Source organism: Pseudomonas fluorescens, assembly GCF_902497855.1.
Lineage (GTDB): Bacteria > Pseudomonadota > Gammaproteobacteria > Pseudomonadales > Pseudomonadaceae > Aquipseudomonas > Aquipseudomonas fluorescens_BI.
The window spans coordinates 1-113,134 of record NZ_CABVHU010000013.1; the positions used below are offsets into that span (position 1 = coordinate 1).

Here is a 113,134-nt window from a genome sequence, read left to right on the forward strand (position 1 = left end):
CAAAAATCGGCTCAGTGAGTGTGCGTGCAGGCCTCTACATGCCAGGCCTGGTAGCGTTGCAGCATAACGAGGCGATCAAGGCCATGAAAGACCGCCTGAAGGCCAACGGCAAGGCCCCCAAGCAGATCATCTGTGCGGCGATGCGCAAGCTGCTGCACTTCGTTTACGGTGTGCTCAAGTCGGGCCAACCCTACGACCCGAAACTTGCGCTTGCCCGGTGAGGTTCAAGACGGTATCTACCCCCAGTTTCTTCTATATGGGCTGTTCGAACCCCTCCTGACCGGCCTAATATTCAACCAGAACGTGGCGAACTCCGTATCACAGGCGTCTGATCTCCAGACACTGCGCCACCTCCCAATCGGTTACCAAAGGAGTTACATCATGTCCCGTCTTCGCCTGTTCAGCGCTGCAGCCCTGCTTGCCGTGGCAGCCAATGCCCACGCCACCAGCTTCATCGTGACCACCGATGCCGTCGTCGGCGCACTCAAGGCCACATCCGATGCGACCTCCGATGTCACTTCCTCCTTCCGCGACGACAAGATCGTACGCGCTGCCCGCGACGACGCCGCCAGCTTCGTCGCCAGTGAAGGCGCCATTCGTGGTGTGAAACTGGAAAGCGCCCTCGACCACATTCGCCAACAGGCGCCTCAACTGAGCGCCACGGATGCGCAGCTGGCCCAGGCCATCCTGACGATCTAAGCGACGCCGTTCACTTGGGACACGCACGTAGTGTCCCAATGTTTCAACGCTGGCTCTAGACCGGGCGTTGCGCTAGCCTTGGGACTCGCTTCCAGCTATCGAGCCTCATGCGTTTTCTTTCAAATTTGTTGATCACTCCGTTTTTCGCGACAACCTGCTGGGTGGGTTCGGCCCATGCCTACGACGCTTTCAACCTGTCGACACAAGGCATCGTCGCCACCGGCTACGCCACCACCATGGTGTCCGCCGCCCCCTTCGACCGTAAACTGCTATTCGCCGCCCAGGATGACGCTGCGGCGTTCATCGCCAGTGACGGCGAACTGCGGGGCGCGCAACTGGAGGCCGCCCTGATCTACCTGCGCAGCGCCCAACCAAAACTTCATGCAAGCGACCTTGAACTGGCGCAGGCAATTCTCGTCCAATAGTTATCCTTATCTGCGGAGTCGTTCCATGCGTAGCCCCCTGATTGCTGCTGCCCTTGGCCTGTTGTTGTTGGCCGATGTGACCCAGGCGCACACCCTGGTCGCCACCAGTAACATCATCATCGATGCCTCCCGGCGCACCATTGATTTCACATCCGACACCACCACGTCCATTCGCGATTCGAAAATCATCCGCGAAGCCCACGACGATGCGGCCAGCTTCGTTGCCAGCGAAGGTGAAATTCGCGGTGCACAGCTGGAAGCTGCCTTCGACACATTGCGCACCCGCGTGCCGGAAGCCCGGGACGCCAGTGACCAGGTGCTCGCCGAAGCCATCCTCGCACTGTGATGTCGCCTGTCGCCTGGCTATTGGCCGGGGTCCTGCTGCTGCTTGGCAACACGGCCCAGGCTGCCCTGCAATTACAGCTCAAGACCCAGGGGTTGAGCCCCGCACAGCAGCAGGCCAGTCAGGCCCTGCTCGATGAGGCCATGCAGGCTTTGCCGCCGCGCTTCATCGAGCAACTGGATCGCAGAATCGACGTCGGCTGGACCGATGAGATGCCAGGCGATGCTTACGGTCAGGCGTCTCTGGTGTCCGAACTCGACTTGAATCGCAACCTGCTCGCCAGCCTCACCGACGGCAGCGCTGCGACAAAGAAAACGTATCGCCCCCACGGCACTGTGCGCCGGGAATTGCTGGCCACAGTGCTGCACGAACTCACTCACATCTATGACCGCTCGCGCCTGTGGCCCGACGCGGAGCGCAAGCTGATTCAACGCTGCACCCGGCGTAACGGCAGCTCGGGGCTGATCGGCATGCCCGACGAATGTCGCGGCCAGGCCGATCGACGCTTTACCCTCAGCGACGACCCGCGCCTGCTCGACCTTGCTGGCTGGCCCCAGTACGTCGGCCGCCGCGGCGAGCGCGAACAGTACAATCGACAAATTGCCCGCAGCCCGGACATCTACGAGACGAGCAGCCCCAAGGAGTTCGTCGCGGTAAACATGGAATATTTCCTGCTCGACCCGAGCTACGCTTGTCGACGTCCTGCCCTGTACCGCTACTACCAGGAACATTTCGGCTGGGCGCCCGCCGCCAAAGACACCTGCGGCAAATCCTTTGCGTTTCTCAATGCCGGCAACGACTTCGCCAAACAACCCCTGGGCCAGGTCGACCCGGAACGGGTGTACGCCGTCGACTATCTGTTGGCCGAAGCCAACCAGAATTGGGTCAGCCGCTGGGGCCACAGTATGTTGCGCCTGGTGATCTGCGCACCCGGTCGGCCACGCGGGCCGGATTGCCGGCTGGACCTGGATCAGCACCTGGTGCTGTCCTACCGCGCCTTCGTCGGTGATGTACAGCTATCGAGCTGGGACGGCCTGGTGGGCAAATACCCGTCCCGCCTGTTTGTCCTGCCGCTGGCTCAGGTGATCGACGAATACACCAAGACCGAACTGCGCAGCCTGGCCTCTGTGCCGCTGAACCTGTCGCGTAACGAAATCGAAAACGTGGTGGAACATGCCGCCGAGATGCACTGGAGCTACGACGGCAACTATTTCTTCCTGTCCAATAACTGCGCGGTAGAAGGACTGAAACTGTTGCGCAGCGGCACTAACAATTCGCAGCTGGTCGGGCTGGACAGCATCATGCCCAACGGTTTGCTGGAAGTGCTCAAGGGTCGCGGACTGGCCGATACCAGCGTGCTGGACGATCCCCGCGAAGCGCTGCGCCTGGGCTATCGCTTCGACTCCTTCCGCGATCGTTATCAAGCGATGTTCGAAGTGCTGAAGAAGCACCTGCCGATCAAGCAGGAAAAGGTCGAAGACTGGCTGGCGTTGAAAGCCGGGGAACGCCGGCAATGGATCGACCGGGCCGACTTGCGCACCAGCGCGGCATTGCTGTTATTGGAGCAGGCCGCCTTCCGCCAACAGTTGGTACTGGCCCAGGACGAAGTAAAGCAGCGCTATCTGGGCGCTCGGGAATTGAAGAACGGCGGCATGGACAAGGCCAACGCAACCTTGCAGCAGATTCTCGCCAACAGCGGCTTCCTCAGCCGTCCGGCGGAGTTGCTCGGTACTGGTGGTTATGGCTTGCCGCAGCCGAGTGAATGGCAGCGCCTGGAATCGGAAAGCAGCCTGCGACAGAAACAGCTTCAAGCGCTGACCGGCGATCTGGACAAGGAAGTGAGGGCGCTGCTCGAACCGAGCCGGGCGGCCGAGATGGCCGCCAATGAAGCCAACCTGAAGCAGGTTGGCGAGCATTTGAGGAAGTTGCACAAGGCAGCGGGCGGGTTGGAGTTGCCGTAACTAGACGCGGGCTTGACGCACGCCGTCGGCCAGGGCCGCGCACAGGCTCAACACCCCGTCGACCGCCTGATCCGGCGTCGACGCATTGGCGATGTGATCGATCAACGCCGACCCCACCACCACACCATCCGCCAGACGAGCGATGGAGGCGGCTTGCTCCGGTGTGCGAATGCCAAAACCGATGCTGATCGGCAGATCGGTGTGGCGACGCAAGCGGGCAACCGCTTCTTCAACGTGTTCCAGAGTCGCCGCACCTGCGCCGGTCACCCCCGCTACAGAGACGTAGTAGACGAAGCCCGAGCTGCCATTCAAAACAGTCGGCAGACGAACATCATCGGTGGTCGGCGTAGTCAGACGAATGAAGTCGATACCCGCAGCCTGGGCCGGGTCGCACAACTCGCCGTTATGCTCAGGTGGCAGGTCGACCACGATCAGACCGTCAACACCGGCCTCTTTGGCGTCGGCAATGAAACGTGGCACGCCATACATGTGGATCGGGTTGAAGTAACCCATCAACACCAACGGCGTATCGGTATTGCCTTTGCGGAACTCGCGAACCATTTGCAGGGTTTTCACCAGGTTTTGCTTGGCGCCCAAGGCACGGATGTTCGCCAGCTGGATCGCCGGGCCATCGGCCATCGGATCGGTGAAGGGCATGCCCAACTCGATCACGTCGGCGCCGGCACCGGGCAAGCCTTTGAGGATCGCCAGGGACGTGTCGTAGCTCGGGTCGCCAGCGGTGACAAAAGTCACCAGGGCGGCGCGGTTCTGTTCCTTGAGTTCGGCAAAACGCGTTTGCAGGCGGCTCATCAGTGTTTCTCCTGCTTCGATTGTTCCATGTGGTGCATCACGGTTTGCATGTCTTTGTCGCCACGACCGGACAGGTTGACTACCATCAGGTGATCTTTGGGCAGGGTCGGTGCGCGCTTGAACACTTCGGCCAGGGCATGGGCGCTTTCCAGTGCCGGAATAATCCCTTCCAGGCGACAGCATTTATGGAATGCGTCGAGGGCTTCGTCGTCGGTTACCGAGGTGTACTGGACGCGGCCGATATCATGCAACCAGGCGTGTTCCGGGCCGATGCCCGGATAGTCGAGGCCGGCGGAAATCGAGTGGGCGTCGATGATCTGACCGTCGTCGTCCTGCAACAGGAATGTCCGGTTACCGTGGAGTACACCCGGCACGCCGCCGTTCAGGCTGGCGGCGTGCTTGCCGGTTTCGATGCCATGACCGGCGGCTTCAACGCCAATGATGTCGACGCTTTTGTCGTCGAGGAACGGGTGGAACAGGCCCATGGCATTGGACCCACCGCCGATGCACGCCACCAGGCTGTCCGGCAGGCGGCCTTCCTGGGCTTGCAGTTGGTCACGGGTTTCCTTGCCGATGACGGCCTGGAAGTCGCGAACCATGGCCGGGTACGGATGCGGACCGGCCACGGTACCGATCAGGTAGAAGGTGCTGTCGACGTTGGTGACCCAGTCACGCAGCGCTTCGTTCATCGCATCCTTCAGGGTGCCAGTCCCGGCCACGACCGGGATCACTTCGGCGCCCAGCAGCTTCATGCGGAACACGTTGGCCTGCTGGCGTTCGATGTCGGTGGTGCCCATGTAGATCACGCAATCGAGGCCGAAACGCGCGGCCACGGTGGCCGTCGCCACGCCGTGCATGCCTGCGCCGGTTTCGGCGATGATGCGTTTCTTGCCCATGCGCCGCGCCAGCAGGATCTGGCCGATGCAATTGTTGATCTTGTGCGCGCCGGTGTGGTTCAGCTCTTCGCGCTTCAGGTAAATCTTCGCGCCGCCGCAGAACTCGGTCAGACGCTCAGCGAAATAAAGCGGGCTTGGACGACCGACATAGTCGCGCTGAAAGTAGGCCAATTCCTCTTTGAATGCAGGATCTTCCTTGGCCGCTTCGTATTCGCGGGCCAGGTCGAGAATCAACGGCATCAGGGTTTCGGCGACGTAGCGGCCGCCGAACGCGCCAAACAGGCCGTTGGCGTCGGGGCCGTTGCGCAGATTAGTCTGGGTCATGGGTCGCTCCAGGTGAATGCGTGAGATCACAATGGGCTTAACTCTACCCTTCACGCCTGATGCTGAAAACCGATAAGATTGGCATAACCTGTCAGGAAAACTCACAGATCCCATGAGCCATGACCTTCCCCCGCTGAACGCCTTGCGAGCCTTTGAAGCGACCGCCCGCCTCAACAGCGTCAGTCAGGCGGCCGAACAACTGCACGTCACCCATGGCGCAGTCAGCCGTCAACTCAAGGTGCTCGAAGCACACCTTGGGGTGAGTCTTTTCATCAAGGATGGACGCGGCCTTAAACTCACAGATTCTGGGGTTCGGTTGCGCGATGCCAGCGCTGAAGCGTTCGAGCGATTGCGTACGGTATGCGCAGAGTTGACCCAAAGCACCGCCGATGCGCCGTTCGTACTCGGCTGCTCGGGCAGCTTGCTGGCACGCTGGTTCATTCCGCGCTTGGGAAGGCTGAATTCAGACCTGCCGGACTTGCGCTTGCATCTATCGGCCGGAGAGGGCGATCTCGATCCTCGTCGGCCGGGGCTCGATGCCCTGCTGGTGTTTGCCGAGCCACCCTGGCCGGCGGACATGCAGGTCTACGAATTGGCCAGCGAGCGGATTGGCCCGGTCATGAGCCCGCGATTTGCCGGCTATGAAAGATTGCAGGAAGCACCGGCCACAGCGCTGCTGAACGAGCCATTGCTGCACACCACCTCTCGCCCACAGGCATGGCCCAGCTGGGCGCAACAAAGTGGAATCGACGCCAAAGCGCTGAAATTAGGTCAGGGGTTCGAGCATTTGTACTACTTGCTGGAAGCGGCAGTGGCGGGGCTGGGCGTGGCGATTGCCCCTGAGCCGCTGGTGGCCGAGGACTTGAAGGCCGGCCGCCTGGTCGCGCCCTGGGGCTTCAGTGAAACCCCGGCGCAACTGGCGTTGTGGCTACCCAAGCGCGCCGCGGACGGGCGCGCCCGGCAGTTGGCGCAGTGGCTCAAGAACGAACTGCGCCAAACAGATCATTCGCCGCGCTTGAACAGCAGATAAGCAGCGAGCAAGCCCAGCGCACCCACAGCGACACCCGCTGTAGTCCAAGGGTGTTCCTGGGCGTAGTCCCGTGTGGCAATCCCGGTTTCGCGGGTTTTGACTTTGACTTCTTCGTACGCGTCGCTGAGCAGATGACGCGAATGCTTCAGTGCGTTTTCGGCGTTTGTTTTCAATACTTTAAGGGTTTTACGCGACTCGTCCGAGGCGTCGTCCTTAAGGCTTTCCAGAGACTTGAGCAAACTCTCGATCTCGGCTTCCATGCTTTGCAATGAGGCTTTACGTAAAGAAGTGGTGGCCATGGTGGCTCTCCTGCATTGGTTGAGTTGCGTGTGTTGGTTGGGACTTCAGGGGTTCAAGAAAGTGCAGTAAATCTGAACTTCAACGTGGGATTAGCCGACAGAAGTAATAAGAAAATCACTGCTAGGCTGTAATCAAACCCTGAGGAGAACGCCATGACAGATCATCACACCTACAAAAAAGTCGAGCTGGTCGGCTCATCCGCCAGCAGCATAGAAGACGCCATCAACAACGCCTTGGCCGAAGCCAATAAAAGCCTCAAGTACATGGAATGGTTCGAGGTGACCGAAACCCGCGGGCATATCAAGGACGGTAAGGCTGCCCATTTCCAGGTGACGCTCAAGGTCGGGTTCCGGATTGCGAGCAGCTGAGTGTGAGCTAGTCTTCCGAACTGGCTTGCTGGCCGAGTGCCATAGGGATTGGCAACACGTGACACAAGAACATCCGGCTGATAGCCGGATGCCCCCTATTGATCCGACCAGAGAATGCACAGATGAAGAAGTTTATTTTGGCGGTAGGTTTGCTGAGCCTTGCGGGTATCGCCTTTGCTGAGGGCAAGTCGTGCGAACAGCTAAAAGCCGAGATCGCAGCGGGACTTGATGCCAAGGGCGTATCAGGTTATTCGCTGGAGATCGTCGAAAAAGGCACGGCTACTGATGGGAAAGTCGTCGGCACTTGTGAAAAGGGCACCAAGGAAATCGTCTACAAGAGGTAATCTGATGCCCGCTAAAAATAGAAAAGCCGACGCAATGACGGCGGCTTTTTGCGGGCAAGGCTCGAGCGTCAGCCCTTCATGACCTGCGCCAACAGTTCATAGGAATGCACCCGATCGGCATGTTCATACAGGTCACACGTGAAGATCAGCTCGTCTGCCTGGGTTTGCTCGATCAGCACTTCCAGTTTGGCGCGGATCTTCTGCGGGCTGCCGACCATGGCCAGGCCGAGGAAATCTCCTACCGCTTCCTTCTCATGGGGCAGCCACAGGCCGTCCATGGTTTTCACTGGCGGCCGTTGCACCAGGCTCTGGCCACGCATCAACGCGAGAATCCGCTGGTAGACCGAGGTCGCCAGATAGTCGGCTTGCTCGTCGGTGTCGGCGGCTACCAAGGGTACGCCGAGCATCACGTAGGGCTTGTCCAATACGGCAGAAGGCTTGAAGTGGTTGCGGTAGACGCGAATCGCCTCATGCATGAAGCGCGGTGCGAAATGGGAAGCGAAGGCGTAGGGCAAACCGCGCTCACCGGCCAGTTGGGCACTGAACAGGCTCGAACCCAGTAACCAGACCGGGACGTTGGTGCCGGTGCCCGGCATAGCGATAATTCGCTGGTCCGGGGTGCGTGGGCCGAGGTAGCGCATCAGTTCGGTCACGTCTTGCGGAAACTCGTCAGCGCTCCCGGAGCGTTCACGACGCAAAGCGCGGGCAGTCATTTGATCGGAACCGGGAGCGCGGCCCAGGCCCAGATCGATCCGGCCCGGGTAAAGACTTTCAAGCGTGCCGAACTGCTCGGCGATGACCAGCGGGGCGTGGTTGGGCAACATCACACCGCCCGAGCCGACGCGAATGGTCGAAGTGCCGCCGGCCAGATAACCCAGCAGTACCGAGGTCGCCGAACTGGCAATGCCATCCATATTGTGGTGTTCGGCGACCCAGAAGCGGTTGTAGCCAAACTTCTCGACGTGCTGCGCCAGGTCCAGGGAATTGCGCAGCGACTGGGCCGCACTGCCATTCTCTCGCACTGGCACCAGATCGAGGGTCGAGAACTTGATATCGGACAGTCGTTTCATAAGCCTGCTTCTCCAATTGAGGGCGCAGGTTTTTTCTTACAAACGAAAACCTGCCGAATCCATAAGCGTGTTTCATGCAATGAGGGCATATACCCGAGTTTCAATAGCACAGACGAAATTCCCGCAAAATGAGGCATCAATTAGAATCGCGATGAACTTTGCATCACCGTCTATCCTCAGAACCCTAGCAACCGAAAACCACGAAGGCGCGACGATTCGCGCCGGATCTTGAGGAGGCAGACATGGCTATCACGAAGAAAGCATCGGCTCATTGGGAAGGTGATCTGAAAACCGGCATCGGCTCGATTTCCACGGAAACCGGTGTACTCAGAGAAGCACCCTACGGCTTCAAGGCGCGTTTCGAAGGCGGCAAGGGCACCAATCCGGAAGAGCTGATCGGTGCGGCACATGCGGGTTGCTTTTCCATGGCGTTTTCAATGATTCTCGGCGATGCCGGTCTCAAGGCTGACAGCATCGATACCAATGCCGAGGTCACGCTGGACCAGGTGGACGGTGGCTTTGCGATCACGGCAGTGAAACTGATCCTCAAGGCGAAAATCCCCGGGGCGAGCCAGGCGCAGTTCGAGGAATTGAGCAACAAGGCCAAAGAAGGCTGCCCGGTGTCCAAGGTGCTGAATGCGAAGATCAGCCTGGATGCGACGCTGATCAGCTAGATCTTTGTTGCACGTTGAAAGATCGCAGGCTTCGGCAGCGCCTACAGGGGTTGAGTAAACCTGTAGGCGCTGGCGGCGTCTGCGATCTTTTTTGTGCTGAAACAAACCTGATTGGCGAAAATGTGGTCGAATAAATGACAGCAGCAAAACGCATCGATGTGCGCGCTGCCTGCAAAGGAGCTTCAACCATGAAACGTTTTGCCCTGGCGATCATCTGTTGCGCGCTGGCCACATCGGCCCTCGCGGCACCGAAATCCTGTGAAGAACTCAAGGCCGAAATCGAAGCCAAGATCCAGGCCAATAATGTCTCGTCCTACACCCTGGAAATTGTCACCAATGATGAAGTGCACGATCAGAACATGGTCGTTGGTACGTGTGAAGGCGGCACCAAAAAAATCATCTACCAGAAGAACGACCGCTGATTCACCTCATAGGAGGCAATAGGATTCTCGATCTTGCGCGACGATTTCACGCTTGGCGTTGTACAGGCGAGCGCCGGGAGTGAAGGCGATCGAACGCCCTTCCAGCACATAACGCTGGCCGGCTTCGAAATGATCATAGCGGATGGTCAGGTAACACAAACGTTCCGTGGGACCGCTCATCATACTCAAGCCCCCGCCCCCTCCGGGCACTTCGAAGTCGAATCGAACGATCAACTCATGGCTACCGGGGGTAACCTGGAAAAAACGCCCGTCGCGCAATCGCTGTTTGTCCAATCGTTCGGCCATCAACAATTTGTCGTTGGGGAATGGCGTAGAAAACTCGACCCAGGCCATCTGCGGATTAACCGCCGGCAATGGGCTCTGGCAGCCGGCAATGACACTTGCAGCCAGTAATAGCATTGACCTGCGCATGATGAATTCCCAAGGATGGGGTCCTTCAGGATAACGCCGATCAGGTCCGTTGGCAGCCAGCCGGTGTACCTTGGCCAATCACTTTTCGCTGTCGATCATAGAGCTTTGCCCACGGCCGGAAACCGATATTGCCCGCTTGCAGCTGATACCGCTCGCCTGCGTTGAAATCCTTGAATTTCACGCTCAACTGACAGTCACGCCATAGCGGCTCGGCATCGGGGCCGATATTGGTTGGCGCGACAGCAAACTGGTAACGCACCGTCAGCTCATGGCTACCGGGATGAACCTCGAAGTAGCGCTTGTCGGTGGCGGCCTTGTCATCGACTTCCAGCGCTTGCAGCGCTGTATCTTCTTGCTGCGAATCCAGGTCGATCCACGCCTGGGCCGGATCAGGGCGAGGTAATCCGAATCCGGCACAACCTGTCAGCAACAACAGGCTTCCTGTCAGCATCAACGTGCGCATAGCGGAGCTCCAGTCAGGCGGGATAGTCTTGCGGACAGACTTTCCAGGGATGATTCATTTTGATCAGGCCGTTTCCAAGCCTTGGGTTACTTGATCGCGTTTTACGCATTTTGTTTCCGGGCGTGTTGTTTTTGTTGCTCAACGGTTGCGCCAGCGTCAGCTATTACGGCCAATTGGCCAGTGGTCAGCTGCAACTGCTGCGGGCACGGGAGCCGGTTTCCAGCGTGATTGCCGATCCCGGTCGCGATCAGCAATTGCGTGCGCACCTGACTCAATCACAAAAGGCCCGCACGTTCGCCAGCCAGCATCTGCACCTGCCGGACAATCAGAGCTATCGTCTTTACGCCGACATTGGCCGGCCATTCGTCGTCTGGAATGTGTTTGCCACGCCGGAGTTTTCCCTGACGCCGCAGAACCATTGTTTCCCCATTGCCGGTTGCGTCGCCTATCGCGGCTACTACAGCCAGAGCGCAGCCCGCGGTGAAGCGGCCTTGCAACGACTGCAAGGTATGGACGTGTCGATCGGCGGTGTCGAGGCCTATTCGACGCTCGGCTGGTTCAACGATCCGATCATCAGTTCAATGATGGGTTGGGGCGACGAGCGGCTGGCGACATTGATCTTTCACGAACTGGCGCATCAGCGCTTGTATGTGAAGGACGACACCGAGTTCAACGAGTCTTTCGCCTCTTTCGTCGAACAGGAAGGCACCCGCCAATGGCGCGCATTCCGAGGCCTGGCGCCGGACGATGGCGTACAGGTGCAGCGACGCGAGCAATTCCTTCAATTGATTCTGGATACCCGCAGGCACCTCGAATGGCTGTACAGCCTGCCCCTACCCACCGACCAGATGCGCCAACGCAAGGCGGCAACGTTCGAGCGCCTGCGAGGTGATTATCGACTGCTGCGTGACAGTCAATGGGCTGGGGACAATCGCTACGATACCTGGATCAATGCGCCGATGAACAATGCCCGGCTGTTACCGTTTGGGTTATATGACCAACGGGTGCCGGCGTTTGCCGTGTTGTTCCGGCAGGTGGGCGGGGACTGGGTGAAGTTTTATGCGGCGGCCGAGAAGCTGGGGACCCTGCCGGTCGAAAAGCGCCAGGCGGCGTTGGAGGTTTTGGCTAAACCATAAAGCTTCAGTGGCTGAACGGGCCCCTTCGCGAGCAGGCTCGCGAAGGCCGTTTGACTAGCGCTGCAAAAACGCCTGATGCAACTCATCCAGCGTCTCAAAGTGATAGGCCGGCGCTTCTGCGCTCAACTCTTCACGACTACCAAAACCGTAGCCCACCGCCGCGGCATCCAGCCCATTGCTCCGCGCGCCGATCAGGTCGTGTTTACGATCGCCGATCATCAAGGTGTTGCTCGGGTCCAGGCCTTCTTCGGCCATCAGATGGGCGATCAGCTCGACTTTATTGGTACGGGTCCCGTCCAGTTCGCTGCCGTAGATCACCTTGAAGTGTTTCGCAAAGTCGAAGTGCCTGGCGATTTCCCGGGCGAAGATCCAGGGTTTGGAGGTCGCTATGTACAGCTGGCGCCCTTGCCCGCCGAGGGTTTCCAGCAACGGCGTGACGCCGTCGAAGACACGGTTCTCGTAAAGGCCGGTGACCTTGAAGCGTTCGCGGTAGAAGTTGACCGCTTCCCAGGCCTTGGGCTCGTCGAAGTCGTAGAACTGCATGAACGCCTGCAACAATGGCGGGCCGATAAAGTGTTCGAGTTTGGTCAGGTCGGGTTCATCGACCCCCAATTTTCCCAGGGCAAACTGGATCGAACGGGTAATGCCCTCGCGCGGATCGGTCAGGGTGCCATCAAGGTCGAATAAAACGGTTTGGTAATGCATGAAAATTCCTGAGCAATAGCGGGACGTTTTCCGTTAACAGGAGCTTAGATCTGGTCGTAGCCTTCGGCTATATGCAGGTCCTTGAGCTTTACGTAATTCGCCGCGCTGTAGGTGAAAAAGGCTTTTTCCTTGTCGGTCAGCGTACGGATCTGTTTTACCGGGCTGCCCACATAGAGGAATCCGCTTTCCAGGCGCTTGCCGGGCGGCACCAGGCTGCCGGCGCCGATGATCACGTCATCTTCCACCACCGCGCCATCCATCACGATGCTGCCCATGCCGATCAGAACCCGGCTGCCCACGCTGCAACCGTGCAGCATGACTTTATGCGCGATGGTCACGTCATCGCCGATCAGCAACGGGAAGCCATCGGGATTGAACGGACCGGCATGGGTGATGTGCAGCACGCAGCCGTCCTGGACACTGGTGCGCGCCCCCACGCGGATGCGATGCATGTCGCCACGGATCACCGTCAGCGGCCAGACCGAACTGTCTTCGCCGATTTCAACGTCGCCGATCACCACGGCCGAGCAGTCGACAAAAGCGCTTTTGCCGAGCAGCGGCGTATGGTTCTGATACTTGCGAAGGGTCACGATAGGCTCTCTCTCTATTGCTGATAGCTGCGGTCGACGTCGATTGTAATTAAGATGGGGCCATGTTTCTTCCAGCGTTTCTTCCAGCCAAGGTGCCAACCGTGAGCGTGAACAACCCTCTTTTGCAGTCCTACGACCTGCCGCCGTTCTCGGCGATCCGTGCCGAGCACGTGCAACCGGCCATTGAACAGATCCTGGCTGACAACCGCGCCGCCATTATCGAGATCCTCAAAACCGAGGGCAAACAACCGACCTGGGCCGGCCTGGTGCTGGCAATGGACGAACTCAACGATCGCCTCGGCGCAGCCTGGAGCCCGGTCAGCCACCTGAACGCCGTGTGCAACAGCGCCGAATTGCGTGAAGCCTACGAGTCCTGCCTGCCAGCCTTGAGCGCCTATTCCACCGAACTGGGGCAAAACCGCGAGTTGTTCCAGGCCTTCGAAGCCCTGGCCAACAGCCCGGAAGCGGCCGGTTTCGATGTGGCGCAAAAAACCATTCTGGAACACTCCCTGCGTGACTTCCGCCTGTCGGGTATCGACCTGCCGGAAACCGAACAAAAGCGTTATGCCGAAGTGCAGAGCAAATTGTCGGAGTTGGGCAGCCGTTTCTCCAACCAGTTGCTCGACGCGACTCAAGCCTGGACCAAGCACGTCACCGATGAGGCGGTCCTCGCCGGCCTGACCGATTCGGCCAAGGCCCAAATGGCCGCAGCAGCCCAGGCCAAAGACCTGGATGGCTGGCTGATCACCCTGGAATTCCCGAGCTACTACGCAGTAATGACCTACGCCCAGGACCGCAGCCTGCGCGAAGAAGTCTACGCGGCCTACTGCACCCGTGCGTCGGACCAAGGCCCGAATGCCGGTCAGAACGATAACGGCCCGGTCATGGAAGAAATCCTCGACCTGCGTCAGGAACTGGCCAGACTCCTGGGTTTCGCCAGCTTTTCGGAGCTGAGCCTGGCCACCAAAATGGCCGAATCCAGCGACCAGGTCATCAGTTTCCTGCGCGATCTGGCCAAGCGCAGCAAGCCGTTCGCCGCCCAGGATCTGGAACAGCTCAAAGCCTATGCCGCCGAACAAGGCTGCCCGGACCTGCAAAGCTGGGACAGCGGTTTCTTCGGCGAAAAACTCCGCGAGCAGCGCTACAGCGTTGCCCAGGAAGCCCTTCGCGCCTACTTCCCGATCGACAAGGTACTGGGAGGTCTGTTCGCTATCGTCCAGCGGCTGTATGGCATTGAAATCGCCGAGCAGAAAGGCTTCGACACCTGGCACCCGGATGTTCGCCTGTTCGAAATCAAGGAAAACGGCCAGCACGTCGGTCGCTTCTTCTTTGACCTCTACGCCCGCGCCAACAAGCGCGGCGGTGCCTGGATGGACGGTGCCCGTGATCGTCGCCGCACCGCCGAAGGCATACTGCAGAGCCCGGTGGCCAATCTGGTGTGCAACTTCACCCCGGCCGACAGCGGCAAGCCAGCGCTGCTGACCCACGATGAAGTAACGACGCTGTTCCACGAATTCGGTCACGGCTTGCATCACCTGCTGACCCGCGTCGAGCACGCCGGTGTTTCGGGTATCAACGGCGTAGCCTGGGATGCGGTCGAGTTGCCAAGCCAGTTCATGGAGAACTGGTGCTGGGAGCCGGAAGGCCTGGCGCTGATCTCCGGTCACTACGAAACCGGCGAGCCGCTGCCGCAGGACCTGCTGGAAAAAATGCTCGCGGCGAAGAACTTCCAGTCCGGCCTGATGATGGTTCGCCAGCTGGAATTCTCGCTGTTCGACTTCGAACTGCATGCCACCCATGGCGACGGCCGCAGCGTGCTGCAAGTACTCGAAGGCGTGCGCGACGAGGTCTCGGTCATGCGTCCGCCGGCCTACAACCGCTTCCCTAACAGTTTTGCGCATATCTTCGCCGGCGGTTACGCGGCGGGCTACTACAGCTATAAATGGGCGGAAGTGCTGTCGGCGGATGCTTTTTCGAAATTCGAAGAAGACGGCGTGCTCAATGCCGCCACCGGTCGCGCGTTCCGCGAGGCGATCCTGGCGCGCGGCGGTTCTCAGGAACCGATGGTGCTGTTCGTCGATTTCCGGGGACGGCCACCGTCGATTGACGCACTCTTGCGCCACAGTGGCCTGAGTGAGGTCACAGCCGCATGAGTGAGGGTCCTGTGATCACGAAAAAACGCTTTATCGCCGGCGCAGTCTGCCCGGCATGCAGCGAGCCGGACAAGTTGATGATGTGGAACGAAGACCAGGTCCCGCATCGCGAGTGCGTGGGCTGCGGTTATTCCGACACGCTAAATGAACAGGGTCAGTCGGTGCCCAAGGAGTTGGGCACCCGGGTCAACACCTCGGCGCTGAAAGTGCCGGACGCCAAGGTTCAGCCCGTGCAGTTCTTCCCCAACCCCAAGCTGAAGAAAAAGCCGGACGAACAGCATTGAATCAAAACCACCTTCCAGTCCTGAACAGACTGGAAGGTGGTATCTATTTACCACCTTTTGCCAAGGGTATTAGATACGTTCTCTCACTATCAGGGATTAACTATTTTCGAATAAGCTTTCGCCAGTGCCACCAGAACTGCTTTGTCCTGAGAGTCGATATCACCGTCATCGTCCACATCTGGAGTCGTTTTCATAGTGAAGGTCGCGCCGCCATCATTCGATACGGCTTCGCGAGTCTGGGCGTCGAGCAAAGAATAGGTAGGCTCCCGACTGGCGGGGTCGTAACCCTCTGCCTTCAGAGCAAACTGCATGGAAACCCGGACTTCGTTTGGGTTGACGACAGAGGGGCGTAACAGTTGAAGAAATATGCCACGCTGATTGTAGAACGACATTAATTAAATCCTTTTAATAATGAATTCACGGCCATGCCGTGTGAAGGGGATGGTACTGATGAATGTTCAAATAACGCCACGGGCAAAATATTGCTCGTCGTTACATGAAACTTTCAGAATTAACTTAACAAGCACATCTAATTGGACAGGAATAAACCAAGTGCCGAACGGCACTGGCGGCTGTCACCGGGCTCCTATACTGTATGCACATACAGCTAAAGGATCGCATCGATGGCTACTCCTCTACCTCCCCGCGGTCGCGGCACCGCCAGCAATCCGCACAATCGCTTCGCCCCGAACCGTTCGGTGGCCGAGGATGACGGCTGGTATCAGGAAGTCCCCGTCACTCAAGGCACCGAGGTGCGCATTGAAACGGCAAAAACCATCATCACCCGCAACAACTCCCCGGATTTGCCCTTCGATCGCTCGATCAATCCCTATCGCGGGTGCGAACACGGTTGCATTTATTGTTACGCACGGCCCAGCCATGCCTATTGGGACATGTCGCCGGGGCTGGATTTCGAAACAAAGCTGATCGCCAAGACCAATGCCGCGCAGGTGTTGGAGGAACAACTCTCCAGACGCGGCTATCAATGTGCGCCGATCAACCTGGGTTCCAACACCGATCCTTATCAGCCCATCGAACGCGAACACCAGATCACTCGTAAAACACTGGAAGTGTTGCTGCGTTACCGCCACCCGGTGACCATCATTACCAAAGGTTCGCTGATCCTGCGCGATCTGGACCTGCTGGCCGAGCTCGCCGAGCAAAGACTGGTGGCCGTGATGATCAGCCTGACCACCCTGGACGACGAGCTCAAGCGTATCCTCGAACCCCGCGCGGCTGCGCCCAAGGCCCGATTGCGAGCTATCCGGGTGATGCGTGAAGCAGGAATTACGGTGGGGGTCCTGTGCTCGCCGATGATTCCAATGATCAACGACAGCGAACTCGAAAGCCTGCTTACCGAAGCCCATGGGGCCGGCGCACAAAGTGCAGCCTACATGATGCTGCGCCTGCCCCTGGAAGTGGCGCCGCTGTTCGAAGAATGGCTGGCGGCCCATTATCCTCAGCGTGCTGCCCATGTATTGAGCCTGATCCGCCAGAGTCGTGGCGGTGAGCTCTACGACAGCCGGTTCGGCAGTCGGATGCGCGGCGAAGGTCCATTTGCCGACCTGCTGGCGCAACGCTTTGCCAAAACGATCAAACGCCTGGGACTCAATCGTCGGGAAGGTTTCAATCTGGACTGCACAGCCTTCTGTCCGCCAGGGCGTCAGATGTCATTGATTTGAGAGCAATTGGCCTATGGTTGAGTAGAAGAAGACAGGCATCACAGTTGCTCTGGTCACGTTTTCTGTGACCTGGAACACACGTACTAGAGCGTTTCATTCAGTTTCAATTAAGTTTCGACGGCTACCTTGTTCATCGAGTGACTGACGGGTCGGGAGGTTCGACCTGGATGTTTTTTAAACAGCCACTGGCTTCACATCGGATAACACGGGAAGATTCCCTGACTGACTCCGCCAAAGAGGATGAATCATGAGTGACAAGGATAAACAGCCGTTGGCTGCGTCGGCTTCAGCCCCACTGGAGGCGGAAACCGCCGATGCAGCGCTGCAGCATATCGTTGACGGCTTTTTGCATTTTCATCACGAGGTTTTTCCACAGCAGGAAGAACTGTTCAAGAAACTCGCCACGGCCCAGAGCCCCAGGGCGATGTTCATCGCCTGCGCCGATTCGCGCATCGTTCCCGAGTTGATCACCCAAAGCGCCCCTGGCGATCTGTTCGTGACCCGTAACGTCGGCAATGTGGTTCCGCCGTACGGGCAAATGAACGGCGGTGTTTCCACTGCGATCGAATACGCGGTACTGGCCCTCGGCGTGCAGCACATCATCATTTGCGGGCACTCCGACTGCGGCGCCATGCGTGCGGTACTCAACCCGCAAAGCCTGGAAAAAATGCCGACGGTCAAAGCCTGGTTGCGCCACGCCGAAGTGGCGAAAACCATGGTCCAGGAAAACTGTCATTGCGCTGACGAAAACGAAAGCATGCACGTCCTCACTGAGGAGAATGTGATCGCCCAGCTGCAACATTTGCGCACGCACCCGTCGGTTGCCTCGCGCATGGCCAATGGTCAGCTGTTTATCCATGGTTGGATCTACAACATCGAAACCAGCGAAATCAGAGCTTACGACGCGGACAAGGGTTGTTTCCTGCCGCTCGATGGCAGCCATCCGATTCCGGTGGCGACGCCCAAAGCGCGCTTCTAAATCTTCCTAAATTACTGTGTGGTTTAGCCGAGGCTGCTGATCAAGCAGCCCGGCTTCGCCACGCCTGAAGAAAACTTCGGGAGAGTCACCATGCGTGCTGCTCAACTTAAAGCTGTTCTGCCACGGGAGCTGCTGGCGTCCGTGGTTGTGTTTCTCGTCGCCCTGCCCTTGTGCATGGGCATCGCCATCGCCTCGGGGCTGCCGCCGTCCAAAGGCTTGATCACCGGGATCATCGGTGGCCTGGTGGTGGGCTGGATTGCCGGTTCGCCACTGCAAGTCAGCGGCCCGGCAGCCGGTTTGGCGGTTCTGGTGTTCGAACTGGTTCGCCAGCATGGCATCGACATGCTCGGGCCAATCCTGCTGCTGGCCGGTTTTCTGCAACTGGTGGCTGGGCGTTTAAAGCTGGGCTGCTGGTTTCGGGTCACGGCGCCTGCGGTGGTGTACGGCATGCTCGCCGGGATTGGTGTACTGATCGTGTTGTCACAGGTGCATGTGATGCTCGACGCCGTGCCCAAGCCTTCCGGGCTGGATAACCTGGCGGCCTTCCCGGCTGCCGTCGTGCAGGCCTTGCCGTCCTTGGGTTGGCAAGCCGGGTTGCTCGGGCTGTCGACGATTGCGGTGATGTGGCTGTGGGAGAAATTCCGCCCCCATTCCCTGCGCTTCATTCCCGGCGCACTGCTGGGTGTAGGCCTGGCGACCGTCGCCAGCCTGGTGCTCGCCTTGCAGGTCAAACGAGTGGAGGTCCCGGCCAACCTGGCGGAAGCCATCGACTGGCTGAAACCCGCAGACTTACTCAACCTCGCTGACCCGACACTGCTAATCGCCGCATTTGCCGTGGCGTTTATCGCCAGCGCCGAAACCCTGCTCTCGGCCGCCGCGGTCGACCGCATGCACAGTGGCCAGCGCTCGGACTTCGACCGGGAATTGTCGGCCCAAGGCGTCGGCAACATGCTCTGCGGTTTGCTCGGCGCACTGCCGATGACCGGCGTGATTGTGCGCAGTTCGGCCAACGTCCAGGCGGGTGCCACCACGCGAATGTCGACGATCTTCCATGGCCTGTGGTTGCTGGCTTTCGTGTTGCTGCTGTCCAGCGTGCTGCAAAGCATTCCGGTGGCGAGCCTGGCGGGCGTTCTGGTTTATACCGGTTTCAAACTGGTCGACCTCAAGGCCTTCCGCGGTCTGGGCCGATATGGCCGGATGCCGATGTTCACCTACGCGGCAACAGCCCTGGCGATCATCTTCACCGACCTGCTGACCGGCGTGCTGATCGGCTTCGGCCTGACCCTGGCCAAACTGGCCTGGAAGGCTTCGCGGCTGAAAATCAGCCTGATCGATCTACCCAAGGACGGCGAAATGGAACTGCGATTGACAGGTGCAGCGACCTTTCTCAAAGTGCCGGCGCTGACCCAGGTTCTGGGGACCATTCCGGCAGGCGCGACGGTGCATGTGCCGCTAAATAACCTGAGCTACATCGATCACTCGTGTCTGGAGTTGCTGGAGGAATGGGGTCGGGCCAATGCGGCCAAGGGATCAAAACTGTTGATTGAAGCGCGGGGGTTGAAGCGCAGGCTGGAAGGGCGATTGCGGACCACGACGGGCGTCGGTTCGGCCGCGTAAATCACCCTCCTGTAGGAGCGAAGGCTTGCCCGCGAAGGCGTCTTCAAGTACGCCAAAAGCTTCGCGGGCAAGCCTCGCTCCTACAGGGGGATATTGCATTAGGCCGCTGGCTGATCCAGTTCCAGGCCCACGCCTAACCGACGCGACATGCACGGCCAGCGCTTCCACGCAGCGCCAGTGTCCGGGCTGCTTAGCTTTCCACGGTAGGCTTCCACCGACTCCAGCGCGAAGCTTTCGTCGTCGAGCATCTCGTCCACGGCGTGATGTACAGCCTCATCCAGTTGGTTGGCGAACTCCTCACCGATCAGTTGGTGGGCAATCAGGTTGGCGACAGTCATGTCCAAGGGGATCAGTGGCTGGCCAAAATGTTTGATGTACAGGTCGTTGACCTCTTCGACAAAACGGTGCGCCAGATAGGCTTCGTCCAGCAGGCTGTCGAGCCCGATGTGCCCAGCCATTATCGTCGGCGGCTGGAGGAAGTACTGTTCGGCAATTTTCAGCACCGGTTTGATCTGTGCCTCGATACCCGCTTCCCTGGCAACTTCATTGGCTGCATCCAGCAGATCAGGAACTTCATCGATGTAGGCGGCGACAAAACGCGTCAGCACACCATTGGCGTCCGCTTCCGGCAATTGGATGGATGGGTGTAGATGAGGCAGTTTGCTTTCCAGCTGACGAGTCAGCAGGCCGGTTTCGGCTTCGTGTTGTTGGGCTTTTTGGATCTGCTCGCGCAATGCGGCGGTGTTCATGAAAACTCCAGGAAACAAAGGCAATGAAATAGGGAAGACATAACTTAGCTGCCTTATGAACAATGCTAAGACGCATTTTTCATAAGTGTTTCATCCTTGAGACATCTCCGTTATATCGAATGCTGACCGCTGGTCTGCATCCTTCTCCATTTGTGATCTAGAACGCAAGTCCCACCTGTTTCACTCGATTTACGCCGCCACGTTGCGAGGTGCCAGTCGCTGTCTATACTCGGGTGGGAATGGAGTTAGCTGATGCGCCCGACTGCACATGCAGCAAGGCCTGGCGATTCAAGTTCGTAGTCTGAAAGCCGCTCCCTTGCCGCAGGTGAAAGCCGGCGGGATAAAAAGAACGATAAGGGGAACCCGCAATGATGCGACATCCACATGTCTGGATGGGCCTCCTGTTGTGGTCGATTTTCAGTCCGGCACACGCCGCATGGACTGTGAATATGGCGCCGGGAGCGACTGAAATCAGTCACGCAGTATTTGACCTGCACATGACCATTTTCTGGATCTGTGTAGTGATCGGCATCATCGTCTTCGGCGCCATGTTCTGGTCGATGATTCTCCACCGCCGCTCCACCGGGCAGGTGGCCGCAAAATTTCATGAAAGCACCACCGTCGAAATCCTCTGGACCATCGTGCCCTTCCTGATTCTGGTGGCCATGGCGATTCCAGCGACTGCAACCCTGATCAAGATGTACGACACCACCGAACCGGATATCGATATCCAGGTCACCGGTTATCAGTGGAAGTGGCACTACAAATACCTGGGCCAGGACGTTGAGTTCTTCAGCAACCTGACCACCCCCGCCGATCAGATCCACAACAAGGAAGCCAAGGGCGAGCACTACTTGCTTGAGGTTGATAAGCCTTTGGTGCTGCCGATCGGTGCCAAGGTGCGCTTCCTGGTGACTTCCGCCGATGTCATCCACTCATGGTGGGTGCCGGCCTTTGCGGTCAAGCGCGATGCGATTCCGGGGTTCGTCAACGAAGCCTGGACCCGCGTCGACAAACCCGGCCTCTACCGCGGTCAATGCGCCGAATTGTGCGGCAAGGACCACGGCTTCATGCCGATCGTGGTCGAGGTCAAGGAAAAGGCCGACTACGAAAAATGGCTGGGCGAACGCAAGGCTGAAGCGGCGCAACTCAAAGAGCTGACCAGCAAGGATTGGACCCTCGACGAGCTCAAGGAGCGCGGTGACAAGGTCTATCACACCACTTGCGTGGCCTGTCACCAGGCCGAAGGCCAAGGCCTGCCACCGATGTTCCCGGCGCTCAAGGGCTCGAAAATCGCTACCGGACCGATCAAGGATCACCTGAGCATTGTCTTCCACGGCAAGCCCGGCACCTCCATGGCGGCGTTCGGCAAGCAACTCTCGGAAGTCGATATCGCAGCGGTCGTAACCTACGAACGTAACGCCTGGGGCAACAACAAGGGCGACATGGTCACCCCTAAAGAAGTGCTGGAGCTGAAACAGGCGGAAAGCAAATGACCCGGTCTATTGCGCACGTAAGGAACCAGTCGGGGCATCGCGCCCCGGCCTGCCCAGCCCATCTGTTTGCAGGAGACAGGACATGACTGCTGTAGTCGATGACCATGTTCATACCGGCACCGCCCACGCCCACGGCCCCGCCAAAGGCTTGATGCGCTGGGTGCTGACTACCAACCACAAGGATATCGGCACGCTGTACCTGTGGTTTGCGTTTTCCATGTTCTTGCTCGGCGGCTCGTTCGCGATGGTAATCCGCGCCGAACTGTTTCAGCCGGGGCTGCAAATCGTCCAGCCGGAATTCTTCAACCAGATGACCACCATGCATGGTCTGGTGATGGTGTTCGGTGCGGTGATGCCGGCGTTCGTCGGCCTCGCCAACTGGATGATCCCGCTGATGATCGGTGCGCCGGACATGGCCCTGCCGCGGATGAACAACTTCAGCTTCTGGCTATTGCCGGCGGCATTCATCCTGCTGGTGTCGACCCTGTTCACCCCCGGCGGCGGGCCGAACTTCGGCTGGACGTTCTACGCCCCGCTGTCGACGACCTATGCACCGGAAAGCGTGACCTTCTTCATCTTCGCCATCCACTTGATGGGGATCAGTTCGATCATGGGCGCGATCAACGTGATCGCCACCATCCTCAACCTGCGCGCCCCCGGCATGACGCTGATGAAAATGCCCCTGTTCGTCTGGACCTGGTTGATTACCGCGTTCCTGTTGATCGCGGTAATGCCGGTACTGGCCGGGTGCGTGACGATGATGCTGATGGACATCCACTTCGGCACCAGCTTCTTCAGTGCCGCCGGTGGCGGTGACCCGGTACTGTTCCAGCACGTGTTCTGGTTCTTCGGTCACCCCGAGGTGTACATCATGATCCTGCCGGCCTTCGGTGCCGTCAGCTCGATCATTCCGGCCTTCTCACGCAAGCCACTGTTTGGCTACACCTCGATGGTCTATGCGACGGCGAGTATCGCGTTCCTGTCGTTCATCGTCTGGGCGCACCACATGTTCGTGGTCGGCATTCCGCTGGTGGGCGAGTTGTTCTTCATGTACGCCACGCTGCTGATCGCGGTACCTACCGGGGTCAAGGTGTTCAACTGGGCCAGCACCATGTGGCAAGGCTCGCTGACCTTCGAGACGCCGATGCTGTTTGCAGTGGCGTTTGTGATTCTGTTCTCCATCGGCGGCTTCTCCGGCCTGATGCTGGCCATCGCCCCGGCGGACTTCCAGTACCAGGACACCTACTTTGTGGTCGCGCACTTCCACTATGTACTGGTACCGGGGGCGATCTTCGGGATCTTCGCCTCCGCCTACTACTGGCTGCCGAAATGGACCGGCCACATGTACGACGAAACCCTCGGCAAGCTGCACTTCTGGCTGTCGTTCATCGGTATGAACATGGCGTTCTTCCCGATGCACTTCGTGGGACTGGCGGGCATGCCGCGGCGGATTCCGGACTACAACCTGCAATTCGCCGACTTCAACATGGTGTCGTCGATCGGCGCGTTCATGTTCGGCGCCACGCAGATCTTCTTCCTGTTCATCGTGATCAAGACCATTCGCGGCGGCGCGCCGGCACCGGCCAAACCGTGGGATGGGGCCGAGGGCCTGGAGTGGAGCATTCCGTCACCGGCGCCGTATCACACCTTCACCACGCCGCCGGAAGTGAAATGAACGCGGCCCTTGTAGGAGCCGGCTTGCTGGCGAAGAACGATAACGCGGTTTATCTGACAGACCGCGGTGTTTGCATCGCCAGCAAGCCGGCTCCTACAGGAATCTCGGCGGAGGTTGGGAATCATGGCTGATTCGATTTCGATGAAGAAGCTGGTCACCCGCCTGCTGTTGGTGGTGGTGGCGATGTTTGTCTTCGGCTTTGCCCTGGTGCCGATCTACGACGTGATGTGCAAGGCGTTCGGCATCAATGGCAAGACCGGCGGGCAGTATGAAGGCGAACAAACGGTCGATACCTCGCGGCAAGTGCGCGTGCAGTTTCTGTCGACCAACTCCGCCGACATGTCCTGGGAGTTCTACCCCAAGAGCGACGAATTGACGGCCAACCCGGGGGCGGTGAACGAGATGATCTTCATCGCCCACAACCCGACCGATCGCCCCATGAGTGCCCAGGCAGTACCGAGCATCGCGCCCAGCGCGGCGGCGGCGTACTTCCACAAGACCGAATGTTTCTGCTTTACCCAGCAAGTGCTGCAGCCCGGTCAACGGATCGAGATGCCGGTACGTTTCATCGTTGACCGTGACATGCCCAAGGATGTGAAGCACCTGACGCTGTCCTACACGCTGTTCGACATCACCGCCCGACACCCACCGGTAGCTGTAAACACTGGCGGCTGAGCGTGCCCGATAAGGAGAACAATAAATGGCAACTCATGAACACTATTACGTTCCGGCACAGAGCAAATGGCCGATCATTGCTACGGTCGGTATGTTCGTCACCGTGTTCGGCCTGGCCACCTGGTTCAACGACCTGAAGGCGGCGCGGCCGGATTCCCACGGCCCGCTGATCTTTTTCGTAGGTGGCCTGCTGCTGGCCTACATGCTGTTCGGCTGGTTCGGTACGGTGATCAAGGAAAGCCGTCAGGGGTTGTACAGCGCACAGATGGATCGCTCGTTCCGCTGGGGCATGAGCTGGTTCATCTTCTCGGAGGTGATGTTCTTCATTGCCTTCTTCGGTGCCCTGTTTTATGTACGCAACATCACTGGCCCGTCACTGGGCGGTGAAGGTGCCAAAGGCCTGGCCCACATGCTGTGGCCGACATTTGAATTCACTTGGCCATTGCTGAATAACCCGGACCCGAAACTCTTCCCGGCCCCCAAGGACGTGATTAGCCCGTGGGGCCTGCCGCTTCTGAATACCGTGCTGCTGGTCAGTTCCAGCATCACCGTGACCATCGCCCACCACGCCTTGAAAAAGGGTCATCGTGGCGCACTGAAAATCTGGCTGGCACTGACCGTATTGCTCGGTTGCGCGTTCCTCGGTTTCCAGGCCGAAGAGTACATCCATGCCTACCACGAACTGGGCCTGACCCTCGGTTCGGGCATCTACGGCGCGACCTTCTTCATGCTCACCGGCTTCCACGGCGCCCACGTGACCATCGGCACCATCATCTTGTTTGTGATGTTGATGCGGATCATGCGCGGGCATTTCGACGCGGATCATCAGTTCGCGTTTGAAGCGGCGAGTTGGTACTGGCACTTCGTGGACGTGGTGTGGATCGGGTTGTTCGTTTTCGTCTACGTGCTGTAGGAGCGAGGTAGCTCCGGGCGGCGTTCCGACGAAGGTGTGTCAGACACGTTGATTTCGACTGAGACACCTTCGCGAGCAAGCTTGCTCCTACAACAGCTACCAAGGTACGTGCGACACCAACTGGCCGCTGAAAAAACCCCAGGCAATCAAGCCGACGGTAATGGCGGCCAGCGCAACACGCACACTCAAGGCAATGACGAGGCGGTTCGAGCTGCTGTCGTCCTTGACCAGAAAAAACAGGCCGCTGAACAGGCTGACAACCGTGGCAATCAGCATCAGGACGATGGCTGCTTTGAGCATGGTGAGACTCCGGGGGACAGGCGATGCACTTGAGTATAGCTATCGCGACTACCGACTTTCTGGCGACGCCATGAAGCGTTTCCGGCCGGGCATCGTGCCGACCCTGGTGGTCGCGGTGTTGTTGCCCATGCTGGTGTCACTCGGGTTCTGGCAATTGGGCCGGGGCGCAGAGAAAAGCGCGCTGCTGCAAAGCTACACTGAGCGCCGCGCTGCTGAACCGATGGCCAGCACCGAGCTGCAACCCACCGCAGATCCAGCCTTCCGCCGGGTTCACCTGCACGGCCAGTTCGATGCCGCCCACAGCCTGTTGCTGGATAACCGTCAGCGCAACGGCAAGGTTGGCGTCGAACTGCTGCAACCGTTTCAGGATCAGGCGACCGGGCTCTGGCTGCTGGTCAATCGCGGCTGGCTGCCGTGGCCGGATCGCCGCACCCCTCCGCAATTCAGCACACCGACTCAGGCCTTGAGTCTCGTTGCCTGGGTCTACGTCTCCCCCGGCGCCACTTTCCAGTTGCACGCCGACCCGAACACCACGACCTGGCCACAACTGATCACCGCTGTCGATCCGGCCAGGCTCTGGACGGCGCTGGATCGCGAAGGTTTTGCCTACGAATTACGCGCAGAAAGCGGTCCCGCGACTTACCAGGCTGATTGGCCGGTAGTCGCCATGGGGCCGGAAAAACACCTGGCTTATGCCGTGCAGTGGTTCGCCATGTCGATCGCCCTGTTCGGCCTCTATCTCTATCTCGGCTGGCACAACGCAAAGGAGAAACACCATGGGAGCGGCCATGAATCCACCCAGCATGTCTGAGACGAAATCGCCGGTGAGTCGGCGCAAGGGTCGCTTGCAGTTGCTGCTGATCCTGCTCGGGGTGATCGGTCCGATGATCCTCGCCACCGGCATGTACAAATTGCAGTTCTGGGTGCCGGAAGGTCGCAGCTATCACGGCGAACTGATCGGCAACGGCCAGACCCGCGCCGACCTCGGGGTGCAGGCGCAGGAGGATCGTTGGCAGATACTGGTGACCGCGCCCAAGGATTGCTCGGTGGACTGCCAGCAACTGGTGTACCTGGCGCGGCAGATCCAGATCGGCCTCGGCCGTGATGCCGGGCGCGCCAGTCATGCCTTGGCCGCGGCACAACCGCTGAGCAGTGAATACGACGCCAAGCTGACGCGCGAGTATCCTCAATTACAGCGTTATCCACTGAATTTGACCGACTTCCATAAGACCGCCGGCGACCAGTCAGTGCCGCAGCTGTGGATCATCGACCCTCACGGCAATCTGGTGCTGCGCTATGACCCGACGGTGAAGGGTAAGGATCTGCTCAACGACCTGCGCCATTTGCTGAAACTGTCGAACATCGGATAAGGGCATCGTCATGGCCAAACCTGGATTTCGCCTCGCGCTGTTTGCCACGTTGCTGGCACTGATTGTGGTGTTGCTCGGCGCCTACACCCGCCTGACCCACGCCGGCCTCGGCTGTCCGGACTGGCCGGGTTGCTATGGCTTTATCAGCGTGCCGCAAAGCGAAGTTCAATTGGCCCATGCCGAACTGCATTTTCCTGATGCGCCCGTCGAAGCCCATAAGGGCTGGAACGAGATGGTTCACCGCTACTTCGCCGGCACGCTGGGGCTGTTGATCTCGGTATTGGCCGGCCGCGCCTGGGTTCATCGTCGTCACCCGGGGCAGCCGGTGAAGTTGCCGTTGTTTTTGCTGGCAGTGGTGATTGCCCAAGCGGCATTCGGCATGTGGACGGTGACGCTCAAGCTCTGGCCGCAAGTGGTCACCGGGCATTTACTCGGTGGCTTTGCGACGTTGAGCCTGCTGTTTTTGCTGACGTTGCGATTGTCCGGCGTGTTGCCGGCCCTGACCGTGCCACGGCGTTTGCAGTACTGGGCGACCGCCGGGTTGCTGCTGGTGATCCTGCAAATTGCCTTGGGTGGATGGGTCAGTTCCAACTACGCGGCAGTGGCCTGTATCGATTTCCCGACCTGTCATGGGCAATGGCTGCCGCCCGCGGACTTCGCCAACGGCTTTCACCTGACCCAACACATCGGCCCCAATTACCTCGGCGGGCAACTGGACAGTGATGCCCGTACCGCGATTCATTTGACCCACCGCATTGGCGCTTTGCTGGTGACCCTGGTATTGCTGGGGCTGGCCTGGCAACTGAAGGTGGTCGGCATGACGCGCTTGGCCGGGATGGTGCTGATCGCACTCGCCGCACAAATCACCCTCGGCATCAGCAATGTTCTGTTTCACCTGCCGCTGCCAGTGGCCGTCGCGCATAACGCAGGCGGCGCGGCACTGTTGCTGACGATTGTGCTGGTCAATTATCACGCGCGAACCAGTCTGGTTCGGGTCAAGCAGCAACCCCCTGCGCGCTGGCGGTTCAGCCCGCGCAAACACTCAGCCGGGCCCATAACAATAAAAGGAGAGATGCCATGGCGACTCTGATCGGCGCACGTCACAGTCAGGCGATCTGGCGTGATTACCTGGAGCTGACCAAGCCGAAAGTGGTGGTGCTGATGCTCATCACCTCGCTGGTCGGCATGTTCCTCGCGACCCGCGCCGGGGTACCGTGGACGGTGCTGGTGTTCGGCAACCTGGGGATCGCCTTGTGTGCCGGTGGTGCGGCAGCCGTCAATCATGTGGTGGACCGACGCATCGATGCGGTCATGGCCCGCACGCACAAACGGCCCCTGGCCGAAGGTCGAGTGTCACCGGCAGCCGCGCTGACGTTTGCCTTGGTATTGGCGGTGCTTGGGCAAGCCATACTGCTGGCCTTCACCAATCCACTGACGGCGTGGCTGACCCTGGCCTCGCTGCTCGGCTATGCGGTGGTCTACACCGGTTTTCTCAAACGCGCGACGCCGCAGAACATCGTCATCGGCGGACTGGCCGGCGCCGCCCCGCCACTGCTCGGCTGGACCGCCGCCACCGGCCACGTCAGCGCCGAACCCCTGTTGCTGGTGCTGATCATCTTCGCCTGGACTCCGCCGCACTTCTGGGCCCTGGCCATTCACCGCAAAGAGGAATACGCCAAGGCCGACATCCCGATGCTGCCGGTGACCCATGGCGAGCATTACACCAAGGTTCACATTCTGCTTTACACCTTTGCGCTGCTGGCCGTTAGCCTGATGCCTTATGTGATCCACATGAGCGGCATCCTCTACCTGATTTGCGCACTGGGCCTGGGCGCGAGGTTTCTGCAATGGGCCGTGGTGCTGTACCGTGGCACTCGGCCGCACGCGGCGATCAACACCTTCAAGTACTCTATCTACTACTTGTTCCTGCTGTTTATCGCGCTGCTCGTAGACCACTACTTACTGTTGAACCTATGACTCGAACCCAGAAAACCGTCTTCATCCTCGTCGCCCTGATCGCGCTGGTCCTGGGCCTGACCATCAACAAAGTCCTGTCCGGCAAAGGCCAGGGTGACCCGACGGAACTGATCGACGCCGGGATCATCCTGCTGCCGCAGAGCCGCAACCTGCCGGATGTGACGATGACCGATCAGGACGGCAAGCCGGTCACGGTCAACGAGTTGAACGGCAAATGGTCGCTGCTGTTCTTCGGCTACACCTTCTGCCCGGACATCTGCCCGACCACCCTCGCCCAGCTGCGCCAGATCAAGAGCGAACTGCCGCCCGAGGCCGTGGACAAGCTGCAGATTGTGCTGATCAGCGTCGACCCGAATCGCGACACGCCCAAGCAGCTCAAGCAGTACCTGGGCTACTTCGATCCGCAGTTCATAGGGCTGACGGCGTCTTCGGTCGAAGACATTCAGAAGCTGGCGAATGCGGTGAGCATTCCGTTCATTCCAGCGGACACCAGCAAGCCGAATTACACGGTTGATCACAGTGGCAATCTGGCAGTGATCGGGCCGGACGGGACGCAGCGCGGGTTTATTCGGGCGCCGCTGAATAATGTGAAGTTGGTCGCGCAGCTGCCGGTAATGCTAAACCGAAAATAAACACGACACGATACCTGTAGGAGCCCGGCTTGCCGGCGAAGGCGTCCGTGAGATCGCCTTCGCCGGCAAGCCGGGCTCCTACAGGGTTGGGGTTTCAGGCATAAAAAAAGGGCGCATTGATTGCGCCCCTGTTTTATTGCTTTGAACCTATCAGAACGCCGGCACTACCGCGCCTTTGTACTTCTCGAGAATGAACGCCTTCACTTCCGGGCTGTGCAGTGCAGCAACCAGTTTCTGCATGGCAGCACTGTCCTTGTCGTCCGGACGGGACACGAGAATGTTCACGTACGGCGAATCGCTGCCTTCGATAACCAGCGCATCCTTGGCCGGATCGAGCTTGGCTTCCAGCGCGTAGTTGGTGTTGATCAGCGCCAGGTCGACCTGGGTCAGCACGCGGGGGATGGTCGCAGCTTCCAGTTCACGGAATTTCAGGTCCTTGGAGTTCTCGGTGATGTCCTTCACGGTCGACAGGATATTGTTCGAATCCTTCAACTTGATCAGGCCGGCCTTCGCCAGCAGCAACAGCGCACGGCCGCCGTTGGTGGCATCGTTCGGGATCACGACGTTGGCACCGCCCGGCAGCTCCGCCAGCGTCTTGTACTTGCTGGAGTAAGCGCCCAGCGGTTCCAGGTGTACGCCGGTCACGGCGACCAGATTGGTGGTCTTGGCCTTGTTGAATTCATCGAGGTACGGCTGGTGCTGGAAGAAGTTGGCGTCCAGACGCTTCTCGGCCACCTGCACGTTCGGCTGGATGTAGTCGGTGAAGACCTTGACCCTCAGGTCCACGCCTTCCTTGGCCAGGGCCGGTTTGACGAATTCGAGGATTTCCGCGTGCGGGACCGGGGTGGCCGCGACGGTCAGGGTGTCGGCAGCGTGGGCGGAAAAGGCTGCAACGGCAGCGAATGCGACGAGTAGTTTTTTCATTCAGCTAACTCCATGTGAGGCGCCTGTCTTCGGCGCCTGCCAGCGAATGGCCGGCTCATGCATTTATTTAAAAAAGCTCATTTACGAGAAAAATGGACAACCAACTTGTCGCCAACAGTTTGCAGCACTTGCACCAACACCAGCAGCAACACCACGGTAACCACCATCACATCAGTCTGGAAACGCTGGTAACCGAAACGGATCGCCAGGTCACCCAGGCCGCCGGCGCCGACCACACCGGCCATCGCCGTGTAGGACACCAGGGTAATGGCGGTCACCGTAATGGCTGCGAAGATGCCCGGGCGAGCTTCCGGCAGCAGGGCATTGGTGATGATCTGCCGCGTCGTCGCGCCCATCGCCTGGGTCGCCTCGATGATGCCGCGATCCACTTCACGCAGCGCGGTTTCCACCAGGCGCGCAAAGAATGGCGTGGCGCCCACCACCAGTGGCGGGATCGCACCGGCGACCCCCAGCGAAGTGCCGGTGATCAATACCGTGAACGGAATCATCACGATCAACAGAATGATGAACGGCAGCGAACGCAGGATGTTCACCACCAGCGACAACATCGCATAGACGCCCTTGGCTTCCAGCAATTGACGCGGGCTGCAGAGGAACAGCAATACGCCCAGGGGCAAGCCCAGCAGCACGGTGAACAACAGCGAACCGAAGAGCATCAGCAGGGTATCGCCGGTGGCCAGCCAGATTTCGAACCAGTCGATATTGACGAAGAAACTTGTCAGGACTTCCATTAGCGCAGGACCTCCATGTGGACGTCAGCCGCGGTGAAGCGAGCGAATGCCGCTTCCATGTCGCCACCGGTCACGGCCAGGGTCAACTGCCCGTAGGGAACGTCTTTGATGCGGTCGATGCGACCGGCCAGAATGCTGTAGTCCACGCCCGTTTCCCGAGCGACGGTTCCCAGCAACGGTGCGTAGGTCGCCTCGCCCTGGAAAGTCAGGCGCACAATGCGACCCGGTACGTGAGCGAAGTCATCGCGCTGCTCGCTTTCATCGATCTGCTCGTCTTCTTGCACGAAGCGTTTGGTCGTCGGGTGGCTAGGATGCAGGAACACCTCGGCCACCGTACCTTGCTCGACGATCACCCCGGCGTCCATCACCGCCACCTGGTCGCAGACCCGGCGGATCACGTCCATCTCGTGGGTGATCAGGACGATGGTCAGCTTGAGCTCGCGATTGATCTCGGCCAGCAATTGCAGGACCGACGCAGTGGTCTGCGGGTCCAGGGCGCTGGTCGCCTCATCGCACAAGAGGATTTTCGGCTTGGTTGCCAGGGCGCGGGCGATACCGACGCGCTGCTTCTGGCCGCCAGACAATTGCGCCGGGTACTTTCTCGCGTGGTCGGACAAGCCCACCCGCGCCAGCAACTCGGCCACACGCCGGTCGATCTCGGTGCGGGACAGTTCACCCGCCAGGGTCAGCGGCAGCGCGACATTGTCGGCCACGGTCTTGGACGCCAGCAGGTTGAAGTGCTGGAAAATCATCCCGACCTGCTGACGGAAGCGCCGCAGGCTGTTGGCGTCAAGCGCGGTGACTTCTTCGCCATCGACGAAGATCTTGCCGCCGCTGGCGTTTTCCAGGCGATTGATCAGGCGCAGCAGGGTACTTTTTCCCGCGCCGGAATGGCCGATCAGGCCGAATACCTGACCGTTTTCAATCGTCAGACTGGTCGGGTGCAGGGCGGGAATATCCTTACCGGCGACGCGGTAGGTTTTGTGGACGTTTTGAAACTCGATCACGTAGCGAACCTTGTGGGGCGCGTTAGAAAAGGATCAGCGGATAGCCGGGCGCGCATTTTAGCCTGTCCGTATAGAGGTTCTTAGCATTTATTTCGTATTCAACCTGTCATTTGGCAATAACGCGATCAAAGGTCAGAAAAAAGGAACGGCTAAAAATGTCACCAGTCATTAATTAAGCAACTCGAAAACGCCCCCGGTAGCCGTGCCTGGGGATATCGCCCAAGAGTCCTGGCTAAGACGGACGGGAATTGAAACGAGGAGTTTAAGACTGATGAGTACCAAAAAGCCTGCCGCCCCCAAAAGCGCACTGGCCGGGACCGATACCCTGGACCGCGGCAACACCAATGCCAAGCTCGACAGCCTGGAAAAATTTCGCTCCGACGCCACTGAACAGGCCCTGCGCACCAATCAGGGCGTGAAGGTTGCGGACAACCAGAACACGTTGAAGGTCGGCGCCCGCGGGCCATCGCTGCTGGAAGACTTCATCATGCGTGAAAAGATCACGCATTTTGACCATGAGCGCATTCCCGAACGCATCGTGCATGCCCGCGGCACCGGGGCCCACGGTTACTTTCAGTCATACGAAAATCATTCCGTGCTGACCAAGGCCGGCTTCCTGCAAGACCCCGCCAAACAAACCCCGGTGTTCGTACGCTTCTCCACGGTACAGGGCCCTCGAGGGTCGGGCGATACCGTGCGCGACGTACGAGGTTTCGCCGTGAAGTTCTTCACCGACGAAGGCAACTTCGACTTGGTGGGCAACAACATGCCGGTGTTCTTCATTCAGGATGCCATCAAGTTTCCGGATTTCGTGCACGCGGTGAAACCCGAGCCCCACAACGAGATTCCTACCGGCGGTTCGGCTCACGACACCTTCTGGGACTTCGTTTCCCTGGTGCCGGAATCGGCACACATGGTGATGTGGGCCATGTCCGACCGGGCGATCCCTAAAAGCCTGCGCAGCATGCAGGGTTTTGGCGTGCACACCTTCCGCCTGATCAACGCCGAAGGTAAATCACGCTTCGTCAAATTCCATTGGCGCCCTACTGCCGGGACCTGCTCGCTGGTCTGGGATGAAGCGCAGAAACTCGCCGGCAAAGATACCGATTACCACCGTCGCGATCTGTGGGAGTCGATCGAGATGGGGGATTACCCGGAATGGGAGCTGGGCGTCCAGGTGGTCGAGGAGGAAAACGAGCACACTTTCGACTTCGACCTGCTCGACCCGACCAAAATCATTCCAGAGGAAATCGTGCCGATTACCCCGCTGGGCAAGATGGTGCTCAACCGCAACCCGGACAACTTCTTTGCCGAAACCGAGCAGGTCGCGTTTTGCCCCGGGCATATCGTGCCGGGGATCGACTTCTCCAACGATCCACTGCTGCAAGGGCGACTGTTTTCCTACACCGATACGCAAATCAGCCGACTCGGTGGGCCGAATTTTCATGAGATTCCGATTAACCGTCCGGTCGCGCCGTTTCACAATGGTCAGCGGGACGCGCAACACCGCACCACCATCGACAAGGGCCGCGCCTCCTACGAGCCGAACTCCATTGACGGCGGCTGGCCGAAAGAAACCCCGCCCGCCGCACAAAATGGCGGTTTCGAGACCCATCCGGAGCGCATCGATGCCAACAAGATCCGCCAGCGCAGCGAGTCCTTCGGCGACCACTTCTCCCAGGCGCGGCTGTTCTTCCATAGCATGAGCAAGCACGAGCAGGAGCACATCATTGCCGCTTACAGCTTTGAGTTGGGCAAGGTCGAGCGTGAGCACATCCGCGCACGGGAGGTGAATGAGATCCTCGCCAACATCGATCTGGAACTGGCCGGGCGCGTTGCGCAGAACCTCGGCCTGCCAGCGCCGAAAGCCGGAACGGTCGATGTACCGAAAATCTCTCTGGAGCGTTCACCGGCCTTGAGCCAGGCCAACTTGCTGCCGGGCGATATCAAGACGCGCAAGGTCGCGATTCTGGCGGCCAATGGTGTCGACGGCGCGGCGATCGATGCGATGAAGAAAGCGTTGAAGGCCGAAGGTGCCCACGCCAAATTGCTTGGCCCTACCTCGGCGCCGGTAACCACCGCCGATGGCAAAGCACTGCCCGTGGATGCGTCGATGGAAGGTCTGCCATCCATCGCGTTCGACGCGGTATTCGTGCCCGGTGGCGCGGCGTCGATCAAGGCGTTGAGCACCGATGGCGTGGCGCTGCATTACCTGCTTGAAGCGTACAAACACTTGAAGGCAATCGCGTTGCACGGTGAGGCGAAGCAGTTGCTGGATGTGTTGAAACTGGAGGTTGATGCGGGGTTGATCGTAGGGCCGGATGCCGCCCAGTTGACCAAGGCGTTTTTTACCGCGATCGGGCAGCATCGGGTGTGGGCTCGGGAGCCTAAGGCCAAGGGGATTCCAGCCTAAGGTTTTATATAGATAGGGAGGGCGCCTTCGCGAGCAGGCTCGCTCCCACAATGATTGGGTGATCACATACTTGTGGTCAACCTCATACCCTGTGGGAGCGAGCCTGCTCGCGAAGCTTTTAGGGTTTACGCGGGCTTAGAACGATCTGTGCCGGAATGTTACGCAAAATCTGCTTATCCAGGTTCAGATCAAACCCCGAATCCAGCTTCTTCACCCGCTTGGTCAGCAAGGTGGCCAACCAGGGATAATCCTGGGTGCGCGGCGCCTGAATGCTGACGTCGCACTGATAATTCACCACATCGGCGGCGATAGCATCCAGTTGCCGACGAAGTTTTCCCATATCCGTGAGGTTCAGCGCCACCGTGGTGCTTTCTGCCGTCGGATCGATGACTTTGGCCTGCGGCTTGGCTTCGGCCGCCATGAGCGCCGCTTCAGCCCTGTCGAGCTCGGCTTTACGGGCATTGACGATCGCGTTGTTGACCCCACCGGTCAAGGCGGGAGCCGTGGGCATCAATGCCCGGGCGCGGCTCAGCGCAGTGGCGGCAGCGTTCACATCACCTTTTTGCAGCACTATCTGGCTACGGCGCAGATAAGCTTCGGCCAGTTGCCGCTGATATTGCTCAAGGGACTGATCGTTGGGCGACTCGGCCTGCAAGGCGGCCAGTTGACCTTCCGCGGTGGCCAATTCGCTGCTGGCGAGGCTTTGTTCCAGCTGTGCAATGGCCGTTGCCCGTGCATCGGCGGGCTCGGTGGCCGCCGGTGGCGTGCTTTGGCAAGCGCCCAGCAGCAGAGAAAATGCGACAAGGAGCAGATAACGGGAGGCGAACGGCTTCATTCCTGCGACTCTCTATTTGCGCAAAAAACGAGCAAGTCTACACCCCTCGACGGGGCAGGACAAAACTCAGCAGAAACAGCGCGGCGGCGGCCACCACAATCGACGGGCCCGCCGGGGTGTCCTTGAACCACGACAACGCCAACCCGCCACAGACCGCGAGCATGCCCAGCAGGCTCGCGCCCAGCGCCATCTGCTCCGGTGACCGGGCGTGACGTTGTGCCGCAGCCGCCGGGATGATCAGCAGCGAAGTAATCAGCAATACACCGACGATCTTCATCGCCACCGCAATGACGACGGCGATCAACAGCATCAGGGCCAGGCGCAACGCCGCGACCGGCAAACCTTCCACCCTGGCCAGCTCTTCATGGACCGTAATCGCCAGCATTGGCCGCCACAGCGTCACCAGCAAGGCCAGCACCCCCGCACTGCCGCCGAGTATCCAGGCCAGGTCGGTTGGACTGATCGCCAGCAGGTCGCCGAACAGATAGGCCATCAGGTCGATCCGCACTTCATGCATGAAGCTTAGTACCACCAGGCCCAGAGAGAGGGTGCTGGGTGCGAGAATTCCCAAAAGCGTGTCGGACGCCAGCGGCTGGCGCTGTTGCAAGGTCACCAGCAATACGGCCAACAGCAGGCAGCCTACGGTGACTGCGACAGTCGGGCTGACATCCAGCAAAAAGCCCAGCGCCACGCCGAGCAGTGCGGCATGGGACAGGGTATCGCCGAAATAGGCCATGCGCCGCCAGACCACGAACGAACCCAACGGGCCTGCGACCAGCGCCAGGGCCAGACCTGCAAGCAGGGCGTAGAGCAGAAAATCAGCCATGCTTGCAGCTATCTCCGTGAACGTGGGTAGGGGTCGCCGGGTTGGCGCTGACCACCGAACCATGCAGGTCGTGGGCGTGGTCGTGATGGTGGTGATAAATCGCCAGGCTTTGCGCATTCTTGCCGAACAGCTCGACGAACGCCGGGTCGCCGCTGACCTGCTCGGGATGCCCGGAGCAGCAGACGTGACGATTCAGGCAGACCACCTGGTCGGTGGTGCTCATCACCAGGTGCAAGTCATGGGACACCATCAATACCCCGCAACCGTGACGGTCGCGCAAGCGAGTGATCAGGCTATAAAGTTCGGCCTGACCGGCCACATCCACGCCTTGTACCGGCTCGTCGAGCACCAACAGTTCCGGCTCGCGCAGCAATGCCCGAGCCAGCAGCACGCGCTGCATTTCACCGCCGGAAACACTTTGCACCGGGCTGTCGATCACCTGCTCGGCACCGACTTCCTTGAGCGCGGCCAATGCCCGGGCGCGATCCACACCCGGCACCAGACGCAAAAAGCGCAGCACGGACAGCGGCAGCGTCGGATCGACATGCAGTTTTTGCGGCATGTAGCCGACCCGCAGTTTCGGCTTGCGCCAGACGCTGCCGCTGTCCGGCTTCAACAGGCCCAGCACGGCGCGAACCAGGGTGGTCTTGCCCGCGCCATTGGGGCCGATCAGGGTCACGATCTGCCCCGGCTCGACGCTCAGCTCGATGTTGTCCAGCACGTTTTGCCCGGCGAAGGTGACGGCAACCTGTTCGAGGCGAATCAGCGCGTTGCTCATCAAGCCCCCTGGCAACCCGAGCAGAGGCCGACCACTTCCACGGTCTGGCCTTCGACAACGAATCCGACCTCTTTGGCGCTGCCGATGATCGCGTCACTGATGGACGTCTGTTCGAGCTCGATAGCGGCATGGCATGCGCGGCAGATCAGGAACTGACCCTGGTGAGCATGTCCCGGGTGGTTGCAACCGACGAAAGAGTTCAACGAGGAAATGCGGTGGACGAGGCCGTTGTCCAGCAGGAAATCCAGCGCGCGGTACACCGTCGGCGGCGCGGCGCGGCGGCCATCCTGCTCGCTGAGCACCGCGAGTATGTCGTAGGCGCCCAATGGCTTGTGGCTTTGCCAGACCAGTTCCAGCACCCGCCGACGCAAGGCAGTCAGGCGCAGGCCCTGACGCGTGCACAGGGCATCGGCCTCAGACAGTGCGCTATGAACGCAGTGAGAGTGGTCGTGGGGACGGCTGGCGATCGGTGTTTTAGGCATGAGCGGCGACGAGGTTTGTGAGAGACGTTATTATGTTACCCGTTCTCGCCTCTTCGAGTGGTCATCGTGTCCCGACTTTTTTCTATCTTTGTCGCATTTATCGCAACTTTTCTGCTGATCGGTTCGGCGCAAGCCGACGTCAAGGTCCTTACCAGCATCAAGCCCCTGCAGCTGATCGCCGCGGCGGTGCAGGATGGCGTGGCCATACCCGAAGTCCTGTTGCCGCCCGGTGCCTCGCCGCATAACTATGCCTTGCGCCCATCCGACGTGCGGAAGGTGCAATCGGTGGATCTGCTGTACTGGATCGGGGCGGACATGGAAGGTTTCTTGCCTCGCGTGCTGAACGGTCGCACGCTGCCCAGCGTCACCGTACAAGATCTGCCTGGCCTGAAATTGCGCCGCTTCGCCGAAGATAGCCACTCCCACGCCGAAGAAGCCGACGAGCATGACCACGATCACCGCCCCGGCAGCCTGGACGCGCATCTTTGGTTGTCGCCGGTCAACGCGCGCGTGATCGCGGCAAAAATGGCCGCCGACCTGAGTGCTGCCGACCCGGACAATGCGGCCCGCTACCAGAGCAATCTCAAGGCCTTCGATGAACGTCTGGATGCGCTGGATCTGCGCTTGAAGAAACGTCTGGCTGGCATTGAAGGCAAGCCTTATTTCGTGTTCCACGAAGCCTTCGATTACTTCGAAGACGCCTATGACCTCAAGCATGCCGGCGTGTTCAGCGTCGCCGCCGAAGTACAGCCTGGCGCCCAGCACGTCGCGGCGATGCGCACCCGACTGCAGGAGGTCGGCAAGACCTGTGTATTCAGCGAGCCGCCACTGCGTCCGCGGCTGGCGGAAACCCTGGTGGCCGGCTTGCCGGTGAAACTGGCGGAGCTGGATGCGCTGGGCGGATACACGCCGGCGACTGCTCAGGGGTATGAGCAGGTGCTGGAGAAGCTGGGGAATGATTTGGCGGGGTGTCTGGAGTCGTTGTAACCCGAAAATTTGTGTCGTCCCCATTCGCGGGCAAGCCTCGCTCCTACAGGATTTGTGGAGTTCACCTATATTATGAACGGCACAAATCCTGTAGGAGCGAGCGGTGCGGCGATCCGACTTGCCCGCGAAGCTTTTAGAGGGCGAAAGGTAGCGGTGTGCTGACCTTCTGCCGCTGCGCCAACCGCTGCTCAAACTCCACCGGATCGTGAATCAACACATCCTGCCCGGCAAACGACTCGGCCGCGATCAACCGCGACAACCAGAACCGCACACAGGCCACCCGCAGCATGGTCGGCCACAGCTCGGCTTCTGCAGCGGTGAATGGCCGCAACGCAGCATAAGCGCCCAGCAACGCCCGCGCCCGCGGCCCGTCGATCTTCCCGTCCTCGTCCGAACACCAGTCATTCAAGGCAATCGCCACGTCGTAGAGCATCGGCCCCGAGCAGGCGTTGTAGAAGTCGATCAACCCGGTCAGGTGCGTGCCTTCGAACATCGCGTTGTCGCGGAACAGGTCGGCGTGGATGTTGGCGCGCGGCAGGGCCAGAATTTTCGTCTTCTGCCGGGTGATTTCGTCCAGCGCCCGCTGCAACAGATCGCTCTGCCCGGCATTCAGATGCGACAGCAACTGCGTGCCCTCCTCCTGCATCCAGTCCAGGCCGCGATCGGTCTTGCGCTTGATCATGTTGGCCTGGGTCGCCAGGTGCAGATGAGCCAGCAGCTCGCCGACCTGAGCACAATGCTGGGCGTTGGCCTCCTTGATATGCTTGCCGGCCAGACGCGGTTGCAGCAGCGCCGGTTTGCCGGCCAGCTCGCGCAAGGCGACGCCATCCGTAGTGCGCAGGGCATAGGGCACGGGCAGGTCGGCGTCGTGCAGTACATCGAGCAGCTCGATGAAAAACGGCATTTCCTGAACCGGGCCGCGCTCCACCAGGGTCAGGACAAATTCGCCCTGCTCCAGGCTGATAAAGAAATTGGTGTTTTCGCTACCGGCGGCAATCCCCTGGAAATCAAGCAGGCGGCCGAGCCCGTATGGGGCGAGAAAGGTTTCCAGCTCGGGCCGAGCCAGCGGGGTGAACACAGACATGGTTAAAACTGCCAGTACGGGCGCTGCCACTTGAGCCAGCGCCGATTGAAATTAGGAATCTATTTCCACTCGAAGATCTTCCACGACGGAATCAGCATATCGGGCTGATCCGAGCGGATGAAGTTTGCATCTGTCCCGTCCGCGCGCACCAGAAAATACGGCGGAGCGCCCTTCGGCGTAACCTTGATCGCGTACAGGAAACCGTTTTGGCGGTACTCCTGGATGGTTTTATCCCCTTCCGTGCGGATAGTGACTTCAGGCTCTGGAGTCGGCGCATCATCTGCCGCCATGACGGCGAACGGAACGGTTGCAAACAAGCCAGCCAACAGCAAGCGATTTAGTGTGCGCATGATAACCTTGTCCCTTTGTCGTCAACGGTCCCGCTATTCTAGCGCCGGACCCGCCGAAAAGGTTGATCCTGCTCATGAGCCAAGCCCCCCTCGTCCTGGTGGACGGTTCTTCTTACCTGTATCGCGCGTTTCACGCCCTGCCACCGCTCACCACGTCCAAAGGCCTGCCGACCGGTGCGGTCAAAGGCGTGTTGAACATGCTCAAGAGCCTGCGCAAGCAGTACCCGGACAGCCCGTTCGCCGTGGTGTTCGACGCTAAGGGCGGGACATTCCGCGACGAAATGTTCGCCGAATACAAAGCCAACCGTCCGAGCATGCCCGATGACATGCGCGTCCAGATCGAGCCATTGCACGCCAGCGTCAAGGCCCTGGGCTTCCCGTTGTTGTGCGTGGACAACGTCGAAGCGGACGACGTAATCGGCACCCTGGCCCGCAGCAGCGCCGCGGCCGACCGCCCGGTAGTGATCTCCACCGGTGACAAGGACATGGCGCAACTGGTCGACGGGCACATTACCTTGGTCAACACCATGACCGGTAGCGCGCTGGATGTGGAGGGCGTGAAGGAGAAATTCGGCGTCGCTCCCGAGCAGATCATCGATTATCTGGCGCTGATGGGTGATTCGTCCGACAACATTCCGGGCGTTCCGGGCATCGGTCCGAAGACCGCTTCCGGCCTGTTGGTGGGCGTGAATGGCGGCCTGACCGAGCTCTACGCGCAGCTCGATATCGTGCCGACCCTGCCGATACGCGGGGCCAAGACCCTGCCGGCCAAGCTCGAAGAGCACAAGGAGATGGCGTTTCTCTCCTACCGGCTGGCGACGATCAAGATCGATGTACCGCTGGATGTCGGCCTGGACGACTTGCAAATGGGCAAGCCGGACCACGACAAGCTCGCCGAGCTCTACACCCTGCTGGAATTCAAGAGTTGGTTCGAAGAGAACCAGCGCGACGCCAAACGTTCGGGGCAGGACATTGTCGAGGTCGTCGACGAGCAACCGGGCGCCGTCGAAGCGAAGTACGAGACCATCCTCGACCAGAAGCGCTTCGAGGCCTGGCTGGACAAGCTCGCCAAGGCACCGCTGATCGCTTTTGTCACCGAGACCAATGGCAACGATGCCCAACACTCGCAACTGGTGGGCCTGTCGTTTTCCGTCGCGGCCAACGAAGCGGCCTACATCCCGCTGACCCATTCCTACATGGGCGTGCCGGAACAACTGGATCGCGACACGGTGCTGCTGGCGCTGAAGCCGCTGCTGGAAAACCCGAATAAATTGAAAGTCGGCCAGCACGCCAAGTTCGAAACCAACATCCTCGCCAATTGCGCCATCGGTGGCGATCAGAGCAACGGGATTATCGTTCAGGGTATTGCCTACGACACCATGCTCGAGTCTTACGTACTCGACTCGACGGCCACCCGTCACGACATGGACAGCCTGGCGCTCAAGTACCTGGGCCAAAGCAAGACCGACATTCACGAGATCGCGGGCAAAGGCGTCAAGCAGCTGACCTTTGACCAGATCTCCCTCGAGCTGGCGGGCCCCTATGCCGCCGAAGACGCCGATGTCACCTTCCGCCTGCACCTGGCCTTGCAGGAAAAACTGGCCGCCACGCCAAGCCTGGGCAAAGTGCTGAACGAGATTGAAATGCCGCTGATGCCGGTACTGGCCCGTATCGAACGCCAGGGCGCGCTCGTGGACGCCAACCTGCTGGGCATCCAGAGCGTCGAGTTGGGCGAGAAACTGGTCGCCCTGGAGCGGGAAGCCTTTGCCATCGCCGGTGAAGAATTCAACCTCGGCTCGCCGAAACAGCTGGGGGTGATCCTTTACGAAAAGCTCGGCTTGCCCGTTCTCAGTAAAACCGCCAAGGGCCAGGCCTCGACGGCCGAAGCGGTGTTGGCCGAGTTGGCCGAACAGGACTACCCGCTGCCCAAGGTGCTGATGCAGTACCGCTCGCTGAGTAAACTCAAAAGCACCTATACCGACCGTTTGCCGGAGCAGATCAACGCTCGCACCGGCCGCATCCATACGTCTTATCAGCAAGCCGTTGCCGCCACCGGACGCTTGTCGTCGATCGATCCGAACCTGCAGAACATTCCGATCCGTACCGCCGAAGGCCGGCGGATTCGTCAGGCATTCGTCGCGCCAAAAGGCTACAAACTGCTGGCCGCGGACTATTCGCAAATCGAACTGCGGATCATGGCTCACCTGGCCAAGGACGAAGGCTTGCTGTACGCCTTCCGCAACGACCTGGACGTGCACAAGGCCACGGCGGCGGAGGTCTTCGGGGTCGAGCTGGACGCGGTCACCACCGACCAGCGGCGTAGCGCCAAGGCGATCAATTTCGGTTTGATCTACGGCATGAGCGCCTTTGGCCTGGCCAAGCAGATAGGCGTCGATCGCAAGCAATCCCAGGCTTATATCGATCGCTACTTCACCCGTTATCCCGGCGTGCTGGAGTACATGGAGCGCACCCGCGCCCAGGCCGCCGAGCAAGGTTTCGTCGAAACCATCTTCGGTCGTCGGCTGTATCTGCCGGAAATCAACGCGAAAAACCCGGCCCTGCGCAAAGGTGCCGAGCGCACGGCGATCAACGCGCCGATGCAAGGCACCGCAGCGGACATCATCAAGAAGGCCATGGTCGCCGTGGATAACTGGCTGACCTCGTCAGGCCTCGACGCCAAAGTCATCCTGCAGGTGCACGATGAATTGGTGCTTGAAGTGCGCGAAGACCTGATTGATAAGGTTAGTGAGGAAATTCGCGTGCACATGAGCGCAGCCGCGCAGCTGGACGTGCCGCTGCTGGTCGAGGTTGGGGTAGGCAATAACTGGGATGAGGCGCACTAGAGCGCCGCATTCTGTCTGTAGGAGCAAGCTTGCTCGCGATGGTCTCAAGATCGCTGCGTTCTGTAGGAGCTGGCTTGTCGGATCGCCGCACCGCAGCGAAGGCGGCCTCGAGTCTTGCAGCGCCAGTGAAAACGCCTTCGCCAGCAAGCCGGCTCCTACAGGGGCACCATAGTCCGGAAAATGCGCGGGCTTATTTCCAATGGTTTTTTATCCCTTCAGGAACTAAACCCGTGAAATGCCACTCAGAGTTACTGAATGGCTGGTGAAGCCCTTCGATGCTCCTATGTTGTGTTAAGTGTTGGCAGATATCTGGACCCCGCCCTAACGGTCCGGAGCTTGAACCCCGGAACTTCCCCCTCCCCATAGAAGTCCGGGGTTTTTTTTGCCCGCGATTTGACCTGTCGACCTTACTCGGCAACCTCGGCGCCCTTGTCCGCCAGTTCCATCCAGCCTGCCAACACAGTGTAGGCGTCTTCCAGGCCCATGCGTTTCGGTGCGGAAAACAACTGAATCGTCACGGCATCGCCCCAGCCTTTACGGATTTCCGCCTGGACCTTGAGCAGCGTGTTTTTCGCCGCGCCATAGGTCAGCTTGTCCGCTTTGGTCAGCAGAATGTGCATCGGCATGCCGGCGGCGACGGCCCAGTCAAGCATCAGAAGGTCGAAATCGGTCATTGGATGACGGATATCCATCATCAGAATCAGACCCTTCAAACTTTCGCGGCCGCCCAGATAGGCTTCCAGGTGACGCTGCCAGTGCATCTTCAATGGGATCGGTACTTTTGCGTAACCGTAACCCGGCAGGTCGACCAGACGGCGTTCATCGTCTAGCTTGAAGAAGTTCAACAGCTGCGTGCGCCCCGGGGTTTTCGAGGTTCGCGCCAGGCTGGCGTGCGTCAGGGTGTTCAGCGCGCTGGACTTGCCGGCGTTGGAACGCCCGGCGAAGGCCACTTCAAAGCCTTCGTCGTCGGGACATTGATCGACTTTGGCAGCGCTGAGCATGAAGGTGGACTGTTGGCACAGGCCGAGGATGGGGTTCTTGAATTGCATGGGATTTCCGATGTGGGCGGCGCCGGGAATGGACGCGGCAAGCGGTGTCGTTTCCGTTTCAGTGACGCCAGTATATAATGCCGCAGATTTTGTGTGCGCTTTGTCCCAGCGTAGGATGAAGTTCACGAGAGCGATTGACCTTGATTGCGCATTAGAACGCAGAACGCTCTCAACCCTGAAAAGGTCGTTTTATGACGAAATGGCTGCTAGCTGCCGGTGTCTTGATGCCGCTTTACAGCGCTCAGGCTACACAGGATCCGGAAGCTGTGTACAACCGTGTTTGTGGTGCCTGTCATTCCGGCCAACTACCCATGGCGCCCAGAAAGGGCGATCAGGAAGCTTGGACGCCGAGGTTGGCGAAAGGTATGGAGACGCTGGTGCAACACGTGACCCAGGGTTTCAAGGCGATGCCGCCGCGTGGTTTGTGCATGGACTGCAGTGCCGAGGATTACCGAGCCATCATCCAGTGGATGAGCGAGTGATTCCGGTCCATAACTCTTTAACCCTTAGCCGTAGTTGGATTAGCTGATGAACAAATTGATCGTGAGTCTGCTGTTGACCGTGGGGATCTCCGGCGTAGCCCATGCTGCAGGTGATGCAACTGCTGGTCAGGCGAAAGCCGCAGTATGTGGCGCCTGTCATGGCCCGGATGGCAACAGCATGGCGCCTAACTTTCCGAAACTGGCGGGCCAGGGCGAACGTTATCTGAACAAGCAGTTGCACGACATCAAGTCCGGCAAACGCACGGTACTGGAAATGACCGGCCTGCTGACCAACCTGAGCGATCAGGACCTGGCCGATATCTCCGCCTACTTCGCCAGCCAGAAAGGCAGCGTTGGCGCCGCCGACCCGAAAGTCGTGTCTCGCGGTGAAGCCTTGTTCCGCGGCGGCGATCTGGCCAAGGGCCTGCCCTCCTGCACCGGCTGCCACTCGCCAGACGGCAAGGGCAACGCAGCGGCCGGCTTCCCTCACCTGGGCGGTCAACATGCGCAATACATTGCCAAGCAACTGACCGATTTCCGCAAGGAAGAAGGCGGCCGGGCCAACGATGGCGATACCAAACCGATGCAAAGCATCGCCAAAAAGCTGAGCGACGAAGATATCGCAGCAGTCTCCAGTTACATTCAAGGCCTGCACTGAGACCGCCGAGGGGACGTTGCGAGGGATGTACATCTCTTGCAATGTTAACGCTCGATTAATCTGTCGATGCAAGCATAAAAAGGGTGGCCTTGGCCGCCCTTTTTTGTGGCCGCTGCCGTTACACTACAGAACTCAAGCCCGCCAGGATCTGTCTGAAAACAGGTCGCGCGAGGCGACCCCATTTGTCCAGGAGTAAAGCATGCGTAATCTGATCATCAGCGCCGCATTCGTCGCTGCCAGCCTGTTCGGCATGACTGCCCAAGCCGCCGAAGCACCCGCCGCCCCTTATGTAGAACTGAGCAACCCGGTTCCAGTCGCCGTGCCTGGCAAGATCGAAGTGGTGGAACTGTTCTGGTATGGCTGCCCGCATTGCTACGCATTTGAGCCGGTGATCAATCCCTGGGTTGAGAAATTGCCTTCCGATGTGAACTTCGTGCGCATTCCAGCCATGTTCGGTGGCCCGTGGAACGCACACGGCCAGCTGTTCCTGACCCTTGAAGCCATGGGCGTCGAAGAAAAGGTTCACGCTGCGGTGTTCAACGCCATTCAGAAAGAGCACAAGAAGCTGGTCGACAAGGATGAAATGGCAGACTTCCTGGCCACCCAGGGCGTAGACAAAGACAAGTTCCTGGCCACCTTCGACTCGTTCGCGATCAAGGGCCAGATCGTCAAGGCCACTGACCTGGCCAAAAAATATGAAATCACCGGCGTTCCGACCATGATCGTCAACGGCAAGTATCGCTTCGACGTAGGCTCTGCCGGCGGTGCCGAGCAGGCATTGCAACTGGCCGACAAGCTGATCGACAAAGAGCGAGCGGCTAACAAGGCTGCCGCCAACTAAGCGCGGGGCCTGCCATGCGCCGCTGGGGTACTGAACGCGTCGTTGGCCTGCATGATCCGCGGGTCAACGAGCATCACCTGGAATCGACGGGGCTGCCCGCAGACAGCCGCCTGCGCTTGCTCAGTTTCAATATCCAGGTCGGCATCAGTACCGAGCGGTATCGGCACTATCTGACCCGAGGCTGGCAACATCTGTTGCCGCACACCGGGCGTGCCGACAATCTGCAAAAAATCGGCAATCTGCTGGGCGACTTCGATCTGGTCGCCCTGCAGGAAGTCGATGGCGGCAGCCTGCGATCCGGCTACGTCAACCAGGTCGAACACCTGGCTCAGCTCGGTGCGTTCCCTTACTGGTATCAACAACTCAACCGCAACCTCGGTCGCCTCGGCCAGCACAGCAATGGCGTGCTCAGCCGCCTGCGCCCGTGGGCGATTGAAGATCATCCGCTGCCGGGACCCAAGGGTCGCGGAGCAATCCTGGTCCGTTTCGGCGAGGGTCCGGAAGCGCTGGTGGTGGTCATGATGCACCTGGCACTGGGTGCCCGCGCCCGCACCATGCAGCTGGCTTACATTCGCGAGCTGATCGGGGGTTTTAAACACCAGGTGCTGATGGGCGACATGAATACCCATGCCAGTGACCTGCTGCAAAACTCGCCATTGCGCGACCTCGGCCTGCTCGCACCGCAACTGGAAGCGACCTTCCCCAGCTGGCGCCCGCAACGCTGCCTGGACCATATTCTGCTGAGCCCGACCCTGACCCTGGAAAAGGTCGAGGTGCTGGCACAACCCATTTCCGATCACCTGCCGGTCGCGGTAGAGATTCGTCTGCCGGGTTCGCTCACGGCCGATGCATTGCCCGCGCTGAGTCCTGCCCATCGCGGACCCCATGAATGAGCGACGAAACACAGCGCTGGAAAGAAAAATACCTCAAAAGCATCGAACACCAGGAAAAGCTCGACCGCCGATGGGACGCCCGGCTCGACTTGTTGCGCCGTGGGCTGGTGCGCAGCACGTTGGCGGCCGAGGGCACCGACCGCGCGGTTGACGAGTGCATGAAGGAAATGCGCGACGTCATCCGCACCAATGACATGGACGCCGGCCTGGCTGCCCTGCTGCCTCGGCTGGAAAAAGCCGTGCTCGACTCTGAACAACGCCGCGAAACCCGAGTCAATCAGACCGGTGCCGCACTGACCGCACTGGTTGCGCAACTGCAAACATTGCCGCTGCCCCGGGAAGTCAGCCGCCCCCTCAAGACTTTCGCCAGGCGGTTGGATGCACGCGTCAGTCAGGCGCGCGAAATTCCGTTGCTGCTCAGCGAACTGAGTAGCCTGCAAGGCAAAGCCCTGAATCAGCTTGAAACCCCGGCAGAACCCGATCGCCCCGGCCTGTTGCAACGGCTGTTCGGTCACCGTGAGGCCGATGAAGCAGCGCCCGTGATCGTTCTCTCAGCGCAGGCATCCACCCTGCAGCATGCCGAAGCCGTCCCGGCGCCGATCGCCGCGACACGGTTCGCCACCGCTGCTGTCGGTCTCGCCTCTGCCGTCGCCCCCGTGGCCGTGATCGAACCGCAAAAGGTCCAGGCATCAGCCAATACGGTGGAGCCCGCCACTCTGGCGGCCCCTGTCCCGACGATCATTGCGCCGCAGCAAGAAGGCGAGCTACACATTCAAGGGGATGCTGAACAACCCGATGTGGCGGTTACCCACCACATGGTCGCTCCATCCATTGTGACTGAACCAGCCAACACTCCCCACGAACCGACTACCCTACAACTGCCCGATCCCCCACCACTGCCTTCAGCCCTGGCCATTGTCGATCCACACCTGTCCGAGCACGACTTGCTCTACGCTCTGCCCGACTCCCCGGAGCCATCCTACAGCTCGGTGGCCAGACACATCGAAGACACGCTGCTGGGGTTGCTCGACGACCTGACGCTGCCCGAGCGACACCGCCCGCAAGCCGAATCAATGCGTGAGCGTCTGAAAAATGGCTTGAACTGGTACGAGCTGCTACCGATCCTCGACGATCTGGCGAGCTTGATGTTGGCGATTTCCGACAGCGGCCAACACGAATTCGACACCTACCTGCAGCGCCTCAACGAGCGCCTGGAGTCGTTCCAGAGCAATCTGCAAGCCGCCAGCGCCGGCCACGCCGACAGCCGTTTTGCCGCACAGGCAATGGATACGCAGATCCGCGAACAGGTCGATGGCTTGCAGAGCAGCATGCACGAAGCGGCCGACCTGGGCGATCTCAAGCACGTCCTGGAAAACCATCTCGAAGGCCTGCTCGATACCATGGAACAGCACCGCCAGCAGCGCGACGAGCGTGAGCAAGAGATGGCAGGTCGCCTGCACAGCCTGGCCGAACGGGTTGCCCACATGGAGCAGGAAGCCCTGGGTTTTCGCGAACACCTCGAAGAGCAGCGCCAGAAAGCCTTGATCGACCCGCTGACCGGCCTGCCCAACCGGGCGGCCTGGAGCGAACGGCTGGACCATGAGATCAGCCAATGGCAGCAACAGGGCAATACGTTGTTGCTGGCAATGCTTGACCTCGACCATTTCAAACGCATCAACGATAACTACGGCCACCTGGCGGGTGACAAAGTGCTGAAAATTATCGCCGGTGTGCTGCGCAAGCGCCTTCGCGGAACAGATTTCATTGCCCGTTTCGGCGGAGAGGAGTTTGTACTGCTGATGCCCGCCACAGAAGCGGTGGCCGGCGCCAAATTGCTAGAAAAACTGCGAAGCTTTATCGAAGCCTGCCCTTTCCACTTCAAGGGTGAGCCGGTGACCATCACCCTTTCCATTGGGCTGAGCACATTCAAAGCGGGCGAACATAGCGATCTGGTATTAAAAAGAGCCGATCAAGCGCTATACAGGGCGAAACACGCCGGTCGAAATCAGGTGCAAATTGGCTAGGGACAATTGTTCCAATTTGTTTAAATCACCGCGCCGTCCGTCTCCATGCAAAGCAGTACGTTACACTGTTGCATTATTGTCTTGCGCGTACTGCCTCCCGCCATGAAATTTCTTGCTCTCTTCGCCTCGTTGGCTCTACTGGCCGGTTGCGCCAGCGGCCCCCGGTACGACACCAGTCATATCTCAGTCAACCACGACAGCCGCATTCAATTCGTCGTGCTGCATTACACCTCCGCTTCGCAGGAGCGTTCGTTGCAGCTGCTGACCCATGGCGAAGTGAGCAGTCATTACCTGATCGGCGACGACAAAAAAGCCACTATCTATAAGCTGATGGATGAAAACATGCGGGCATGGCATGCCGGCGAGAGCGAGTGGCAAGGCCGAACCTGGTTGAACTCCAGTTCCCTCGGCATTGAAATCGTCAATCCCGGCTTCAAGGACACCCCGACCGGGGAGCGTCTCTGGTACCCCTACAGCGAAGCCCAGGTCCAGTCCCTGATTGTGCTGCTCAAGGACATCGGCAAGCGCTACGCCATCAGCCCGCGCAACATCATCGGTCATAGCGACATAGCACCGTTGCGCAAGCTGGATCCGGGACCGCTGTTCCCCTGGAAACGCCTGGCAGCCGAAGGTTTGGGCGTCTGGCCGAACGAGCAGGCCGTGGCGCGCCAGCAAGTGCAGTTCGACGTCCAGTTGCCGAGCATCGGCTGGTATCAGGCGCAGCTGGCCCGCCTGGGTTACTCCACGCCGCAAACAGGCGAACTGGATGTTGCCACGCGCCATGTGATTGCGGCCTTCCAGATGCATTTCCGACCGACCCGCTTCGACGGCATCCCGGATGCGCAAACCGCGGCCCTTCTACAAGTTTTGAATCAGACAAAATAATGACGCCCGCCCGACGGTAAGGGCTTTTTCTCAATCAGCAGCTATAACTCATTGGTAATTCTTCGGATATACCCAATGCCTGCTGCTAGAGAGACATTACGTAGTTGGTTTTATCGCCCCTGGTTTTTGGCGATGCTTGCTGCTGCCTTGAGCGCAACCCTGTTAATGACGGGCAGCCTGTTTGTGGCCATGCATCAGGTCGAGCAGAGCGAAAGCGAGGAGATGAACGCCCAGGGCGAACGCTTCCTGGCCCGTCTGGAGCAGCTTTTCGGCCAATTGCGTGAAAGCCTCGACGACCTCGAAGCGCAGCCGCTGCGGGGCTGCGATGACGAAATGATCGCGACCTTGCAGCAAGTCAGTTTCAATTACCGTTTCGTTTACGAAGCGGCTTACAGGGACGATTCGCGAATCTGCTCCAACCGCCCCCGCCAGGAAGGGCTGTCGCTGATACGGCCGCCGGATATCCAGGGCCCCACCTATAGCTATTGGCTGAACACCACCACCGAACCTGATGAAAACCGTGCTGCGCTGATGCTCGGGCGCGGTAATTTCCGCGTCGCGACCTCTCGCGGGCATTTGACCGATATGGTCGACCTGTCGCCCGGGAGCAGCCTGCTGGTGGTACTCGACCACGGCACGCGGGCGATTCCGGTACTGGGTGTGTCGCAGGCCTGGCCCCCGACCGAACCCTGGCCCCCGAAAAGTCCCGATGCGCTGCAAGTCACGCAAAGACGCTTGATTTACCGTATGCCCACCAACAATCCGGAATACCAGCTTGTACTTATTACCCCGCGTACCGGCATGCATGTGCCTGCGGTCTGGTGGTGGCTGTTGCCCGCCAGCCTGGCACTGGGCATCTGCGTGGGTTTTCTGGTGTTCCTGTTGGTCAAGCAGCGACAGTCGATGGATGCCGAACTGACTGGCGCCATTCGGCGAGGCGAGTTGCAGGTCTTGTATCAACCGATTTTCGATCTCGACAGCCGCAACTGTGTCGGGGCAGAGGCCTTGCTACGTTGGCGCAGACCGGATGGCACCCTGACCAGCCCTGACCTGTTTATTCCGATGGCGGAAAACACCGGCCAGATTCGCCAGATGACCGACTTCGTCCTGCAACGCCTGCTTGAGCAGCTTGGTCATTTGTTGCGGGCCAATCCGCAGTTGTACATCTCGGTCAACCTCGCAGCCTGCGACGTCATGGTGCCGCGCATCGGCCAAGTGATGGCGCGCTTGCTGACGTTGCATCGGGTCGCAGCCAAGCAGATCGCCTTCGAGGTCACCGAGCGAGGCTTGATCGATGTGGTGGTGGCCCGGGAAAACCTGCAGGCCTTGCGCGATGTCGGGCATCAGGTGCTGATCGACGATTTCGGCACCGGCTACTGCAGCCTCGCCTACCTGCAAACCCTGCCGGTGGATTGCCTTAAAATCGACAAGGCCTTTATCGATGCACTGGGCCACGACGCCGCCAGCAGTGGCGTCGCACCGCACATCATTCATATGGCCCAGGCCCTGAATCTGAAAGTGATTGCCGAAGGCATCGAACATGAAGCGCAAGCGGAGTTTCTGAGCAGCGAAGGCGTGAAATACGGTCAGGGCTGGTTGTTCGCCCATGCGTTGAGTGCAGTGCAGTTCATTGAACTGATTACCCGTGGCCGCCGGCTGGCAGGCAGGCGTCTGGATGACGAAGCGTGAAAGCCGCTTACACCGCCAGCGCCATATAGAACTGAGTCCCCTGCCCCGGCCGCGAATAGACGCCCATCCGTCCGCCATGCAACTGCACGATTTCCTTGCACAGCGCGAGGCCGAGCCCGGCACCGCCCTTTTTACGGCCGACCTGCACAAAGGGTTCGAAGATCCGTCCCTGCTGGCCGTAGGCAATGCCTTCGCCGTTGTCTTCAACGCTGATGATCACCCGCTCCCCATGGCGCCGAGCCTGCAAACGTATCTGCCCGTCGGTACCGGTATGGCGCAAGGCGTTGTCTATCAGGTTGTCCAGCACCCGGTCCAGCTGAGGCTGATCGGCCTGTAGCCAGGGCAATGGGCCCTGCACTTCCACCAACAGGCTGATGCCCTTCTCCACCGCCACGCCGGCATAACGTTCACGCGCCTGCTCCAGCAAATCATCGATGGAACACGGCGCCAGCGTGAGTTTCTGCAATCCGTTCTGATAGCGGGAGAAGTTGAGCAGGTCGTTGATCAACTGCATCAAGCGCTGCATCTCTTCATTCACGGTGTCCAGCAGATCGGCTTCGCGGGAGTCCTGGGCGAAATGCGCGCGCTCGCGGAACAGCCCGAACGCCATGTGCATGCCAGTGACCGGTGTGCGCAATTCATGGGAGGCGCGCAACACGAACTCGCTGCGTACCCGTTCAAATGCACGCTGCTCGGTGACGTCATGCAACACCATCACGGCGCCGAGAATATGGCCCTGGGTGTGACTGACAGGGGTCAGGCTATAGGTCAACAATCGCGACTCACCATCGACCTCGATGCTCAAATCTTCCGGCGCCCGCTCCAGGGTCCCGCCGCGCAGTACCAGTTGCAGTTGTCCATCAAGCTCGGGGCGCTCCAGAGCGCTGCCCAGCCCCTGGCCGAGTCGATCGGTGTCCCAACCCAATTGACGCTGTGCCACGGGGTTGAGGTGTTCCAGATGCCCTTCACGGTCGATCATCAGCAACCCGTCGTCGATGCTGTCGAGTACCGCCTGCAAACGCTGCTGACCGGCGAGCAGTTCGTCGATATTGGTCGCTTGATGCTCGCGCAGGGCCTCGGCCATGATCCCGAAGCGCTTGGTCAGCTGGTTCATTTCCTCTGCCGAAGAAATAGGCAGGGTCACTTCGTAATTGCCTTGCCCGATATTATCCGCCGCCTGGGCCAAGGCCTCTATCGGTGCGCCGAAACGCCGGGCGATGGCGTGTGCGGTCACGAAGCCAATGATCAGCACCGCCAACCCCACCAGCCCGAGCAGACCGGCTACCAGCAGCGCCCGCTCCCGAGCCTGGCGCTCGATGACATTGATGTAATCCAGCGCACGCTTGTGCTCGGCGATCAAGCCATTGCGCAGCGCATTGAATTTTTCGGTGAGTTCACTGCCACCCCTCCATACGCGCGACGTCTCGGGTGTCTGGTCGTACACCTGCATGAAGCTCTGGTAGTCAGCCTTGGCCTGTGCAAAACCGTATTGAACGTCGTTGCCGGAATCGGCAAGGGCAATGCCTTCATCCAGCAACCGATAGTAATGCTGCCTGGACTGCTCGAATGCAGCAGCATCCGGCTGCTCGCTGAGCATGATGATCAACTGGTCGCCAAGGGTCTGGCGCAATTTAAGCCCCAGGTCGAGGGTGACGAAGTTGTTTCGGATCAGCGCTTCCTGAGTGCCCGCCATCTGCATCACGCTGACCAGCCCGAGCAAGAGCCCGAGCAGCGCGACGGTGATCAATGCGGAAATGCTCAGAAACAGCCGAGTTCGCAACTTCATAGCCAGTTTCATCGGGCGGGGCTCACAGGTTGTACTGCTTGCGCTTGCGGTACAGCGTCGAGGCGTCGATGCCCAACGTCTTGGCGGCTTGGTCCAGTGTGTCGGCGGTGGCAAGAACGGCGCCGATGTGAGCCTTTTCCAACTCATCCAGACTCAACGCGGCGCCGATGCGGGGCGCGTTGTTGGCCGGGGTTTCGGCCATGCCCAGGTGGCTGATTTCTACCCGCTCCTGCGGACAGATAATGCTCGCCCGCTCCACGACGTTGCGCAGCTCGCGGATGTTGCCAGGCCAACGGTAGCCGAGCAGTGCTTCTCGAGCCGCATCGCTGAAACCCCGGGCCGGACGCGCGTATTCCTTGACGAAACGAGCCAGAAAACGATCGGCCAGGTTGAGGATGTCTTCTCTGCGCTCCCGTAAAGGCGGCAGGTGCAAGGTGATCACATTCAGGCGATAGAGGAGGTCTTCACGAAAACGGCCGTCGCGCACCATGTCCTCCAGATTGAGGTTGGTGGCGGCAAGAATTCGCACATCGGCTCGGCGGGTGACCGGGTCGCCGACGCGCTCGTATTCCTTGTCTTGAATAAAACGCAGCAACTTTGGCTGCAATGTAAGGGGAAAGTCGCCGATCTCGTCAAGAAACAGCGTTCCTCCATCGGCCTGATTGACACGTCCCAAGGTACTTTCGCTGGCGCCCGTGAAGGCACCACGGCTGTGACCGAAGAGCTCGCTTTCCATGAGTTCGGCGGTCAGGGAGGGGCAGTTGATCGTGACGCAGGATTTCTTTGCACGCTTGCTCCAGCCGTGTATGGCCTGGGACAGCTCGCCTTTACCGGTACCGGACTCGCCAAGAATCAAAATGTTGGCATCGGTGCTGGCAACCTGGCGGGCGGTTTCGAGCACCACTTTCATCGCCGGGCTGTGGGAGTCCAGACCATCCTTGGGCTTGCGCACTTCACCTTCCAGAGCTTCCAGGCGGGCCGACAACTGTCGAACTTCCAGTTGCTTGGCGGTGGCCAGGCGCAGTTGGTCGGGGCTGCAAGGTTTGACCAGGTAATCGGCGGCACCGGCCTGGATCGCGTCCACTGCAGTGTCGACCGCCGAGTGCGCGGTGACGATGACCACACGCATCCACGGCGCTTGGATGCGCATTTGCGCCAGCACATCCAGACCATTGTCTTCACCCAGGCGCAAATCGAGGAAGCACAAGTCGAAGACCTGACGTTGCAACAAGGCATCGGCCTGTGCAGCGCTGTTGGCGGTCGCGACGCTGTAGCCTTCATCTTCAAGGCAATAGCGAAATGTACGCAGGATGGCGGATTCATCGTCCACCAGCAGAATGCGGCCTTGGTGCTCAGTGGCTGATTCCATTTTCCTACGCTCCTTAATGAATGATCTTGGTTAGTCCCGGAAAAATCGGGCAAGTTGCATGGTTGATTCTGGTCGATTCCGGCTACAACAGGGTAGCTCTCTCCTCACCCTACGGCTAATCGCCTGATTTTGTTGTTTTTTTATCAGATAGCCGGTCTGCACGCGGATTACCGATCCCCTTTGTGACATCCGCGCCCTCCTCGCAATTCAAAAAACTTCCAGGCATCCGACGATCGATCGTGCATTACGCACGACCGCTGGCGGAGCATCGTGCAGGATGCGTCCGATCCTATTTTCGTACCATCTATAACCATTTGATTTTATTAGATTTTTTTCAAACAAAAAGCTGGCATGCAGGCTGCAATGTCTTAGTTAACCAGGGCATTCGAACCGTTGCCCTCACCAAAATCACCACAGTGTGGGAGGAGCTTCAGGATGAGTCGCCAACGTGCCGCCCAAATGCGTATCTCGCCACTGCACATCCAGCAAGGTCTGTTTGCTGTTCTTGCGCTGTTGATCACGTTGATCGGCGGCCAGCAGTTTCAGCGTTGGGAGCAGAACTCGCACCAGGAAGCGTCGCGCGTGACGATTCAGCATCCGGTCCAGACCCACTTCAGCGCCGCCAGCAGCAACCAGGCTGACCTCGCCCCGATGCGAATGATGGACGTCGACCAGGCACAGCCTGTGGATGAGATGCCCCGTCTGGAACGTTGGGTGTTCTAACCAACAAAGCTTGAATCAACAGAGCTTGGCGTGCTGGCTGCGCCGGGAAAAGCACCACAAGCATCACCTCTAAAATAGAAGCGTAAGGAGAATCACCATGTTGAGCTGGGCAATCACATTCTTGATCATTGCCATCATCGCTGCAGTACTGGGCTTCGGTGGTATCGCGGGCACCGCCACGGGTATCGCCAAGATTCTCTTTGTCGTGTTCCTGGTGATGTTCATTGCTTCGTTCTTCTTTGGCCGTCGCGGTCGAGGCTAAAGATGAGCGTTTCCTTCAAGACACTGGCAGCCGCCCTGCTCCTGGGCGGTAGTGCCATGGCCATGGCCGCCAATGATGGCCAGACGCGGGCCAACGAGCTGCTGAGCGCTGACCCTCAATACCGTGAAACCTGGCAAGGCGTTGTGAAGAAAGAAGAACGCCTGCCGGAATGGGTGATGAACCTGTCCGGAGATGCCGAACAAATGAATGCCGTTGAAGAAGACGGCGACAAGTATCTGGTGGGGCCGCTGTGCGAATCGAAGGCCACATGCCTGAATAATCGATTAATAGTCGCCGTCAGCTTCGACAAAAATCATGCCTACGCTATGCTGGTTGAAGTGCCTGCGGGATTGCCGGCTGACAAGTCGCCGACGCGCCATGCCACCTATCGTTTTCTGGGAAAACCAGATCAGGGTATGCAGAATTTGCTGATGGAACAGCTGAAGAAAGATCCAAACTGGTACTGATTTTGAAGTATGAAAGAAGCCACACGGCTTCTTTCCAAATGCGCTACCCGAGAACGGTAGACGCATGACCAAGGGGTCGGGATGTTCTGCCTGTTTCAGGGGCGGAGTGACCTACGGGTACATGGGGTGCCTGCGCGAGGGCCGGGTCAGGCAAAAAGCTGCGACGCAAGTTCGCCGATCACAGATGCTCGACGGACTTGCGAAGAGCTTCTACGTGCAAAGCGTTGAATTAGAGCGATCCTCCCCATTTCGTCGCTTCACCCTCCAAAGATTGCCACGCCGCTTGGAAAGTCCTTTTCCGGTGGTCCACGCACGACCGTACATCGAGAAATATCAGCCCCCTTTTGCGGTTAATTTTCCCTGAAAATTGTCGGATTTTCCTGAAAAACACCCCTCGCCTGACTGATCAAAAAACAGTCAACCGGCCCTGAGATGGCCGGTTCACGGCACTTATGCCTGCCGAAATGTCGTATTCGAACCGGTTGGGACGCGAGTTTCACTATAAAAAGCTCATGCCGATTCGGCATAGGGTAGGCATTTACGGCATTAGACGTCGCTTCCTTGCATCGGAATAGTTGCGCCTTTTTTCGCCTGCCAGAGAGCCACTAACAAGCGCTCCGGGGTGCCTTATACGGGGGCAGATGCACAAGACTTTTTCGCCACAAGCGTTCCAGTTGCTGCATCGGCCTGAGTCAAACGCAAGTAAGGGTAAAGATATGAAGAAGGCAAAGCTTAGCCTCGCCTGGCAGATCCTCATCGGTCTGGTATTGGGGATTGCAATCGGTGCGCTGCTCAACCATTTCAGTGCCGAAAAGGCCTGGTGGATCAGTAACGTTCTGCAACCGGCAGGCGATATCTTTATCCGTCTGATCAAGATGATCGTGATTCCGATCGTGATTTCCTCGTTGATCGTCGGTATCGCGGGTGTCGGCGATGCGAAGAAGCTCGGCAGCATCGGCCTGAAGACCATCATCTACTTTGAAATCGTGACCACGATTGCCATCGTCGTCGGCCTGGTCCTGGCCAACCTGTTCCACCCGGGTACCGGCATCGACATGAGCACGCTGGGTACCGTCGATATTTCCAAGTACCAGGCCACGGCCGCCGAGGTACAGCATGAACACGCGTTCATCGAAACCATTCTCAACCTGATCCCGTCGAACATCTTCGCGGCTATCGCCCGTGGCGAGATGCTGCCGATCATCTTCTTCTCGGTGTTGTTCGGCCTCGGCTTGTCGAGCCTGAAACCCGATTTGCGCGACCCGCTGGTGAAGTTGTTCCAGGGCGTGTCGGAAAGCATGTTCAAAGTCACCCACATGATCATGAACTACGCCCCGATCGGCGTTTTCGCACTGATTGCGGTGACCGTGGCCAACTTCGGCTTCGCCTCCCTGCTGCCGCTGGCCAAACTGGTGCTCCTGGTTTACTTCGCCATCGCCTTCTTCGCCTTCATGGTGCTGGGCCTGATTGCTCGCCTGTTCGGTTTCTCGGTGATCAAGCTGATGCGCATCTTCAAGGATGAGCTGGTGCTGGCCTACTCCACCGCCAGTTCCGAAACCGTGCTGCCACGTGTCATCGAGAAGATGGAAGCCTACGGTGCACCGAAAGCCATCTGCAGCTTCGTGGTACCGACCGGTTACTCGTTCAACCTCGACGGCTCGACCCTGTACCAGAGCATTGCGGCGATTTTCATTGCCCAGCTGTATGGCATCGACCTGTCCATCAGCCAGCAATTGCTGCTGGTGCTGACGTTGATGGTGACCTCCAAAGGCATCGCCGGCGTGCCGGGCGTGTCCTTCGTGGTGCTGCTGGCAACGTTGGGCAGCGTGGGCATTCCATTGGAAGGCCTGGCGTTCATCGCCGGTGTCGACCGCATCATGGACATGGCCCGTACCGCACTGAACGTGATCGGCAACGCGTTGGCCGTATTGGTCATCTCCCGTTGGGAAGGCATGTACGACGACGCCAAGGGCCAGCGCTACTGGAACTCCCTGCCGCACTGGCGCAGCAAGGAAAAGCTGCCGGCTGGCGAGATTTCCAACAACTGATCAATCTGCTCCTGTAGGAGCGTGGCTTGCCCGCGAAGAACGATAACGCGGTGTACCTGATACACCGCGGCGTCCCATTCGCGGGCAAGTCGGATCGCCGCACCGCTCGCTCCTACAGTACGGAGTTGACCGCGCAGACTCAAAACAAACCCCGGAGAAATCCGGGGTTTGTCGTTTCTGGCTACCCCGTTATCATTCGCCGCATTCTTTGGGGGATTTAACTGATGCTCAATGGCCTGTGGCTCGGCTTCTTCGTCGTGGCAGCCGTATCGGCGCTGGCGCAGTGGTTGATCGGTGGCAACGCCGGAATCTTCGCGGCGATGGTGGAAAGCATTTTCGCCATGGCCAAACTGTCGGTCGAGGTCATGGTCTTGCTGTTCGGCACCCTCACCCTCTGGCTGGGCTTTCTGCGGATCGCCGAGAAAGCCGGGATCGTCGATTGGCTGGCCAAGGCACTGGGCCCATTGTTCCTGCGCCTGATGCCGGAAGTGCCGGCCGGCCACCCCGCTATCGGCCTGATCACGCTCAACTTCGCCGCCAATGGCCTGGGCCTGGACAACGCCGCCACGCCAATCGGCCTCAAGGCCATGAAGGCGCTGCAAGAGCTCAACCCCAGCGCCACCATCGCCAGCAATGCCCAGATCCTGTTCCTGGTGCTTAACGCCTCTTCCCTGACCCTGTTGCCGGTGACGATCTTCATGTACCGCGCCCAGCAAGGTGCGCCTGATCCGACGCTGGTATTCCTGCCGATCCTGCTGGCGACCAGTTGCTCGACACTGGTAGGTCTGTTGTCAGTGGCGGTCATGCAACGCCTGCGCCTGTGGGACCCGGTGGTGCTCGCGTACCTGATTCCCGGCGCCCTGATACTGGGTGGCTTCATGGCGCTGCTGGCGACGCTCTCGGCGACCGCTCTGGCCGGCCTGTCATCGATCCTCGGCAACCTGACGCTGTTCGGGCTGATCATGCTGTTCCTGGTGATCGGCGCGTTGCGCAAGGTGAAGGTCTACGAGGCGTTCATCGAAGGCGCCAAAGAAGGTTTCGATGTGGCGAAGAATCTGCTGCCGTATCTGGTGGCGATGCTCTGTGCAGTCGGCGTGCTGCGAGCCTCCGGGGCGCTGGATTTTGGTCTGGACGCGATTCGGCATCTGGTGGAGTGGGCCGGTTGGGACACACGCTTCGTCGATGCCTTGCCGACCGCCATGGTCAAACCGTTTTCGGGCAGTGCGGCACGGGCGATGCTGATCGAAACCATGAAGACCTCAGGGGTGGACAGCTTCCCGGCGCTGGTCGCGGCGACGATTCAAGGCAGCACGGAAACGACATTCTATGTGCTGGCGGTGTACTTCGGTGCAGTGGGCATCCAGCGGGCGCGGCATGCGGTGGGGTGTGCGTTGTTGGCGGAACTGGCCGGTGTCCTGGGTGCCATCGGGGTTTGCTACTGGTTCTTCGGCTAACCGCGAACCCCTTACCGCCTTACTTTGCTTTGACCGATGTGCTGTCCGTGATTTCGAAGCGCAGCACCCCGATCAGTTGGCCGTCCTCGGTCAACACCCGAACCTGCCACTTGCCCGCGGGGTTGCCGGGGAAGTTCTGCTTGTGGGTCCAGGCCCGGTAGCCTTCCTTGCGCCCGCCGTGAATATCCAGGGCGATGCGGTCGACCTCTTTGCCGTTGAACTGCCAGACGTGATAAATCCGCTCGTCCAGACCCCGCGGGGCATTGATCGCGGTGTAGGCGTACAGACCGCCGCCGCGAATCTGCTCGGCGCTGACCTCATCAAGGCTGTCGCCGGGAGTGCGGTCCTGCATTTGGGTGCTGATCGCCACATCGGTCATCCACAGCGTTGCCGGCGGCACCCACGATCGCAGCACCCAACCGACACCGCCGATGCCCACGGTGATACTCAGGATGGCCAGCGCGTTGCGCACGGTTCTGATCGGGAAGATCGACGCCAGGCTCGGGAAAGACAGCACGACTGCGGTGCCCAAAGCCAGTTTGAAACTTTGGGAAGTGGTCAGGTGCAGGATGACGGGCAGGGCGGTCAGCAGTGCCGCGAACAGCGTCAGCGTATGCAGCGCCAGGAACGCCCAGCGGCGCGGCGCCAGCCACTTGTAGTAGAGCGGGTCGATGATGGAAATCAGTGCGGCAATGCCCAGCATCCCGGTAAAGAACAACTGGCCACTGTTCCAAGTGGTGGTGATGAAAAAGAATGGCAGGACGAAGAACAGGCTTTCCTGGTGAATCATCTGCGTGGCGTAACGCAGCAACGGCCGGGGGATTTCGCGGTTGAAGATCCTGGCGAACAGCTTGGTCAGGCTGTTTTCCAGCATCAGCCAGATCCAGCTGATCAGCATGATGATGGTGATCCACGTCGCCAGGCCTTGCTGACGATCCACCAGCATGAAGCTGCCGACCCCGGAGATGAAACCGCCGAGCGCAATGACCCCTGGATAGCGCTTCATCAATTCCAGGATGCGCTGTACGAAAAGGGTCAGGGTAGGCATTCGGCGGTTCGCAATAGTCGTGGGAAAAATCCTCGACAGAGTACCGCCCGGTGGGCGGTGTGGCGAGGGGGAACGGTTACCGTCTGCGGTGGATTCGCCACCCCAGCAATCCCAGGACGATCAGCCCCATCACCCCGGCAATCGACCACATAAACTGGTCATCGCTCATCAACGGTTTTTCGATCCGCAGATAGCCAGGTTGCAGCAACAATTCACGCATGGCCTTGTTCACCTCTACCAGCGTCACCCCTCGCAGTTCCTTGGCCGGGTCGATGAAACGGCCGTCCTCGTAGCTGCCAAGGGCACTCCAATAATAATCGGCCAATGCACTGTTACCTTGCACGGCCCAGGCCTGGCGGGCGATGGCGGCCTGTTTGAGACGGTTGAAGGTGTCGGCATCCAGGCCGTCCTTGAGCAACCCGGCCTTCAATTCCTCCAGTACCTGTTTGGCCTCGGGCACGTCATCGCGGTCGAGGTCCGCGTTCAGGCTCATGAAGCCCACTCCGCCAAACACCTCGCGCTCGGCCGAGGGGCCGTAGGACAAACCATGGGTCAGGCGCAGTTGGCGGTAGAGCGCCCAGTCCAGATAGTCCTTGAGCAAGTCGAAGGTCTGATCGTGCTGATCCTCCTGCACCGGCTCCGGTACCAGCCAGTGCAACTTGGCAGCACCGCCGACGAAACCATGATTCAGCGTGCGCTCATGGGCGGCGCTGGTCTTGATGTCCGGCAGGGGCGGGTGATCGCTAGGCTCGACCGCCTCAAGCGCACCATAGGTTCGCTCCAGATAAGCCGGCAGCAGGCGGTCGAGGTCGCCGACCACGATCAGGGTCATGTTGTTGGGTGCGTACCAGGCCTTGCGCACTGTCTCCAGTTGTTCGCGGGTCAGGTAATCGACTTCGGGCCGCTCGGGGCATTTGAGGCCCAGTTCCACGGCCAGCTGATTACTCGCCGTATGGCCCAGGTCCTGGCGATCCAGCCAGCGTTGCAGGTGAGTGTAGTGGCCACCGTCTTCGCGCTCGACCACTTGTTTGGCGGCATTGATCGAGTTGTCGTCGATTCGGGTCTGGGTCAGCAGCGCCAACAACAGGTCGAGGACCTTACGCTGGTTTTTCGCCGGGGCCTCGATGACGAATGTGGTGTCGGCATTGCTGGTGAAAGCGTTCCACTCGCCGCCCAGGGCCTGCATGCGTTCCTCCAGGCCGCCTTCGCCAGTGGCATCGATGCCGGTGAACAGCAAATGCTCGAGCAGGTGCGGCAGCTCCTTGTCGGCACAGCTGAAATCATCGATACCGACGCCAACCACCAGACGAATCGCCACATGCCCGCGCTCCGTGCCAGGCTTGAGCAGCAATTGCAGGCCGTTGGGCAGGGTATAGCCTTCAACCTGGAAGCGATCCAGGGCAAATGAAGGGAATGAACCGAGTAACAGACAGGCGAACAACAGGCAACGCATAGCTGGCTTCCAGGCAATCGATCGGAGATCCGTGTCATCCTTCAGGTCGAATCAATGTTACTGACTGACCACTCTGCCAGACGTTCAAGGCGAATGCGTAGTGTCTGCCAAATCATCGACAACCAGTGCGCCGGTGTCCGTCGTTTCCAGCACTACATAAGCGCTGCTGCAGAACAGCGAGTTCAGTCGCTTCATGTCCGCGATCAGCTCCAGGTGCAGCGAACTGGTCTCGATACTCTGCACGATCTTACGTTGCAATCGACTGACGTGCGCATGGGCCAAACGGCGCTCCTGCGCGCGAAAGCGACGTTTCTCCCGCAGCAACTGGCGGGCGCTTTCCTTATCGGCACTGAGGAACACCGACAACCCGAGGCGCAAGTTGGCTATCAACTGGTGGTGCAGCCCCGCCAATTCTTCCAGCCCGACCTCGGAAAAAGACCGGCGCTGCGAGGTTTTCTGCTGCTGAACCTTGCGCAACATGCGCTCGATCAGGTCGCTGGCGAGTTTGAGATTGATCGCCAGCTCGATGATTTCCGCCCAGCGCCGACTGTCCTGGTCGCTGAGGTCTTCCCGGGGCATTTGCGCCAGATAGAGCTTGATGGCGCCGTAGAGCGACTCCACATCATCGGTCAGGCGACGCATTTCCTGGGTGACGGCGGTTTGCTTGCCGCGCAGCACGTCGAGCATGGCTTCAAGCATGTTGTCGATCAGATCGCCGATGCGCAGGGTTTCGCGGGCGGCGTTGGCCAGCGCCAGGCTGGGGGTGACCAACGCGGTCGGGTCAAGATGACGCGGTTTGGCGGTGCCGTTGACTTGCGGCCGCTCCGGCAGCACCCACGCACAGAACCTGGCCATCGGCCCGACACTGGGCAGCAGGATCAGGCAGCGGGCAGTGTTGTAGAGCAGGTGGAAGCCGATGACCATTTCCTGGGGGCTGAAGTCCAGGCTATCGATCCAGTGCACCAACGGGTCGAGTACCGGAATGATCAGCAGCAGGCCTATCAGCTTGTACAGCAGACTACCCAGCGCAACCTGGCGGCCAGCGGCGTTCTGCATGCTGGTGCTAAGGAAGGCGAGGATGCCGCTGCCAATGTTGGCGCCGATCACCAGGCCGATGGCCACGGGCAGACTGATCACCGCTGCACCGGCCAGGGTCGCCGTCAGCAGGACGGCAGCCAGGCTGGAATAGGAAATCATTGCGAACAGTGCGCCGACCAGGGCATCGAGCAGAATATCGCCGGTCAGTGAGGCGAAGATCACTTTCACACCCTGGGCCTGGGTGATCGGCGCGGCGGCTTCGACAATCAGTTGCAATGCCAGAATGATCAGCCCCAGACCGATACTGACGCGGCCCATTTGCCCCAGCCGGGTCTGTTTGCGGGACAGGAAAAAAATCACCCCGAGGAAGATCAGCAGCGGCGACAGCCACGACAGGTCGAGGGTCAGCACCCGCGCCATCAGCGCGGTGCCCACGTCGGCCCCGAGCATGGTCGCCAGGGCAGGGGTCAGCGCCATCAGGCCCTGACCGACAAAGGAGGTGACGAGCATGGCGGTGGCGTTGCTGCTCTGGACCATGGCCGTCACCACGATTCCCGAGATGAATGCCAACCAGCGCCTGGACATGTTCTGGCCGATGACGTGGCGCAAGTTGGAACCGTAGACCCGCAGGATGCCGGTTCGGACGATGTGCGTGCCCCAGATCAACAAGGCCACGGCTGATAACAAATTGAGCAGGGTGAGCATGCAGGCCCCCTGTGGTGGTAGCGCCCCAGTGGGGCAAAGTTGACGGTGCCGCGCTTTTTTCTACGTTCTGTACTTAAGCTGTAGTTGGCTAACGGTCTGGGCGCCAGCATCGCATAGCTAAAGAAGTGATTGAAACAAAACTGTCATGAAAACAGTTTGATGCAGAGCAGATATGAAAAAGGGGCCAGAAGGCCCCTTTGTCATCACATGGCATTCGGGTTACTGACCCGGAACATCCTTGCGCAGTTTCACCGGATCCGGCTGTTTGCGCTTTTTCGCCATCGCGGTGCGCAGCTTGATGTTGATGGTCTCCACCGCCAGCGAGAACGCCATGGCGAAGTAGACGTAGCCTTTTGGCAGATGCACATCCAGAGACTCGGCAATCAACACGGTACCAACCAGCAACAGGAACGACAGCGCCAGCATTTTCAGCGAAGGGTGCTTGTCGATGAACTCGCTGATGGTGCGCGAAGCAACCATCATCACCAGCACCGCAACGATGATCGCTGCAACCATGACCGGTACGTGGGAAACCATGCCCACCGCGGTGATCACCGAGTCCAGCGAGAACACGATGTCGATGATCGCGATCTGGATGATGGTGTAGAGGAAGTTGCCGCCCTTGCCCGAAGGCTCGTCGCTGCTTTCATCTTCGCCTTCCAGCGCGTGGTACATCTCCTGGGAGCTCTTCCACAGCAGGAACAGACCACCGAAGAACAGGATCAGGTCACGCCCGGAGATCCCCTGGCCGAACACTTCGAACAGGTCGGCGGTGAGGCGCATGACCCAGGTGATCGACAGCAACAACAGAATCCGCGTGACCATGGCCAGGGCCAGGCCGAAAATCCGGGTGCGCTGCTGCATGTGTTTGGGCATGCGGCTGACCAGGATCGAAATCATGATGATGTTATCGATACCCAGGACGATTTCCAGGGCGGTCAGGGTAAAGAAGGCAACCCAGATTTCAGGGTTGGTCAGCCATTCCATGTGTATTCCTTTGAGCGATTGTTAAACCAGGCCGGGCCCGGACTTCAAAACCACGAAGCCGGACCCGTCATGGTGAGTCTTGGGCTTATAGAGTGCTGAACAGCGGAAAAATCCCCATCAGCAATGCGGCGACCAGTATGCACAGGCAAACCAGCACTGCCCACTTCAAGGTGAACCGTTGATGATCACCGAAATCGATACCGGCCAGGGCCACCAACAGGTAAGTCGACGGTACCAGCGGGCTCAACAAGTGGACGGGCTGACCGACGATCGAGGCACGTGCCATTTCTACCGCGGTAATTCCGTAGTGACTGGCGGCCTCGGCAAGCACCGGTAACACACCGTAATAAAATGCGTCGTTGGACATGAAGAACGTGAACGGCATGCTCACCAACGCGGTGATTACGGCCAGGTACGGGCCGAGGAAGTCCGGGATTACCGCCAGCAGGCTTTTGGACATCGCGTCGACCATGCCGGTGCCCGAGAGGATACCGGTGAAAATGCCCGCGGCAAAGATCAGCCCGACCACGGCCAGCACGCTACCGGCGTGGGCCGAGATGCGGTCCTTCTGCTGTTGCAGGCACGGGTAATTGACGATCATCGCGATACTGAAGGCCACCATGAACAACACGGGCAGCGGCAACAGGCCGGCGACCAGGGTGCACATCAGGCCCAGCGTCAGGGCGCCGTTGAACCAGATCAGCTTCGGACGGCGGGCATCCGGAAACTGGGAAACGCTGATTTCGCTGTGGTCGATTTCATCACCCACCAGGTGCAATTCCCCCAGACGGGCACGTTCACGCTTACCGTAGAAGTAGGCAATCGCCAGGATCGCTACGACACCGGCCAACATCGCGGGCACCATTGGCACAAAGATGTCGGACGGATCGACGTGCAGCGCACTGGCCGCACGCGCGGTCGGACCGCCCCATGGGGTCATGTTCATCACACCACCGGCGAGGATGATCAGACCGGCCATGATCCGCGGGCTCATGCCGATGCGGCTGTAGAGCGGCAGCATGGCGGCCACACAGATCATGTAAGTGGTCGCGCCGTCACCATCGAGGGACACCACGAGCGCCAGCACGGCGGTGCCGACCGATACTTTCAGCGGGTCGCCCTTGACCAGCTTGAGGATCTTGCGCACGGCCGGGTCGAACAGGCCGGAGTCGATCATCAGGGCAAAGTAGAGAATGGCGAACATCAGCATCACGCCGGTCGGCGCCAGCTTGGTGATGCCTTCGAGCATCATCGGGCCGATCTTCGGCGCGAACCCACCGAACAGGGCGAACAGGATCGGGATGATGATCAACGCGATCAGCGCGGACAGGCGCTTGGTCATGATCAGGAACATGAACGTGATGACCATGGCAAAGCCAAGGAAAGTCAGCATGGGAATACTCCAGGCATAGCGCGGCTAGGGAATGGGCGAACCGATAGGGGTCAGCGCAGAACGGGAAGCACAAGACGTACGGGTGGAGTGGCGGCGAAGCGGCGAGTAGCAGAAGACATCAGGATCACCATTGTTGTTGTTAAATGGGCTGTGCGAGCGATAAAACACTGGCATTGGCCAACCGGTCTGTTGCCGGTAGTGGGGCGATCCTAATCGCGCAAGCTTTCACCCAGCTTTCGCGGATGAAAGCATTGACCGGATGTGCAACCGGTCGTCGGACCGGGGCAAGGGAGGAAGACCGAGTGAGGGCCTTCGCGAGCAGGCTCGCTCCCACAGGTCGGTGGCCACTGATGATCCACTGTGGGAGCGAGCCTGCTCGCGAAGGAGTCGATACAGATACATGAGGAGGAACAACATGGCCGAAATTCATACCGGCGGTTGCCACTGCGGACAACTGCGCTATCAATTCAGTGGGGCGTTGCATGACATCGCCCATTGCCATTGTTCGATCTGTCGGCGGGTCAGCGGCGCGATTGTGACCACCTGGATCACCGTCCCCGCGTCGGCCTTTCAATGGCTGACCGGGCAGCCAGCGCGGTATGACTCTTCCTCGACCTGCGCCCGATACTTCTGCCGCAACTGTGGGGCGCAGCTGGCGCTGGTGACTCATCTCAGTCCGGACAGCATCGACGTGACCATCGCCACGCTCGATCATCCCGAACAGGCACCGGCCGAGCGCCACATCTGGACTGACAGCCGTCTACCGTGGCTGCATCTGGACGAGCACTTGCCGTCTGAGCCTGAAGAAACCCTCTGATCAAAAAACAGACAGGTCCAGCGGACGAATCGCGCCCATCCAGATCGCGTGCTCTGTATGGTCGAGCAGATCGTTACCGGTGTCCGGGTGCAGGAACACCACCAGACCCTTGCGGTTGAGCGCCAGCCACGGCAGCACGTCGCCAAGGTACTGCGGCTCGAAAGCCAGCTGGCAACTCCAGTCCGGGTGCGGGCCGACCTGGCGTTCGTGGACTCGCCCCATCTTCAGCGGGAATAACCTGGCCGCTTGCTCACACAAGGTGCGCGCCTGCTCGATAGTGCTAGCGTTAAAATAGACATGTGCGTGGTAACCCATGATCGGTTGCATTTGGAACCCTCTGAAAACCCGTTCGAACCCTCACCGTTTCTTACAGGTCACACGCCATATACGTAGGAAACAAGGATCGCAGCCATGAAAAATGCCGAGACCCCCGTGGTGAAAGTGGTGCTTTATGGTGCCATGAGTAGCCTGGGCAGTGCGCTGATGGCTGAAATGCTACGGCGCCAGCATGAAGTGATCGCCATTCTCGATGACCTCACCGCGCTCGCGCCGCGCCCGGGTTTGCGGACCAAGACCGGCGATCTGTTCGACGCGCAGCGAGTCAAGCAAAGCGTAGCCGGGAGCTCTGCGGTCGTTTGTCTGTTGGATGCACCGGGTCTGCCGTTCAATAGCGAGCATGTGGAAAAAACCATCGTGCCGGGCCCCGTCGAACAGGTGCTGGCAGTGGATGCATTGATCGCCGGTATGCAGGCTGCCGGTATTGCCCGGCTGTTTCTGGTGGGCGATTTCGAGGTGCTGGATGATCCGGAGATCGAGGATCAACTGGAGCGCCATGCCGCCGAAGAAATCCGCGAGGCCCTGCAAAGCAGTGCCTTGCACTGGACGCTGGTGAATGCGCCGCGGGGGGTGCCAGGGCTGACGATCGAACATTTCAGCCACGTCAGCAGCAGCCTGGAACCGGGTCTGGCCGAACCGCTGGCCCGGTTGAACCGGGTAGCGATCGGGATTGCCGATGAATTGCACCTGAATTTGCACATTGGTGAGCATGTGAATTTCATTGCGACGTCAGAACCGTAACAGATCGCTATCACACGGCAATCGAGGGTAGAGGCAAGCCGTTAAGTGATTGCGCACTGCTGGCCTGCTCGGCCATCAACCAGTCCACGAACAGTTGAATCAACGGCCCACGCCGTTTGCGTTGTGGCAGGACCACGTAATAACCCAGCCTGGAAATCACCGATTCAGCAATCGGGCGACACAACAAGCCTTGCGCCAGCAAGTTATCCACAAGGTGCCGCCAGCCGATCGCAACGCCTTGTCCGCCAATCGCCGCTTGAATCAGCAAGGTGTAATTGTCGAAGCGCAATTGCCCCGGTGCTGGCGCCGACGAGAGACCCAGCTCGCGAAATACGCCGCTCCAGTCGAACCAGTTGCTGCTGTTTTCGCCGCGCAGGTGCAGCAATGGAAATTCCAGCAATGTCTGAACCGGCAAGGGCAGGGGGCGATCCTTCAATAGCAGCGGGCTGCACACGGGGAACACTTCCTCGCTGAACAGCCAATGGCTTTCACCCTGTTTGAATCGGCCATCACCGAACAACACCGCCACATCGATATCGGTGCGCAGCATGTTGAGACTGCGTTCGCTGGTGACCAGGCTGACATCGACCTGAGGGTTGGCGGCGTGAAACCGATGCAGTCGCGGCATCAGCCAATAGGCGGCAAAGGCAAAATCGGTGGCGACCTGCAACACCTCGTGCTGATGCTGTGCACTGATCGCACTCAATCCAGCGTCTATATTCTGCAAACCTGCCTGAACCTGCTGAAAAAGTATTGTCCCGGCCTCGGTCAATTCGATGCCGCGATAGATCCGATCGAACAGCCGCGTTCCCAACTGTTCTTCCAATCGTTTGATCTGTTGGCTGATGGCCGGCTGCGTCGTGCCGAGCTCCACCGCCGCGGCGGTGAAACTACGCTGACGGGCTGCGGCTTCGAAGGCGCGCAGTAGATCCAGAGACAAATCACCAAGGGCGTCATACATAAGCTGTGCTTATCCTAGTCATTGCCGCGCATGGGCTTTACCACAAAGTAGGCGGACTCCATGCTCGATCCCAGCACTCTCGCATAAATATTCACTATGGAATGCCGCGATCACATGAAGCGCAAGAATATTCTTTTCATCATGGCCGATCAGATGGCCGCGCCAATGTTGCCGTTCTACGGCCCTTCGCCCATCAAATTGCCCAACCTGAGCCGCCTCGCCGCCGAAGGCGTGGTGTTCGACGCCGCTTATTGCAACAGCCCGCTCTGCGCGCCATCGCGGTTTACCCTGGTCAGCGGTCAGTTGCCGAGCAAGATTGGCGCCTACGACAACGCAGCCGATTTCCCCGCCGATGTACCGACTTATGCCCATTACTTGCGTCGACTCGGTTACCGCACGGCCTTGTCCGGCAAGATGCATTTCTGCGGCCCCGATCAGTTGCACGGTTATGAAGAACGCCTGACCAGCGATATTTACCCCGCCGACTATGGCTGGTCGGTGAACTGGGATGAACCGGACGTGCGTCCGACCTGGTTCCACAACATGTCCTCGGTACTGCAGGCCGGGCCGTGCGTGCGCACCAATCAGCTGGATTTTGATGAAGAGGTGGTGTTCAAGGCCCAGCAATACCTGTTCGACCACATCCGTGAGGATGGCGACAAGCCTTTCTGCCTCACCGTTTCAATGACTCACCCACATGATCCGTACACCATTCCTAAAGCGTTTTGGGATATGTACGCCAACGCCGACATCCCATTGCCCGAAACCCCGGCCCAGACCGAACTGGATCCGCACTCCCAGCGCTTATTGAAAGTTTATGACCTGTGGGACAAACCACTGCCTGTGGATAAAATCCGCGATGCGCGCCGCGCTTACTTCGGTGCTTGCAGCTATATCGACAGCAATGTCGGCAAACTCCTGCAAACCCTCGAAGAAACCGGCCTGATCGATGACACCATCATCGTATTCTCCGGCGACCACGGTGACATGCTCGGCGAACGTGGGCTCTGGTACAAAATGCACTGGTTCGAAATGGCGGCACGGGTACCGCTGCTGATCAGTGCACCCGGGCAATTCGGCGCTGGCCGGGTCAGCGCAGCGGTATCCACCGCCGATCTGTTGCCGACCTTCGTGGAATTGGCTGGCGGCTCACTGGAACCAGGCTTGCCACTGGACGGTCGCTCGCTGGTATCGCACCTGCAAGGGCAGGGCGGTCACGATGAAGTCTTTGGCGAGTACATGGCTGAGGGCACCATCAGCCCGCTGATGATGATTCGTCGCGGCGCTTATAAATTCATCTACAGCGAAGACGACCCTTGCCTACTCTTCGACGTACACAACGACCCGCGTGAACAGGAAGAACTCAGCCGGTCGCCACAACATCTGCAGCTGTTCGAGGAATTTCTCGCCGAAGCGCGGGCCAAATGGAATATCCCGGCGATCCACCAACAGGTGCTCGCGAGCCAGCGTCGTCGGCGTTTTGTCGCCCAAGCGCTGACCATCGGCAAGCTGAAGAGCTGGGATCACCAGCCACTGGTGGACGCCAGTCAGCAATACATGCGCAACCACATCGACCTTGATGATCTGGAGCGCAAAGCCCGTTATCCACAACCCTGCCAAAACCAATAATGTTAAGGGGAAGTCCATGCAAAGGTTATCCACAGTACTGACGGTAGGGCTCCTGGCGCTGGGCAGCGCCTCGGCGTTCGCCGAGCAAAGCTGCGACACCGTGAAGATGGCCGACCCCGGCTGGAGCGACATTGCCGCGACCAACGCCATCACCGGTTTTCTGCTGGACGGCATGGGCTACAAGGCCAAGGTCGACACCCTGGCGGTGCCGATCACCTTTGGCGGTCTCAAGGATGGCCAGGTGGACGTGTTTCTGGGTAACTGGATGCCAGCGCAGCAGGGCTTCTACGATAAGTTCGTGGCCACGGGCGATGTCACTCAATTGGCGAAGAACCTCGAAGGCACCGAGTTCACGCTCGCCGTCCCCGATTACGTCTGGGACGCGGGTGTGCATGATTTTGCCGATCTGAACAAGTACGCCGACAAGTTCGACAAGAAGATCTATGGCATCGGCTCGGGCGCTCCGGCCAACATCTCCTTGCAGGACATGATCAAGAAGAACGACTTCGACATGGGTCAATGGAAGCTGGTCGAGTCCAGCGAGCAGGCCATGCTGGCCGAAGTCTCCCGCGCGGTGAAAAAGCAGAAGTTCGTGACCTTCCTCGGCTGGACCCCGCACCCGATGAACGTGCAGCTGAAAATGCATTACCTCAAAGGCGGCGAGAAGTATTTCGGTGATACCGGCAGCGTTCATACCCTGACACGCAAAGGTTATGCACAGGCCTGCCCGAACGTTGGCAAATTGCTCACCAACCTGAGGTTCACCCAGGAGATGGAGAACAGCATCATGGCTGAGGTGGTGAACAAGAAAATCAGCAATGCCGATGCAGCCAAGGCCTGGATCAAGGCCAACCCGGCGGTGCTGGATAAATGGCTGGACGGGGTGAAGACCGTGGACGGGAAGGATGCATTGCCGGCGGTCAAAGCCAAGCTGTAAGGTTCGACTGACGCCATCGTCGGAACGCCGCCCGGAGCCGGCTCGCTCCCACAGGACCGCGCATTTCCCTGTGGGAGCGAGCCGGCTCGCGAATCGATTTTTGACCTTGCGCCATGACAACTGAAACACCACCCTGATGTTTTTTGCAGTCATCCACCGCGAGGACCCATGGCCTTCCCCAGCCGCCATTCTCTCTTCCCCTTCCTTACCTGGCTGCCGCGGCAGACCCGTGCCAGCGTCGGCCGTGACCTGATCGTCGGCCTCAGCGGTGCCATTCTCGCTTTGCCGCAATCCATCGCCTACGCCCTGATTGCCGGCCTCCCACCGGAGTATGGCTTGTATGCCGCCATCATCCCGGTGCTGATCGCCTGTCTGTGGGGTTCGTCCTGGCACCTGATCTGCGGCCCTACGGCGGCCATCTCCATCGTCCTGTACGCCAGCGTCAGTCCTCTGGCCGTTCCCGCGTCAGAGGACTACGTCACCCTCATCCTGTTACTGACACTGCTCGCCGGCATTTTCCAGTGGCTGCTGGGATTGCTGCGTTTTGGCGCCTTGGTGAATTTCGTCTCGCACTCGGTGGTGTTGGGTTTCACCCTCGGCGCAGCGGTGGTGATCGCCATCGGCCAACTGCCAAACCTGCTGGGGCTGGACGTGCCCAACCAGGCGACGGCGCTGGACAGCTTTGTGATGGTGTTCAAGCACCTGGGCGAAGTGGATAAACCTTCGTTGGCGTTGGGGTTGGCGACAGTAGGAGTGGGCGTGATCCTGAAATTGCTGCTGCGACGCTGGCCGACCTTATTGATCACCCTGGTCCTGAGTGGGCTGATGGTCTGGCTCTGGCCGGCGATGTTCGGTCACGTGAAGCTGGTCAGCGCATTCGTCGGGCGACTGCCCCCCTTCAGCCCACTGCCGCTGGACCTGGACCTGATCCTGCGTCTGCTGCCCAGCGCCGTAGCGGTCGGGATGCTCGGGCTGGTAACGAGCCTGTCGATTGCCCGTTCCTTGTCGGCCCGTTCGCAGCAACTGCTCGACGCCAATCAGGAAGTCCGCGCCCAGGGTGTATCGAACATGGTGGGAGCGTTCTTTTCCGGCTCGCTGTCAGCCGGTTCCTTCACGCGCTCGGGCCTGAGCTACGAAGCCGGCGCCTGCTCGCCGCTGGCCGGGGTTTTTTCGGCGTTGTGGGTGGCGCTGTTTGCGATTTTTGGCGCGGGCTTGATTGCGCACATCCCCATCCCGGCCATGGCCGGCAGCATTCTGTTGATCGCCTGGGGACTGGTGGACCATCGCGGGATCCGCGCGCTGTTGCGGGTCAGCCGCGCCGAGTTTCTGGTGATGACGCTGACCTGTATCGCCACACTGCTGCTGGAACTGCAGACGGCAATCTACGCCGGCGTGTTGGCTTCGCTGTTTTTCTACCTCAAACGCACTTCGCAACCGCGGGTGCAGCATTGGCGCGACGGGGATGAAGACATTCTGCGAGTCGGCGGGTCGATCTTTTTCGGCGCCAGCCATTACCTGCAAGTGCGCCTGCAACGGATGCACGGCGCACGCGTGGTGATCGAGGCGCAACACATCAACTTCATCGACTATTCAGGCGTGGAAATGCTGCACCAGGAAGCACGGCGGCTGTTGCAGCAGGATCGCAGCTTGACCCTGCGCGGGGCGAGACCACCGGTGGTGGAGGAGTTGAGAAAACTGGAAGGCGCGGAGAAATGCCCGATCCGGTTTGAGGATTGAAAGACCGCCCCCTCCTGCGGGGATTTGGGCGAACATACATCGCGTGCTCGTCGGCGATCAAACTGTAGGAGCTGGCTTGCCAGCGAAGGCGATATGTCAGTCGACACTTGTATTAACTGATAGACCGCCTTCGCTGGCAAGCCAGCTCCTACAGGGTTATGCGGCGAGTTGGCGGCGGAGTTCGGCCAGCACTGGCACGGTATCCGGCCGCACACCGCGCCACAGGAGGAACGCTTCCGCCGCCTGTTCGGCGAGCATCCCCAGGCCATCCATCGCCACCGCCGCGCCATGTTCACTGGCCCAACGGCAAAACGCAGTCGGGTCCTTGCCGTACATCATGTCATAGCAGACCGTCTTGCCCGGCTCGATCAAACTGCTGGCAATCGGTGGTACATCGCCTGACAGGCTCGCGGACGTCGCATTGATAATCAGGTCCACCGGTTCCTGCAACCAATCGAAACCACTGGCCGACACCGGCCCCAGGTCAGCGAACAACTCCGCCAGCAACTCGGCTTTTTCCACCGTGCGGTTGGCGATGATCACCGACGCGGGCTGCTCGGCCAGCAATGGCTCCAGCGCACCGCGCACCGCGCCGCCGGCACCCAGCAGCAGGATGCGTTTGCCCTTGAGGCTGAACCCGGCATTGACCGTCAGGTCCCGCACCAGTCCGGCGCCATCGGTGTTGTCACCCAACAGACTGCCATCGGCCAGTTTGCTCAGGGTGTTCACCGCGCCGGCCCGTTGCGCCCGCTCCGTCAAACTGTCCGCCAGGCGATAGGCGTCTTCCTTGAACGGCACCGTCACATTCGCCCCGCGACCTTCGAGGAAAAACGCCCGGGCACAGCCACAAAAGTCGTCGAGCGGTGCCAGCAAGGTGCTGTAGTCAAGTTTTTGCGCGGTTTGCCCGGCAAACAGACGGTGGATCAACGGCGACTTGCTGTGGCCAATCGGATTACCGAATACGACGTAACGATCCATCAACACACCTCACCTGTAGGAGCTGCCGCAGGCTGCGATCTTGGCGCAATCCCCGACGAAACTGAACTCAACCTTTGGCCAACCAATCGCGGTCTTGCAGGAAGTACTCGGTCAGGCGCGCTTCTTCGCTGCCCGGCTCGGCTTTCCAGTCATAGGCCCAGCGAACCTGCGGCGGCAGGGACATCAGGATCGACTCGGTGCGCCCGCCCGACTGCAGGCCGAAGAGCGTACCGCGGTCGTAGACCAGGTTGAATTCGACGTAGCGGCCACGCCGGAACTCCTGGAATTCGCGCTGTTTCGCGCTGAATGCGTCATTTTTGCGGCGCTGCACGATCGGCAGGTACGCATCGATGAATGCATCACCAATGGCCCGCATGAAGGCGAAGCTGGTGTCAAAGTCCCACTCGTTCAGGTCATCGAAGAACAGACCACCGATGCCCCGTGGCTCGTGGCGATGCTTGATATGGAAGTAGCTGTCACACCAGGCCTTGTAGCGCGAATAAACGTCCGGCCCGAACGGCGCACAAGCCTGCTCGGCGACGCGGTGCCAGTGCACGCAGTCGTCTTCATTGCCGTAATAAGGCGTCAGGTCGAAGCCGCCACCGAACCACCAGACCGGCTCTTCACCTTCTTTTTCCGCGATGAAAAAGCGCACGTTGGCGTGGGAAGTCGGCACATGCGGGTTGTGCGGGTGAATGACCAGCGACACGCCCAGGGCTTCGAAGCCACGGCCTGCCAGCTCTGGTCGATGGGCGCTGGCGGAAGGCGGGAGACCGCTACCGAAGACGTGGGAAAAGTTGACGCCGCCTTTTTCGATGACCGTGCCGTTTTCGATCACCCGGGTGCGACCGCCGCCGCCGGCAGGCCGGGCCCAGGCATCTTCGACGAAATGCGCACCGCCGTCTTCAGCTTCCAGAACAGCGCAAATGCGGTCTTGCAGGTCGAGCAGGTAGGCTTTTACGGCCTCGGTGCGGGTCGTCATTTCATCACCTTGAATCGGGCAAAGCGACGCGGCGCTCCATCGGAGCGGGGGCCGGCGCAAATGGGCGCGTAGCATAACATCGCAGGTGCACCCTTCGCAGTTGACGAAGATCAAGCTTGGGCGTTCGATAGGGCGCTTGACGCAACAACTCTAGAAGCCAAGACCCAAGGAGAGTTCTGATGGCAAAGCGTATCCAGTTCCGCGCCCATGGCGGCCCCGAAGTGCTCGAGTATGTCGATTACCAGCCCGCCGAGCCCGGCCCGCAGCAAGTTCGCGTGAGCAACAAGGCCATCGGCCTGAACTTCATCGACACTTATTATCGCAGCGGTCTTTATCCGCCGCCGTCCCTGCCATCGGGCCTGGGCTCCGAAGGCGCGGGCGTAGTCGAGGCGGTGGGCAGCGAAGTGACCCGGTTCAAGGTCGGTGATCGCGTGGCTTACGGCAGCGGCCCGCTAGGCGCCTACAGCGACGTTCATGTATTGCCCGAAGCCAATCTGGTGCTTCTGCCGGACGCGATCAGCTTTGAACAGGCCGCAGGCGTGATGCTCAAGGGCCTGACCGTGCAGTACCTGCTGCGCCAGACCTACGAACTCAAGGGCGGCGAAACCATTTTGTTCCACGCTGCGGCCGGCGGTGTCGGCTCCCTGGCGTGCCAATGGGCCAAGGCCTTGGGCGTGAAGTTGATCGGCACGGTGAGTTCACCGCAGAAAGCCGCGCTGGCCAAGGCCAACGGCGCCTGGGCCACCATCGACTACAGCCATGAAAACGTCGCACAACGCGTGCTGGAATTGACTGACGGCAAAAAAGTCCCGGTGGTGTACGACGGCGTCGGCAAGGACACCTGGCTGACCTCGCTCGACAGCGTTGCTCCACGTGGCCTGGTGGTGAGTTTCGGCAATGCGTCAGGCGCGGTAGACGGGGTGAACCTGGGGATTTTGTCGGCGAAGGGCTCGCTGTACGTGACCCGGCCGACCCTGGCGACCTACGCCAACACTGCGGAAAATCTGCAGCGAATGGCGGATGAACTGTTTGAGATGATCATCAGCGGGAAGCTGAAGGTGGACATCAGCCAGAAGTATCCACTGGCTGAAGCGGCTAAGGCTCAGGCAGAGTTGTCGGCGCGGCGTACGACCGGTTCAACTATTCTGTTGCCTTGAGGGCCTCTTCGCGGGCAAGCCTCGCTCCTACAGGTCTGTGTCGTACACATATTCTGCGTAGGACACAGACCTGTAGGAGCGAGGCTTGCCCGCGAAGAACGATAACGCGGTCTCAATCCGGGCGAATTACGTTTCCAGTCGCCAGGTCTCGAATAACGCTCGGATTCTTGCGCCCACCCAGATTCCCACCCAGCACCAGATCAAGCTGCCCCCGGAAATACTGCTCGACGCGAATCCGCGTCCGCGCCGCCGGTCGGCCCTGAGGGTTGGCCGAAGTCGACACCAGCGGCCCCACCAACGCACACAAATCCCGCACCTGCGGGTGATCGCTCACCCGCAGCGCCACAGTCTCGTGCACGCCCGTGATCCACTGCGGCAACTGATTCTGGTGCGGCACCAGCCAGGTATTCGGCCCCGGCCAAGTGCTGGCCATGCGGTCCATCCACAACTCGGGGAAGTCTTCGAAGAGGAAGTCGAACTGGCGGATATTATCGGCGACCAGAATCAGGCCTTTTTCCACCGACCGTCCCTTGATCAACAGCAGACGATCTACCGCTTCTTCGTCCCAAGGGTCGCAACCCAGGCCCCAGACCGCTTCGGTTGGATACGCAATCACCGCGCCTGCGCGAATGGCTCGTGCGGCTTGTTGCACACGCCAACTGTTGACCATGAAAAACTCTCCGGAATAAGGCTCTGCGCAGTTTACCTTGCTTCCTTATAAAACCTAGCTAACCCGCGCAAACCAGCGCCCGCTTTCGCAAACCGCCCGGCCATCCATTTCCAGTTCCGTCAGCGCGACCAGCACTTTGGGCAAGGTCCAGCCGCTGGCCTCTGCCAGCGCCTCGCTGGTGTGGGGCGCCGCGTGGAGCAGCACAAGCAGTGGATGGATGGCGGCAGTCGACGGCGTCTCGGTGGATAACGGCAACCGTTGCCAGCCGCGCAAGGCTTCGAGGATATGCTCGATGGTTTCCACCAGCACCGCGCCGTCGCGGATCAATTGATGACAACCGCGGGCGCCGGGATGATGAATCGATCCGGGAATCGCATAAACCTCACGACCTTGCTCCGCCGCCAGCCTCGCGGTGATCAACGAACCGCTGGCGACACTCGCCTCGACCACCAGTACCCCGAGTGACAAACCACTGATGATCCGGTTGCGCCGCGGGAAGTTGCTGGCGGTAGGGCCAGCATCCAGCGGAAACTCGGAAAGCACTGCGCTGCCCGATGCAATCATGGCCTCGGCCAGCCGTCGATTGCGCTGTGGATAAAACTTTTCAAGTCCCGTGCCAAGTACCCCGACCGTTCGCCCGCCCACGTCCATTGCCGCCTGATGCGCAGCGGCATCAATTCCGAGTGCCAGGCCGCTGGTGATGACAAAACCGGCACTCGCCAGGCTACGGGAAAACGCGGCGGCGGTGTCCATGCCGGGCCGGGAGGCGCGACGACTGCCGACCATCGCCAGCTGCGGTTTTTCCAGAATGCCTGGATCGCCTGCGACGAATAACAGCGGCGGCGCATCGCTGATTTCAGCGAGCAACGCCGGGTAGTCGGGCTGGTCCCACATCAGTAAATGCTGGCCCGGACGCTCTAGCCAGGCCAATGCATGGCTGGCGCCGTCGCGAATTTCACTGGAGCGCCTGGCCTCCGAGCATGCAAGGGGCAGGCCCAGCGCACGCCAGGCACTCGCCGGCGCGCTGATGGCTTTGGACGCCGAACCGAAGGCCTCGATCAATATCTTGAAACGCGCAGGGCCAAGTTCAGGCAAACGGTGCAGACGTAATCGAGCTTCCAGTTCCGCAGGGGAAACCGGTGAAACACCAGATAGCGACATGGATCATCCTTGATCGTTATAAGCCCCGTTCGAACGGGAACAAGCTGTGGATAACTCTGTTGGTAACTTGTGGAGCCTGCTTACGGATTTCGTACCTTGTCCATCACCGCCAGCGAGCGCGAAGCATTGAGCACCAGCCCGTAGCTGAGCTTGTCGTAAGTGCGGAACACCATCAGCAAACCCGCACGCTCATCAGGAATTTTCACGGGTTGACCGGTGATCCGGTCCCGTACCGTTTCGCCGGTTTTCATCACCACCAGCACGTTGCCTTCGGCGAGGCCATCGCGTTGGCCCTTGTTGAGCGTGACCACATCCAGCGCGCCGATCTGGGTAACCCCGCGCGGCACGTCGATGATCAAGCCGTTGATTTCGGTTTTTGGCGAACCGGGCATGAAGGTCGAGTTGATGGACCGCTCCTCGCTGCTGAACAGGCGGTCGCCGAGCCGCACTTCCTGCGTCGTGCGTTGCAGCGCCAGGGTGGCGACGTCGCCTTCGGTGGCCACAATCTCGCCACCGCCGATATCGTCGGCATTGATCCCGAGAAACTCCTTGCTCTCGGGGTCGGTATAGACCTTGCCCTGACGGAAGATGCCGTAGACCGGCTGATCCGGGTCGAAGTGTCCGCGGGCGAAAATGCGATCACCGGTGCCACTGAGCACCCGCTCGGCATCGCCTGCGACGATATACGGCGCCTTGTCGAAGTCCTCGGCCTTGTCGACGATGCGGTTGCTCAGCAAAAAGCTGTTGATCGCTTGCAGTGGAATGCTCGGGATGGCGTCGGCCACCGGGCTGCTGCGGATGCGTGGCGAGAGCTTGATGGTGCCCCGGGAAGCGCCGCGATTGAGGGTCAGGCGCGGCTGGCCGTTGACGTACACCAGTGACAGCGTATCGCCGGGATAGATCAGATTGGGGTTCTCGATCTGCGGATTGGCCTGCCAGAGCTCGGGCCACTTCCACGGCTCACGCAGGTATTTGCCCGATATGTCCCAGAGTGTGTCCCCCGTGACAACCGTGTATTGCTGTGGAAAACCTTCCCTGAGTTGCACTTGCCCGTGCGCAAAACCGGCCGAGGCCAGGAGCAGCAGGGCGAGTAGTGATTTCCTCATGCGGTGAATCCCTTTATTATGTGCGTTCGCGTGAAACGCCAGAGCCCTCGTGGCTCGCTCCCGGCTTGCTTGTGCAAGGGAGCTACGTTTCACAACGGTAGCCGGCATCTTCGGACCCGCCAGGCCATCGACCCGACTTTACCTCACACGTGCAGCAATTGAGCTTATGGCCATTTTAGACATCCTCGAATTCCCCGATTCGCGCCTGCGCACTATCGCCAAACCAGTGGCCGTAGTGGACGACGAAGTGCGTCAGTTGGTCGACGATATGTTTGAAACAATGTATGAAGCGCCAGGCATCGGCCTCGCCGCGACCCAGGTCAACGTGCATAAACGTATCGTCGTCATGGACCTCTCCGAAGACCGCAGCGAACCGCGGGTGTTCATCAACCCCGAGTTCGAAACCCTGACCGACGAGATGGAACAGTATCAGGAAGGTTGCCTCTCGGTGCCGGGCTTCTACGAAAACGTCGATCGCCCGCAGAAGGTCAAGGTCAAGGCCCTGGACCGCGACGGCCAGCCTTACGAACTGATCGCCGAAGGCCTGCTCGCCGTGTGCATCCAGCATGAATGCGACCACCTCAACGGCAAATTGTTCGTCGACTACCTGTCCACGCTCAAACGCGACCGAATCAAGAAGAAACTGGAAAAGCTCCATCGCCAGAACGCTTGATGCCCTTCTTCCAAAGGCTTGCTGCGGCAAGCCTTTTTCTTTTCAGAGATCGCTCCCATGACTGAGCCACTGCGCATTGTCTTTGCCGGCACCCCGGAATTCGCCGCCGAACACCTCAAGGCCTTGCTCGACAGCCCTTACGAGATTGTCGCGGTCTACACCCAGCCGGACCGTCCGGCGGGCCGCGGGCAAAAGTTGATGCCAAGCCCGGTCAAGCAGCTGGCTCTGGAAAACTCTATCGCGGTGCTGCAACCGCCAAGCCTGCGCAACGAGGACGCCCAGGCCGAACTGGCCGCGTTGAAGCCGGATTTGCTGGTGGTGGTCGCTTACGGCCTGATCCTGCCACAGGTGGTGCTGGATATTCCGCGCCTGGGTTGCATCAACAGCCACGCCTCCCTGCTGCCACGCTGGCGTGGTGCGGCACCGATCCAGCGCGCGATCGAAGCCGGCGACAGTGAAAGCGGCGTGACCGTGATGCGCATGGAAGCCGGTCTCGATACCGGGCCGATGCTACTCAAGGTCACTACGCCGATCACCGGTGAAGACACCGGCGGCAGCTTGCACGACCGTCTGGCCGAGATGGGTCCACCCGCCGTTATCCAGGCGATTGCGGCGCTCGCTGCGGGCACGCTGGACGGCGAAGTGCAGGACGACAGCCTCGCCACCTACGCGCACAAATTGAACAAAGATGAAGCGCGCATCGACTGGAGCCGTCCGGCGGTTGAACTGGAACGCCTGGTTCGTGCCTTCAATCCATGGCCGGTCTGCCACAGCACGCTGAACGGCGAAGCGCTGAAAGTTTTGGCCGCGAGCCTCGCCGAAGGGCAGGGCACACCCGGAGAAATCCTCAGCGCCAGCAAAGACGGCTTGATCGTCGCTTGCGGCGCGCAGGCTCTGTGTCTGACCCGCCTCCAATTGCCCGGCGGCAAAGCGCTGAACTTCAGCGACTTGTTCAACAGCCGTCGGGAGAAGTTCGCCGTCGGCACCGTCCTCGGTCAAACGGCGGACGCTCAATGAATCCACGTCTGGCCGCCGCCAAGGCACTGGCTGCTGTTCTTAACGGAAAAGCCTCACTCAACAGTTCTCTGCCGACACAAATGGACAAGGTCGAAGACCGTGATCGCGGCTTCACCCAGGACCTGGCGTTCGGCACCGCTCGCTGGCAGCCGCGTTTGTCGGCGCTGGCGGCAAAGTTGTTACAGAAACCGTTCAAGGCAGCCGACGCCGATGTCGAGGCGTTGCTGCTGGTCGGCCTCTATCAGCTGCTCTATACCCGGGTGCCGGCCCACGCCGCCATTGGCGAAACCGTAGGTTGCGCGGACAAGCTGAAAAAGCCCTGGGCCAAGGCACTGCTGAATGCTGTTTTACGCCGCGCGCAACGGGAAAGCGAAGCGTTGCTTGCCGAACTGGAACACGACCCGGTCGTGCGTACCGCTCACCCGCGCTGGTTGCAAAAATCCCTCAAGGCCTTCTGGCCTGAACAATGGGAAGCCATTTGCGCGGCAAACAATGCGCATCCGCCGATGATTCTGCGGGTCAACCGTCGCCATCACGGGCGCGACGCCTACCTTGGTTTGCTGAGCGAAGCCGGCATCGCCGCCACGCCGTGCGTCTACAGTCCGGATGGCATCATCCTCGACGCCGCGGCCGACGTACGCAGCCTGCCGGGTTTTGCCGAAGGCTGGATCAGCGTGCAGGACGAGGCAGCCCAACTGGCCGCCGATCTGCTGGATCTGGCACCGGGTCAGCGCGTGCTGGACGCCTGCTGCGCACCGGGCGGCAAGACCTGCCACATCCTTGAAGCCGAACCCGCACTGGCCGGCGTCGTGGGTGTCGATCTGGAAGCCAAGCGCCTGGTGCGGGTGCGCGAGAACCTCGCACGCCTGGGCCTGAGCGCTGAACTGATCGCTGCCGACGGCCGCGACATCGCGACCTGGTGGGATGGCAAACCCTTCCAACGCATTCTGTTGGATGCACCGTGCTCGGCCACCGGTGTGATTCGTCGTCACCCGGACATCAAGCTGACCCGCCAACCCGATGACATCGCCGCATTGGCGGTGCTTCAGGGTGAGTTGCTGGACGCCATGTGGATAACGCTGGAAGTGGGCGGCATCCTGCTTTACGCCACCTGTTCCACGCTGCCGACCGAGAACACCGAAGTGATCGAGGCCTTCCTTGCCCGTACGCCAGGTGCCCGCGAACTCGACATTGCCAGTCAGGCTGGCATCAAGCAGCCCCACGGTCGCCAGTTGCTGGCCCAGGAAGGCGGCCACGACGGGTTCTACTACGCCAAGCTGATCAAGATCGCCGCCGCGCGCGGTTAACCGGGTTTAAGGGAGTGACTGGATGAAAATCATCATCCTCGGCGCAGGACAGGTCGGCGGTTCGCTGGCGGAACACTTGGCCAGCGAGGCCAATGACATCACGGTTGTCGACACCGATGGCGATCGTCTGCGCGATCTCGGCGACCGCCTGGACATCCGCACCGTGCAGGGCCGCGGCTCGCTCCCGACGGTGCTGCGCCAGGCTGGCGCGGACGATGCCGACATGTTGGTGGCCGTGACCAGCAGTGACGAAACCAACATGGTGGCCTGTCAGGTCGCCCACACGCTGTTCCACACGCCGACCAAAATCGCCCGGGTTCGCGAAGCGGCCTACCTGACCCGTACCGACCTGTTCCACAACGAAGCGATTCCGGTGGACGTGCTGATCAGTCCGGAGCAAGTGGTCACCAACTACATCAAGCGCCTGATCCAGCATCCGGGCGCGTTGCAGGTGATCGATTTCGCCGAGGGCAAAGCCCAGCTGGTGGCGGTCAAGGCCTATTACGGCGGTCCTCTGGTGGGCCAGCAACTGCGGCAATTGCGTGAGCACATGCCGAATGTCGAAACCCGGGTCGCGGCGATTTTCCGCCGTGACCGCCCCATCCTGCCCCAAGGCGACACGGTGATCGAGGCGGACGACGAAGTCTTTTTCATCGCGGCCAAGGCGAATATACGCGCAGTGATGAGTGAAATGCGCCGCCTCGATGAGAGCTACAAGCGCATTGTCATCGCTGGCGGCGGGCAGATCGGTGAACGCCTGGCCGAGGCCATTGAAAGCCGTTACCAGGTGAAGATCATCGAGATGAACCCGACGCGCTGCCGACATCTTTCGGACACCCTCGACAGCACCGTGGTGCTGCAGGGCAGCGCTTCGGATCGGGATCTGCTGTTGGAAGAGAACATCGCCGACGCCGATCTTTTCCTCGCCCTGACCAACGACGACGAAGCCAACATCATGTCGTCCTTGCTGGCCAAGCGCCTGGGCGCGAAGAAGGTGATGACGATCATCAACAACCCGGCCTATGTCGACCTGATCCAGGGCGGGGACATCGACATCGCCATCAGCCCGCAACTGGCGACCATTGGCACGTTGCTGGCCCATGTGCGGCGCGGCGATATTGTCAGCGTGCACTCATTGCGCCGCGGCGCGGCGGAGGCCATCGAGGCCATTGCCCACGGCGATGCGAAGTCGAGCAAGGTCATCGGTAAATCCATCGAGAACATCGGCCTGCCACCCGGCACCACCATCGGCGCGATCATTCGCGACGAAGAGGTGATCATCGCCCACGACGACACCGTGATCGCGGCGGGCGACCATGTGATTCTGTTTCTTGTGGATAAGAAGCATATTCGGGATGTGGAAAAGCTGTTTCATGTGGGACTCAGCTTCTTCTGATCAGGGATTTGCGGTGGCCGGGCGGGCCTTTTCGCGAGCAGGCTCGCTCCCACAATGAGTTTTTGCCGTACATATGCGTTCACTAAAGATCTACTGTGGGAGCGAGCCTGCTCGCGAAAGCTATCTTTCAGCGAAACGTCCCTTCCTGATTCTCCTCAACAAGGAATCCACCATGCTCGAATCCCTGGAAAAAATGCTCGCCAAGGGTGTGGATAACGCCTTGCTGCGCTTCGGCCTGGGCAAGGGTTACCTGGATCTGGGAGAGAACGCCAAGGCCGCCGAGCATTTCCAGCGCTGCGTCGAGTTCGATCCGAAGTATTCGGCGGCCTGGAAACTGCTGGGCAAGGCCCATCTGGCGCTGGCGGATTATCCGGCCGCGCGCCAGGCCTGGGAACGCGGCCTGGAAGCCGCCCGCGGCCATGGCGACAAGCAGGCGGAAAAGGAAATGACGGTGTTCCTGAAAAAACTCGAGCGTCAGGCCCACTGATCAGAGGTCAATACCAGCGCTCTTCACCCGGTGGACGCTTCTTGAAGCGCTTCATGCTCCACATGTACTGGCTCGGATAAGCCCGGACATAGCGCTCAACCACCTGACTCATGGCCGCACAGGATGTCTCGGTATCGGTGCTGTACATGGCTTCTGGCGCGGCTTCGAGGATCACCTTGTAACCCGAACCGTCCGGCAGCCGCAGCGCGTGCAGGAACACGCCGACCGCTTTGCCACCGGCAAGCATGTTCGGTACGAATTTGCTGGTCAGTGCCTGCGTAGCAAAGAACGGCACGAAGATCCCGGCGGATTCGGCGGGCTCCGGGTCGGCGGGAATCCCGACGGCCCCCCCTTTGCGCACTTCCTTGATCACGCTGAGGATGCCTTCCTTGGTGGAGGCGGCAACCCGATTGCCCAGTTGCACCCGCTGCTTGCGCAGCAAATCATCCACCGCCTTCAGCTTGGGCGGACGATAGAAAATGATCGGTTTGCATTGGCTGCAATAAAAGTGATTCAACACTTCCCAGTTGCCCAGGTGGCTGGTGATACCGACGACGCCTTTGCCGGAGGCGAGGGCGTCCTTCAATACGTCGAGACCTTCGACTTCACGCACCAGATCGATCGAGCGCTGAGCCGGCCAGATCCAGGCGCAGGCGCTTTCGGTCAGGGACTTGCCGATGTCTTTCAGGCTCTGGCCGACCAGGCGCTCCCGTTCCGCCGGATCCATGTCGGGGAAACACTTGGAAAGATTGATCCGCACCACGTCGCGGGAACGGTTGGGGGTTTTCCACATGAACCAGCCGATGACCGAGCCCACAGCCTGCACTGCCCGCCACGGAAGCAGGGCAAACAACCGCAGAGCGCCTACCAGCAAGGCGCCTTTAAACTTATCCACAGGTCACTCCTGATCTTGTGCTGTGTGCGAGGCGGCTATTCTAACCGCCGTTCGCCAGCACAGCGTAGCGATCGCAATCCCGGGTGTGGTCCATGACCATGCCCGAAGCCTGCATCAGCGCGTAGCAAATGGTTGGGCCAACGAAGGTGAAACCGGCCTTTTTCAATCCTTTGCTCATCTCCACGGCGACCGGCGTCACGGCCGGCACTTCGGTGCGATCCTTGAAATGATTGATCACAGGCTTGCCGCCGACGAATGACCAGAGAAACGCCACCGGGTCCTCCAGCGCCAGCCAGGCCTGGGCATTACGCCGGGCCGCGTTGAGTTTGAGCCGATTGCGGATAATCCCCGGATCGAGCATCAATTGATCGATTTCCGCGTCGCTCATCTGCGCTACGCGCTGGACGTCGAAGCCGAACATTACCTCTCGATAACGCTCGCGTTTACGCAATACGGTGATCCAGGACAGGCCGGCCTGGAACCCTTCGAGCAAAAGCAACTCGAACAATCCCTGCGCATCGCGTAGCGGCGTACCCCACTCCTGATCGTGATAAGCCATGTACAGCGGATCTTCGGAACACCAAAAGCAGCGTGGCATAAGGCTCCAGGGGGCGTGCGCAGGACCGAATCGGGTATACTCCCGCTCTTTAAATCGCAGCCCAAGAAACAGGTGAATTTCGTGAGCCAGCCTACGCCAGCCGTGCGTACCTTCCAAGACTTGATCCTCGCCCTCCAGCAATACTGGGCCGAGCAAGGTTGTGTGGTACTTCAGCCCTACGATATGGAAGTAGGCGCCGGGACTTTCCACACAGCCACGTTTCTGCGCGCCATTGGCCCGGAAACCTGGAACGCCGCTTATGTGCAGCCCAGTCGTCGCCCGACTGACGGCCGCTACGGCGAAAACCCGAACCGCCTGCAGCATTACTACCAGTTCCAGGTAGTGTTGAAGCCGAATCCGGACAACTTCCAGGAACTGTACCTGGGTTCCCTCAAGCACGTCGGCCTGGACCCGTTGGTCCACGACATTCGCTTCGTCGAAGACAACTGGGAATCGCCGACCCTGGGCGCCTGGGGTCTGGGCTGGGAAGTCTGGCTCAACGGCATGGAAGTGACCCAGTTCACGTACTTCCAGCAAGCGGGCGGCATCGAGTGCTACCCGGTGACCGGCGAGATCACCTACGGTCTCGAGCGTCTGGCCATGTACCTGCAAGGCGTGGACTCGGTCTACGACCTGGTCTGGGCTGACGGCCCGATGGGCAAAGTCACCTACGGCGATGTGTTCCACCAGAACGAAGTGGAGCAGTCGACCTACAACTTCGAACACGCCAACGTCGAGAAGCTGTTCGAACTGTTCGATTTCTACGAAAGCGAAGCCAAGCGCCTGATCGAACTCGAGCAGCCGTTGCCGTTGCCGAGCTACGAAATGGTGTTGAAGGCGTCCCATACCTTCAACCTGCTGGATGCGCGCCGGGCAATCTCGGTGACCGCGCGTCAGCAATACATTCTGCGCGTACGCACCCTGGCGCGTTCCGTTGCGCAAGCCTACCTGCTGGCTCGCGCCAAGCTGGGCTTCCCGATGGCGACCCCGGACCTGCGTGATGAAGTACTGGCCAAGCTGGAGGCTGCACAATGAGTGCTCAAGATTTTCTGGTTGAACTGGGCACCGAAGAACTGCCACCCAAAGCCCTGAACACCCTGGCCGACGCGTTCCTGGCCGGTATCGACAAGGGCCTGCAAGCCGCCGGCCTGAACTACGAGACCAAAACCGTCTACGCCGCACCGCGCCGCCTGGCTGTGCTGATCACCTCGCTGGCGACCCAGCAGCCGGATCGCAGCATCAATCTCGACGGCCCACCACGCCAGGCCGCGTTCGATGCCGAAGGCAATCCGACTCAAGCGGCATTGGGTTTCGCCAAGAAGTGCGGCGTCGACCTGAGCGAAATCGATCAAAGCGGCCCGAAACTGCGCTACAGCCAAAGTATCGCCGGCAAGCCGACCCTGAGCCTGCTGCCGACCATCGTCGAAGATTCCCTGAACGACTTGCCGATCCCGAAGCGCATGCGCTGGGGCGCCCGCAAGGAAGAGTTCGTGCGTCCGACCCAGTGGCTGGTGATGTTGCTCGGTGACCAGGTCATCGATTGCACGATCCTCGCCCAGAAAGCCGGCCGCGACTCCCGTGGTCATCGCTTCCATCACCCGCAAAGCGTGCGCATCACCTCGCCAGCCAACTACTTGAGCGACCTGCGGGCCGCTTATGTACTGGCCGATGCCAACGAGCGTCGCGCGTTGATCAGCAAGCGCACCGAAGAACTGGCGACCCTGCAGGAAGGTACTGCAATCGTTCCACCCGCCTTGCTCGACGAAGTGACCGCGCTGGTGGAATGGCCGGTGCCGCTGGTGTGCTCGTTCGAGGAACGTTTCCTCGACGTGCCGCAAGAAGCGCTGATCACAACCATGCAGGACAACCAGAAGTACTTCTGCCTGTTGGACGCCGACGGCAAGTTGCTGCCACGCTTCATTACCGTGGCCAACATCGAAAGCAAAGACCCGCAGCAGATCATCGCCGGTAACGAGAAAGTGGTTCGCCCACGCCTGACCGACGCCGAGTTCTTCTTCAAGCAAGACAAGAAGCAGAAACTCGAAGACTTCAACCTGCGTCTGCAAAACGTGGTGTTCCAGGAAAAACTCGGCAGCGTCTACGACAAGGCCGAGCGCGTTTCCAAACTCGCCGCGTTCATCGCTCAACGCATTGGTGGCAACGCCGCATGGGCTGCCCGTGCCGGCCTGCTGTCCAAGTGCGACCTGTCGACCGAGATGGTCGGTGAGTTCCCGGAGATGCAAGGTGTCGCCGGTTACTACTACGCCCTCAACGACGGCGAGCCCGAAGAAGTCGCCCTGGCGCTGAACGAGCAATACATGCCGCGCGGTGCCGGTGCTGAATTGCCGACGACCCTGACCGGTGCGGCCGTGGCCATCGCCGACAAGCTCGACACCCTGGTCGGTATTTTCGGCATCGGCATGCTGCCCACCGGCAGCAAAGACCCGTACGCCTTGCGTCGTGCAGCCCTGGGTGTATTGCGCATCCTGATCGACAAGAAACTCGACCTCGATTTGAACGACGCCGTGGCCTTCGCTGTGAATGCCTTCGGTACCAAGGTCAAGGCTGCCGGCCTGAACGACTCGGTGCTGGAATTCATCTTCGACCGTCTGCGTGCCCGTTACGAAGACGAGGGTGTCGATGTCGGGTCTTACCTGTCGGTGCGCGCCCTGAAACCGGGCTCGGCGCTGGACTTCGATCAGCGCGTCCAAGCGGTAGAGGCGTTCCGCAAATTGCCGCAAGCCGCTGCCCTGGCCGCGGTGAACAAGCGCGTTTCGAACTTGCTGAGCAAGGTAGAGGGCTCTGTACCTGCGGTCGTGGAAGCCAAGTACTTCGACAACGCCAACGAGTTCTCCCTGTATTCGGCGATCCAGCAGGCTGACCAGGCTGTACAGCCAATGGCTGCTGCACGTCAGTACAGTGAATCCCTGGCACGCCTGGCGGCCTTGCGCGAGCCGGTGGATGCGTTCTTCGAAGCCGTGATGGTCAATGCCGAAGATGCCAAAGTGCGCGCCAACCGCTATGCGTTGCTGGCGCGTCTGCGTGGGCTGTTCCTCGGTGTCGCCGACATTTCGTTGCTGGGCTGAGGGATTGCTGTTGAAACTGCTGATTCTCGATCGGGACGGGGTGATCAATTACGACTCCGACGCTTACATCAAGTCGGTGGAGGAGTGGATTCCACTCCCCGGTTCAATCGAAGCCATCGCGCAGTTGAGCAAAGCCGGCTGGACGGTAGCGGTGGCTACCAACCAGTCGGGCATCGCTCGCGGCTATTACGACATCGCCACCCTGGACGCCATGCACGAGCGCTTGCGCTCGCTGGTGGCGGAGCAGGGCGGTGAGGTCGGGCTGATCGTCTACTGCCCGCACGGGCCGGACGACGGTTGCGATTGCCGCAAGCCAAAACCGGGGATGTTGAAAACCATCGCCGCGCATTACAACGTAGCGCTGACCAATCTATGGTTCGTTGGCGATACTCTCGGTGACCTGGAAGCCGCCAAGGCCGTCGATTCTCAGCCAGTTTTGGTAAAGACCGGGAAAGGCGAAAAGACGCAGGGCAAGACCCTGCCGGTGGGCACCTTGATTTTTGACGATCTGGCGGCGATTGCCGCAGAACTTATCCACAATTGAGCGCTTCTGATATTCCTGGCCAAGGATTGATCGGGAGTGCGCTTATATAGACGGGCAATGCCCGCACGGTAAATGTCGCCATGTCGATACTGCAGGCCATCAGAACCTTCCTCTTTTACCTGCTGCTGGGCACCAGCTCTTTGCTCTGGTGCAGCCTGAGCTTTTTTATCGCACCTTTTCTGCCGTTCAAGGCGCGCTACCGCTTTATCAATGTGTACTGGTGCCGCTGCGCCTTGTGGCTGAGCAAAGTCTTTCTGGGCATCAGCCATGAAATCAGAGGCGCAGAAAACGTGCCTGACCAGCCCTGCGTGATTCAGTCCAATCACCAGAGCACCTGGGAGACCTTCTTTCTCTCGGCCTACTTCGAGCCACTGAGCCAAGTGCTCAAGCGTGAACTGCTCTACGTTCCGTTCTTCGGTTGGGCGATGGCCATGCTGCGACCGATTGCCATCGACCGCGACAATCCCAAAGCTGCACTCAAACACGTGGCCAAGAAGGGCGATGAGCTGCTCAAAGATGGCGTGTGGGTGCTGATTTTCCCGGAAGGAACGCGGGTTCCCTACGGCACCATCGGAAAATTCTCCCGCGGTGGCACCGCTTTGGCGGTCAACGCTGCGCTCCCGGTACTGCCGATTGCGCACAATGCAGGCAAATATTGGCCGAAAACCGGTTGGGCGAAGAAGCCGGGCGTCATCACCGTGATCATCGGTGAACCCATGTACGCCGACGGCAGCGGGCCGCGCGCCATCGCCGAGCTGAACGATCGGGTCCAGGCCTGGAACGAGCAGATGCAACGGGAAATGGGCTCGCTCCCACCGGACACGCAAGCCCCGGCTGACAGTGATCGAATGGCTGTCTGAGATTCTGTGGATAACCTGTGTATCGTTTTGCTTACAAGTGCCGTATTTAGCTTGTAGCTTTATGATTTATATACATATTTCATAAACACATAAAACGTCGGAAAAGGTGCATAAGTTTTTTTCGGGCGCAAAAAAACCGGCTGATATAGCCGGTTTTTTTATGGCCAAAATAGAGTGTTTCAATCCTTGAACAAGGGAAAGTGCAGCCGGAAACGTGTGCCTTGACCCACCATACTTTGACACTCAATCATTGCGCCATGTCGATCCATCACTGCCTTCACCATCGACAACCCCAACCCCACGCCGTCGATGCCCTGGGCTGAAGACAGTCGCCGATACTGGCTGAACAGTTCGGGCAATTCCTCTGCAGCAATGCCTTTGCCTTGGTCAATGATCTCGCATATCAGCCAGCCTTCGGCGCAGTTGACCTGCACAATGATTCGAGTGCCGGGGCCGCTGTACTTGATGGCGTTCTCCAGCAGATTGAACAAGGCTCGGGTCAGTAGCGCCTGATCGGCCATGATCAAGCTTTCCTGCGCGACATCATCCAGGTGATGGACCATTTCGATCTGCTTCAACTGCGCAATGGTCAAAGTTTGATCGAAGACATCCAGCACCATCATCGCAAACAGGCTCGGCTGGAACTGATAAGCCTCTGATTCGGCCTTGGCCAGTTGTACGAAACCGTCAGTCAATTCCAACGCTCGACGCACCTGGCACTCGATCTGATCGAACAGTTGAGTGTCCCCGACGGCTTGATGTCGGTGTACGTCGAGCAGGGCGAGTATCGCCGAATGGGGCGCCCGCAGATCGTGGGACAAGAAGCGTAACAGTACGCCGCGTTGCTCCTCGGCATCACGCTCAACGCTGAGGTCGGTCAGGCTCAATAACCAGCCGATAGGCGTTTCTCCGTCCACCGGCAGTAAAGCAGCGCGCTCCAGACGCAGACTGCGTTCTTTGAAGTCCCTGAACTCCACCAACGGCAACGTCGATAAGCGCGGCCGAGGGCCTTCAACCAGTTCCGGATAGCCCAGTTTCGCCAATTGCTCCAGAACGTCATCGCCCACCAGATTGGCGCCGAACAGATCCCTGGCATTACGGTTACCCAGCAAAATCCGGCCATGAGGATCACTGATCAATGTGGCGACCGGCAAATACTCCAGGCCATCGGCGATAAAGCGGCGGGTATCACGGGTTCGACCCATCGCTTGTTCCAGCGCCATGATCTGGCCTTGCAAAGGGTCGTCAGTGGGAAATTGTGCACGGCGACGCTCCGGAAAGACCTTCGGCTCGCTGTCCAGCCGCTCCAGTTCCCAGCCAAAATAGGTCAGTACCACACTCAAGCGCCGCCAGTTCCAGATCAGGTAACCGAACAGCATGCCCAACAGACTTGCTGCAGGGGACCACCACCAGCCCAGTTTCGCGAACCCTACGCTCGCCAGCAACGCACAGCTCATGCCCGCGACAGTCAACCAGAGCGCCAGCCTCGGACGTAGCAATAACAAACCCAAGACACAGGCAACCAGACAAACAGACAACAACGCGCCCCACACACCTGAGCCATTTCGGTGGCTGGTCTCTGCATTGAAGGAAAGCAGGCCCGTCAGGGGTAACAACAGCAAGCTTATCCACAGCCATTCTCGGACCAGTTGCCGGAATAACCTTTGGACTTGAGTCGGCTCGCGACTTTCCCGGCGGCGCTCATTATTCATGGTCAATACTGACGTAATGGATGTAGGGGATTTCGTTCATGGGTCACAGTTCCCAGAGGAGGGCGCTTGAAGAATCATAGCGGACGCGACCAACGGAAAGCGGCTTACTTTCACTCTCCAGCCGAACGTGTATTGTCAGATAACATGCTGGCCGCCAAAGGAATAACGACATGCGTGTAGCGATACTGGATGACGAACCGGCAGAACTGCGCAGGGTGGAACAGACCTTGCGGCAGATGACCGAACCGGGTGAGCTTACCTGGTCATTGCACAGCTTCGAGCAGGGAGAAGACCTGTTACGACAACTGCGACGGGAAACATTCGACCTGCTGATCCTCGACTGGCAGTTGCCGGGCTTCAGCGGCCTGTCGCTGTTGCGCTGGACCCGCGAACACATGGACGCACCACCCGCCGCGATCATGCTGACCAGCCGCGATGCCGAAAGCGATATCGTCCAGGCGTTGAATGCGGGCGCCGACGATTACGTCAGCAAGCCGTTTCGACCCAATGAACTGAAAGCCAGAGTGGCTGCAGTGTTACGCCGGCATAGCCTGCAACGTGCGGCACCGACCGAAGTACTGAGTTTTAATGACCTGGTGTTCGATGATGCCGAATTGACTGTAAACCGCGCCGGCAAATCTATCGGGATGACCGAGCGGGAATACCGACTGGCGCGTTGCCTGTTCAGTAACCTGGGACGACCGCTGTCCCGGGAGTATCTCTATGAGCGGTTCTGGACCCATGAAGAGATGGTGTCTTCCCGGCCGCTGGATACCCACATTTATCGCCTGCGCAACAAGCTGGGGCTGACGGCTGATCGCGGTTGGCAACTGCTGACGATTTACGGGTATGGGTATCGACTGGAAAGTGTGGGGGCGGCAAGCGATCATTAATCGTACAAACATTTCGACAGGCAAATAAAAAGGCCACCGCGTAAACGATGGCCTCCTTTGGCAAGTAAGCTGGATCAGAAATCCAGGTTGGATACCGCCAGGGCATTGCTTTCGATAAAGTCACGACGTGGTTCGACCGCATCACCCATCAGGGTGTTGAAGATCTGATCCGCGCCAATGGCGTCTTCGATGGTGACTTTAAGCATCCGGCGCTGGCTTGGGTCCATGGTGGTTTCCCACAGCTGATCCGGGTTCATTTCACCCAGACCTTTGTATCGCTGGATGGTGTGACGCTTGGTGCTTTCAGCCATCAGCCATTCAAGCGCTTCCTTGAACTCGGTGACCGGCTTCTTGCGCTCGCCACGCTGGATGTACGCGCCGTCGTCCAGCAAGGTGCTCAGTTGAGCGCCCAGGGAAACGACAGTCTTGTAATCGTTGCTGCCGAAGAAGTCGCGGTTGAACGTGACGTAGTTCGACAGGCCGTGGGAGATCAGTTCGACCTCGGGCAGCCAGACGTTACGTTCACGGTCTTCACGCAGGCTGGCTTTGTAGACCAGGCCGGACTTCTCGACGGTGCGCAGGCGAACTTCGTATTGGGCCAACCAATCCTGCATTGCGGCGTGATCGGACAGTTGCTCCATGCTCACTGCAGGCAGGTAGATGAAGTGCTCGGTCAGTTCCTGTGGGTACAGGCGCGACAGACGCTTGAGAGTCTTCATCACCAGGCGGAAGTCATTCACCAGACGCTCGAGCGCTTCACCGGAGATACCCGGTGCTTCCTCGTTCAGGTGCAGGCTCGCATCTTCCAGGGCCGACTGCGTCATGTACTCTTCCATGGCGTCGTCGTCTTTGATGTATTGCTCTTGCTTGCCTTTCTTGACCTTGTACAGCGGCGGCTGCGCAATGTAGATATAGCCGCGCTCGATCAGCTCCGGCAACTGACGGAAGAAGAAGGTCAGCAGCAGGGTACGGATGTGCGAACCGTCGACGTCAGCATCGGTCATGATGATGATGTTGTGATAGCGCAACTTGTCGATGTTGTACTCGTCACGGCCAATGCCGCAGCCCAGCGCGGTGATCAAGGTGCCCACTTCCTGGGAAGAGATCATCTTGTCGAAGCGTGCCTTCTCGACGTTCAGGATCTTGCCCTTCAACGGCAGGATGGCCTGGGTCCTACGGTTGCGTCCCTGCTTGGCGGAGCCGCCAGCAGAGTCACCTTCCACGAGGTACAGTTCGGAAAGGGCAGGGTCTTTTTCCTGGCAGTCAGCCAGTTTGCCCGGCAGGCCGGCAATATCCAGCGCGCCTTTGCGACGGGTCATCTCACGGGCCTTACGCGCCGCTTCACGAGCGCGAGCCGCGTCGATCATCTTGCCGACGACCAGTTTGGCTTCGTTCGGGTTTTCCAGCAGGAAGTCGGAGAAGTACTTGCCCATTTCCTGTTCGACCGCGGTCTTCACTTCGGAAGAAACCAGCTTGTCTTTAGTCTGGGAGCTGAACTTCGGATCCGGTACTTTCACCGAAATGATCGCGGTCAGGCCTTCACGGGCATCGTCGCCGGTGGTCGCGACTTTGTGCTTCTTCGCCAGACCTTCCGCTTCGATGTAGGTGTTCAGGTTACGCGTCAAGGCCGAACGGAAACCCACCAGGTGAGTACCGCCGTCGCGCTGCGGGATGTTGTTGGTGAAGCACAACAGGTTCTCGTTGAAGCTGTCGTTCCACTGCAGGGCGATTTCCACGCCAATGCCGTCTTCACGCTGGATGTTGAAGTGGAACACCTGGTTGACCGGCGTCTTGTTGGTGTTCAGGTATTCAACGAACGCACGCAGACCGCCTTCGTACTTGAACAACTCTTCCTTGCCGCTACGCTCATCCTTGAGGACGATGCCGACACCGGAGTTGAGAAAGGACAATTCACGGATCCGCTTGGCCAGGATGTCCCAGCTGAAGTGGATGTTCTTGAAAGTAAGGTCGGATGGCTTGAAGTGAATCTGGGTGCCGGTGGTTTCGCTTTCGCCGACGATTTTCATCGGTTCCTTCGGAACACCGTGGATGTAGGTCTGTTCCCAGATCTTGCCGCTACGGCGAACGGTCAGAACCAGCTCTTCGGACAGGGCGTTCACAACCGACACACCTACACCGTGCAGACCGCCGGATACTTTGTAGGAGTTGTCGTCGAACTTACCGCCGGCGTGCAGTACGGTCATGATGACCTCGGCTGCCGAAACGCCTTCTTCTTTGTGCACGTCTACCGGGATGCCACGACCGTTGTCGCGCACGGTGATGGATTCGTCCGGGTGAATGATGATGCTGATGTCATCGCAGTGGCCGGCGAGAGCTTCGTCGATCGAGTTATCGACCACTTCGAACACCATGTGGTGCAGACCGCTGCCATCGTCGGTGTCACCAATGTACATACCGGGACGTTTGCGTACGGCATCCAGGCCTTTAAGCACTTTAATGCTCGTTGAGTCGTACGTATTTTCTTCGCTCAATGCCTTCACTCCCGATGGTCGTGGGTCTGGGTGATACGGCCCTGTTCCACGTGGAACAAAGCGACTGGCGTTTCCGTCTGCCAGCCTTCCCTCAATAATTCGTGATCTACACAAGTGATAAACACTTGGCAGCGTAAGTCTTCCAGCAAGCGGCAAAGCGCGCGACGGTGGTGCTCGTCCAGTTCGGACGGCAGGTCATCCACCAGATAAATACACTGACCGCGTCGGGCCTGGCTGACCAAGTGCCCTTGGGCAATCCGCAATGCACAAACCACTAACTTCTGCTGACCGCGGGACAAGATGTCGGCAGCGTTATGAGCGCCCAGTCGAAGGCGCAAATCAGCGCGTTGTGGTCCGGCCTGGGTGTGACCCATTTGCTGATCCCGCTGTAGGGAACCGGCGAGCACTGCACTCAGCTCGCGGTCTTTATCCCAACCTCGGTAATAGCTGAGCGTTAAGCCCTCGAGCTCAACCAATTCGCTCAAGGTCTGTTCAAAGACTGGTTTCAAGGCTTTGATGTAAGCGCGGCGGTATTCATCAATTTCAGCGCTGGCCTGGCACAGTTCCCTGTCCCAAACCGCTTGCGAAACGGCGTCAAGTGTACCATGCCGCAGCCAAGAGTTTCTCTGGCGCAAGGCCTTCTGCAAGCGCTGCCAGGTGGACATGAAGCGCGGTTCCACGTGGAACACACCCCAGTCGAGAAACTGTCTCCGAATCTTCGGCGCGCCCTCCAACAGCCGGAAGCTGTCGGGGTTGATCAGTTGCAGTGGCAGGATCTCCGCCAGTTGCGCCGCGCTGCGGGCGTTCTGTCCATCAATACGGATCTGGAACTCCCCTTGACGGTCTCGTGAGATACCCAAGGCGCTGTGCCCACCCTCGGCCAACTCCACCTGACCAAACACCGTGCAGGCGAGCTGCTCATACTGGATGACCGGTAATAAGCGGGTGCTACGAAACGAACGGGCAAGCCCCAGCAAGTGAATGGCTTCCAGAACACTGGTTTTGCCGCTGCCGTTGGCGCCGTAAAGAATGTTGATTCGGGGAGAGGGGGAGATGGTCACCGGGTGCAGATTGCGCACCGCGGTGACCGAGACGCGACTTAAGGACATCTAGCTTCTGCTGAGCATGATTACAGACGCATCGGCATGACAACGTAGGCCGAGTCGTCGTTGTCGGATTCCTGCACCAGCGCGCTGCTGTTGGAGTCGGACAGGATCAGTCGAACTTGCTCGGTGGTCATCACGCCCAGTACGTCGAGCAGATAGCTCACGTTGAAGCCGATTTCCAGCGGACCGCCGTTGTACTCGACTCCCACTTCTTCTTCCGCTTCTTCCTGCTCCGGGTTGTTGGCCTGGATCTTGAGCTGGCCATTGGCCAGCTGCAGGCGAATACCCCGGTATTTCTCGTTGGACAGAATCGCGGTACGGCTAAAAGCTTCACGCAGCGCCTGACGATCACCCAGCACCAGCTTGTCGCCGCCTTTTGGCAGAACGCGCTCGTAATCAGGGAATTTGCCGTCGACCAGTTTCGAGGTGAAGGTGAACTCACCAGTGGTGGCGCGGATGTGGTGTTGACCCAGGACGATGCTGACGATGCCGTCCGGTTCGGTCAGCAAGCGCGCCAGCTCAAGGATACCCTTGCGCGGTACGATGACCTGGTGGCGATCCGGCTGACCGATATCGGCTTGCATCGAGCACATGGCCAGGCGGTGACCGTCTGTTGCCACGGCGCGGATGATGCCGGCAGAGACTTCCAGCAGCATGCCGTTCAAGTAGTAACGCACGTCCTGCTGGGCCATGGCGAAGCTGGTGCGCTCGATCAGACGACGTAATTTGCTTTGCTCCAGGCTGCAGGTCAGCGAGCCAGGGCCTTCTTCCACTGTCGGGAAATCGTTGGCCGGCAACGTCGACAAGGTAAAGCGGCTACGGCCGGCCTTCACCACAAGCTTCTGCTCGTCGACCTTGATGTCGATCAGCGCGTCGTTCGGCAAGCTTTTGCAGATGTCCATCAGCTTGCGCGCAGGCACCGTGATGGAACCCGGATCGGCAGGTTCTTCGAGTTGGACACGACCGACCAGCTCGACTTCCAGGTCGGTACCGGTCAGCGACAGTTGCTGGCCTTCGACAACCAGCAGCACGTTGGAGAGCACCGGCAAGGTCTGTCGGCGCTCGACGACGCCTGCGACCAGTTGCAGGGGTTTCAACAGGGCTTCGCGTTGAATGGTGAAATGCATGGTCTAGTCCCTTGCCTTAATAAGCTGCGCTGGTGTTCATCAAGTGGTCAGTGTACGCAGCAGGTTCTTGTAGTCCTCGCGGATGTCCGCGTCGGATTCCTTGAGTTCGTTGATCTTGCGGCAGGCGTGCAAAACAGTCGTGTGGTCCCGGCCACCAAACACGTCGCCGATTTCCGGCAGGCTGTGGTTAGTCAACTCTTTGGACAACGCCATGGCAACCTGACGCGGACGAGCGACCGAGCGTGAACGACGCTTGGACAGCAGGTCCGAGATCTTGATCTTGTAGTACTCGGCGACGGTGCGCTGAATGTTATCCACAGAGACCAGTTTGTCTTGCAGCGCCAACAGGTCTTTCAGGGATTCGCGAATCAGCTCGATGGTGATGTCGCGGCCCATGAAGTGCGAGTGGGCGATCACGCGTTTAAGCGCGCCTTCCAGCTCACGAACGTTGGAGCGAATGCGCTGGGCAATGAAGAACGCCGCGTCGTGTGGCAGATCGACTTTGGCCTGGTCGGCCTTTTTCATCAGGATCGCCACGCGGGTTTCCAGCTCCGGCGGCTCGACGGCAACCGTCAGCCCCCAACCGAATCGAGACTTGAGGCGCTCTTCCAGGCCTTCAATTTCTTTAGGATAGCGGTCACTGGTAAGAATGACCTGCTGCCCACCTTCAAGCAGGGCATTGAAGGTGTGGAAAAACTCTTCCTGGGAGCGCTCCTTGCGGGCGAAGAACTGAATGTCATCGATCAACAGCGCGTCCACCGAACGGTAGAAGCGCTTGAACTCGTTGATCGCGTTCAATTGCAGCGCCTTGACCATGTCCGCCACGAAACGCTCGGAATGCAGGTACACGACCTTGGCATTCGGGTTCTTCTTCAGCAGGTGGTTACCCACAGCGTGCATCAAGTGGGTTTTACCCAGGCCCACACCACCATAAAGGAAGAGCGGGTTGTAACCGTGCTTGGGGTTGTCCGCGACTTGCCAGGCCGCAGCCCGGGCCAGTTGGTTGGACTTGCCCTCGACAAAGTTCTCGAAGGTGAAGGTGCGGTTCAGGTAGCTGGTGTGCTTGAGCGCACCTTCAACCTGCACGGTGCGCTGTTCAGAGCGGACCGGGGCCTGTTGAGAACTCGCACCCGCCATCGGGTCGAAACTGTCGCGGGATGGCTCCTCACTGACTTCGGCAACTTTGTGCGTCGATCGCTTGGTCGGCGTGGCCGCCGGTGCGGGAGCCGGAGCGCTGACAGGCGTTTGAGCCGCCTGCGCCTGGGACGCGGCAGCAGCCAGCGGCGCATTGGGAGCGGCACGTGGGGCCGAACTGCGTTTGCTGCCTATTAATAAGGAAAGCGCAGGCGTCATGCCATTGCCATGCTCATCCAGCAGTTCGAGGACGCGGCCCAGGTACTTTTCGTTTACCCAGTCGAGAACAAAACGATTCGGTGCGTAGACACGCAACTCGTCGCCTTCGGCTTCGACCTGTAGCGGACGGATCCAAGTGTTGAATTGTTGGGCAGGCAGCTCATCGCGCAAAAGCTCCACGCACTGCTGCCATAGTTCCACTGACACGGATATCCCCTAAGTTGAAAGCCGGTGAGGCAAAAACAAGCGGCCATTGTAGCGACCAGACGCCTACTTATCCACACGTAGGTTATTCACTGCCGCATAAGAATCGCGGTTTTCGCTGGAAAAAACTCGACCAATGGTCTGTGTATAAGCTCTGTGGATAACCACCCGTAAGGTCGTTGCACAAGTGGGGGCGAAACTCGGTGGATAACCCACCTGTGGATAAGTGGCCTTTTCACGCACAGGTTATCCGACAGCGCAGCACAGGCTGCCCCCTGTTTTCCACTGTAGTTGTCATTCTCTGTACAGCACGTACTAAAAGGGCTAGAGGTAGTTATCCACAGATGATCGCGGGCCTAGCTTTTATAAGCTTTACAGAAAAGCTTTAAATACTTTCCTTCTTTATTTCTATATCTAGCGGAGGGCAGGGACCGGAGAAACCCCTGTAGATCTATTTATAAGGAAACGCTGGTTGGAAATTGACCTAGAGGCTTGCTTTCTCTAGAATCCCCGGTCTCTTAAAACGGGGGCCATTCCGGCCCGTTGTGGACGAATCAGGTAACACGACAATGAAACGTACTTTCCAACCAAGCACCATCAAACGCGCTCGTACCCACGGTTTCCGTGCTCGCATGGCTACCAAGAACGGTCGTGCCGTCCTGTCGCGTCGTCGCGCCAAAGGTCGTGCGCGTCTGGCAGTTTGATAATCCGGCACTGGAGGTGAGTCAGGACTTCAGTCGGGAAAAGCGCCTGCTTACCCCCCGGCATTTCAAGGCAGTCTTTGACTCCCCTACCGGCAAGGTTCCGGGGAAAAATCTCCTGCTCCTTGCGCGCAACAACGATCTCGATCACCCCCGTCTCGGGCTGGTTATCGGGAAAAAGAGCGTAAAACTCTCCGTTGAGCGCAATCGCCTCAAACGTCTGATGCGCGAATCGTTCCGTCTGAACCAGGACTCACTGGCCGGCTGGGACATCGTTATCGTCGCGCGCAAAGGTTTGGGTGATGTAGAAAACCCCGAATTGATTCAGCATTTCGGCAAACTCTGGAAGCGTCTGGCACGCAGCTCGCCGGTACCAGCAGTCAAAACCGAAACTGTAGGGGTAGACAGTCCCGATGCGTAAACTGGCACTCGTTCCGATCCAGTTTTATCGCTATGCCATTAGTCCTCTGATGGCCAGTCACTGTCGTTTCTACCCCAGTTGTTCCTGCTACGCGTACGAAGCCATAGAAAATCATGGCCTTCTGCGCGGTGGCTGGCTGGCCTTTCGTCGTTTAGGTCGCTGTCATCCGTGGAATCCCGGTGGTTATGACCCGGTTCCATCTATCCCTACCTCCCGTTCTTCTTCGATGGCCGAGTAATCATGGATATCAAACGCACGATCCTGATCGTCGCCCTGGCAATCGTGTCCTACGTTATGGTTCTTAAATGGAACCAGGACTATGGCCAGGCTGCCCTGCCGACTCAGAATGTTGCTTCCAGTACTACCGCACCGGGTCTACCGGATACGGCGACTGGCAATAATGCTTCTGTCAGTGACGACATCCCCCGCGCCGCAAGCGATACCAGTGCAACTGCACCTGCTGAAACACCAGTAGCGGCAAGCAAAGACCTCATCCAGATCAAAACGGATGTGCTCGACCTGGCAGTCGATCCACAAGGTGGCGATGTTGCCCAGCTGAAATTGCCGTTATATCCACGTCGCCAGGACCATCCGGAAATTCCGTTCCAGCTGTTCGATAACGGCGGTGAACTGACTTACCTGGCGCAAAGCGGTCTGATCGGTACCAACGGCCCGGATGCAAGTCCGACCGGTCGTCCGGTCTACTCCTCGGAGAAGAAGACTTATCAACTGGCTGACGATCAGGACCAATTGGTCGTGGACCTTAAGTTCAGCAAGGACGGCGTCAATTACATCAAGCGTTTCACCCTGAAACGTGGCCTGTATGACGTAACCGTTTCCTACCTGATCGATAACCAGAGCGCGCAGCCCTGGTCCGGTGCGATGTTCGCGCAACTGAAGCGCGACGCCAGCGGCGATCCTTCCTCCACCACCGCCACCGGTACCGCGACTTACCTGGGCGCTGCCCTGTGGACAAGTAACGAGCCGTACAAGAAAGTGTCCATGAAGGACATGGACAAGGCGCAGTTGAAGGAAACGGTCACGGGTGGTTGGGTTGCGTGGTTGCAACACTACTTCGTTACCGCCTGGATTCCGGCCAAGGGCGAAAACAACGTCGTCCAGACCCGTAAAGACAGCAAGGGCAACTACATCATCGGTTATACCGGCCCGGCAATGAGCGTCGCACCAGGTGCAAAAGCCGAGACCAGTGCAGTTCTGTACGCCGGTCCGAAAAGCCAGGCAGTGCTCAAAGAGTTATCCCCAGGTCTGGAACTGACCGTCGACTACGGCATTCTGTGGTTCATTGCCCAGCCAATCTTCTGGTTGCTGGGACACATCCACGCGATCGTCGGTAACTGGGGCTGGTCGATCATCTTCCTGACCATGCTGATCAAGGGGATTTTCTTCCCGCTGTCGGCTGCCAGCTACAAATCCATGGCGCGCATGCGTGCAGTGGCACCAAAACTGGCTGCGCTGAAAGAGCAGCATGGCGACGACCGGCAGAAAATGTCGCAAGCCATGATGGAGCTGTACAAGAAAGAGAAGATCAATCCGCTGGGTGGTTGCTTGCCAATCCTCGTGCAAATGCCGGTTTTCCTTTCGCTGTACTGGGTTCTGCTGGAAAGCGTTGAAATGCGCCAGGCGCCGTTCATGCTGTGGATTACGGACTTGTCGATCAAGGATCCGTTCTTCATTCTGCCGATCATCATGGGTGTCACCATGTTTATCCAGCAGCAGTTGAACCCAACGCCTCCGGATCCGATGCAGGCCAAGGTGATGAAGCTGATGCCAATCATCTTCACCTTCTTCTTCCTGTGGTTCCCGGCTGGTCTGGTTCTGTACTGGGTTGTGAACAACGTGTTGTCGATCGCCCAACAGTGGTACATCACGCGTAAGATCGAAGCGGCTGTGAAAAAAGCCGAGGCGTAACTTGCTCTGTGGTTAACCACTCAAAACGCCCCCTAGTGGGGCGTTTTGCTATCTGTCACTTTTGTCTGGATACCGGTTTATGAGCGTTCCTCGTGAAACCATCGCTGCCGTCGCCACCGCACAAGGTCGCGGTGGTGTGGGCATCGTCCGTATTTCAGGGCCTCTGGCGAGTGTTGCAGCCAAGGCCTTCAGCGGTCGTGAACTCAAGCCGCGGTTTGCCCACTACGGCCCCTTCCTCAGTGGAAACGATGAGGTTCTGGACCAAGGCATTGCCCTGTATTTCCCGGGACCGAACTCGTTCACCGGCGAAGATGTGCTGGAACTCCAGGGTCATGGCGGCCCGGTGGTTCTGGATATGCTGCTCAAGCGATGCCTGGAACTGGGCTGCCGACTGGCTCGTCCCGGTGAGTTCAGCGAACGCGCCTTCCTCAACGACAAACTCGACCTGGCGCAGGCCGAAGCCATCGCTGACTTGATCGAGGCGAGCTCGGCACAGGCTGCACGCAATGCCTTGCGTTCCTTGCAGGGCGCCTTTTCCGAGCGTGTGCATAACCTCACCGAGCAATTGATTGGCCTGCGGATTTACGTCGAAGCGGCCATCGACTTCCCGGAAGAGGAAATCGACTTCCTTGCCGATGGCCATGTATTGAGCATGCTCGACAAGGTACGTGATGAGTTATCCACCGTATTGCGCGAAGCCGGGCAGGGGGCATTGCTGCGCGACGGCATGACGGTGGTAATTGCCGGTCGACCGAATGCGGGAAAATCCAGCCTGCTGAACGCATTGGCCGGTCGTGAGGCGGCGATCGTCACCGAGATTGCCGGCACCACCCGGGACATTCTTCGCGAACATATCCACATCGATGGCATGCCGCTGCATGTGGTTGATACCGCAGGTTTGCGGGACACCGATGATCAAGTGGAAAAGATCGGCGTCGAACGGGCATTGAAGGCCATTGGCGAAGCAGATCGCGTATTGCTGGTGGTCGACGCCACCGCACCCGAAGCACTCGATCCGTTCGCGTTGTGGCCTGAATTCCTGGAGACCCGTCCAGACCCGGCGAAAGTCACGTTGATCCGTAACAAGGCTGACCTCACCGGTGAAGCCATTGCCCTGGAAGTCAGCGAGGATGGCCACGTCACCATCAGCCTCAGCGCCAAGTCTGCAGGCGATGGCCTGGAACTGCTGCGCGATCATCTCAAGGCCTGCATGGGCTACGAACAGACCTCCGAGAGCAGCTTCAGCGCTCGCAGGCGGCACCTCGAAGCCTTGCGCCATGCCAGTGCCTCCCTCGAGCATGGCCGTGCGCAGCTGACATTGGCAGGTGCCGGTGAGCTGCTGGCCGAAGATCTGCGCCAGGCCCAACACTCGCTGGGTGAAATCACCGGTGCTTTCAGCTCCGATGATCTGTTGGGGCGGATTTTTTCCAGCTTCTGCATCGGTAAGTAGGAGCAAGCTTGCTTGCGATGGACGTAACCGATAACGCGTGTTTGTTGGTTAAACGCGTTACCCTCGGGTCCATCGCGAGCAAGCTCACTCCTACAAGGGTCAGCTTTCTAGCCTGTCTGTTTCTTCCTTTCTCTTAAATTCTCTTCCAGTGCCGAGCAGATTCTGTCTGCTTGAGCGGATTCTCTGTGCACGGAATTTGCCCGATTCGCGCTTTTCTGTGGATTAAGCCCTGTGAATAACTGCCACTAAGGGCAGTTGATAACAGCGTCAGAAAACTGACGATAACTACCGCTGTGGATAACACCCCGTTTTACTCACAGGCTTAAACCGCTTATCCAAGGGCCTCATTGGCACATGACCACAGGGTTTTGATCCTCTGTACACGTTGAATATAAAGGCCTATAGCAATCTATCCACAGAAACGTGCTTCAGTATAAATAAACATAAAAACAAAGATTTAATATCTTTCTTTCTTTTTTATTTCTGTTAATCCGACTTTTCCACAGCTGGTTAAATTTTGTGCAAAGGGTTCTTTAGGAAGGGCGAAGTCCCTATACTTGCCGACCAGGTCCAAAAACCTGTGGTCAAACTATTTCTGATTACCTGACTGAAGCAGGCACGAGGTGCGTGGTGGATTTCCCTTCCCGTTTTGAAGTGATCGTCATCGGCGGCGGTCATGCCGGTACCGAGGCAGCACTGGCGTCAGCACGCATGGGGGCAAAAACCCTGTTGCTGACGCATAACGTGGAAACCCTCGGCGCCATGAGTTGCAACCCTGCCATTGGCGGGATCGGCAAAAGCCACCTGGTCAAGGAAATCGATGCCCTGGGCGGCGCGATGGCCATGGCCACCGATAAAGGCGGTATTCAGTTTCGCGTGTTGAACAGCCGCAAAGGCCCGGCCGTGCGAGCGACTCGCGCTCAAGCCGACCGGGTTCTGTACAAGGCCGCTGTCCGCGAAGCCCTGGAAAACCAGCCGAACCTGTGGATATTTCAACAAGCCGCCGATGACCTGATCGTCGAACAGGAGCAGGTGCGTGGTGTAGTCACCCAAATGGGTCTGCGTTTCCTCGCCGATTCCGTGGTGTTGACCACTGGCACCTTCCTCGGTGGACTTATCCACATCGGGATGCAGAATTTTTCCGGCGGTCGCGCCGGTGATCCGCCATCGATTGCCCTGGCTCACCGTTTGCGTGAATTGCCATTGCGGGTCGGTCGCCTGAAAACCGGTACACCGCCGCGTATCGACGGTCGTTCTGTGGATTTCTCTGTGATGACCGAGCAAGCAGGCGATACGCCGATTCCGGTGATGTCGTTCATGGGCTCAAAAGAGCAGCACCCGAAACAGGTCAGCTGCTGGATTACCCACACCAATGCCCGCACCCACGAGATCATCGCCGCCAACCTCGATCGTTCGCCGATGTATTCCGATGCAGGGTCGATCGAAGGCATTGGCCCGCGCTACTGCCCGTCGATCGAAGACAAGATCCATCGCTTTGCCGACAAGGAAAGCCACCAGGTCTTCATCGAACCCGAAGGCCTGACGACCAACGAGCTGTACCCGAACGGGATATCCACATCCTTGCCGTTCGACGTGCAGTTGCAGATAGTGCAATCGATCCGCGGCATGGAAAACGCGCACATCGTGCGGCCGGGTTACGCCATCGAGTACGATTACTTCGACCCGCGTGACCTGAAGTACAGCCTGGAAACCAAAGTCATCGGCGGTCTGTTTTTTGCCGGGCAAATCAACGGCACCACCGGTTACGAAGAAGCCGGCGCCCAGGGTTTGCTGGCCGGAGCCAATGCCGCACTGCGTGCCCAGGGCAAAGATGCCTGGTGCCCGCGTCGGGATGAGGCGTACATCGGGGTATTGGTCGACGACCTGATTACCTTGGGTACCCAGGAACCGTATCGGATGTTCACCTCCCGGGCCGAGTACCGCCTGATTCTGCGCGAAGACAACGCCGACCTTCGCCTGACCGAAAAAGGTCGCGAACTGGGTCTGGTGGATGATGCCCGTTGGGCGGCGTTCTGCACCAAACGCGAAAGCATCTCCCTGGAAGAACAACGTTTGAAAAGTACCTGGGTTCGCCCGGGCACCGAGCAAGGCGATGCCATCTCAGAAAAATTCGGCACGCCCCTGACCCACGAATACAATTTGCTCAACCTGTTGAGCCGTCCGGAAATCGACTACGCGGGTCTGATCGCCGTGACCGGTGGCGGCGCAGAAGATCCACAAGTCGCCGAGCAGGTCGAAATCAAGACCAAATACGCCGGTTACATTGATCGCCAGCAGGATGAAATCGCACGCTTGCGGGCCAGTGAAGATACGAAACTGCCAGTGGATATCGATTACACGAATATTTCCGGTCTCTCCAAAGAGATCCAGAGCAAGCTCGGAACGACCCGTCCAGAGACCCTGGGCCAGGCGTCACGTATCCCGGGTGTCACGCCGGCAGCGATTTCGCTGTTGATGATTCATTTGAAAAAACGCGGCGCTAGCCGTCAGTTGGAGCAAAGCGCTTGAGTTCGTCGGTCACCTCGAAGCACGCAGAAGAGTTATCCACAGGTGCTCGCCAACTCGGAGTCACACTGTCCGACACCCAGCATGCCCAGCTGCTGGGTTATCTGGCCCTGTTGATAAAATGGAACAAGGCTTACAACCTGACCGCCGTGCGCGATCCGGACGAAATGGTGTCCCGTCACCTGCTCGACAGTTTGAGCGTGATGGGGTTCGTCGAAAACGGTCGTTGGCTGGACGTTGGCAGCGGCGGCGGCATGCCGGGTATTCCGTTGGCCATCCTGTTTCCAGGGTCCCAGGTGACGTGCCTGGACAGCAATGGCAAGAAAACCCGCTTCCTGACCCAGGTCAAACTCGAACTCAAATTGGATAACCTGCAAGTTATCCACAGTCGCGTCGAAGAATTTCAGCCTGCTCAAGCCTTCAACGGGATCATCTCCCGGGCGTTCAGCAGTATGGATAACTTCAGCAACTGGACTCGCCACCTCGGCGACACAGATACACGTTGGCTGGCAATGAAGGGCGTTCATCCGGCTGATGAGCTGGTAGCATTGCCGGCAGACTTCCACCTCGATAGCGAACACGCCCTGGCCGTACCTGGTTGCCAAGGCCAACGCCATCTGCTGATACTGCGCCGCACGGCATGATTGGGAACACAAGCAAGAATGGCTAAGGTATTCGCGATTGCGAACCAAAAGGGTGGTGTGGGCAAAACCACCACCTGTATCAACCTCGCAGCTTCCCTGGTCGCTACCAAGCGCCGGGTGCTGTTGATCGATCTCGATCCACAGGGCAACGCCACCATGGGTAGCGGTGTGGACAAACACGGCCTGGAAAACTCGGTCTACGACCTGTTGATCGGAGAATGTGATCTGGCTCAGGCCATGCACTACTCCGAGCACGGCGGTTACCAGCTATTGCCGGCCAACCGCGACCTGACCGCCGCGGAAGTGGTTCTGCTGGAAATGCAGATGAAGGAGAGTCGTCTGCGCAGCGCGTTGGCGCCGATCCGTGAAAACTACGATTACATTCTGATCGACTGCCCGCCGTCGCTGTCGATGCTCACGCTTAACGCACTGGTCGCGGCCGACGGGGTGATTATCCCCATGCAGTGCGAGTACTTCGCACTCGAAGGCTTGAGCGACCTTGTGGATAACATCAAGCGCATCGCCGAGCTGCTCAACCCGAACCTGAAAGTCGAAGGCCTGTTGCGGACCATGTACGACCCGCGCCTGAGCCTGATGAACGATGTGTCGGCGCAGCTCAAGGAGCACTTCGGCGAGCAGCTCTACGACACGGTCATTCCGCGCAACATTCGCCTGGCCGAAGCGCCAAGCTATGGCATGCCGGCGCTGGTGTACGACAAGACTTCGCGAGGCGCAATTGCCTATCTGGCATTGGCGGGCGAGATGGTTCGCCGTCAGCGCAAAAACTCACGCACCGCCGCCGCTCAGGCAACTTAAGGAATCCCCATGGCCGTCAAGAAACGAGGTCTCGGACGTGGACTGGATGCACTGCTGAGTGGTCCGACTGTCAGCTCGCTGGAAGAACAGGCGGTGCAGGCGGATCTTCGTGAGCTGCAGCACCTGCCCCTGGACCTGATCCAGCGTGGCAAGTACCAGCCACGGCGGGACATGGATCCTCAGGCGCTGGAGGAGCTGGCGCAGTCGATCAAGGCCCAGGGCGTGATGCAGCCGATCGTGGTTCGTCCGATCGGCAGCGGTCGCTACGAAATCATTGCCGGCGAACGTCGCTGGCGCGCCAGTCAGCAAGCCGGCCAGGAAACCATCCCGGCAATGGTTCGCGACGTACCGGATGAAACGGCGATCGCCATGGCGCTGATCGAGAACATCCAGCGCGAGGACCTCAATCCGATCGAAGAAGCGGTGGCCTTGCAGCGTTTGCAGCAGGAATTCCAGCTGACCCAGCAACAAGTGGCCGAAGCGGTGGGCAAATCCCGCGTAACCGTGGCCAACCTGCTACGCTTGATCGCGTTGCCGGAAGTCATCAAGACCATGCTGTCCCACGGCGACCTGGAAATGGGTCATGCCCGTGCTTTGCTCGGTTTACCGGAGAATCAACAGGTTGAAGGGGCGCGACACGTTGTCGCACGAGGGTTGACCGTACGCCAGACCGAAGCGCTGGTTCGCCAGTGGTTGAGTGGCAAACCGGAGCCTGCTGAACCGGTTAAGCCGGACCCGGATATCGCCCGGCTCGAACAGCGCCTGGCCGAGCGCTTGGGCTCTGCGGTGCAGATCCGCCACGGGAAAAAGGGAAAGGGGCAGTTGGTGATCGGTTACAACTCCCTCGATGAGCTTCAGGGTGTGCTTGCACACATTCGTTGAAACATTTCCTCATGTAGCGTGCAGGTGGAAATCACTACCTGGCAGTTGAATAGGGGCGGAACCGCCCCTATACTCTGCGCGCATTTTGTCGGCACAAATTATGCCAAGTTATTGAATTCTGGCAGCCGATCATTGGGGAGCAAAAACGATGGAGAGCCGCACGCCAAACCGCTTGCCATTCCATCGCCTGGCAGTTTTTCCGGTCTTACTGGCTCAATTTGTCGTTTTGGTACTGGCCGCTTTGGCGCTTTGGTACTGGCATGGAGTCGTCGCCGGGTACTCGGGACTTTGCGGAGGCCTGATAGCCTTGCTGCCCAATGTTTATTTCGCTCACAGGGCATTTCGGTTTTCCGGCGCCCGAGCAGCTCAAGCCATCGTCCGGTCTTTTTATGCCGGCGAGGCGGGCAAACTGATTTTGACGGCAGTGCTCTTTGCATTGACGTTCGCAGGTGTGAAGCCATTGGCGCCGCTGGCTGTATTCGGCGTCTTCGTGTTGACCCAACTGGTCAGCTGGTTCGCGCCCCTGCTGATGAGAACAAGACTTTCGAGACCTTAGGGCGTTTGAGGCAACCATGGCAGAGACAACCGCTTCGGGCTATATCCAGCACCACTTGCAGAACCTGACCTTCGGGCAGCTACCTAACGGCGGCTGGGGTTTTGCCCACACCGCAGCAGAAGCCAAGGAAATGGGCTTCTGGGCTTTCCACGTCGATACCCTCGGCTGGTCGGTCGCGTTGGGTCTGATCTTCGTTCTTCTTTTCCGCATGGCGGCAAAGAAAGCGACGTCGGGTCAACCTGGTGCTTTGCAGAACTTCGTTGAAGTATTGGTCGAATTCGTCGATGGCAGCGTGAAAGACAGCTTCCATGGCCGTAGCCCGGTGATTGCACCGCTGGCACTGACCATCTTCGTCTGGGTCTTCCTGATGAACGCCGTCGACCTGATCCCGGTCGACTGGATTCCTCAGCTGGCCATCCTGATCACTGGCGATGCACACATTCCATTCCGTGCCGTATCGACCACTGACCCGAACGCTACCCTGGGCATGGCCCTGTCGGTGTTCGCGTTGATCATTTTCTACAGCATCAAGGTCAAGGGCATCGGCGGCTTCATCGGCGAACTGACCCTGCACCCGTTCGGCAGCAAGAACATCCTTGTTCAGGCCCTGCTGATTCCGGTGAACTTCCTGCTGGAGTTCGTGACACTGATTGCCAAGCCTATTTCCCTGGCACTGCGTCTGTTCGGCAACATGTACGCCGGCGAGCTGGTCTTCATTCTGATCGCTGTGATGTTCGGCAGCGGTCTGCTCTGGCTTAGCGGCCTGGGCGTAGTACTGCAGTGGGCGTGGGCTGTGTTCCACATCCTGATCATCACCCTGCAGGCGTTTATCTTCATGATGTTGACCATCGTCTACCTGTCGATGGCGCACGAAGAGAACCATTAAGACCAGTCTCGACTGGTCTGATGTCCCACCCGGTCAAACGGGTGGGTGCCCGAACAGGGCTATGAAACGATTTGTTTTACCGCTTTAAAATCTAAAAAACCTAAACCATACGACGTAAAAGTCGGGAGGAAAGATGGAAACTGTAGTTGGTCTAACCGCTATCGCTGTTGCACTGTTGATCGGCCTGGGCGCACTGGGTACCGCAATTGGTTTCGGCCTGTTGGGTGGCAAGTTCCTGGAAGGCGCAGCGCGTCAGCCAGAAATGGTCCCAATGCTGCAAGTAAAAATGTTCATCGTTGCCGGTCTGCTCGACGCCGTGACCATGATCGGTGTTGGTATCGCTCTGTTCTTCACCTTCGCGAACCCATTCGTTGGTCAACTCGCTGGCTAATTACTCACCTTCGAGTAATTGGTGTGATGTGCAACGAACGAGCGAGGTGTTGGCGTGAACATTAATGCAACCCTGATTGGCCAGTCCGTTGCGTTCTTCATTTTTGTACTGTTTTGCATGAAGTTCGTGTGGCCTCCGGTCATCGCGGCTTTGCACGAACGTCAGAAGAAGATCGCGGATGGACTGGATGCTGCCAGCCGAGCAGCTCGCGACCTGGAGTTGGCCCAAGAGAAAGCGGGTCATCAACTGCGCGAAGCAAAAGCTCAGGCAGCTGAAATCATTGAGCAAGCCAAGAAACGCGGTAACCAGATCGTCGAAGAGGCTGTTGAAAAAGCCCGTATCGACGCTGACCGTGTGAAGGTTCAGGCTCAGGCCGAGATCGAACAGGAACTGAACAGTGTCAAAGACGCGCTGCGTGCCCAATTGGGTGCTCTGGCCGTTGGCGGCGCCGAGAAGATCCTGGGTGCCACAATCGATCAAAACGCGCACGCGGAGCTGGTAAACAAACTGGCTGCTGAAATTTAAGCGAGGGCGATCATGGCAGAATTGACCACGTTGGCCCGACCTTACGCTAAGGCAGCCTTCGAGCACGCCCAGGCCCACCAGCAACTGGCCTCTTGGTCAGCCATGCTCGGCCTGGCTGCAGCAGTGTCGCAAGACGACACCATGCAGCGCGTGCTCAAGGCCCCGCGACTGACGAGCGCAAACAAGGCCGCCACGTTTATTGACGTGTGCGGCGACAAGTTTGATGCCAAGGCACAGAACTTCATCAACGTCGTTGCCGAAAACGACCGTCTCCCGCTGTTGCCGGAGATCGCCGCTCTGTTTGACCTGTACAAGGCCGAACAAGAGAAGTCGGTAGACGTTGAAGTGACCAGTGCTTTTGCATTGAACCAAGAACAGCAAGACAAACTCGCCAAGGTTCTCAGTGCACGACTCAACCGGGAAGTGCGCCTGCAAGTTGCGGAGGATGCCGCCCTTATTGGTGGTGTCATCATTCGCGCCGGCGACCTGGTAATCGATGGTTCGATTCGCGGCAAACTCGCGAATCTGGCCGAAGCATTGAAATCTTGAGTTTGAAGGGGCAGCAGAGCAATGCAGCAACTCAATCCTTCCGAAATAAGTGAAATTATCAAGGGCCGCATCGACAAGCTCGATGTGACCTCCCAAGCCCGTAACGAAGGCACTGTCGTCAGCGTATCTGACGGTATCGTGCGGATTCACGGTCTGGCCGACGTCATGTACGGCGAGATGATCGAGTTTCCGGGCGGCGTCTTCGGTATGGCCCTCAACCTGGAGCAAGACTCCGTAGGTGCCGTTGTATTGGGCGCATACCAGTCTCTGGCTGAAGGCATGAGCGCCAAGTGCACCGGCCGCATCCTGGAAGTTCCGGTTGGTAAGGAACTGCTGGGTCGCGTAGTCGACGCACTGGGTAACCCTGTTGACGGCAAAGGTCCACTGGGCAACACCGAGACCGACGCGGTCGAGAAAGTTGCTCCAGGCGTGATCTGGCGTAAGTCGGTAGACCAGCCTGTACAGACTGGCTACAAGGCTGTCGATGCCATGATCCCTGTCGGCCGTGGCCAGCGTGAGCTGATCATCGGTGACCGTCAGATCGGTAAAACCGCTCTGGCGATCGACGCGATCATCAACCAGAAGAACAGCGGCATTTTCTGCGTCTACGTAGCGATCGGTCAGAAGCAATCGACCATCGCCAACGTGGTTCGCAAGCTGGAAGAAAACGGCGCCCTGGCCAACACGATCATCGTGGCTGCCAGTGCTTCGGAATCTCCTGCGCTGCAGTTCCTGGCACCGTACTCCGGTTGCACCATGGGTGAATTCTTCCGCGACCGCGGTGAAGACGCGCTGATCGTTTATGACGATCTGTCCAAGCAAGCAGTGGCTTACCGCCAGATTTCCCTGCTGCTGCGCCGTCCACCAGGCCGTGAAGCTTACCCAGGCGACGTGTTCTATCTCCACTCCCGTCTGCTGGAGCGCGCATCCCGCGTTTCGGAAGAATACGTAGAGAAGTTCACCAACGGCGCAGTGACCGGCAAAACCGGTTCCCTGACCGCACTGCCGATCATCGAAACCCAGGCTGGCGACGTTTCCGCGTTCGTTCCGACCAACGTGATTTCCATCACCGACGGTCAGATCTTCCTGGAATCGGCCATGTTCAACTCCGGGATCCGTCCTGCTGTGAACGCCGGTGTTTCGGTATCCCGTGTGGGTGGTGCCGCTCAGACCAAGATCATCAAGAAGCTCTCCGGTGGTATCCGTACCGCTCTGGCTCAGTACCGTGAACTGGCGGCATTCGCCCAGTTCGCTTCTGACCTGGACGAAGCGACCCGTAAGCAACTTGAGCATGGTCAGCGCGTTACCGAGCTGATGAAGCAGAAGCAATACGCACCAATGTCGATCGCTGACATGGCGCTGTCGCTGTATGCCGCTGAGCGTGGGTTCCTGACTGACGTCGAAATCGCCAAGATCGGTAGCTTTGAACAAGCGCTGATTGCTTTCTTCAACCGCGATCACGCCGATTTGATGGCGAAGATCAACGTGAAGGGTGACTTCAATGACGAAATCGACGCTGGCATGAAAGCCGGTATCGAGAAGTTCAAGGCCACCCAAACCTGGTAAGCCGCAGCGGGAGCCGCAAGGCTCCCGCTTGCTAACCTGATAGGTGTTACATGGCAGGCGCAAAAGAGATTCGCAGTAAGATTGCGAGCATCAAAAGCACGCAAAAGATTACCAGCGCCATGGAAAAAGTGGCGGTCAGCAAAATGCGCAAGGCACAAATGCGCATGGCTGCTAGCCGTCCTTACGCGGAGCGCATCCGCCAGGTTATTGGCCATCTGGCCAACGCCAACCCGGAATATCGCCACCCGTTCATGATCGACCGTGAAGTAAAGCGCGTCGGTTACGTCGTGGTGAGCAGTGA

113 protein-coding genes and 1 pseudogene (1 of these 114 cut by a window edge) are annotated in these 113,134 nt (G+C 59.2%); 72 read left to right on the top strand and 42 right to left on the bottom strand.

Annotation, left to right across the window (positions count from 1 at the left end; all coding sequences use genetic code 11):
• The 5 genes and pseudogenes from F8N96_RS23725 to F8N96_RS23745 all read left to right on the top strand — a co-directional run.
• Positions 1-221 (top strand): annotated as a pseudogene (locus F8N96_RS23725) (IS110 family transposase); the annotation flags it as partial.
• A 160-nt stretch (positions 222-381) separates the two neighbouring features.
• Positions 382-699, top strand: coding sequence for a DUF2388 domain-containing protein (locus F8N96_RS23730; RefSeq protein WP_150799880.1), 318 nt, complete (start codon positions 382-384; stop codon positions 697-699).
• A 107-nt stretch (positions 700-806) separates the two neighbouring features.
• Positions 807-1,124 (top strand): DUF2388 domain-containing protein, encoded by a 318-nt coding sequence (locus F8N96_RS23735; RefSeq protein ID WP_150799881.1) that lies wholly within the window; start codon positions 807-809, stop codon positions 1,122-1,124.
• 25 nt (positions 1,125-1,149) lie between these two features.
• Positions 1,150-1,470 (top strand): DUF2388 domain-containing protein, encoded by a 321-nt coding sequence (locus tag F8N96_RS23740; RefSeq protein WP_128874703.1) that lies wholly within the window; start codon positions 1,150-1,152, stop codon positions 1,468-1,470.
• Positions 1,470-3,428 (top strand): DUF4105 domain-containing protein, encoded by a 1,959-nt coding sequence (locus F8N96_RS23745; RefSeq protein WP_150799882.1) that lies wholly within the window; start codon positions 1,470-1,472, stop codon positions 3,426-3,428. The genes F8N96_RS23740 and F8N96_RS23745 overlap by 1 nt, the downstream gene beginning before the upstream one ends.
• On the opposite strand, the gene trpA is transcribed toward F8N96_RS23745, so the two are convergent.
• Together trpA and trpB are read right to left on the bottom strand one after the other, a co-directional pair.
• Complete coding sequence (gene trpA, locus F8N96_RS23750; RefSeq protein ID WP_150799883.1) at positions 3,429-4,238, bottom strand: tryptophan synthase subunit alpha; 810 nt, start codon at positions 4,236-4,238, stop codon at positions 3,429-3,431.
• A complete protein-coding gene (gene trpB / locus F8N96_RS23755; protein WP_150799884.1) occupies positions 4,238-5,458 on the bottom strand; it encodes a tryptophan synthase subunit beta in 1,221 nt (406 codons plus the stop codon). The genes trpA and trpB overlap by 1 nt, the downstream gene beginning before the upstream one ends.
• Before the next feature lie 112 nt (positions 5,459-5,570).
• Between trpB and F8N96_RS23760 the strand changes: the two genes are divergently transcribed.
• Entirely contained in the window at positions 5,571-6,488 is a 918-nt protein-coding gene (locus F8N96_RS23760) for a LysR family transcriptional regulator (RefSeq protein ID WP_150799885.1), read from the top strand.
• Here the strand turns inward: F8N96_RS23760 and F8N96_RS23765 are convergent.
• Positions 6,461-6,787 (bottom strand): DUF883 family protein, encoded by a 327-nt coding sequence (locus F8N96_RS23765; protein WP_064675282.1) that lies wholly within the window; start codon positions 6,785-6,787, stop codon positions 6,461-6,463. The genes F8N96_RS23760 and F8N96_RS23765 overlap by 28 nt on opposite strands.
• Positions 6,788-6,940: 153 nt before the next feature.
• Between F8N96_RS23765 and F8N96_RS23770 the strand changes: the two genes are divergently transcribed.
• Positions 6,941-7,156 carry a dodecin gene (locus tag F8N96_RS23770; protein WP_064675281.1) on the top strand — a complete coding sequence of 72 codons (216 nt, stop codon included), beginning with the start codon at positions 6,941-6,943 and terminating at the stop codon, positions 7,154-7,156.
• Positions 7,157-7,278: 122 nt separating this feature from the next.
• Positions 7,279-7,500 carry a DUF1161 domain-containing protein gene (locus F8N96_RS23775; protein ID WP_150799886.1) on the top strand — a complete coding sequence of 74 codons (222 nt, stop codon included), beginning with the start codon at positions 7,279-7,281 and terminating at the stop codon, positions 7,498-7,500.
• 68 nt (positions 7,501-7,568) lie between these two features.
• Here the strand turns inward: F8N96_RS23775 and F8N96_RS23780 are convergent, their stop codons facing one another.
• A complete protein-coding gene (locus tag F8N96_RS23780) occupies positions 7,569-8,570 on the bottom strand; it encodes an LLM class flavin-dependent oxidoreductase (protein WP_150799887.1) in 1,002 nt (333 codons plus the stop codon).
• A gap of 242 nt (positions 8,571-8,812) precedes the next feature.
• On the opposite strand from F8N96_RS23780, the gene F8N96_RS23785 reads away from it, so the two are divergent.
• Both F8N96_RS23785 and F8N96_RS23790 read left to right on the top strand, forming a co-directional pair.
• A complete protein-coding gene (locus tag F8N96_RS23785) occupies positions 8,813-9,244 on the top strand; it encodes an OsmC family protein (protein ID WP_150799888.1) in 432 nt (143 codons plus the stop codon).
• Between the two features lie 188 nt (positions 9,245-9,432).
• Complete coding sequence (locus F8N96_RS23790; protein WP_094469771.1) at positions 9,433-9,666, top strand: DUF1161 domain-containing protein; 234 nt, start codon at positions 9,433-9,435, stop codon at positions 9,664-9,666.
• A 6-nt stretch (positions 9,667-9,672) separates the two neighbouring features.
• On the opposite strand, the gene F8N96_RS23795 is transcribed toward F8N96_RS23790, so the two are convergent.
• Together F8N96_RS23795 and F8N96_RS23800 are read right to left on the bottom strand one after the other, a co-directional pair.
• Entirely contained in the window at positions 9,673-10,098 is a 426-nt protein-coding gene (locus F8N96_RS23795) for a hypothetical protein (RefSeq protein ID WP_150799889.1), read from the bottom strand.
• Positions 10,099-10,138: 40 nt separating this feature from the next.
• A complete protein-coding gene (locus F8N96_RS23800; protein ID WP_150799890.1) occupies positions 10,139-10,561 on the bottom strand; it encodes a hypothetical protein in 423 nt (140 codons plus the stop codon).
• Between the two features lie 59 nt (positions 10,562-10,620).
• Here F8N96_RS23800 and F8N96_RS23805 point away from each other — a divergent pair, with 59 nt between their 5' ends.
• A complete protein-coding gene (locus F8N96_RS23805; RefSeq protein WP_150799891.1) occupies positions 10,621-11,697 on the top strand; it encodes an aminopeptidase in 1,077 nt (358 codons plus the stop codon).
• Positions 11,698-11,751: 54 nt separating this feature from the next.
• Here the strand turns inward: F8N96_RS23805 and F8N96_RS23810 are convergent, their stop codons facing one another.
• Both F8N96_RS23810 and F8N96_RS23815 read right to left on the bottom strand, forming a co-directional pair.
• Positions 11,752-12,402, bottom strand: coding sequence for an HAD family hydrolase (locus F8N96_RS23810; RefSeq protein ID WP_150799892.1), 651 nt, complete (start codon positions 12,400-12,402; stop codon positions 11,752-11,754).
• Positions 12,403-12,446: 44 nt separating this feature from the next.
• Positions 12,447-12,992 carry a gamma carbonic anhydrase family protein gene (locus F8N96_RS23815; RefSeq protein WP_150799893.1) on the bottom strand — a complete coding sequence of 182 codons (546 nt, stop codon included), beginning with the start codon at positions 12,990-12,992 and terminating at the stop codon, positions 12,447-12,449.
• Positions 12,993-13,054: 62 nt separating this feature from the next.
• On the opposite strand from F8N96_RS23815, the gene prlC reads away from it, so the two are divergent.
• Complete coding sequence (gene prlC / locus F8N96_RS23820) at positions 13,055-15,145, top strand: oligopeptidase A (protein WP_191630675.1); 2,091 nt, start codon at positions 13,055-13,057, stop codon at positions 15,143-15,145.
• Positions 15,142-15,429 (top strand): YheV family putative zinc ribbon protein, encoded by a 288-nt coding sequence (locus F8N96_RS23825; protein WP_150799895.1) that lies wholly within the window; start codon positions 15,142-15,144, stop codon positions 15,427-15,429. The genes prlC and F8N96_RS23825 overlap by 4 nt, the downstream gene beginning before the upstream one ends.
• Before the next feature lie 89 nt (positions 15,430-15,518).
• On the opposite strand, the gene F8N96_RS23830 is transcribed toward F8N96_RS23825, so the two are convergent.
• Positions 15,519-15,821, bottom strand: a complete 303-nt coding sequence (locus tag F8N96_RS23830; protein WP_150799896.1) for a hypothetical protein — start codon at positions 15,819-15,821, stop codon at positions 15,519-15,521.
• Positions 15,822-16,052: 231 nt separating this feature from the next.
• Between F8N96_RS23830 and F8N96_RS23835 the strand changes: the two genes are divergently transcribed.
• The 3 genes from F8N96_RS23835 (at position 16,053) to F8N96_RS23845 (ending at position 19,707) form a co-directional block, all read left to right on the top strand.
• Positions 16,053-17,111, top strand: a complete 1,059-nt coding sequence (locus F8N96_RS23835; RefSeq protein WP_150799897.1) for a PA0069 family radical SAM protein — start codon at positions 16,053-16,055, stop codon at positions 17,109-17,111.
• 247 nt (positions 17,112-17,358) lie between these two features.
• The gene (locus F8N96_RS23840; RefSeq protein WP_150765460.1) at positions 17,359-18,090 is read left to right on the top strand and encodes a carbonic anhydrase; all 732 of its coding nucleotides are present in this window, start codon (positions 17,359-17,361) and stop codon (positions 18,088-18,090) included.
• 90 nt (positions 18,091-18,180) lie between these two features.
• Entirely contained in the window at positions 18,181-19,707 is a 1,527-nt protein-coding gene (locus tag F8N96_RS23845) for a SulP family inorganic anion transporter (RefSeq protein WP_150799898.1), read from the top strand.
• Between the two features lie 98 nt (positions 19,708-19,805).
• Here F8N96_RS23845 and F8N96_RS23850 read toward each other — a convergent pair whose 3' ends face one another.
• On the bottom strand, positions 19,806-20,456 hold the full coding sequence (locus F8N96_RS23850) for a hypothetical protein (protein WP_150799899.1): 651 nt from the start codon (positions 20,454-20,456) through the stop codon (positions 19,806-19,808).
• A gap of 368 nt (positions 20,457-20,824) precedes the next feature.
• Between F8N96_RS23850 and coxB the strand changes: the two genes are divergently transcribed.
• The 4 genes from coxB to F8N96_RS23870 all read left to right on the top strand — a co-directional run bounded on the left by coxB (position 20,825) and on the right by F8N96_RS23870 (position 25,215).
• Positions 20,825-21,952 carry a cytochrome c oxidase subunit II gene (coxB, locus tag F8N96_RS23855; RefSeq protein WP_150799900.1) on the top strand — a complete coding sequence of 376 codons (1,128 nt, stop codon included), beginning with the start codon at positions 20,825-20,827 and terminating at the stop codon, positions 21,950-21,952.
• 82 nt (positions 21,953-22,034) lie between these two features.
• Positions 22,035-23,627, top strand: a complete 1,593-nt coding sequence (ctaD, locus tag F8N96_RS23860) for a cytochrome c oxidase subunit I (RefSeq protein ID WP_150746554.1) — start codon at positions 22,035-22,037, stop codon at positions 23,625-23,627.
• Between the two features lie 123 nt (positions 23,628-23,750).
• Positions 23,751-24,302 (top strand): cytochrome c oxidase assembly protein, encoded by a 552-nt coding sequence (locus F8N96_RS23865; protein WP_150799901.1) that lies wholly within the window; start codon positions 23,751-23,753, stop codon positions 24,300-24,302.
• Positions 24,303-24,327: 25 nt separating this feature from the next.
• Positions 24,328-25,215 carry a cytochrome c oxidase subunit 3 gene (locus F8N96_RS23870; RefSeq protein ID WP_150799902.1) on the top strand — a complete coding sequence of 296 codons (888 nt, stop codon included), beginning with the start codon at positions 24,328-24,330 and terminating at the stop codon, positions 25,213-25,215.
• A 96-nt stretch (positions 25,216-25,311) separates the two neighbouring features.
• On the opposite strand, the gene F8N96_RS23875 is transcribed toward F8N96_RS23870, so the two are convergent.
• Positions 25,312-25,515 (bottom strand): twin transmembrane helix small protein, encoded by a 204-nt coding sequence (locus tag F8N96_RS23875; RefSeq protein ID WP_008152470.1) that lies wholly within the window; start codon positions 25,513-25,515, stop codon positions 25,312-25,314.
• 70 nt (positions 25,516-25,585) lie between these two features.
• Between F8N96_RS23875 and F8N96_RS23880 the strand changes: the two genes are divergently transcribed.
• From F8N96_RS23880 to F8N96_RS23900, 5 genes are read left to right on the top strand one after another with little or no spacing between them, the layout of a single operon-like run.
• On the top strand, positions 25,586-26,326 hold the full coding sequence (locus F8N96_RS23880; protein ID WP_150799903.1) for an SURF1 family protein: 741 nt from the start codon (positions 25,586-25,588) through the stop codon (positions 26,324-26,326).
• On the top strand, positions 26,292-26,885 hold the full coding sequence (locus tag F8N96_RS23885; RefSeq protein ID WP_150799904.1) for a hypothetical protein: 594 nt from the start codon (positions 26,292-26,294) through the stop codon (positions 26,883-26,885). Before F8N96_RS23880 ends, F8N96_RS23885 begins: the two co-directional genes overlap by 35 nt.
• A gap of 10 nt (positions 26,886-26,895) precedes the next feature.
• Positions 26,896-27,975 carry a COX15/CtaA family protein gene (locus F8N96_RS23890; RefSeq protein ID WP_150799905.1) on the top strand — a complete coding sequence of 360 codons (1,080 nt, stop codon included), beginning with the start codon at positions 26,896-26,898 and terminating at the stop codon, positions 27,973-27,975.
• Positions 27,963-28,862 (top strand): heme o synthase, encoded by a 900-nt coding sequence (gene cyoE, locus F8N96_RS23895; protein ID WP_150799906.1) that lies wholly within the window; start codon positions 27,963-27,965, stop codon positions 28,860-28,862. Before F8N96_RS23890 ends, cyoE begins: the two co-directional genes overlap by 13 nt.
• Positions 28,859-29,494, top strand: a complete 636-nt coding sequence (locus tag F8N96_RS23900; protein ID WP_150799907.1) for an SCO family protein — start codon at positions 28,859-28,861, stop codon at positions 29,492-29,494. Before cyoE ends, F8N96_RS23900 begins: the two co-directional genes overlap by 4 nt.
• 150 nt (positions 29,495-29,644) lie before the next feature.
• Here F8N96_RS23900 and F8N96_RS23905 read toward each other — a convergent pair whose 3' ends face one another.
• From F8N96_RS23905 to F8N96_RS23915, 3 genes are all read right to left on the bottom strand, one after another.
• Positions 29,645-30,418, bottom strand: coding sequence for a MetQ/NlpA family ABC transporter substrate-binding protein (locus F8N96_RS23905; RefSeq protein WP_150799908.1), 774 nt, complete (start codon positions 30,416-30,418; stop codon positions 29,645-29,647).
• Positions 30,419-30,495: 77 nt separating this feature from the next.
• The gene (locus tag F8N96_RS23910; RefSeq protein WP_064675254.1) at positions 30,496-31,170 is read right to left on the bottom strand and encodes a methionine ABC transporter permease; all 675 of its coding nucleotides are present in this window, start codon (positions 31,168-31,170) and stop codon (positions 30,496-30,498) included.
• On the bottom strand, positions 31,170-32,177 hold the full coding sequence (locus F8N96_RS23915) for a methionine ABC transporter ATP-binding protein (RefSeq protein WP_150799909.1): 1,008 nt from the start codon (positions 32,175-32,177) through the stop codon (positions 31,170-31,172). The genes F8N96_RS23910 and F8N96_RS23915 overlap by 1 nt, the downstream gene beginning before the upstream one ends.
• 271 nt (positions 32,178-32,448) lie before the next feature.
• On the opposite strand from F8N96_RS23915, the gene katE reads away from it, so the two are divergent.
• On the top strand, positions 32,449-34,590 hold the full coding sequence (katE, locus tag F8N96_RS23920) for a catalase HPII (RefSeq protein WP_150799910.1): 2,142 nt from the start codon (positions 32,449-32,451) through the stop codon (positions 34,588-34,590).
• A 118-nt stretch (positions 34,591-34,708) separates the two neighbouring features.
• Here katE and F8N96_RS23925 read toward each other — a convergent pair whose 3' ends face one another.
• From F8N96_RS23925 to F8N96_RS23940, 4 genes are read right to left on the bottom strand one after another with little or no spacing between them, the layout of a single operon-like run.
• The gene (locus F8N96_RS23925) at positions 34,709-35,425 is read right to left on the bottom strand and encodes a PA5502 family lipoprotein (RefSeq protein WP_150799911.1); all 717 of its coding nucleotides are present in this window, start codon (positions 35,423-35,425) and stop codon (positions 34,709-34,711) included.
• A 37-nt stretch (positions 35,426-35,462) separates the two neighbouring features.
• Positions 35,463-36,251 (bottom strand): zinc ABC transporter permease subunit ZnuB, encoded by a 789-nt coding sequence (gene znuB / locus F8N96_RS23930; RefSeq protein WP_150746568.1) that lies wholly within the window; start codon positions 36,249-36,251, stop codon positions 35,463-35,465.
• The gene (gene znuC, locus F8N96_RS23935; protein WP_150799912.1) at positions 36,244-37,029 is read right to left on the bottom strand and encodes a zinc ABC transporter ATP-binding protein ZnuC; all 786 of its coding nucleotides are present in this window, start codon (positions 37,027-37,029) and stop codon (positions 36,244-36,246) included. Before znuC ends, znuB begins: the two co-directional genes overlap by 8 nt.
• The gene (locus tag F8N96_RS23940; RefSeq protein WP_150799913.1) at positions 37,029-37,511 is read right to left on the bottom strand and encodes a Fur family transcriptional regulator; all 483 of its coding nucleotides are present in this window, start codon (positions 37,509-37,511) and stop codon (positions 37,029-37,031) included. The genes znuC and F8N96_RS23940 overlap by 1 nt, the downstream gene beginning before the upstream one ends.
• A gap of 66 nt (positions 37,512-37,577) precedes the next feature.
• On the opposite strand from F8N96_RS23940, the gene F8N96_RS23945 reads away from it, so the two are divergent.
• Positions 37,578-38,498 carry a zinc ABC transporter substrate-binding protein gene (locus F8N96_RS23945; protein ID WP_150799914.1) on the top strand — a complete coding sequence of 307 codons (921 nt, stop codon included), beginning with the start codon at positions 37,578-37,580 and terminating at the stop codon, positions 38,496-38,498.
• Positions 38,499-38,631: 133 nt separating this feature from the next.
• Here F8N96_RS23945 and F8N96_RS23950 read toward each other — a convergent pair whose 3' ends face one another.
• Positions 38,632-39,582, bottom strand: a complete 951-nt coding sequence (locus F8N96_RS23950) for a homoserine kinase (RefSeq protein WP_150799915.1) — start codon at positions 39,580-39,582, stop codon at positions 38,632-38,634.
• Between the two features lie 59 nt (positions 39,583-39,641).
• Positions 39,642-39,932, bottom strand: coding sequence for a DUF2782 domain-containing protein (locus tag F8N96_RS23955; protein ID WP_150799916.1), 291 nt, complete (start codon positions 39,930-39,932; stop codon positions 39,642-39,644).
• A 74-nt stretch (positions 39,933-40,006) separates the two neighbouring features.
• Between F8N96_RS23955 and polA the strand changes: the two genes are divergently transcribed.
• The gene (gene polA / locus F8N96_RS23960) at positions 40,007-42,775 is read left to right on the top strand and encodes a DNA polymerase I (RefSeq protein ID WP_150799917.1); all 2,769 of its coding nucleotides are present in this window, start codon (positions 40,007-40,009) and stop codon (positions 42,773-42,775) included.
• Between the two features lie 407 nt (positions 42,776-43,182).
• Here the strand turns inward: polA and yihA are convergent, their stop codons facing one another.
• Positions 43,183-43,824: a ribosome biogenesis GTP-binding protein YihA/YsxC gene (yihA, locus tag F8N96_RS23965; RefSeq protein ID WP_064680584.1), complete on the bottom strand. Its 642-nt coding sequence runs from the start codon at positions 43,822-43,824 to the stop codon at positions 43,183-43,185.
• A gap of 191 nt (positions 43,825-44,015) precedes the next feature.
• Here yihA and F8N96_RS23970 point away from each other — a divergent pair, with 191 nt between their 5' ends.
• The 7 genes from F8N96_RS23970 to F8N96_RS24000 all read left to right on the top strand — a co-directional run bounded on the left by F8N96_RS23970 (position 44,016) and on the right by F8N96_RS24000 (position 51,296).
• Positions 44,016-44,306, top strand: coding sequence for a c-type cytochrome (locus F8N96_RS23970; protein WP_003196231.1), 291 nt, complete (start codon positions 44,016-44,018; stop codon positions 44,304-44,306).
• Positions 44,307-44,352: 46 nt separating this feature from the next.
• Positions 44,353-44,964: a c-type cytochrome gene (locus F8N96_RS23975; RefSeq protein WP_128874649.1), complete on the top strand. Its 612-nt coding sequence runs from the start codon at positions 44,353-44,355 to the stop codon at positions 44,962-44,964.
• Between the two features lie 199 nt (positions 44,965-45,163).
• Positions 45,164-45,805, top strand: coding sequence for a thiol:disulfide interchange protein DsbA/DsbL (locus tag F8N96_RS23980; protein WP_150799918.1), 642 nt, complete (start codon positions 45,164-45,166; stop codon positions 45,803-45,805).
• Between the two features lie 14 nt (positions 45,806-45,819).
• Complete coding sequence (locus F8N96_RS23985; RefSeq protein ID WP_150799919.1) at positions 45,820-46,698, top strand: endonuclease/exonuclease/phosphatase family protein; 879 nt, start codon at positions 45,820-45,822, stop codon at positions 46,696-46,698.
• Positions 46,695-48,722 carry a GGDEF domain-containing protein gene (locus F8N96_RS23990; protein WP_150799920.1) on the top strand — a complete coding sequence of 676 codons (2,028 nt, stop codon included), beginning with the start codon at positions 46,695-46,697 and terminating at the stop codon, positions 48,720-48,722. The genes F8N96_RS23985 and F8N96_RS23990 overlap by 4 nt, the downstream gene beginning before the upstream one ends.
• A gap of 102 nt (positions 48,723-48,824) precedes the next feature.
• Positions 48,825-49,607, top strand: a complete 783-nt coding sequence (locus tag F8N96_RS23995; protein WP_150799921.1) for an N-acetylmuramoyl-L-alanine amidase — start codon at positions 48,825-48,827, stop codon at positions 49,605-49,607.
• A 75-nt stretch (positions 49,608-49,682) separates the two neighbouring features.
• A complete protein-coding gene (locus F8N96_RS24000; RefSeq protein WP_150799922.1) occupies positions 49,683-51,296 on the top strand; it encodes an EAL domain-containing protein in 1,614 nt (537 codons plus the stop codon).
• Positions 51,297-51,303: 7 nt separating this feature from the next.
• Here the strand turns inward: F8N96_RS24000 and F8N96_RS24005 are convergent, their stop codons facing one another.
• Positions 51,304-53,094 (bottom strand): ATP-binding protein, encoded by a 1,791-nt coding sequence (locus F8N96_RS24005; protein WP_150799923.1) that lies wholly within the window; start codon positions 53,092-53,094, stop codon positions 51,304-51,306.
• A 10-nt stretch (positions 53,095-53,104) separates the two neighbouring features.
• Positions 53,105-54,451, bottom strand: coding sequence for a sigma-54-dependent response regulator transcription factor AlgB (gene algB / locus F8N96_RS24010; protein ID WP_150799924.1), 1,347 nt, complete (start codon positions 54,449-54,451; stop codon positions 53,105-53,107).
• Positions 54,452-54,886: 435 nt separating this feature from the next.
• Here algB and F8N96_RS24015 point away from each other — a divergent pair, with 435 nt between their 5' ends.
• From F8N96_RS24015 to F8N96_RS24040, 5 genes are all read left to right on the top strand, one after another.
• Complete coding sequence (locus tag F8N96_RS24015) at positions 54,887-55,174, top strand: hypothetical protein (RefSeq protein WP_150799925.1); 288 nt, start codon at positions 54,887-54,889, stop codon at positions 55,172-55,174.
• A 97-nt stretch (positions 55,175-55,271) separates the two neighbouring features.
• The gene (locus F8N96_RS24020; protein ID WP_003177151.1) at positions 55,272-55,436 is read left to right on the top strand and encodes a DUF1328 domain-containing protein; all 165 of its coding nucleotides are present in this window, start codon (positions 55,272-55,274) and stop codon (positions 55,434-55,436) included.
• A gap of 2 nt (positions 55,437-55,438) precedes the next feature.
• Positions 55,439-55,903: an inhibitor of vertebrate lysozyme family protein gene (locus F8N96_RS24025; RefSeq protein ID WP_150799926.1), complete on the top strand. Its 465-nt coding sequence runs from the start codon at positions 55,439-55,441 to the stop codon at positions 55,901-55,903.
• A gap of 716 nt (positions 55,904-56,619) precedes the next feature.
• Positions 56,620-57,951, top strand: a complete 1,332-nt coding sequence (gene gltP, locus F8N96_RS24030; RefSeq protein WP_150799927.1) for a glutamate/aspartate:proton symporter GltP — start codon at positions 56,620-56,622, stop codon at positions 57,949-57,951.
• Positions 57,952-58,175: 224 nt separating this feature from the next.
• A complete protein-coding gene (locus tag F8N96_RS24040) occupies positions 58,176-59,405 on the top strand; it encodes a nucleoside recognition domain-containing protein (RefSeq protein WP_150799929.1) in 1,230 nt (409 codons plus the stop codon).
• A gap of 19 nt (positions 59,406-59,424) precedes the next feature.
• On the opposite strand, the gene F8N96_RS24045 is transcribed toward F8N96_RS24040, so the two are convergent.
• The 5 genes from F8N96_RS24045 to F8N96_RS24065 all read right to left on the bottom strand — a co-directional run bounded on the left by F8N96_RS24045 (position 59,425) and on the right by F8N96_RS24065 (position 66,029).
• Positions 59,425-60,453 carry a DUF5924 family protein gene (locus tag F8N96_RS24045; protein WP_150799930.1) on the bottom strand — a complete coding sequence of 343 codons (1,029 nt, stop codon included), beginning with the start codon at positions 60,451-60,453 and terminating at the stop codon, positions 59,425-59,427.
• 76 nt (positions 60,454-60,529) lie between these two features.
• Positions 60,530-61,906 (bottom strand): M16 family metallopeptidase, encoded by a 1,377-nt coding sequence (locus F8N96_RS24050; RefSeq protein ID WP_150799931.1) that lies wholly within the window; start codon positions 61,904-61,906, stop codon positions 60,530-60,532.
• A gap of 84 nt (positions 61,907-61,990) precedes the next feature.
• Positions 61,991-63,649 carry a Na/Pi cotransporter family protein gene (locus F8N96_RS24055; protein ID WP_150799932.1) on the bottom strand — a complete coding sequence of 553 codons (1,659 nt, stop codon included), beginning with the start codon at positions 63,647-63,649 and terminating at the stop codon, positions 61,991-61,993.
• A gap of 219 nt (positions 63,650-63,868) precedes the next feature.
• Positions 63,869-64,636: a TerC family protein gene (locus F8N96_RS24060; protein WP_150799933.1), complete on the bottom strand. Its 768-nt coding sequence runs from the start codon at positions 64,634-64,636 to the stop codon at positions 63,869-63,871.
• A gap of 85 nt (positions 64,637-64,721) precedes the next feature.
• Entirely contained in the window at positions 64,722-66,029 is a 1,308-nt protein-coding gene (locus tag F8N96_RS24065) for a CitMHS family transporter (RefSeq protein ID WP_150799934.1), read from the bottom strand.
• Positions 66,030-66,444: 415 nt separating this feature from the next.
• Here F8N96_RS24065 and F8N96_RS24070 point away from each other — a divergent pair, with 415 nt between their 5' ends.
• On the top strand, positions 66,445-66,846 hold the full coding sequence (locus F8N96_RS24070) for a GFA family protein (RefSeq protein WP_150799935.1): 402 nt from the start codon (positions 66,445-66,447) through the stop codon (positions 66,844-66,846).
• Here the strand turns inward: F8N96_RS24070 and F8N96_RS24075 are convergent, their stop codons facing one another.
• Positions 66,847-67,173, bottom strand: a complete 327-nt coding sequence (locus F8N96_RS24075; RefSeq protein ID WP_150799936.1) for a DOPA 4,5-dioxygenase family protein — start codon at positions 67,171-67,173, stop codon at positions 66,847-66,849.
• 84 nt (positions 67,174-67,257) lie between these two features.
• On the opposite strand from F8N96_RS24075, the gene F8N96_RS24080 reads away from it, so the two are divergent.
• Entirely contained in the window at positions 67,258-67,923 is a 666-nt protein-coding gene (locus F8N96_RS24080) for an NAD(P)-dependent oxidoreductase (protein ID WP_150799937.1), read from the top strand.
• A gap of 10 nt (positions 67,924-67,933) precedes the next feature.
• Here the strand turns inward: F8N96_RS24080 and F8N96_RS24085 are convergent, their stop codons facing one another.
• Positions 67,934-68,884, bottom strand: coding sequence for a choline sulfate utilization transcriptional regulator (locus F8N96_RS24085; protein ID WP_150799938.1), 951 nt, complete (start codon positions 68,882-68,884; stop codon positions 67,934-67,936).
• 114 nt (positions 68,885-68,998) lie between these two features.
• Between F8N96_RS24085 and betC the strand changes: the two genes are divergently transcribed.
• The 3 genes from betC (at position 68,999) to F8N96_RS24100 (ending at position 73,187) form a co-directional block, all read left to right on the top strand.
• A complete protein-coding gene (betC, locus tag F8N96_RS24090; protein WP_150799939.1) occupies positions 68,999-70,513 on the top strand; it encodes a choline-sulfatase in 1,515 nt (504 codons plus the stop codon).
• Between the two features lie 16 nt (positions 70,514-70,529).
• A complete protein-coding gene (gene choX, locus F8N96_RS24095) occupies positions 70,530-71,450 on the top strand; it encodes a choline ABC transporter substrate-binding protein (protein WP_150799940.1) in 921 nt (306 codons plus the stop codon).
• A gap of 168 nt (positions 71,451-71,618) precedes the next feature.
• A complete protein-coding gene (locus tag F8N96_RS24100; protein WP_150799941.1) occupies positions 71,619-73,187 on the top strand; it encodes a SulP family inorganic anion transporter in 1,569 nt (522 codons plus the stop codon).
• Between the two features lie 156 nt (positions 73,188-73,343).
• Here the strand turns inward: F8N96_RS24100 and aroE are convergent, their stop codons facing one another.
• Positions 73,344-74,165, bottom strand: coding sequence for a shikimate dehydrogenase (aroE, locus tag F8N96_RS24105; RefSeq protein WP_150799942.1), 822 nt, complete (start codon positions 74,163-74,165; stop codon positions 73,344-73,346).
• A 67-nt stretch (positions 74,166-74,232) separates the two neighbouring features.
• A complete protein-coding gene (gene hemF / locus F8N96_RS24110) occupies positions 74,233-75,147 on the bottom strand; it encodes an oxygen-dependent coproporphyrinogen oxidase (RefSeq protein ID WP_150799943.1) in 915 nt (304 codons plus the stop codon).
• 179 nt (positions 75,148-75,326) lie between these two features.
• Here hemF and F8N96_RS24115 point away from each other — a divergent pair, with 179 nt between their 5' ends.
• A complete protein-coding gene (locus F8N96_RS24115) occupies positions 75,327-76,304 on the top strand; it encodes an NADPH:quinone reductase (RefSeq protein WP_150799944.1) in 978 nt (325 codons plus the stop codon).
• 112 nt (positions 76,305-76,416) lie between these two features.
• Here the strand turns inward: F8N96_RS24115 and F8N96_RS24120 are convergent, their stop codons facing one another.
• The 3 genes from F8N96_RS24120 to F8N96_RS24130 all read right to left on the bottom strand — a co-directional run bounded on the left by F8N96_RS24120 (position 76,417) and on the right by F8N96_RS24130 (position 79,241).
• Positions 76,417-76,974: an L-threonylcarbamoyladenylate synthase gene (locus F8N96_RS24120; RefSeq protein WP_150799945.1), complete on the bottom strand. Its 558-nt coding sequence runs from the start codon at positions 76,972-76,974 to the stop codon at positions 76,417-76,419.
• Positions 76,975-77,028: 54 nt separating this feature from the next.
• A complete protein-coding gene (dprA, locus tag F8N96_RS24125; RefSeq protein ID WP_150799946.1) occupies positions 77,029-78,135 on the bottom strand; it encodes a DNA-processing protein DprA in 1,107 nt (368 codons plus the stop codon).
• Positions 78,136-78,215: 80 nt separating this feature from the next.
• On the bottom strand, positions 78,216-79,241 hold the full coding sequence (locus F8N96_RS24130) for a LysM peptidoglycan-binding domain-containing protein (protein WP_150799947.1): 1,026 nt from the start codon (positions 79,239-79,241) through the stop codon (positions 78,216-78,218).
• A gap of 166 nt (positions 79,242-79,407) precedes the next feature.
• Between F8N96_RS24130 and def the strand changes: the two genes are divergently transcribed.
• The 5 genes from def to F8N96_RS24155 all read left to right on the top strand — a co-directional run bounded on the left by def (position 79,408) and on the right by F8N96_RS24155 (position 84,121).
• A complete protein-coding gene (def, locus tag F8N96_RS24135) occupies positions 79,408-79,914 on the top strand; it encodes a peptide deformylase (RefSeq protein WP_064680548.1) in 507 nt (168 codons plus the stop codon).
• A gap of 57 nt (positions 79,915-79,971) precedes the next feature.
• Positions 79,972-80,931, top strand: a complete 960-nt coding sequence (gene fmt / locus F8N96_RS24140) for a methionyl-tRNA formyltransferase (RefSeq protein ID WP_150799948.1) — start codon at positions 79,972-79,974, stop codon at positions 80,929-80,931.
• The gene (gene rsmB, locus F8N96_RS24145; RefSeq protein WP_150799949.1) at positions 80,928-82,238 is read left to right on the top strand and encodes a 16S rRNA (cytosine(967)-C(5))-methyltransferase RsmB; all 1,311 of its coding nucleotides are present in this window, start codon (positions 80,928-80,930) and stop codon (positions 82,236-82,238) included. Before fmt ends, rsmB begins: the two co-directional genes overlap by 4 nt.
• A 22-nt stretch (positions 82,239-82,260) precedes the next feature.
• Positions 82,261-83,634, top strand: a complete 1,374-nt coding sequence (trkA, locus tag F8N96_RS24150; protein WP_150799950.1) for a Trk system potassium transporter TrkA — start codon at positions 82,261-82,263, stop codon at positions 83,632-83,634.
• 172 nt (positions 83,635-83,806) lie between these two features.
• A complete protein-coding gene (locus F8N96_RS24155; protein ID WP_150799951.1) occupies positions 83,807-84,121 on the top strand; it encodes a tetratricopeptide repeat protein in 315 nt (104 codons plus the stop codon).
• Positions 84,122-84,128: 7 nt separating this feature from the next.
• Here the strand turns inward: F8N96_RS24155 and F8N96_RS24160 are convergent, their stop codons facing one another.
• Together F8N96_RS24160 and tag are read right to left on the bottom strand one after the other, a co-directional pair.
• Positions 84,129-85,016, bottom strand: coding sequence for a lysophospholipid acyltransferase (locus tag F8N96_RS24160; RefSeq protein ID WP_150765400.1), 888 nt, complete (start codon positions 85,014-85,016; stop codon positions 84,129-84,131).
• A gap of 40 nt (positions 85,017-85,056) precedes the next feature.
• Complete coding sequence (tag, locus tag F8N96_RS24165; protein ID WP_150765399.1) at positions 85,057-85,614, bottom strand: DNA-3-methyladenine glycosylase I; 558 nt, start codon at positions 85,612-85,614, stop codon at positions 85,057-85,059.
• A gap of 81 nt (positions 85,615-85,695) precedes the next feature.
• On the opposite strand from tag, the gene glyQ reads away from it, so the two are divergent.
• From glyQ to F8N96_RS24185, 4 genes are all read left to right on the top strand, one after another.
• The gene (glyQ, locus tag F8N96_RS24170) at positions 85,696-86,649 is read left to right on the top strand and encodes a glycine--tRNA ligase subunit alpha (RefSeq protein WP_064680830.1); all 954 of its coding nucleotides are present in this window, start codon (positions 85,696-85,698) and stop codon (positions 86,647-86,649) included.
• Positions 86,646-88,700, top strand: a complete 2,055-nt coding sequence (gene glyS / locus F8N96_RS24175) for a glycine--tRNA ligase subunit beta (RefSeq protein ID WP_150799952.1) — start codon at positions 86,646-86,648, stop codon at positions 88,698-88,700. Before glyQ ends, glyS begins: the two co-directional genes overlap by 4 nt.
• A gap of 4 nt (positions 88,701-88,704) precedes the next feature.
• Complete coding sequence (gene gmhB, locus F8N96_RS24180; RefSeq protein WP_191630674.1) at positions 88,705-89,244, top strand: D-glycero-beta-D-manno-heptose 1,7-bisphosphate 7-phosphatase; 540 nt, start codon at positions 88,705-88,707, stop codon at positions 89,242-89,244.
• Positions 89,245-89,324: 80 nt separating this feature from the next.
• A complete protein-coding gene (locus F8N96_RS24185) occupies positions 89,325-90,104 on the top strand; it encodes a lysophospholipid acyltransferase family protein (protein ID WP_150799954.1) in 780 nt (259 codons plus the stop codon).
• A gap of 179 nt (positions 90,105-90,283) precedes the next feature.
• Here the strand turns inward: F8N96_RS24185 and F8N96_RS24190 are convergent, their stop codons facing one another.
• On the bottom strand, positions 90,284-91,816 hold the full coding sequence (locus tag F8N96_RS24190; RefSeq protein WP_150799955.1) for a sensor histidine kinase: 1,533 nt from the start codon (positions 91,814-91,816) through the stop codon (positions 90,284-90,286).
• A 170-nt stretch (positions 91,817-91,986) separates the two neighbouring features.
• Here F8N96_RS24190 and F8N96_RS24195 point away from each other — a divergent pair, with 170 nt between their 5' ends.
• On the top strand, positions 91,987-92,709 hold the full coding sequence (locus tag F8N96_RS24195; RefSeq protein ID WP_150799956.1) for a response regulator transcription factor: 723 nt from the start codon (positions 91,987-91,989) through the stop codon (positions 92,707-92,709).
• Positions 92,710-92,783: 74 nt separating this feature from the next.
• Here the strand turns inward: F8N96_RS24195 and gyrB are convergent, their stop codons facing one another.
• Genes gyrB through dnaA form a run of 4 tightly spaced genes read right to left on the bottom strand, consistent with a single transcriptional unit; the run spans position 92,784 to position 98,994 of the window.
• Positions 92,784-95,201 (bottom strand): DNA topoisomerase (ATP-hydrolyzing) subunit B, encoded by a 2,418-nt coding sequence (gene gyrB, locus F8N96_RS24200; protein WP_064680829.1) that lies wholly within the window; start codon positions 95,199-95,201, stop codon positions 92,784-92,786.
• A 5-nt stretch (positions 95,202-95,206) separates the two neighbouring features.
• On the bottom strand, positions 95,207-96,310 hold the full coding sequence (gene recF, locus F8N96_RS24205) for a DNA replication/repair protein RecF (protein ID WP_131059041.1): 1,104 nt from the start codon (positions 96,308-96,310) through the stop codon (positions 95,207-95,209).
• Positions 96,311-96,330: 20 nt separating this feature from the next.
• Entirely contained in the window at positions 96,331-97,434 is a 1,104-nt protein-coding gene (gene dnaN, locus F8N96_RS24210; RefSeq protein ID WP_064680536.1) for a DNA polymerase III subunit beta, read from the bottom strand.
• A gap of 39 nt (positions 97,435-97,473) precedes the next feature.
• Positions 97,474-98,994, bottom strand: coding sequence for a chromosomal replication initiator protein DnaA (dnaA, locus tag F8N96_RS24215; protein WP_150799957.1), 1,521 nt, complete (start codon positions 98,992-98,994; stop codon positions 97,474-97,476).
• Between the two features lie 566 nt (positions 98,995-99,560).
• On the opposite strand from dnaA, the gene rpmH reads away from it, so the two are divergent.
• The 16 genes from rpmH to atpG all read left to right on the top strand — a co-directional run.
• Entirely contained in the window at positions 99,561-99,695 is a 135-nt protein-coding gene (rpmH, locus tag F8N96_RS24220) for a 50S ribosomal protein L34 (RefSeq protein WP_003213577.1), read from the top strand.
• A gap of 16 nt (positions 99,696-99,711) precedes the next feature.
• Positions 99,712-100,113: a ribonuclease P protein component gene (gene rnpA / locus F8N96_RS24225; RefSeq protein ID WP_224789442.1), complete on the top strand. Its 402-nt coding sequence runs from the start codon at positions 99,712-99,714 to the stop codon at positions 100,111-100,113.
• Positions 100,106-100,351: a membrane protein insertion efficiency factor YidD gene (gene yidD, locus F8N96_RS24230; RefSeq protein ID WP_074872215.1), complete on the top strand. Its 246-nt coding sequence runs from the start codon at positions 100,106-100,108 to the stop codon at positions 100,349-100,351. Before rnpA ends, yidD begins: the two co-directional genes overlap by 8 nt.
• A gap of 2 nt (positions 100,352-100,353) precedes the next feature.
• Positions 100,354-102,042 (top strand): membrane protein insertase YidC, encoded by a 1,689-nt coding sequence (gene yidC / locus F8N96_RS24235; protein WP_150799959.1) that lies wholly within the window; start codon positions 100,354-100,356, stop codon positions 102,040-102,042.
• Between the two features lie 79 nt (positions 102,043-102,121).
• Entirely contained in the window at positions 102,122-103,492 is a 1,371-nt protein-coding gene (mnmE, locus tag F8N96_RS24240; protein ID WP_150799960.1) for a tRNA uridine-5-carboxymethylaminomethyl(34) synthesis GTPase MnmE, read from the top strand.
• A gap of 630 nt (positions 103,493-104,122) precedes the next feature.
• Positions 104,123-106,021: a tRNA uridine-5-carboxymethylaminomethyl(34) synthesis enzyme MnmG gene (gene mnmG, locus F8N96_RS24245; RefSeq protein WP_150799961.1), complete on the top strand. Its 1,899-nt coding sequence runs from the start codon at positions 104,123-104,125 to the stop codon at positions 106,019-106,021.
• Entirely contained in the window at positions 106,018-106,662 is a 645-nt protein-coding gene (rsmG, locus tag F8N96_RS24250; RefSeq protein WP_150799962.1) for a 16S rRNA (guanine(527)-N(7))-methyltransferase RsmG, read from the top strand. The genes mnmG and rsmG overlap by 4 nt, the downstream gene beginning before the upstream one ends.
• 18 nt (positions 106,663-106,680) lie before the next feature.
• A complete protein-coding gene (locus tag F8N96_RS24255) occupies positions 106,681-107,478 on the top strand; it encodes a ParA family protein (protein ID WP_128874600.1) in 798 nt (265 codons plus the stop codon).
• A gap of 9 nt (positions 107,479-107,487) precedes the next feature.
• A complete protein-coding gene (locus F8N96_RS24260; RefSeq protein WP_150765384.1) occupies positions 107,488-108,360 on the top strand; it encodes a ParB/RepB/Spo0J family partition protein in 873 nt (290 codons plus the stop codon).
• Positions 108,361-108,508: 148 nt separating this feature from the next.
• Positions 108,509-108,916, top strand: coding sequence for a F0F1 ATP synthase subunit I (locus tag F8N96_RS24265; RefSeq protein WP_007948092.1), 408 nt, complete (start codon positions 108,509-108,511; stop codon positions 108,914-108,916).
• 16 nt (positions 108,917-108,932) lie between these two features.
• Complete coding sequence (gene atpB / locus F8N96_RS24270) at positions 108,933-109,802, top strand: F0F1 ATP synthase subunit A (RefSeq protein WP_150799963.1); 870 nt, start codon at positions 108,933-108,935, stop codon at positions 109,800-109,802.
• 133 nt (positions 109,803-109,935) lie between these two features.
• On the top strand, positions 109,936-110,193 hold the full coding sequence (atpE, locus tag F8N96_RS24275; RefSeq protein ID WP_002555987.1) for a F0F1 ATP synthase subunit C: 258 nt from the start codon (positions 109,936-109,938) through the stop codon (positions 110,191-110,193).
• A 54-nt stretch (positions 110,194-110,247) separates the two neighbouring features.
• On the top strand, positions 110,248-110,718 hold the full coding sequence (locus F8N96_RS24280; protein WP_008155711.1) for a F0F1 ATP synthase subunit B: 471 nt from the start codon (positions 110,248-110,250) through the stop codon (positions 110,716-110,718).
• Positions 110,719-110,730: 12 nt separating this feature from the next.
• The gene (locus F8N96_RS24285; protein WP_027926211.1) at positions 110,731-111,267 is read left to right on the top strand and encodes a F0F1 ATP synthase subunit delta; all 537 of its coding nucleotides are present in this window, start codon (positions 110,731-110,733) and stop codon (positions 111,265-111,267) included.
• A 21-nt stretch (positions 111,268-111,288) separates the two neighbouring features.
• A complete protein-coding gene (gene atpA, locus F8N96_RS24290) occupies positions 111,289-112,833 on the top strand; it encodes a F0F1 ATP synthase subunit alpha (protein ID WP_030132553.1) in 1,545 nt (514 codons plus the stop codon).
• A gap of 50 nt (positions 112,834-112,883) precedes the next feature.
• Positions 112,884-113,134: the start of a F0F1 ATP synthase subunit gamma gene (gene atpG, locus F8N96_RS24295; RefSeq protein ID WP_150799964.1), read on the top strand. Its footprint extends 610 nt past the window's final position; 251 of the gene's 861 nt are visible here — the first part of the coding sequence; it begins with the start codon at positions 112,884-112,886; its stop codon lies off the right edge, out of view.

Coding starts and splice junctions, on each gene's coding strand:
- dnaN (WP_064680536.1), bottom strand. CDS start 97,434: ATGCATTTCACCATTCAACGCGAAGCCCTGTTGAAACCCCTGCAACTG.
- F8N96_RS24075 (WP_150799936.1), bottom strand. CDS start 67,173: ATGCAACCGATCATGGGTTACCACGCACATGTCTATTTTAACGCTAGC.
- F8N96_RS24020 (WP_003177151.1), top strand. CDS start 55,272: ATGTTGAGCTGGGCAATCACATTCTTGATCATTGCCATCATCGCTGCA.
- F8N96_RS24040 (WP_150799929.1), top strand. CDS start 58,176: ATGCTCAATGGCCTGTGGCTCGGCTTCTTCGTCGTGGCAGCCGTATCG.
- fmt (WP_150799948.1), top strand. CDS start 79,972: ATGACTGAGCCACTGCGCATTGTCTTTGCCGGCACCCCGGAATTCGCC.
- F8N96_RS24190 (WP_150799955.1), bottom strand. CDS start 91,816: ATGAATAATGAGCGCCGCCGGGAAAGTCGCGAGCCGACTCAAGTCCAA.
- yihA (WP_064680584.1), bottom strand. CDS start 43,824: ATGCAATTCAAGAACCCCATCCTCGGCCTGTGCCAACAGTCCACCTTC.
- F8N96_RS23890 (WP_150799905.1), top strand. CDS start 26,896: ATGGCCAAACCTGGATTTCGCCTCGCGCTGTTTGCCACGTTGCTGGCA.
- prlC (WP_191630675.1), top strand. CDS start 13,055: ATGTTTCTTCCAGCGTTTCTTCCAGCCAAGGTGCCAACCGTGAGCGTG.
- trkA (WP_150799950.1), top strand. CDS start 82,261: ATGAAAATCATCATCCTCGGCGCAGGACAGGTCGGCGGTTCGCTGGCG.
- ctaD (WP_150746554.1), top strand. CDS start 22,035: ATGACTGCTGTAGTCGATGACCATGTTCATACCGGCACCGCCCACGCC.
- F8N96_RS23840 (WP_150765460.1), top strand. CDS start 17,359: ATGAGTGACAAGGATAAACAGCCGTTGGCTGCGTCGGCTTCAGCCCCA.
- znuB (WP_150746568.1), bottom strand. CDS start 36,251: ATGGCTGATTTTCTGCTCTACGCCCTGCTTGCAGGTCTGGCCCTGGCG.
- F8N96_RS23770 (WP_064675281.1), top strand. CDS start 6,941: ATGACAGATCATCACACCTACAAAAAAGTCGAGCTGGTCGGCTCATCC.
- aroE (WP_150799942.1), bottom strand. CDS start 74,165: ATGGATCGTTACGTCGTATTCGGTAATCCGATTGGCCACAGCAAGTCG.
- polA (WP_150799917.1), top strand. CDS start 40,007: ATGAGCCAAGCCCCCCTCGTCCTGGTGGACGGTTCTTCTTACCTGTAT.
- F8N96_RS23745 (WP_150799882.1), top strand. CDS start 1,470: ATGTCGCCTGTCGCCTGGCTATTGGCCGGGGTCCTGCTGCTGCTTGGC.
- katE (WP_150799910.1), top strand. CDS start 32,449: ATGAGTACCAAAAAGCCTGCCGCCCCCAAAAGCGCACTGGCCGGGACC.
- atpA (WP_030132553.1), top strand. CDS start 111,289: ATGCAGCAACTCAATCCTTCCGAAATAAGTGAAATTATCAAGGGCCGC.
- F8N96_RS23940 (WP_150799913.1), bottom strand. CDS start 37,511: ATGCCTAAAACACCGATCGCCAGCCGTCCCCACGACCACTCTCACTGC.
- yidC (WP_150799959.1), top strand. CDS start 100,354: ATGGATATCAAACGCACGATCCTGATCGTCGCCCTGGCAATCGTGTCC.
- F8N96_RS23730 (WP_150799880.1), top strand. CDS start 382: ATGTCCCGTCTTCGCCTGTTCAGCGCTGCAGCCCTGCTTGCCGTGGCA.
- recF (WP_131059041.1), bottom strand. CDS start 96,310: ATGTCCTTAAGTCGCGTCTCGGTCACCGCGGTGCGCAATCTGCACCCG.
- F8N96_RS23880 (WP_150799903.1), top strand. CDS start 25,586: ATGAAGCGTTTCCGGCCGGGCATCGTGCCGACCCTGGTGGTCGCGGTG.
- F8N96_RS24120 (WP_150799945.1), bottom strand. CDS start 76,974: ATGGTCAACAGTTGGCGTGTGCAACAAGCCGCACGAGCCATTCGCGCA.
- F8N96_RS23845 (WP_150799898.1), top strand. CDS start 18,181: ATGCGTGCTGCTCAACTTAAAGCTGTTCTGCCACGGGAGCTGCTGGCG.
- F8N96_RS23990 (WP_150799920.1), top strand. CDS start 46,695: ATGAGCGACGAAACACAGCGCTGGAAAGAAAAATACCTCAAAAGCATC.
- F8N96_RS24085 (WP_150799938.1), bottom strand. CDS start 68,884: ATGTATGACGCCCTTGGTGATTTGTCTCTGGATCTACTGCGCGCCTTC.
- F8N96_RS23985 (WP_150799919.1), top strand. CDS start 45,820: ATGCGCCGCTGGGGTACTGAACGCGTCGTTGGCCTGCATGATCCGCGG.
- F8N96_RS24070 (WP_150799935.1), top strand. CDS start 66,445: ATGGCCGAAATTCATACCGGCGGTTGCCACTGCGGACAACTGCGCTAT.
- cyoE (WP_150799906.1), top strand. CDS start 27,963: ATGGCGACTCTGATCGGCGCACGTCACAGTCAGGCGATCTGGCGTGAT.
- mnmE (WP_150799960.1), top strand. CDS start 102,122: ATGAGCGTTCCTCGTGAAACCATCGCTGCCGTCGCCACCGCACAAGGT.
- F8N96_RS24045 (WP_150799930.1), bottom strand. CDS start 60,453: ATGCCTACCCTGACCCTTTTCGTACAGCGCATCCTGGAATTGATGAAG.
- F8N96_RS23955 (WP_150799916.1), bottom strand. CDS start 39,932: ATGCGCACACTAAATCGCTTGCTGTTGGCTGGCTTGTTTGCAACCGTT.
- dprA (WP_150799946.1), bottom strand. CDS start 78,135: ATGTCGCTATCTGGTGTTTCACCGGTTTCCCCTGCGGAACTGGAAGCT.
- F8N96_RS23830 (WP_150799896.1), bottom strand. CDS start 15,821: ATGTCGTTCTACAATCAGCGTGGCATATTTCTTCAACTGTTACGCCCC.
- F8N96_RS23995 (WP_150799921.1), top strand. CDS start 48,825: ATGAAATTTCTTGCTCTCTTCGCCTCGTTGGCTCTACTGGCCGGTTGC.
- coxB (WP_150799900.1), top strand. CDS start 20,825: ATGATGCGACATCCACATGTCTGGATGGGCCTCCTGTTGTGGTCGATT.
- F8N96_RS24260 (WP_150765384.1), top strand. CDS start 107,488: ATGGCCGTCAAGAAACGAGGTCTCGGACGTGGACTGGATGCACTGCTG.
- hemF (WP_150799943.1), bottom strand. CDS start 75,147: ATGACGACCCGCACCGAGGCCGTAAAAGCCTACCTGCTCGACCTGCAA.
- F8N96_RS24255 (WP_128874600.1), top strand. CDS start 106,681: ATGGCTAAGGTATTCGCGATTGCGAACCAAAAGGGTGGTGTGGGCAAA.
- rsmB (WP_150799949.1), top strand. CDS start 80,928: ATGAATCCACGTCTGGCCGCCGCCAAGGCACTGGCTGCTGTTCTTAAC.
- F8N96_RS24155 (WP_150799951.1), top strand. CDS start 83,807: ATGCTCGAATCCCTGGAAAAAATGCTCGCCAAGGGTGTGGATAACGCC.
- F8N96_RS24015 (WP_150799925.1), top strand. CDS start 54,887: ATGAGTCGCCAACGTGCCGCCCAAATGCGTATCTCGCCACTGCACATC.
- F8N96_RS23975 (WP_128874649.1), top strand. CDS start 44,353: ATGAACAAATTGATCGTGAGTCTGCTGTTGACCGTGGGGATCTCCGGC.
- F8N96_RS24000 (WP_150799922.1), top strand. CDS start 49,683: ATGCCTGCTGCTAGAGAGACATTACGTAGTTGGTTTTATCGCCCCTGG.
- F8N96_RS23905 (WP_150799908.1), bottom strand. CDS start 30,418: ATGAAAAAACTACTCGTCGCATTCGCTGCCGTTGCAGCCTTTTCCGCC.
- F8N96_RS23810 (WP_150799892.1), bottom strand. CDS start 12,402: ATGCATTACCAAACCGTTTTATTCGACCTTGATGGCACCCTGACCGAT.
- betC (WP_150799939.1), top strand. CDS start 68,999: ATGAAGCGCAAGAATATTCTTTTCATCATGGCCGATCAGATGGCCGCG.
- F8N96_RS24195 (WP_150799956.1), top strand. CDS start 91,987: ATGCGTGTAGCGATACTGGATGACGAACCGGCAGAACTGCGCAGGGTG.
- glyS (WP_150799952.1), top strand. CDS start 86,646: ATGAGTGCTCAAGATTTTCTGGTTGAACTGGGCACCGAAGAACTGCCA.
- F8N96_RS23735 (WP_150799881.1), top strand. CDS start 807: ATGCGTTTTCTTTCAAATTTGTTGATCACTCCGTTTTTCGCGACAACC.
- def (WP_064680548.1), top strand. CDS start 79,408: ATGGCCATTTTAGACATCCTCGAATTCCCCGATTCGCGCCTGCGCACT.
- F8N96_RS23740 (WP_128874703.1), top strand. CDS start 1,150: ATGCGTAGCCCCCTGATTGCTGCTGCCCTTGGCCTGTTGTTGTTGGCC.
- F8N96_RS23875 (WP_008152470.1), bottom strand. CDS start 25,515: ATGCTCAAAGCAGCCATCGTCCTGATGCTGATTGCCACGGTTGTCAGC.
- F8N96_RS23925 (WP_150799911.1), bottom strand. CDS start 35,425: ATGAAGCCGTTCGCCTCCCGTTATCTGCTCCTTGTCGCATTTTCTCTG.
- F8N96_RS23775 (WP_150799886.1), top strand. CDS start 7,279: ATGAAGAAGTTTATTTTGGCGGTAGGTTTGCTGAGCCTTGCGGGTATC.
- F8N96_RS23835 (WP_150799897.1), top strand. CDS start 16,053: ATGGCTACTCCTCTACCTCCCCGCGGTCGCGGCACCGCCAGCAATCCG.
- atpB (WP_150799963.1), top strand. CDS start 108,933: ATGGCAGAGACAACCGCTTCGGGCTATATCCAGCACCACTTGCAGAAC.
- trpB (WP_150799884.1), bottom strand. CDS start 5,458: ATGACCCAGACTAATCTGCGCAACGGCCCCGACGCCAACGGCCTGTTT.
- algB (WP_150799924.1), bottom strand. CDS start 54,451: ATGGAATCAGCCACTGAGCACCAAGGCCGCATTCTGCTGGTGGACGAT.
- F8N96_RS24025 (WP_150799926.1), top strand. CDS start 55,439: ATGAGCGTTTCCTTCAAGACACTGGCAGCCGCCCTGCTCCTGGGCGGT.
- znuC (WP_150799912.1), bottom strand. CDS start 37,029: ATGAGCAACGCGCTGATTCGCCTCGAACAGGTTGCCGTCACCTTCGCC.
- F8N96_RS24055 (WP_150799932.1), bottom strand. CDS start 63,649: ATGCTCACCCTGCTCAATTTGTTATCAGCCGTGGCCTTGTTGATCTGG.
- F8N96_RS24080 (WP_150799937.1), top strand. CDS start 67,258: ATGAAAAATGCCGAGACCCCCGTGGTGAAAGTGGTGCTTTATGGTGCC.
- F8N96_RS23800 (WP_150799890.1), bottom strand. CDS start 10,561: ATGCGCACGTTGATGCTGACAGGAAGCCTGTTGTTGCTGACAGGTTGT.
- choX (WP_150799940.1), top strand. CDS start 70,530: ATGCAAAGGTTATCCACAGTACTGACGGTAGGGCTCCTGGCGCTGGGC.
- F8N96_RS23825 (WP_150799895.1), top strand. CDS start 15,142: ATGAGTGAGGGTCCTGTGATCACGAAAAAACGCTTTATCGCCGGCGCA.
- F8N96_RS23885 (WP_150799904.1), top strand. CDS start 26,292: ATGGGAGCGGCCATGAATCCACCCAGCATGTCTGAGACGAAATCGCCG.
- F8N96_RS24130 (WP_150799947.1), bottom strand. CDS start 79,241: ATGAGGAAATCACTACTCGCCCTGCTGCTCCTGGCCTCGGCCGGTTTT.
- F8N96_RS24265 (WP_007948092.1), top strand. CDS start 108,509: ATGGAGAGCCGCACGCCAAACCGCTTGCCATTCCATCGCCTGGCAGTT.
- F8N96_RS24185 (WP_150799954.1), top strand. CDS start 89,325: ATGTCGATACTGCAGGCCATCAGAACCTTCCTCTTTTACCTGCTGCTG.
- F8N96_RS23970 (WP_003196231.1), top strand. CDS start 44,016: ATGACGAAATGGCTGCTAGCTGCCGGTGTCTTGATGCCGCTTTACAGC.
- F8N96_RS23790 (WP_094469771.1), top strand. CDS start 9,433: ATGAAACGTTTTGCCCTGGCGATCATCTGTTGCGCGCTGGCCACATCG.
- yidD (WP_074872215.1), top strand. CDS start 100,106: ATGCGTAAACTGGCACTCGTTCCGATCCAGTTTTATCGCTATGCCATT.
- F8N96_RS24060 (WP_150799933.1), bottom strand. CDS start 64,636: ATGGAATGGCTGACCAACCCTGAAATCTGGGTTGCCTTCTTTACCCTG.
- F8N96_RS23870 (WP_150799902.1), top strand. CDS start 24,328: ATGGCAACTCATGAACACTATTACGTTCCGGCACAGAGCAAATGGCCG.
- F8N96_RS23785 (WP_150799888.1), top strand. CDS start 8,813: ATGGCTATCACGAAGAAAGCATCGGCTCATTGGGAAGGTGATCTGAAA.
- tag (WP_150765399.1), bottom strand. CDS start 85,614: ATGCCACGCTGCTTTTGGTGTTCCGAAGATCCGCTGTACATGGCTTAT.
- F8N96_RS24100 (WP_150799941.1), top strand. CDS start 71,619: ATGGCCTTCCCCAGCCGCCATTCTCTCTTCCCCTTCCTTACCTGGCTG.
- F8N96_RS24005 (WP_150799923.1), bottom strand. CDS start 53,094: ATGAAACTGGCTATGAAGTTGCGAACTCGGCTGTTTCTGAGCATTTCC.
- F8N96_RS24065 (WP_150799934.1), bottom strand. CDS start 66,029: ATGCTGACTTTCCTTGGCTTTGCCATGGTCATCACGTTCATGTTCCTG.
- F8N96_RS23765 (WP_064675282.1), bottom strand. CDS start 6,787: ATGGCCACCACTTCTTTACGTAAAGCCTCATTGCAAAGCATGGAAGCC.
- F8N96_RS23780 (WP_150799887.1), bottom strand. CDS start 8,570: ATGAAACGACTGTCCGATATCAAGTTCTCGACCCTCGATCTGGTGCCA.
- F8N96_RS23760 (WP_150799885.1), top strand. CDS start 5,571: ATGAGCCATGACCTTCCCCCGCTGAACGCCTTGCGAGCCTTTGAAGCG.
- F8N96_RS23850 (WP_150799899.1), bottom strand. CDS start 20,456: ATGAACACCGCCGCATTGCGCGAGCAGATCCAAAAAGCCCAACAACAC.
- atpE (WP_002555987.1), top strand. CDS start 109,936: ATGGAAACTGTAGTTGGTCTAACCGCTATCGCTGTTGCACTGTTGATC.
- F8N96_RS24285 (WP_027926211.1), top strand. CDS start 110,731: ATGGCAGAATTGACCACGTTGGCCCGACCTTACGCTAAGGCAGCCTTC.
- gltP (WP_150799927.1), top strand. CDS start 56,620: ATGAAGAAGGCAAAGCTTAGCCTCGCCTGGCAGATCCTCATCGGTCTG.
- F8N96_RS23900 (WP_150799907.1), top strand. CDS start 28,859: ATGACTCGAACCCAGAAAACCGTCTTCATCCTCGTCGCCCTGATCGCG.
- F8N96_RS23950 (WP_150799915.1), bottom strand. CDS start 39,582: ATGTCTGTGTTCACCCCGCTGGCTCGGCCCGAGCTGGAAACCTTTCTC.
- F8N96_RS23865 (WP_150799901.1), top strand. CDS start 23,751: ATGGCTGATTCGATTTCGATGAAGAAGCTGGTCACCCGCCTGCTGTTG.
- F8N96_RS23795 (WP_150799889.1), bottom strand. CDS start 10,098: ATGCGCAGGTCAATGCTATTACTGGCTGCAAGTGTCATTGCCGGCTGC.
- F8N96_RS24115 (WP_150799944.1), top strand. CDS start 75,327: ATGGCAAAGCGTATCCAGTTCCGCGCCCATGGCGGCCCCGAAGTGCTC.
- rpmH (WP_003213577.1), top strand. CDS start 99,561: ATGAAACGTACTTTCCAACCAAGCACCATCAAACGCGCTCGTACCCAC.
- F8N96_RS24050 (WP_150799931.1), bottom strand. CDS start 61,906: ATGCGTTGCCTGTTGTTCGCCTGTCTGTTACTCGGTTCATTCCCTTCA.
- F8N96_RS23910 (WP_064675254.1), bottom strand. CDS start 31,170: ATGGAAGTCCTGACAAGTTTCTTCGTCAATATCGACTGGTTCGAAATC.
- trpA (WP_150799883.1), bottom strand. CDS start 4,238: ATGAGCCGCCTGCAAACGCGTTTTGCCGAACTCAAGGAACAGAACCGC.
- F8N96_RS23980 (WP_150799918.1), top strand. CDS start 45,164: ATGCGTAATCTGATCATCAGCGCCGCATTCGTCGCTGCCAGCCTGTTC.